We start from the raw sequence: 112422 nt of genomic DNA, 5'->3' as shown, positions 1-112422 counted from the left end.
CGGCGTCGGGACCGGCTACCTGCGCGGCGAGTTCCGTGCGCTGGGCATCGATTTCAGCACCCGGCGCGAAGCGTTCGACGAGGCGATCGAGGTCATGCGCGCCGCCTGGTCGGACGGGGATGTCACCTACCAGGGCCAGCGCTTCGAGGCCAAGGAGAACCGGGTGCAACCCAGCCCCGTGCAGCGGCCAGGGCCCCCGCTGCTGATCCACGGCAACAGCCCATTCGGTCTGGAGCGCGCCGCCCGCTACGGGAGCGGGTGGATGGCCGTGCTCGCCACCGGACGGCTCGCCGAGACGATGCGGACCGCGCCGATCGACGGCTTCGACGAACTCGCGCGGCGCATTGAGAAGCTCCGCGAGCTGACCGAGAAGGAGGGCCGTCCCGCGGACGCCGTGGAGGTGTCGGTCAGCGGACGCTGGGGAATGCTGGACGCCCGCCGCGGCTGGGACACGGCGCGGATCCAGGACGATGTGGCCGCGCTGGAGGCCCGTGGCGTGGACCGCGTGGTCATGGTGATCTGTGGTGACGATCCCGGTGCCGCCGAGGACACCGTGCGCCGGTTCGGGGAGGAATTCGCCCTTGCCCCGGGCCGGCCGGGTGCGGGCACGCGTTGATGCGTTCGACGCATAGCAATGGCGTCGAGATGCATTAGACAAAAGGCTGCGCTCCGGTTCTGATGGAGCCATGGAGGGTGGTCTGGGCGCGTGCCGTCCGGGCCAGGAGCAAGGAGGGCGATGGACCACCGTGATGGCCAGTTGAGCCTGGTGTTGTTCTTCAATCCGGTTGGTCGTTTCACGCATAGTTGGCGGCGGCGTGAGAGTGGCGTTGAGGATTTGCTGGGTTTGGAGATGGCGGCGTATTCGGCGCGGCGGGTGGAGGAGGCGAAGTTCGATGCGATCTTTATTTCGGACAAGGCTTCGTTTGATGATGACCCGGTCAATCCGGATTTGTGCCCGTATGAGCCGCTGACGACCCTTGGCGCCCTCAGTGCCGTGACCCGCAACGTGGGTTTGATCGCGACCGTGTCGACGACGTTCACGGAGCCGTATAACACTGCGCGGATGATGGCGCAGCTCGACTTTTTGTCGAAGGGCCGGGTCGGTTGGAATGTGGTGACGTCGTATTCCGGTGCCCAGAATTTCAATGCGACCATGCCGGCGAAGGCGGAGCGCTACGCGCAGGCGCAGGAGTTCCTGGATGTCACCCAGTTGCTGTGGGATGCGTGGGATGACGACGCGGTGGTGATGGACCGCGAGCGCGGTGTGTGGGCCGACGAAAGCAAGATTCACCATCCGCACTTCAAAGGTAAGCATTTCACGGTGAAGGACGCGCTGACGATGCCGCGCTCGCCGCAGGGCCGTCCGGTCATCGTGCAGGCGGGGCAGTCGGAGGACGGCGTCAACTTCGCGGCTCGCAATGCCGAGGTGGTCTTCGCCTCGCAGAGCAATATCGAGGGCGGGGTCGCCTTCTATGCCAAGCTCAAGAGCCGGGTCGCCGAGTTCGGGCGTGCTCCCGAGACGGTGTCGATCCTGCCGGGGCTCATCCCGATTGTCGGTGAGACGCAAGCGGAAGCCGATGAGATCGCTGAGATGCTGGCCGATCTCATCACGGTGGAGGTCGGTCTCGCGGATCTCACTTTCCAGTTGATCGGCGCGGATCTGACGGGTCTGGAGCTTGATGAGCCGATTCCGGTGGAGCGGCTGCCTACCCTGGAGGAGGCGGCGCGCAGCACGATGCTCAACGCGAGCCGGTATCCGAACATGTATCGGATCATCACCGAGGAGAAGCCGACCCTGCGCCACTTGATCCGCACCCGGACCAAGTCGGCGAGCCACCAATTACTGCGGGGCACGGCGAGCAGCATCGCCGACGAGATGCAGAAGTGGTACGACCAGCGGGCCTGTGACGGGTTCACCATCACGCCGCCGTACATGCCGGAGGGATTGGACCGGGTCTGCGATCTGCTGGTGCCCGAGTTGCAGGACCGCGGCATCTTCCGCACCGAATATGAAGGGACGACGCTGCGCGACACGCTGGGCCTCGAACGGCCGGCCGTGGTTCCGTCGCTGTCCGGACAAACCAGCAATGCGTAAGGAGAGGGTATGAAAGCCAGGGCAGCGATCCTGCGGGGCAAGCACCAGAACCACGAGGTGGTCGACCTCGAGGTCGACGAGCCGCAGCCCGGCGAAGTGCTGGTACGGATGGAGTTCGCCGGGATCTGCCACTCCGACAACCACACCAAGTGGGGCTCCGCGCCGATGCCGATCGTCGGTGGGCACGAGGGCGCGGGTGTCGTCGAAAAGCTGGGGGAGGGCGTCAAGCGGGTCGCCGTCGGTGACCACGTCGCGATGTCGTTCATCCCCGCCTGCGGTGTCTGCCGGTGGTGCGCCAGCGGGCGCGGCAACCTGTGCGACCTGGGCGCGAAGATCCTGACCGGCGAACTGGCCAACGGCGGTTACCGGTACCGGCTGGACGGGGTCGGCATCCCCGGCGGGGCGGGCCTCGGCACGTTCTCGAACTACTCGGTGGTCGACGAGCGGTCGCTCGTCAAGGTCGGCAACGACGTTCCCCTCGAATGGGCATCGCTGGTCAGCTGCGGTGTCGCCACCGGGTGGGGCGCCGTCGTCAACGCGGGCAACCTCCACTCCGGCGACACGGTGGCGGTCTACGGCGCGGGCGGGATCGGGTCCAACGCGGTCCGCGCCGCCGTCGCCGGTGGCGCATCGCTGGTCGCGGTGATCGACCCGGCGGAGACGAAGCGGGACTTCGCCAAGGCGTCCGGCGCCGACTACGTCTACGCCACCGCGGAAGAGGCGCACGCGGACCTGTGGGAGCGCACCCGTGGCGTCGGCATCGACATCTGCGTGGTCGCGGCGGGCGTCGTCGACAGCCAGATGGTGAACGAGGCGTTCAAACTGGCCCGCAAGGGCGGCGCGATCGTCCTGGTCGGTCTCGCGAACGACTACGCGGAACACACGATCGACCTGTCCGGGTCGATGCTGACGCTGTTCGAGAAGCGCATCATCGGCACCCTGTACGGCTCGTGCAACCCGCAGGCCGACATCCCGAGGTTGCTGGGCATGGCCCGCCAGGGCAAGCTCGAACTCGACAACCTGGTCACGCGGAAGTACGCGCTCGACGACATCAACCAGGGCTTCGCGGACATGCTGGAAGGACGCAACATCCGGGGCCTCATCGCGCACGAGCACTGAGCCCCCGGAGTCCCACATGCCCGCCCCCGGCTCCCAACCCGACTTTCCCCATCCCGCTGCGACGAAGGAGCTGGAACGATGAGTGGCCCCCTTGACCACCTGCGCGTCGTCGAGATATCCGACGGCCTCACCGGCGCCCAGGCCGGGCAGTTCCTGGCCGATCTCGGCGCCGAGGTCGTCGCCGTCGAACCGCCCGGCGGCAGCGTGCTGCGCGCGCAAGCGGCGTACCCGTTCCTGGCGCGTGGCAAGAAAAGCGTGGTGCTCGATCTGCACGAGCCGGCCGACGCGGAGGTGGCCTGGGGCCTGGCCGGTGAGGCCGACGTGCTCATCACCACCCTGCGCCCGGCCACGCTGGAGCGGTTCGGGCTCGACCACTCGGTGCTGTCCGTGGTCAACCCGCGGCTGGTCTACGGCTCGGTGACCGGCTGGGGCCGGACCGGCCCGATGCGCGACGCCAAGGGGTACGAAGGCATGGTGCTGGCCAAGCTCGGTGCCATGGCGACGACGTTCGCGTCGGCTTCCGCCCGCCCCGGCCCGACCTTCGTGTCGGTCCCGTACGCTTCCTGGAGCGCGACGCAAGCCTTGCTGCAAGGGATCTTCGCCGGCCTCGCCGAGCGGGAGACCAGTGGACTGGGGCAGCTCGTCGAGGTGAGCCTCGCCAAGGCGCTGTCGGGCCAGGACCCCTGGAACCAGGCCAACACGATGATCGCCCAGCGGTTCCCGGACGCGTTCAACGCCCAGCCTCCGATGTCCGAGGACGGCGTGCCGAACTACACGTTCACGTTCCTGCTGCTCGTCGCGATGACCAAGGACGGGCACTGGCTGCAGTTCTCCCAGACCCAGCCGCGCCTGTTCAAGGCGTTCATCCGCGCCCTTGGCCTGGAGTGGATGCACGACGATCCCGAGTGGAAGACGCTGCCCAACTTCGAGGCCCCCGAGCAGCGCATGAAGTTCTGGGACATCATGCTGACCGAGGCCCGCAAGAAGACCCTCGCCGAGTGGGAGGCGGTCTTCGACGAGGACCCGAACGTGTTCGCGGAGACCTTCCGGCACGGTAGCGAGGTGCTGCACCACCCGCAGATGCAAGCCGGTGGCCATGTGGTCTCGATCGAGGACCCGGAACGGGGCGCGGTGCTGCAGCCGGGCGCGCTCGTGGAGCTGTCCGGCACCCCGGCCGACCTGGGACACAGTGCGCCCCGGCTCGACGAGCACGGCGCCGAGCTGCGGGCCAGGGCCGCCGCCGTCCATCGGGAGCCCGTCATCAGCGACGACAAGGCCGGCCGCGGCGAGCTGCCCCTGGCCGGGACGACGATCCTCGAGCTCGGCACGTTCTACGCCGCCCCCTTCGGGGCGACGGTGCTCACCGACCTCGGCGCCCGGGTCATCAAGATCGAGCCGACGGGTGGCGACCCGATGCGGACGCTGCAGGCGTTCCCGGAGTCGGGCGGGCTGAAAGTGCTGCAGGGCAAGGAATCGGTCGCGCTGGACATCTCCGCGCCCGAGGCGAAGGACATCGTCGGGAAGATCGCCGCCACGGCGGATCTCGTGCTGTGCTCGTTCCGGGCCGGGGTCGCCGAGCGGTTGGGCCTCGGCGCGGAGGACCTGCTGTCCCGCCACCCCAACCTGTTCTACGTCGACGCCCCCGGCTATGGGGTCGGCGGCACGCACGGGCACCGCCCGGCGTTCGCGCCGACCATCTCCGCCGGCGCGGGCGCCGCGATGCGCAACGCGGGCGCGCTGGTCCCCAAGGACGAGACGGACGACCTTGCCGTGATACGGGCCCGCTCGATCCAGCTCACCGCCGCGAGCATGAGCTCGGCGGCCAACCCCGACGGGATCGCGGCCCTGGGGGTAGGCACCGCGCTGTCGCTGGGTGCGTACCTGCGCAAGCGGGGCGTGCCCGGTCAGCACGCGCTCACTACGATGCTGAACTCGACCACGCACGCACTGTGTGAGGACGCGATCGAGTACGCGAACCGGCCGGCCGCGCCGACCGTGGACTCGGACGGGTTCGGCTTCGGCCCGCTCTACCGGCTGTACGAAACAGCGCAGGACTGGGTTTTCCTCGCGGCACCGGCAAAGGGTGACTGGGAAGACCTGGTCGGGGTGCCCGCCTTCGCCGCCCTCGGGAAGGACGCCCGCTTCGCCGACGCCGAGGCGCGCGCCGCGCACGCGGACGAGCTGGTCGCCGAACTGAGCGCGGTGTTCGCGACCCGCACGGCCGAGGATTGGGAGCGCGAACTGCTGGCCGCCGACGTCGGTTGTGTGAAGGCCGACACGAGGACCGTCGACCGGAACTATCTCGGCGATTTCGGCGCCCAGCACGGCTATCTGGACACGGTGCACAGCCCGATCTTCGAGGACTACCCCCGGGTGGGCCCGGTGGTCGGTTTCTCGCGTTCGGCGACCACCGCGACCGTGGGCTGCACATTGGGCCAGCACACCGAGGCCGTCCTGCGCGAGTACGGCTACGACGACGCGACCATCGCCGACCTCGCCGACCGCGGCGTCATCGTGACCGGCTGATCCCCGGCACGGCAACCCACTATCACGAAGGAAGGACCATGGCGATCCCCAAGAAGATCTGGGCGAATTCCGGTGACTCGCATTTCGTCGAGCCGGAGGATTTGTTCGAGCAGCGGTTGCCGAAGGCGCTGGCGGACCGGATGCCCAAGAGCCAGAAGTTCGACGGCTACGAGATCATCACGGTCGACGGGCAGGAGTTCAAGCGGAACATGCCCAAGCCCGGCAGTTCGGGCGACACGATGAGCGACATCGTCACGAAGCGCGCGCCGGGGGCGAACGACCCCGTGCTGCGGCTGCGGGACCTCGACGAGGAAGGCATCTGGGCCGAGGTCACGTTCCCCTCGATCGGGATCTGGGCGAGCTCGATCAAGAGCCGCGACCTGATGGCCGCCGGTGTGAAGGCGCTCAACGACTGGGCCAAGGAGTACATCATGGCCGCGTCACAGCGGCTGGTGCCCACGGCTTCGATTTCGCTGCTCGACGTCGAGGACGCGGTGGCCGAGGTGCGTCGGGTCGCGGATCTCGGGTTCCGGGCGGTGTTCTTGCCGACGGCGGTGCCGCCGGGGCAGAAGCCGTATCACTACATCGACTACTGGAATCCATTGTGGACCGCGATCGAGGAAACCAACCAGGTCCTCGCGTTCCACATCGGCACCGAGCCGGTGGACGCCGACAAGGGCTTCGGCCAGGCTTTCCGCGGGCCCGGCGGTGCGGTGCTGAACTACACCCAGACCACCTGGGGTGGTCAGGTCGCCACCATGCAGATGATCACTTCCGGTGCGTTGGAGCGGCATCCGGATTTGAAGATTCTGGTGTCGGAGGGTGGCGCGACCTGGGGCCCGTTCCTGGGTGACCGGATGAACGAGGGCTACCGCCAGCACGGCATGTACGTCCGGCCGCAGTTGTCGAAGCCGCCGAAGCAGTTCCTGTACGAGCAGGTCTACGCCTCGTTCCAGCATGATGAGTCCGCGGTGGGGGCGATGCAGTATCTGGGGTGGAACAACGTGATGTGGGGTAGTGATTACCCGCATCTGGAGGGCACCTACGGGCACACGCAGAAGACGTTGCACGAGCTGTTCGACGACGTGCCCGACGCGGTGCGCCGGAGGATCACCGTCGGGTCGTTCCAGGACCTCTTCCCCGAGGTCGGCGAACCGCCCGCCGACGAGTACTGAGGCCGGTCGCGATGCAGGAGATCGAAGAGGAAGAAGAAGTCCTCGGCACCCCGTCGTTCGAGGTGCTGGTCGTCGACGGTGATCCGATCGTCAGCGGCTCGTACTTCATGGCGCCGCCGCTGTACATGCGGAAGGCGGAGTGGGACCCGGCCGAGCCGGGCAAACTGACCGTCTTCGCCTCGGACGACACGGTCTGGTACGCGACGGAGGTTTCCCGGCAGGGACGCGTCAATGTCGTGCTGACACCGGTCGAACCACACCCCTCGATGACGTTGTGAGCGCACTGCTCCCGGCCACCTCGCGGTGGCCGGGAGCAGGCTCTCATTCGTGCCGGAGTGCCTGGGTGAACGCGCCCGCCGCCGGGGCCTTCGGACGCGACGGCGCCGCCCCGTCGGGAACCTCGAGGACGACGGTGTGCACGCGCCCGGCGAACTCGAACGGCGGCGTGTAGTCCGCACACACCGGGAATCCCTGGTCCCGCGCCACGATCAGGCCGGGGTGGCCCATCTGCCAGAACCACGGGAGATCCTCGGCGATCTGGCCCTCGCCGCTGGGTTTCCCGTCGACGTTCAATGCGACCGTGCCGCCGGATCCCTTCACCGGGCGGTAGTCGACGGCCAGCGTGTGCTCACCGCCGCTGAGCACGGTCTCCGCCGGGAATCGGTACAGGCGGCCGAAGATCTTGACCACGAAGACCGGCCGACCGTCGAGCACGTACCAGGACCAGCCCTGGTTCCAGTCCGCGAACGTGGCCAGGATGCCGCTCGCGGGCTCGTCCGCGGTCACGGTGGCGGTGAGGGTGAACCCGAACCTCAAGGGCGGCAGCACGAACTCCGACACCGGCGAGCCGCCCGGCCGGAACACCCACCGTCGCGGCGGCAGTTGCGGGGCCTGGCGGCGGTTGCGCCGGAAGAGCCAGCCGTCGTCGAGGGGGAGGACGTTGTTGCGGCCGGCTTCGGTCCACCACATGTTGACCAGCCGGGTGACGATCTCGGGGTGCTTATCGGACAGATCGGTGGTCTCCGCGAAGTCCTCGTTGAGGTCGAACAGCGCCCAGTGGTCCGTGTCGTAGGACCCGCTGCCGGGGATCAGCTGGTTCTCCAGCGGTGGTGTGGGGCCCACATGGTTGGTGGTGACCTTCCAGCCGTCGCAGTACATCGCCCGCGATCCGACCATCTCGAAGTACTGCGACGTGCGCGCACTGGGCGCCTCCCGCGCCGCGAAGGACTCCCGGAAGCTGGTGCCGTCGAGGTCCATCTGGGTCACCCCGTTGATCTCCGCCGGGGCGGTGACACCGGCGACGTCGAGAACCGTCGGCATGACGTCGATGACGTGGCAGAACTGGTCGCGCACCGAGCCCGGCTCCGCGATGCCGTTCGGCCAGTGCGCGATCAGCGAGGTCCGGGTCCCGCCCAGCCAGGTGAACTTCTTCCACAACCGGAACGGGGTGTTGCCCGCCCAGGCCCAGCCCCACGCGTAGTGGTTGTAGGACTTGAACCCGCCGAGCTCGTCGATCCGTTCGAGCGTCTCCTGCTCGTCGCGCTCGTGGTTGCCGGCGACCTGGTGGTAGTTGTTCGACCCGAAGAGGCCGCCCTCGGGGCTCGCGCCGTTGTCCGACATGACGAAGACGAGCGTGTCGTCGAGGATGTCGAGCTCGTCCAGGAACCGGGTCAGGCGACCGATCTGCTCGTCGGTGTGGCTCAGGAAGCCGGCGTAGACCTCCATGCTGCGCGCGCACAGCCGCTGCTCGTCGGGCGACATGTCCGCCCACGGCGTGACCCATTCGGGCCGGGGGCTCGGTTCCGCGTCGGCCGGCATGATGCCGAGTTCCTTCTGCCGCTCGGCGAGCTTTTCGCGCCAGGCGTCCCAGCCCTCGTCGAACTGCCCGCGGTACCGGTCGATCCATTCCCGCGGCGCGTGGTGCGGCGCGTGCATGGCGCCCAGCGCGTAATACATGAAAAACGGTTTGTCGGTGCCGGTCTGCTGCTGGTCCTGGATGAGCCGGATCGCTTTGTCGGTCAGGTCCTCGGTCAGGTGGTAACCCTCTTCGGGCCCCTTCGGCGGCGCCACGGGACCGTTGTCGCTGACGAGATCCGGGGCCCAGTGATTGGTCTCGGCCCCGAGGAACCCGTAGAACCGTTCGAATCCCATTCCGAGCGGCCAGCGATCGAACGGTCCGCGGGCGCTGCGTTCCCAGCGGGGGGTGAGATGCCATTTCCCGACCGCCATCGTGTTGTACCCGTTGTTCCGCAGCACCTGCGCGAGGGTTCCGGCGGAGGCGGGGACGTGCGCGGAATAACCCGGGCTGGTCTGCGGGCTCTCGGTGAGCTGTCCCATGCCCACCCGGTGGTGGTTGCGACCGGTCAGCAGCGAGGCCCGGGTCGGCGAACACAGGCCGGTCACGTGAAAGCGGTTGTAGCGCGCACCCCCTTCGGCGAGCGCGTCCAGATTGGGCGTCGAGATATCGGAGCCGAAGCATCCGAACTGGCCGTAGCCCAGATCGTCGAAAAGGATGATGATCACATTGGGTTGAGATCCTGGCACGCGAAACTCCCGGGGTTCGGCTGTGAACGGCCTGGTCCCCAGTATTCAAGGATGCGCCCGGCGAATTGGCTACCCGGCGACGAGTGGAATTGGTCTCACGCCGTCGTGGCCCCGCTCAGGAAACAGGTTCCTTACCGGCCGCCTCCGCGATCGCCACGAACACGTCGAGGTTCTCCATCACCGGCGCCGAACCGAGCTGCGGGCCGTACCGCACGATCAGTCCGGTGAGCCCGCAGTTCAGCCACGGGTCGACCCGCTTGCGAATGCGCTCGACCGGGCCGACCAGCCAGCCGTCGTCGATGTACTCGTCCGGGACGGTGTCCAGAGCCTGCTGCCACAACGGGTCGGGCAGCAGGTTCAGCCCCTGCTGCACTCGCGCCTCGGCGTCGGCGGGGGTCACATTGCCCATGATGTCGGCGAGCTGGTCGGCGAGTTCGGTGTAGCCACGCGCCTCCATGTTCGCGCGCTGCATGCCCGACCACGTGACCACGTACTCCTTGTACGGCCGCATGGCCTCGCGGACGTCGTCGTCGACGATGACATCGACGTGCGACCAGATCTTGAAGGTGTCGAAACCCTTGCCGTTGCCGGCCTTGTCGAAGCCCCGCTGCAGCAGCGGCCGGTAGGTCTCCATCATGCCGGGGGCGAATCCCGGCGGCATCCAGCCGTCGCCGATCTCGGCGGCCAGTTCGACCATTCTCGGGTAGGAAGCGCCGATGCAGATCGGAATGTCCCCCATGGGCTGGAGCCCGATCGGAGCCGCGGGGATCCCCATGTGGCCGGGGCCGCGGTAGGGCGCCGCCCACTGGCTGCCCTGGTGGTCGATGTCCTGGCCGGCGAAGACCTGACGCAGGATGGTCACGTAGTCGCGCATCCGGGGGACCGCGCCGCCCCACTTGCGGCCGTGGAAGCCTTCCGTCGCCTGGGGCGAACCGCTGCCGAGTCCGGCGATCACGCGGTTGCCGCCGCTGACGTGGTTGAGGGTCTGGTAGGCCATCCCGGCGAGCACGGGCGGGCGCCCGGTCACCTCCATGATGCGCGTCCCGAGCTTGAGCCGCTCGGTGCGGGCGGCGATGTAGCTCAGCGGGACGATCCCTTCGTTGCCGTACCCTTCGGCGGTGAAGACGGCGTCGTAGCCGACTTTTTCCGACAGGAGCACGCGTTCCATCGGGATCGTGCAGATCGGGTCTTGCCAGCGAAGTTCCGTACCGAGTTCAATCATTTTACTCATCCTCCACGGCGGTGTGGGGCGGCCGACCGTTCAGACAGTAACGTGAAAACCCGATTCTCGTCGAGAGAGACGGCCCGGCGACCTGCCCCGAGCGGTGCTCGGGTCGCGTGTGGACGGTGGTCTCTAGGCTTCTTCGGTGCGGAGTGCGGCGGCGATGGTGTCGACGACGACCTTCGAGACCTTCGCCGCCACCGGCGGCAAGCCACGCTCGCTGGAGTAGATCAGCGCGTAGGTGACCGGCCTCGGCGTGGTGAGCGTGTCGAGGTTCAGCGCGACGACGCCGAGGTCGATGCGGTACTTGCTGAAGATGGAGCTGGTGACCAGGATGGCGTCGGTGGCGCGGACGAGGTCGGTGAGCAGGTCGTAGTCGTCGATCTCGATCGTGGGGCGCTGGATGCCCAGGCTGACGACGTCGGTCTCGGAAAGGGTGTCCCGGACGAAGGTCGCGGCCACCAGAGGGTATGCCGCGATGGCATCGCGTGTCGGTGTGGTCTCGAGCAGCGGATGCCCGTCCCGGACGATGAGCTGGAGCCGGGAGGTGACGGCGATGGGTTCGACCGTCAGCTCGGACGAGATGACGAAGGTGTCCGAGTCCAGCGGCACCCCGCCGACGTAGAAGTCGATCTCGCCGGACCTGAGCAGATTGCGCAGCGCGCTGTTGGAACCGATCCGGATCCGCACCCGGATGTCCGCGGCGCTTTCGAGCAACCGGGGGAGCGCTCCGGGCAGGAAGGTGAACGCGGAAGCTGGGCCGATGCCGAAGTTGATGGTGGCACCGTGGCCCGCCGCGAGCCCGTGGACGTCTTCCTCCATGGCCTGCGCGTGCCGCAGCAACCGCTCGGCCTGGGAGATGAAGCGGATGCCGTCAGGGGTCAAGCGGGCACCGGATTTGTCCCGTTCGAACAAGATCAGGCCGTACTGGCGTTCGAGTGACTGGATACTCCGGGTCAGGGCCGACTGGGAGATCGGAATCGCGTGTGCGGCGGCACTATAGCTTCCGGCCGCGGCTACCGCTACCGCGTGGCGGAGTTTCGACAGGTCGATCATGGACTGGCGTTCCCGGGAGCTGAAGTTTGATGCGTCCGACGCATGGTAACGGCGCCGAGATGCATTAGACAAAAGAGCGCGCTGCGGTTCTGATGGATTGTGCACATGGGGTTGGTCATATGCCGTCCAACCCGGGAGCCGAGGAGGGCGATGGACCACCACGACTCGGTCGACCCGGCCTCGACGAGCACTGACGACAGTCAGTTCGGTAGGTAACACGTGCCCGCCCACCATGGGAAAACGGTCCACCGAATTCTCATAAGTTGTGAAAATGCCTAACGCTACCACTGACGCTGGCTGAAGGGAGGGCGCTCGATGTCGACGCCCGAAATGGAACGACCACGTAGCGAGGAAATGTCTCCACCGGTGGCCACCGCACCGCAGCGGTCCACCGCGCACTACGTATTCGTCTTGGTCGTCGTTCTGCTCATGGCGGAGACCACGACCTATGGGGCGACCGCGTTCGTCACCGTGCTGCCACACATGATCCCGCCGTTCACCCCGGCGCAGCTGCCCTGGGTCTTCAGCGTCACCCTGCTCGTCGCGGCGTCGATCCAGCCGTTGATGGGGAAGCTGGCGGATGTCTTCGGCCGCAAGCGGATCCTGATGGTGGTCGCGGCGGTGTTCATCATCGGTTCCTTGATCGGAGCGTTGACCACCTCGTTCACCCTGATCATGGTGGCCCGGGTGCTGCAGGCGTCCGCGGTGGCCCTGCCGGGCGTCATCTACTCCTTCTTCCGCGAGTACATGCCGGCCAGGATGGTTCCCATCGCGGTCGGCATGGGCTCGACGGCCACCGGCGTCGCGATCCTCGCCTCGCCCCTGCTGGCGGGAGCGTTGCTGAGCGTCGGCGACTACCACGGGATCTTCTGGTTCTGCGCCGGATACATGCTCGTTTTCGGTGCCCTGGCGGCGATCTTCGTGCCCTCCATCCGGCCTACCGGCGAGCGCTCGAGCCTGCGGCAGATCGATATCAAGGGTTCGGCGTTGCTGACACTCGGCGCCCTGTCGCTGCTGATCGGCATCACCCAGGGCGGTTCGAAGGGCTGGGGTTCGACGGGCGCGGTGCTCCCGCTCGTGATCTCCGTGATCCTGCTGGTGGGATTCTTCGTCACCGAAACCCGCGTGAAGGATCCCATGATCCCGCTGAAGCTGCTGCGCGGACCCGGGCTCAGCCGGGCGATCGTCCTGGCGTTCCTCGGCCAGGTGCCGTTGCTGTGGACCTACATGGTTTCCCAGATGCTGCAGACGAAGAGCACCCCCGGCGCGAGCTACGCGTTCGGCCTCTCCACCGGCAAGGTCGGCGTGGTCATTCTCGGCTGGGGACTGTTGAGCATGGTCTTCGGTCCGCTGAGTGGCTATCTCACCCGCAAGATCTCGCCGCGCAAGGTCATGATCATGTGCCTCGGTGTCAGCACGGCCATCTCCCTGCTGACCGCGTTCTTCCATGATCAGTTGTGGTACTACGTCGTTTTCGCGGTCATCGGCGGCATCGCGGGTGGCAGCTACTACGGCGGGCTGAACAACCTCATCATCGAGGCGGTGCCCGGGCGGATGACCGGTGTGGCGACCGGGTTCGGCGCGTTCTGCTCCGCCTTCACCTCGTCGGCGGTGCCGGTCATTGTGGGCGCCATCCTCGCCTCACACGTGCTGACCCTCAAGGGCCACACGCCGGTCTACACGGACGCGGGCTACACCATTGTGTTCCTGCTGTTCGCCGCGTGCGCGCTGATCGGTCTCGTGGTCGCCATCCGGATGCGCCACGGCCGCGATCTGGCCACCGGTGGAGCCGGCGTGCACTAGCGCGGATTTCTCGCGCACAGTGGATGTGCTGGGCATCGAGTAAGGTGCTCCGGGCCGTGGTGGTCACCGCGGCCCGGAGCACCTTTCTTCGTTCGAAGGACTCGGATGAACGCTCGGATCGACGCCCATCACCACTTCTGGACGATCGGCGATTTCGGGTATCCGTGGATGGCGGGACCCGAAATGGATCCCATCAGGCGTGACTTCGGTCCGGCCGATCTCGCGCCGGCATTGGGTGAACTCGGTGTGGCGGGCACGGTCCTGGTGCAGGCCGTGGCGGACATCCGCGAAACCGAGACGTTCCTGCGCATCGCGGATCGCACCGATTTCATTCGCGGCGTCGTCGGCTGGGTCGACCTGACGAGCCCGGAAGTCGTCTCGGATCTCGACCGGTTGATGGCGGGACCAGGCGGCAGGTGGCTGGTCGGCATCCGCCATCCGGCTCACGACGAGCAGGACGCCGATTGGCACTCTCGACCTGACGTTCGGCGTGGCCTGAGAGCCGTCCAGGAGCGCGGATTGACTTACGACCTGCTGGTGAAGGCGCGCGAGCTGCCGGCGGCCATACGGTTGGCTGCCGACCTGCCCGATTTGCGGTTCGTGCTCGACCACATCGCGAAGCCGGCGATCGCTTCGGGTGCGGATCCTGCCTGGACCAGCCGGATTCCCGGTCTCGCGGAACTGCCCAATGTCGCGGTCAAGCTGTCCGGCATGATCACGGAGGCTGATTGGGGGTCGTGGCGGGTGGACGACCTCAGGCCGTATGTGGAGCGGGTGATCGAGCTGTTCGGTCCGGGGCGCCTGATGTTCGGCTCCGATTGGCCGGTCTGCCTGCTGGCCGGTAGTTACCGCGAGGTGCTCGGCGCTGTGGCTGCCCTCCTCGACTCGATGTCCGCGACCGAAAAGGACGAAATCTACGGGTCGACCGCGACCCGTGTTTATCGGTTGCCGGCCGCGCCGCCGGGGTGTTAGCGTTTCGGCGATCGTGATCTATCGGCTGGAGGTGAGACCCATGAACGCAGTGTCGGCAGTGGGTGCTCTCTCGCAGTTCACGATCGCGCGACTGAGGTAGTCGCCGGGAGCGCCGAAAGGCAAATCGCGAAAGGCGACTCCCATGAACACAACACCTTCTTCAGTTCCGCATGTCACCCCCGCCACGCGCGCGTTGGTCCTCGGTGGTGGCGGCGCGACCGGCAATGCGTGGGAGATCGGCGTCGTCGCCGGTCTGTCCGAGGCCGGGCTGGATGTGACCGCGGCCGATCTGATCATCGGGACGTCGGCCGGATCGACGGTCGCGGCCCAGATCAGCGGCACGAGCCCGGCCGAACTGTTTGCCGCCATCCTGGCCGCCTCGCCCCAGCCGGCTGGGTCCGGCCGTGGACGTGGCCCGAATGTGGCGGGCCTGCTGGAGAAGACCGGCCGGATCATTGCCGCCGCTGAGGATCCGGCTGATATGCGCCGCCGGCTGGGTGCGGCGGCACTCGAATTGGATGCGACGCCGGGCAGCTCCGGGCCGACGCGGCGCGCTGTCGTCGCCGCTCGGCTGCCCAGCCAAGACTGGCCACAACGGCCGATCCTCATCGTGGCCGTCGATGCCCACACCGGTGAGCCGGTCGTGTTCGACCGCGACAGCGGAGTGGACCTGGTGGACGCCGTGGCCGCGAGCACTTCCGGGCCCGGCGCCGCTCCCCACCGGATCGGGGACAACCGATACATCGACGGCGGCTACCGGCGCAACGAGAATGCCGATCTGGCGGCGGGATTCGGGCGGGTGCTGGTCCTGTCCCCCTTCGGCGGCAGATCACGGGTGCCGCTGGCGTGGGGCAGCCAACTCGCGGCACAGGTCGACGAACTACGTGCCGGCGGCAGCAAGGTCGAGACCATTTTCCCCGACAGCGACTCGGAGCACATGTTCGGCGCCAACGCGGTGGATCTGTCGCTGCGCCCACCCGCCGCCCGAGTCGGCTACCACCAGGGGCGCGCTCTTGCCGGGCAGCTCGCCGATTTCTGGCGCTGACGCCGGGTTCCGAGTCAGTCGGCGAGTTCGCGCAGCAGTACCCGCGGCCTTCCGTCGACGGGGTCCGGGATGACACTGCCGTCCACGTCGAACACGTCACGGAACACCTCCGGGACCAGCACCTCTCCCGGCGCGCCGGCCGCGGCGATCGTGCCCGCTTTGAGGGCGACGATCGTCGTGGCGTGCCGGGCGGCGAGGTCCAGGGTGTGCAGCGCGGCGACCACCGTGATCCCGAGTGAGGCCACCAGCGCCAGCGCGGAGATCTGGTGCGCCGGGTCGAGGTGGTTGGTCGGTTCGTCCAGCACCAGCACCTCCGGCTGCTGGGCGAGGGCACGGGCCAGCAGCACGCGCTGGCGTTCCCCGCCGGACAATGTGGACAGTGGACGGTCCGCGAACCCCGTGGCGCCAGTACGTTTCAGCGCGTCCGCGACGATCGCCTCGTCGCCGGCGGTGAGCCGGTCGAACGCGTCGAGGTGCGGGTAGCGGCCGAGCCGCACCGCTTCGCGTGCGGTGAAGTCGTAGCCACCGGCCTGGTCCTGGCCGAGCACCCCGACGCGGCGGGCGACGTCGCGGTGCCGCGCACTCCAGACGTCGTCGTCCCCGAGCAGCACCGCCCCCGCGCGCGGGCGCAGGGCCCGGTAGACGGTCTTGAGCAAAGTGGACTTGCCGCTGCCGTTGGGCCCGACGACCGCGACGAACTCACCGGGCGCGATCGTCAACGTGACATCGTGGACGGCGGGCACGTCGGTGTAGCCGGCGGAAACGCCGTCGAAGACGAGTTTCACGACAGGCCCACCGTTCCCGCCGCGCTGCGGCGCAGCACCACCAGGAACAGCGGCACCCCGATGGCCGCGGTGAGGATGCCGATCGGCAGCTCGGTCGGGGCCAGCACCAGCCGGGCGGCGGTGTCGGCCCAGACGATCACGAGCGCGCCGAGCAGCGCCGTGACCGGCAGCGCGCGGCGGTGGTCGGCGCCGACGAGCAACCGGGTCAGGTTGGGCACGATCAGGCCGAGGAACCCGATGCTGCCCGACACCGCGACCACGGTCCCCGTCAGCAGCGCGACGATCACCAGCAGCACGGCGCGGGCCCGGGCGGCGTCGAGCCCGAGCGACGCGGCGCCGTCGTCGCCTAGCACCAGCAGGTTCAGCCGCCCCGCGCCCGCCGCCGACGCGATCACCAGGACCAGGACGACCACCGAACAGGTCAGGGCCAGCGACCACTGGGCGCCGGCCAGGCTGCCGAGGATCCAGAACAAGATCTGCTGCTGCGCGTCGACGTCGTGCGTGCGCAGCAGCAGGAACGAGATCACCCCGGCGAGCAGCTGCCCGACCGCGATTCCGGTCATCACCATCCGCCCGGCCTGGATCCGCCCGCCGGCCCGCGAAAACCCGAACACCACCAGCGCGGTGGCGACCGCGCCGCCGAACGCGGCCAGCGGCAGCGTGAGCAGGCCGGCGACGCCGGCGCCGAGTGTGGTCAGCACGAGCACGGCGCCGGCGCCGGCGCCCGAAGTGAGCCCGAGGATGAAGGGCTCACCGAGGGGGTTGCGGACCATCGCCTGGGTCAGCAGTCCGGCCACGGCCAGTCCCGCGCCGACGAACACGCCCTGCAGGACCCGTGGCACGCGCAGGTTCCACACGATGAAGTCGGCCGGTCCGGGCGTGCCACGCCCGGCGAGGTGGGCGCCGACGATCGACGTCACCTCACCGGGCGAGATGGCCACCGGCCCGAGGCCGACAGCGACCAGCGCGGACACCGTCAGCGTGGCGGCGAGCACGACGAGGATCACGGCGATCGGGATCCCGCCGAGCAGACCGCTTCCCCGTCGCACTGTCACTTGTGGAGCGCTTCGGCGATCTTCGCGACCGCGTCGCCGTTGAGCACGCTGGGGGAGAGCAGGATGCTTTGCGGCACAACGACAAGGCGGTTCTCCCGCACCGCCGTCGTCGCGGCCAGCACCGGACTGCTGCGGATCGCGGTGAGCAGGGCGTCGTCGCTGCCGGGGGCGAAGCCGGAGATCACCACGATCGCCTGCGGGTCGCGCCGGACGACCTCTTCGGCGCTCAGGCTCGCGAACTCCTGCGGCGCGTCCTCGGCGATGTTCGTGCCACCGGCCAGCGTGATCACCCCGTTGGCCAGCCCGGTCCCGCCCTGAGCCCGCACCGGCTGCCCGGCCGCGGGTGGCGTGGACAGCGCCAGCACCCGCACCGGCGTTCCCGCCGTGCGCTTGGCCCCCTCGACCGACGCGGTGATCCAGGAAACCAGCTCGGCCCCGCGCTGTTCGACGCCGAAGACCTTGGCCACCTGCTGCACGAAGGTGGTCGTCTCGGTCAGATCCTTGACCGCCGCGCCCATGCTCGTGTCACAGGCGACCAGCGACTTCGCGCCGGCCCTGGCGAGCTGCTCGACGCTCGGGGTGCCGTCGAACCCGCCGAAGCTGTAACTGGAGATGCCGACGACCAGGTCGGGCTTGGCGGCGATCACGGCTTCCGCGTTGCCCTGGCCGGGGTCGATCACCTTGATCTTCGCCAGTTTCGCGGCTTCGTCGCCGGTGAAGGCCTTGAAGAAGTCCGGCGCGGCGGTGCCGACGATCTTGTCGCCGACGCCCAGGCGCTCGAGGATCGCCGCGGCGGCGCCGTCCATCGTGACCACCCGCTGCGGCGGCGAGGACAGCCGCGGCGGTTCCGGGCAGGGGTGCCCGCCCGTTTCCGTGGAGCTGGACGCCGCGGCGGGCGTGGCCGGGTCGGCGCTGCCGCACGCCGTCAGTCCGAAAAGGACAGTGACGATCGCCGCCGTCCAGCGCAGTGCTCCCACAGGTTTTCTCCCTCGCCGTCCTCGACGTCTCAGAAGCAGTGGTCGCATGAGGGACTGGCCTGGTTCCCGCGCGTCCGCCGAAGTGCCCGGTGAGTCACCTCACAACGCGGTAATTCACGGTTCGATCAGCCCGGCGCGGATCGCGTAGCGGGTCAGTTCCAGGCGGTCCTTGAGGCCGAGTTTCTGCAGCAGGTTGGCCCGGTGACGCTCGACGGTTTTCGCGCTGATGAACAGGATGTCGGCGATTTCCTTGGAGGAGTGCCCTTCGGCGACGAGCTTGAGGATCTCCTCCTCGCGTGGGGTGATGGCGCGCTCGGGGATCCCGTCGCCGTTGCGGGCGCGGTCGAGGTAGTCGCGGATGAGCGACGTGATCGCGCCCGGATAAAGGAATGGCTCGCCGCGCATCGCCGCCCGGCAGGCTTCGACCAGGTCCCGGTCGGCGACGGACTTGAGCACATACCCGGACGCGCCGGCTTTGAGCGCTTCGAAGAAGTACTGCTCGTTGTCGTACATCGTGAGCATGAGGATCCGCAGGCCGGGCTGGATGCGCGACAGTTCACGCGCCGCCTGGAGGCCGGTCAGGCGCGGCATCGCGATGTCGAGGATGGCCAGGTCCGGTTCCTCGGCCCGTGCCGCGGCGATGGCTTCGGCGCCGTCCCCGGCTTCGGCGACCACGGTCAGGTCCGGCTCGTTGTCGAGGATGAGCCGCACGCCCCGCCGCACCAGGGCGTGGTCGTCGGCGAGCAGGATGCGCACGGTCATCGCTCCTCCTCGGCCACCGGTACCACCAGCCGTATCTCGGTGCCCGCTCCCGGCGCGGGGCCGATGGTGAGCCGCGCGCCGATCAGCAGGGCGCGTTCCCGCATCCCGGTGATCCCGGCTCCTTCGGTCGCGTCGCCGATTCCGCGCCCGTCGTCGCGCAGGCGCAGTTCGACCTGCCCGGCGCTCGCCCGAAGGATCAGCTCGGCGTGCCGGGCGCCCGCGTGGCGGACGATGTTGGTGAACCCTTCCTGTGCGACGCGATACAGGACCAGTTCGGCGTCCTCCCCGAGATGCCCGATGTGCGGGTCGATCCGGACCGTCGCGGTGACGTCGGTGTGGTCGGTGCTCTCGCCCGCGAGCGCCTTGAGGGAACTGGCCAGGCCGAGTTCCTCCAGCACACCGGGACGCAGCCGGCGGGCGATCCGGCGGACCTCGTCGAGGGCACCGCGGGTCGTTTCCTGCGCCGGCCGGAGTTCTTCGCCCGCCGCGGCCGGGAGGCGGCTGTCCGCGATCCGCTTCAGCTCCAGCAGCACCGCGGTGAGCGACTGGCCCACCTCGTCGTGCAGTTCCCGCGCGATCCGGCTGCGTTCGGCCTCCTGCACCGAGAGCGCCCGCGCGGCGCTGAAACCGCGTTCGGCCTCCAGGCGGTCGAGCATGGTGTTGAAGGTGCGGATCAACTCGGCGACCTCCCCGTTGCCCTGAGGCGCCAGCCGCGGTGCGGGCCGCAGCAGATCGATCGTGGTCATCGTGCGGGTGAGTCGCTGCAGCGGCGCCAGGCCGATCCGCAGCAGGACCGCGTTGGCGACGAGCACCACGATCAGGCCGGTGACGAGGACGAGCACCTCGGTGAACAGGGCCGGGGTGGACACCGTCACCGGGCCCAGCAGCAGCAAGGCCGTGGCGGCGCTGAGCACGGTCGCGTTGAGCAGGAAGATCCGCCGGAACAGGGACACAGACGCGAGCGTGACCCGAAAACGCGCGGCTGTCCATCCGGGCCGGCACCCATCTTCACCCGTCTACATGGCCGGCCCCGGCCGGAATGGGTGCCCGGCCCGATGGTCGTGACCTGCGCGTTCGCCGAAACTCGGGGGAGTAGGAGACGAAGGCCCGCCGAGAACGGAGGCATCGGGGACATGTCAGCACCGTGGCCGGCCCTGCACACCGAACGGGATGCCATGCGAGCACGCGACATCGCCATGCACGTTCCGACGGTCACCGTCGACGACCCGGTGGCCCAGGCGGTCCGGGTGATGGCGGTGAGCCGGCTGCCCGGGCTGATCGTCGTCGACGAGTGGTCGCGCCTGTGGGCGGTGCTGCCCGGCACCCAGGTCCTGCGGCTGGCGGTGTCCGGGTCCTATCAGGACGATCCGGCGCTGGTCCGCGCGGTCGACGAGGACCACGCCGACCGGTTCTGGCTGGAACTGGCCGACCGGACCGTCGGCGACTGCGCTCCCCGCCGTCCCGCGAAACCGGCGACCGTCCGCGACGACGCGACGCTGTTCGAGGTGGCCGCGCTGATGGCCCGCCAGCACAGCCCGCTCGTCGCGGTCGTCGACGACGCGGGCGTGCTCACCGGTGCCATCACGCTCGACCGGCTGATCACCAGCCTGGCGGTGTTCGGCCCCGAGGACTGACGCGCCAGCCATCCGCCGAAGCCGCCTGCCCCGGAGGTCCCCATGCTGTGTCGCCTCGCCCGCCCCGATGAAGCCGTAACGGCCGCCGGACCACCAGGGCTGGCGCCGTGACGGCCGTCCTCGCACTCGCCGTCTTCGTCGTCGCGTTCTTCTTCATCGCCACGGAGAAGGCCGACAAGGTCAAAGTGGTGCTGATCGCCGCCGGTGTCATGGCGGTACTGGGCCTCATCCCCGGCACCGACGTGTTCTACTCCGAGCACACCGGCATCGACTGGAACGTCATCTTCCTGCTGCTGGGCATGATGATCATCGTCGGGATCGTCAAGCAGACCGGCGTGTTCGACTACCTCGCCATCTGGGCGGCCAAGAAAGCCCGGGGCAGGCCGTACCCGCTGATGGTCATGTTCATGACGATCACCGCCATCGCCTCGCCGTTCCTCGACAACGTCACCACGATCATGCTGGTCGCGCCGGTCACGGTGGTCGTGTGCAACCGGTTGCGCATCCCCGCCCAGCCCTACCTGATCGCCGAGGTGCTCGCGTCGAACATCGGTGGTGCCGCCACCCTGATCGGCGACCCGCCCAACATCATCATCGGCAGCCGCGCGGGACTCGGGTTCACCGACTTCCTGGTGCACATGGCGCCGATCGTCGCCGTCATCTTCGGTGCCTTCGTGCTGTTCACCAAGGTGCTGTTCCGCAAGGCGTTCCGGTATCACCCCGAGCACGTGGCCGCGGTGATGGCGCTGCAGGAACGGCGCGCGATCACCGACCCGGTCATGCTGCGCCGCTGCCTGATCGTGTTCGGCGCGATCGTGCTGTGTTTCGCGCTGCACTCCGTCCTCCACCTCGCCCCGTCGATCGTGGCCCTCGTCGGCGCCGGGGTCATGCTGCTGGTGACCCGGGCGGACCTGGGTGACGTGCTCGCCGAGGTCGAGTGGCCCACGCTCGTGTTCTTCATGGGCCTGTTCGTGATGGTCGCCGGACTCGGTTACACGGGCGTCATCGAAACCGCCGGCAACCAGACGGCGCGCCTGTTCGGGGACAACCACTTCGCGGCCGCGACCGCGCTGCTGTTCGGCTCGAGCGCGCTCGGCGCGTTCTTCGACAACATTCCTTACGTGGCCACGATGACCCCGGTCGTCGAAGGGATGGTCGCCGACGTCGCCGACCCCGCGACCGGCGAGGCCCTGTGGTGGGCCTTCGCGCTGGGTGCCGATTTCGGCGGCAACGGCACCGCGGTCGCCGCCAGCGCCAACGTCGTCGCGATCGGGATCGCCGCCCGCGCGGGTCACCCGATCAGCTTCTGGCAGTTCACCCGCTACGGCATCGTCGTCACGATCCTCAGCACCGCCATCGCCTGGGGGTACGTGTGGCTGCGCTACTTCGCATGATCGTGGCCGCCCGCGGGGGATGTCGGCTTCGTCGGTAACGTCACGGTGGTGGGGAGCCTGAACAGTGTGCAGCCGGCCCGGCGATACCGGCCGGAGATCCAGGGACTGCGGGCGCTCGCGTGCGCGCTGGTCGTGGTCTATCACGTGTGGCTGGACCGGATTTCCGGCGGCGTCGACGTGTTCTTCCTGCTGTCGGGATTCCTGATCACCGGCCAGCTGGTCCGGGCGAGCCTGCGTGGCCGGATCGGCTACCGCGAGTTCTGGGGCCGGATGATCAAACGGTTGTTCCCGGCCGCGCTCGTGGTGCTGCTGGTGACGGCCGGGCTGAGCGTGCTGCTGCTGCCGCAGGGACGCTGGCTGCAGACGATCCGGGAGGTCGTCGCCTCGGCGCTGTACGTCGAGAACTGGCGGCTGACCTTCGACGCGGCGGACTATTTCGCGCAGCACAACGAAGCCAGTGTGGTGCAGCACTTCTGGTCGCTGGCCATCCAGGGCCAGTTCTACGTGGTGTGGCCGCTGCTGATCGGTGGTGTCGCGCTGCTGGCACGGCGCCGTCTGCGGACCGCGGTGGTGGCCGCGCTGCTGGTGATCTTCGCCGCGTCGCTGGCGTACTCGGTGTGGCTGACCGCCGCCGACCAGCCGCTGGCCTACTTCAACTCGCTGACCCGGGTGTGGGAGTTCGCGCTGGGCGGCCTGCTCGCGCTCGTCATCGATCAGGTGGCGTTGCCGCGGCTGCTGCGGATCGCGCTCGGCTGGATCGGTGTCGCCGGGCTCGTCGCCTGCGGCCTGGTGTTCCAGGTGGGCACCCAGTTCCCCGGCTATGTCGCGTTGTGGCCGACCCTCTCGGCGGCCGTGGTGATCACCGCCGGCGCGACGGGAACCGCGGTGGGCGCGGACCGGCTGCTGTCGTCGCGGCCGCTGGCCTACCTGGGCAACCTCAGCTACTCGCTGTACCTGTGGCATTGGCCGGTGCTGGTGTTCTACCTCGTCGCCCGCGGCCGGGTCGAAGTCGGCCCGGCCGGCGGTGCGGTGGTCGTCGGCACCGCGCTGGTGCTGTCGGCCGCCACCTACCACCTGGTCGAGAAGCCCGTCCGGGAGTCCCGCATCGGGGTGCGCACCCGCTGGGGTGCCTACCGGTTCGCCGCGCTCGCGATGGCGCCCGTCCTGGTGGCCGCCGTGGCCTGGCAGGTCGCCGGCGACCACCTGATCCGCTCGCGGACGATCACCGCGGCCGACGCCGATCATCCCGGCGCGCTCGCGCTGACCGGCGGGTTCACCTACCAGGGCAAGCCGAACCCGCCGCTTGCGCCGTCGTTCCTCGCGGTCGGCGAGGACTTCGCGTGGATCGACAACTGCGAGGATTCCCCGCGCGGGGCGGAACTTTCGGTCTGCACCAGCACCACCGAGGGGCCGCCGGACAAGCGGATCGTCATCGTCGGCGACTCACATCCGACCCAGTTCATCGCCGCCCTGCTGCCGGTCGCCGAGCAGCGCAACTGGGAGCTGATCGTCCTGTCCCGTGGCGGGTGCCCGTTTTCGGTCGACTCCGAGATCGAACCCGACAACGTGGAGTGCAAGAACTGGAACGCCGCCGCGGCCGACGAAATCCTCGACCTTCGGCCTGACGCCGTGATCACCACCGCCACCCGCGACGTCCGGGTCGGGGTCGACGAAAACACCCCGCCCGGTTTCGTAGCCCAATGGTGGAAACTCGACAGCGAGAACATCCCCATCGTGGCCGTGCGCGACAACCCCCGCTACGACACGTCGCCGTCGGCCTGCGTCGAGGCACTCGGCCGGGACGCGCCCGACTGCGCGACACCGCGGGCCGATCTCTATGCCGCCGACGCGCCCTACCACCACCTCGACGACCTGCCGCAGAACGTGTCCTTTGTGGACCTCAGCGACTACTACTGCACGCCCGAGATCTGCCCGCCGGTGCTCGGCAACGTGCTGGTGTACCTGGACAACAACCACGTCACCGCCACCTACCTGTCGACGATGGCCACAATCTTCGCCACGGCGATGGACTCCGCCCTCGGCTGGGACGAACCCGACCCCCCAGCCCCCGCCTGACGATGCCGGGCGTTTGCTGAACGCCGTCCCCGACGTCTGGGCGATTTCGCTGATCTGGCGCAGCGCCAACGGCTTGCGCGGGTTCGTGTGTATTGCGGCCGGCGCGGCGGGCATTGCTGGATCGCTGACCTCCGGCAGGGCGAAGTCCCGGTTCTTCCCGCAGAGGTGATGGACGCTGCCAGTCTGCGGTACGACAACGAGTTCGACGCGGCATTCTCGATGTTCGGCGTGCTCTATCCGGGGAAGGCCGACGTTGTGAAAGCGCTTACCCAAATGGCGCGGGTGGTGTGGTCTGGTGGTGTCCTCATTTTCGCGCACTGGGCGGGCGCGGAGGGCGCGGGGCATATTTTCGTACCCGGTCCGGGCCGTCAATCGGTTGCACGATTCCGGGTTGGGGAGATGGTGTTCCCGGTGGCGCCCGAATATCTACACCAGTCTGAGGTCGAACAGGTGCTGACCGAGGCCCAATTCGCCCACGTTCGGGTGGTGCGACCGCGCTCGGCCGTCCTTCCGGAGCCTTCCCACAATATGCCGCGGCGGTGGCGGTAAGCCGGGCACCGCCGCGGCAGCACTGGTGAATGTCAGGCGGTCAATTGCCGAAGCATTTCGGCTGAGTCGTGCAGGTTCGTCATCTGCACGAACCGGCCGTTCTCGACCCGGTAGATGGCGTGCTCGACGATCTCGAAGGAGGCCCCGGAAGGGGGCACCCCGAGCCATTCTTTCGCCGGGGTTCCGGTGTTGATCGCCCGTACCGCGATGCGGTCGCGGTCGATCAGCATTTCCGCGAGTTCCCAGTGAATGTCCGGAACGGCGTCGACGAGCTGCTTCAGGCCCGCGATTACGGCGTCCCGGGTGACAGGTTCACCGTTCAGCAGGACCTTGTCGTTGACGAACTCGTGCAGGCCGTCGAAATCACGGTCATTGAGTGCCGCGCCATAGCGCAGGTACCAGGAGCGCAGGTCGCTCTCAGCCATGAGGTGGTCCTTCTTTCTCGGGTCTCACTGAATGAGTGGGTTGACCCAGGACGCGGGCGATCGCCTCGCGCATTGCGGGCATCACACCGGCCGGGTTCTCGCCCGCGATCTGTTGTGCCGCACGAAAACAGCCTACGCCGATCTCCGCGGCGGTCCGGGCCAGATCGGGGTCCGTGCCGCGCTCACACAGGACCTCGGTCAGCGCGTCCGCGACCCGGTCCAGCTTTCGTCCCGCACGGTCGCGCAGTTCCGGGTTGCCGGCCAGCAGCCGTGCCCGCAGCGCCCACAACGCGGGGTCGCCGAAGATCAGGCCGCCGATCGACTCGGTGAGCCGCCACAGTTGCCGGATCGCCGCGGGCAGGTCGGCAGCCGTCTCGTCCTCGGCCGGCGTCGCCCGGATGGTCGAGAGCAGCACCTCCTCGTCGGCGAAGAGGACCTCCTGCTTGTCGCCGAAATAGCGGAAGAACGTCGTGCGGCCGACCTCGGCCCGCTCGGCGATATCGGTCACCGACACAGCCGGGAAGCCGTGCTCGCCGAACAGCGCCCAGGCCGCGTCGATGATCTGCTGCCGAGCGCGCTGCTGCTTGCGCTCGCGCAGCGTGAGGTCCGCCATGCACTCAGCCTAGCGGAAACAGGTCGCAGTACGATATGGTATCGAGTACCAATTAGTACCTGGTTTCTGGAGGAACCATGACCACCCTCGTGATGACCGGCGCTTCCCGGGGGCTCGGCCGGCAAGCCGCCGAGCTGATGCTGCGCGACGACCCCGAGCTGCGGCTGATCGTGATCGCCCGCGGTGAGACGATCGACCACCCGCGGGTCACCACGATCCGCGCCGACCTGGCCTCACTGGCCGAGGTGCGGGCCGCCGCCGCGCGGATCACGGAGCCCGTCGACGGTTACGTCGGCAACGCCGGCCTGCAGCTCCCCGACAGTCGGGGCACCACAGTGGACGGCTACGAGCTGACCTTTGGGGTCAACGTCCTGGCCCATTTCGCGCTGATCCGGGCGCTCACGTTCAAGCCGGGCGCGCGCATCGTGATCACCGGCAGCGACGCCCATTTCGGCACCTTCCAGCACACCTTCGGCCTGGTGCCCGCCCCGCGCTGGACCACTCCGGCCGTCGTGGCCCGGCCCGCGGACGTGAAGGGCCGCGTCGCCTATTCGACCAGCAAGCTCGGCGTTGTCTACCTGGTCCACGAGCTGGCCCGCCGGATGCCCGACGCCGAGGTCTACACGTTCAATCCGGCGTTCACCCCCGGCACCGGCCTGGTCCGGGCCGACCGGCTCGGCAACTGGCTCTTCCGCCACGTCTTCACTCGTTTTCCCGGCGTCAACACCGCGGAGCGCGCCGGTACCCAGCTCGCCGCGGCGGTCACCGGCCCGCGGCCCGCGCCGTCCGGCGCCTATATCGACCGGGAAAAGGTCATGTCCAGCTCGCCGGAGTCCTATAGCGAGGAACGCGAGCGCGAACTGTGGTCGGCACTGGAGTCGATGGCGGCGCCCCGCCCGGTCGCCGGGTAAGCGTCTTCGGGCCGCCAGGCCGGGTCGCGGCCGATGAAGGCCATCAACTTGTCCTGTGCCGAGGCTTCGGGGGAGACGGGTACGGCGGGACCGAACTGCCCGCTGTCGCGCAGGATCGACTCCATCGGCCGCATCGCCGCCAGTGCGGCGGCGCAGCGTTCCTGACCCAGGTCGGGCGCCTGGCCGAGCGCCTTGGCGAGGTCCCAGGAGTGCATCCAGACGTCGCCGGTGTAGAACTGGTCGATCGCGTCCTGCACGGGTTTGTCGCCGATGTGGCGGTTGCTGAGCACGCGTCCGGCGGGCTCGTCGAGGATCGCCTGGATGTCTTTGACGTGCTGGGTCCAGGCGCCGACCGGGTCGGCCTCGACGTCCAGGGCCGGGAGCTCGATCCCGGCCCCGGTGAGGAAGCCGCGGGACCACTCGACCAGATGCTTCACGATGTCGAGAGCCGTCCACTCCGCGACCGGGGTGGGCCGCACCCAATCGCCGGCCGAGGTGGACTGGACCAATTCGGTGAACCGGGCCGCGTCCTGTGCGTGCCGCTCGGCCGGAGTCGTGGCTGCCGGCGCCATTCAGGCCCCCTTTGTGAGCAGCTCGTCGAGCTTGTCGTAGCCCTCATTGACCCCGACGTCCATGCCGCTGGACAGGATGCCGTCACGGGTCTCGAAGTCCTTCACCACGCTCAGCGCCTTCAGTCGCGTACGCCCGCCTTCGAGTCGCTCGAAGGTCAGTGTCTCCAGCGCGACCGAGTCCGGCTCGCCTTCGTAGGTGAAGGTCCACACGATCCGCTCGTGGGGCCGCACTTCGTGAAAGCTGCCGTAGAAGGAGGCGATCTCCTCGCCGCCCCGGTCGTTGGCGAAGGCCCACGCGCCGCCGGTGCGGCCGTCCCATCTGGTGATCCTCGTGGTCACCGAGCGCGGTCCGATCCATTGCCGGTAGAGCTCGGGGTCGATGTGGGCGCGGAACACCTGCTCCGGGGCCGCGTCGAACTCGCGGATGATCTGGATCGTCGGCACCTTCTCGTCCGCCACGATCTCGGTCTCGTGCTTGGTCATGGTCATCCTGCCTCTCTGGGGGTTTGCTCGGGTTCCTCGTCGCCGGCCAGCCGGCCCAGCAGGGCGTCGAGGCGCTGATAACGCTCCTCGGCCTTCCGGCGATAGCGCTCGATCCACTTCGTCATCAGGTCGAACACCTCCACATCCAGGTGCACCGGCCGGCGTTGGGCGTTCTTGCTGCGGGTCACCAGGCCGGCGTCCTGGAGCACCTTCACGTGCTTCGAGATCGCCTGGAGGCTCATGTCATACGGCTCCGCCAGCTCGCCCACGGTCGCGTCCGCGCCGGCCAGCCGGGCCACCAGATCGCGCCGGGTCGGGTCGGCCAGTGCCGCGAACACCCGGTTGAGCTGATCCGTACTGTCGTCCACCGGTCGTCCTCAACTCTTCGGTTGAATACCGAGGTTAGACCATCGTCTCGGCATTATCAACCCATTGGTTGAGGAAGGTGCGATGCTTCAGCTCTCGGGGACGATTTTCAGGCGGGTGACCGGGGGCTCGTACTGCGCGGCGTCCTCCGGGTCGAGGGACTGCTTGGCCATCATCGTCAGGGTCCCGATGAGATGATCCTGCACCGCCTCGCCGGCGGCTTCCGGGTTTCCCGCGACGATGGCGTCGTAGATCTTCTCGTGTACCGCGAGGATGTCGGCGAGGGTGCGGGTCTTCGTCGTGGACAGGCCCAGCGCGTGCATCTGGGCGCGGGTGTTCGCCACGACCGCGACGACCCGGTCGTTGCCCGCCGCGCGCACGATCGCGTCGTGGAACACCAAGTCGTGTTTCTGGAAAAGGAGCTCGTCGCTTGTTTCCGTTGCCCGGCGCATCCCGGCGAACGCTTTCTTGAAGACCGCGCGGTCGCGATCGCTCATCCGCGTCGCCGCGCGATAGGCCGACGGCGCTTCGAGCAACAGCCGCAGCGAGTAGATCTCTTCGATGTCCTTGATGGACAGCTCGAGGATCCGCACCCCGCGGCTGCGCTCGAACTTGACCATGCCGTTGGCCGCGAACCGCAGGAGCGCCTCGCGGACCGGCGTGCGGGACACTCCCAGCTGACCGGCGATGTCCGCGACGGAGTGCAGTGAGCCGGGCGCCAGTTCGCCGGACCGGATCGCGCCCCTGATCTGTTCGAAGACCTGTTCGGTCAGCGACGAGCTCTCACTGGACAGTGGCTTCACGCGCACAACCCTTTCGTTGGCAGGCGAGGAAAACAGGCTACAAGAACGACAGGTCGGCACCCTCACTGGCGGGCAGCACGGTTTCGGCGTAAAGCCGCCGCCAGCCCCGCGCCGGCAAGGGTGCGGGCGTGAACTCGGCCAGCCGCCTCGCCACTTCGGCTTCGTCGACGAGCAGGTCGATCCGCCGCGCCGGGACGTTCAGCCGGATGAGGTCCCCGTTGCGGACCGCGGCGAGGGGACCGCCCGCCGCCGCTTCCGGATCGCAGTGCAGGACCACGGTTCCGTACGAGGTGCCGCTCATCCTCCCGTCGGACACGCGGACCATGTCGCGCACGCCCTGGCGCGCGAGCTTTGCCGGAATCGGCAGCGCGCCCGCCTCGGGCATCCCGCCGGCGATCGGGCCTGCCATCCGCAGTACCAGCACGTGCTGCGGGGTGAGGTCGAGGTCCGGGTCGTCGAGGATGGCGGCGATGTCCTGCCCGGCGTCCACGACGAACGCCGGTCCGGTGTGCTGCAACAGGTCCGGGGTCGCCGCCGAGGTCTTGATCACCGCGCCGGCGGGGGCGAGCGAGCCGGTGAGCACCGCGAGCGCCCCGGGCGCGCCGAGCGGGTCGTCCAGGGTCCGGACCACCGGCCGCGTGCCGGGGTGCGGGCGGACGTCCTCGATCAGCTCGGCGAGGGACCGCCCGGCGACCCCGACCGCCGAGGTGTCCAGGTGTCGTTCGAGTTCCTTGAGCAGCACCGGAATTCCGCCCGCACGGTGGAAGTCCTCCAGGTAGTTGCTGCCCGACGGCTTGCAGTCGACGAGCAGCGGGATCTTCGTGCCGATCGTGTCGAAGTCGCTGAGCACCAGGTCGACGCCCGCGCGCCGGGCCACCGCGATCAGGTGGATCAGCGCATTGGTGGAACCACCGACGGCGGCCAGGACCTTGATCGCGTTTTCGAACGCCTCGCGGGTGAGGATTTCCCGCGGTTTCGGGCTGTGCGCGCGGGCGAGCTCCACGGCGCGGCGCCCGGTCGCGACGCCGTGTCGCAGCCGGGCGCCGGTGGACGCGCCGGGGGTGGCACCGCCGGGCAGCATCATCCCCAGGGTTTCGGTCAGGCACGCCATCGTCGAGGCGGTGCCCATCACCGCGCAGGTACCCGCGGTGCTCACCAGTTCGCTGCGGGCTTCGGTGATCTCCGCGGTGTCGAGGTCGCCACCGCGGTGGTTCGCCCACAGCCGGCGGCAGTCGGTGCACGCGCCGAGCCGCTCGCCGCGCCAGCTGCCGGTCATCATCGGTCCCACGACCTCCAGCAGGACCGGCTTGTCCGAGGACGCGGCGGCCATCAGCTGGGCCGGCACGGTCTTGTCGCAGCCGCCGAGCAGCACGGCCGCGTCCATCGGCAGCGCCCGGATCATCTCCTCGGTGTCCATCGCCATCAGGTTCCGGAACAGCATGGTGGTGGGGGAGGTGAGGATCTCGCCGAGCGAGATCGTCGGGAACTCCATCGGCAGCCCGCCCGCTTCGAGCACGCCTCGCCGCACGGCCTGCAGCAGGGCCGGCATGTCGCGGTGACACGTGTTGTAGTCCGAAGTGGTCACCGCGATGCCGACCACCGGCCGGTCGAGGTCCACGTCGTCGAAGCCCCGGGAGGCCAGGAACGCGCGGCGCAGGAACCGGCTGAACCCCTCGTCGCCGTACGAGGTCCGGCTCGTGTCGACCGCGGACGTGGACTCGTGCTCAGACATGTAGTCGCCTCACTCGCAGGTTGGTCAGTGGGTTGGTCACTGGGACAGCGGCATCGCGAGCGGGCGCATCGGGGCCCCGGTCGCGCCGCGGATCTTCAGGCCGGCGCCGATGAACGCGAACTCGTACAGCGACTCGGCCGCCAGTTGCTCGCAGTCGACGAGCTCCATGATCGGCACCCCGGCTTCGCCGAGCAGATAGGTATGGACCACTTGCCAGTTCTCCGGGTCCTGGGCGGGCATCTGCTCGAGCGCGGAGTTGTCGCCCGCGATCACGGCGGCGCCCGCCTCGGCCAGGAACCGCGCCCCGGACAGGTTCAGGCCAGGGCTGTTGTCGATGTAGCGCATCGGGTCCGGCCACTGGGTCATCCGGCCGGTCCGGACCAGCGCGATGTCGCCGGGGAAGAATGTGGTGCCCTGTTTTCGCAGGGTCTCCCGCAGATCGTCAGCACCGATCCCGTAGTTCCCGGGCAGCATGTCCACGCCGTGCAGTGCGGCCACGTCGAACAGCACGCCGCGGCCGATGATGGGCGGGATCTTGTCGGCGCCGCATTTGGTCCAGTGCCGGGAACTCAGATGCTGAGCGGCGGCGAACCCGTTCCAGATCTCTCCGTGGTAGCCGAAATGGTTGAGCGTGTCGATATGCGTTCCGGTGTGCGTGTACATCGACACCGCGTCACCGGAATAGGACACCAGCTGGTTCTGTGCCGGCCCGGCGCCGGTCAGATCGTCGACGATCGTGCCGGCCGGTGTGTGGGTCATCCACTGCTGGAATGGCGGGTCACCGGCTTTGACCCACGACGGCATGCCCATGAACAGGTCGACGGACAGGTCAATCGCCGAGCCGCCGTCGGCGCGGCGGACGACCTCGCGCGCCCGGTCCGCGGACAGCAGGTTGAGCATGCCGATCTCGTCGTCCGGCCCGAACGGGCTCCTGCTCACTTTCCGGAATTCGGCGGCATACGCGGCGATCTTCCGCCGGGTGGCCTCGGTGATCAGTTCAGGTCCGCACACGACTCGTGTCCTCCTCGGTGATCGCCGCATACTGAGCCGGTTTGCGTTCCGCGAAGATTTCCAGTTCGTACTCGCCCGCCGCGAAAACCAGTTTCTTGTCCCGTGCCCGGGAAATGTCCACTTCGCTGCCGAACACCCCCGAATCCTTCCCGGCGTTCAGCAGCACCTCGCCGGACGGAGACACGATCTGGCTCTGCCCAAGGAACTCCGTGCCGTTCTCACTGCCGGTCCGGTCGGACACCGCGAGATAGACGAGATTTTCCAGTGCCCGCACGCGGGTCACGTGCTCGGCGAGGAAGGTGGCGCGCAGCGTCCACGCCGTGGGCATCGCGATGACGTCCGCGCCTTCGAGTGCGAGAACCCGCGCCGATTCGGGAAAGCGGAGATCGAAGCAGATCATCACGCCGACGTTCCCGACCGGTGTCTCGACCACCCGGGGCGCGCCATCGCGGCCGGGGGAGACGAACCGGTCGGCGCCCAGGTACGGCAGGTGTTGCTTGCGATACGTGCCGAGCACGCCATCCGGTCCGAGCGTGGCCGCGCAGTTGTAGAGCTCGCCGCTGTCGGACTCCAGGAACCCGACCACGGCGAAGACCGAAGCCGCGCGGCAGGCGTCCACCAGACGCGCGATCCGCGGGTCGCCCAACCCGATCGCCACCTGTTCGGCGGCCGCGCGCGAGTCGATCAGGTACCCGCTGAGCGTGCACTCCGGGAAGACGATCAGATCCTCGCCCTTCGCCTGTTCGATCGCGCCGACCGTCGCGGCGAGGTTGGCGTCGAGATCCGGCCCCGCCGAAGGGAGCTGAGCGACCGCGATGCGCACTGTTCCGTCTGTCCGGTTCAAGTCCCGTTCCACCGCCCTTCCTGTTGAAATGATAGTGGCACGTTGTATGCAACATATCAATAGAAGTCTTGACATGCTACATATCGCATGCCACTCTCGTCGGCATTCGGCATGTCATCGCCGCAGGTCAGCGGTGAACAACGACGTAGGGAACATGCGATGCGGAACGCGGTCATGGTCACCGGCGCGGCCGGTGGGATCGGTGCGGCGGTCGCCCGCGCGGTCGCCGCCACGGGCAGGCCCGTGCTGCTGGTCGACCGGAGCGCCGGCGAAGCCGAGCGGCTCGCGGACGAGTTGCGTGCCCAGGGGCACCAGGCCCGCGCCCACGGCGCGGACGTGACCGACGAGGTCGCGGTCGAGGGGGCCGTGGCCGCGGCGGTGGCCGCCTGGGGCCGGATCGACGGCCTCGTCACGTGTGCGGCGACGATGAGCGCCCGCCCGCTGACCGAGACCACGCTGGCGGACTGGACCCGGGTGCTCGACGTGAACGCGACCGGCACCTTCCTGGCCTGCAAGCACGTGGTCCGCGCGATGGTCACCCAGGGCTCGGGCGGCGCGATCGTCAACGTCTCGTCGATCTCCGGCCGGGTCGGGCTGGCGAACCAGCCGGCGTACTGCGCGTCGAAAGGCGCGGTGCGCCAGCTGAGCCGGCAGATCGCGGTCGACTACGCGCCGTACGACGTGCGCTGCAACGTGGTGAGCCCTGGTTCCGTGCGCACCGAACAGCTGCGGACCTACCTCGCTGCGCAAGAGGATCCGGCCGCCGCGGAACGTGCGCTCGTGGCCGCGCATCCGCTGCGGCGGGTGGCCGAGGTGGCCGAGGTCTCCTCGGTCGTCACGTTCCTGCTCAGCCCGCAGGCGAGCTTCCTCACCGGTGCCGACGTGGCCGTCGACGGCGGTTACACCGCCCAGTGAATCCCTTACGGCGCAACAGAAAGGACACGTCGATGTCGGTCGACCTCCGCGAACCCCGGCAACGGGCCGGGCAACGGCCGAGGCTGCTGCCGCGCGGGCCGTTCGTCCCGGTGTGGGTGATGACCGCGGCGCTGTTCGCGGTCAGCCCGGTGCTCGCGCCCGGGAGCCTCTCCGGCTCCGCGCTCAGCTCGATGTTGCCGTTCGCCGCGATCCTGGTGCTCGCCGCGCTCGGCGAGGCTTTCGTGATCACCCAAGGCGGGATCGACCTTTCGGTGCCGGGTGCGATGGCGCTGGCCGCCCTGTTCGCGACCAAGGTGCCGGCGCTGACCGGGCTCCCGCTGGCGGTGTCGGCGGTACTCGGGCTGCTCGCCGGTGCGGCCGCCGGCGGAGTGGTCGGCGTGCTCGTCGTGCGGTTGCGGATCGCCGCGTTCGTCGTGACGCTCGCGATGAACGCGATCCTCATCGGGTTCGTGCTGCATATCTCGAACGGGTTCCCCGCGTCCGCGAACCCGGCCGTGAGCGCGTTCGCGACCGGTTCCGTGCTGGGCGTGCCCAACCTGCTGATCATCGCCGTCATCCTGGTCGGGCTGACCCAGTGGCTGCGGCGGCGGACGGTCGCGGGACGGCGGTTCGTGAGTGTCGGGGCGAACCCGGCGGCGGCCCGGCTGCTCGGAATCCGCGCCGAGGGCTACCGGATCGCCGCGTACGCCATCGCCGGGCTGCTGTACGCCGTCGCGGGGCTGCTGCTGGCGGCCTACCTGCGCACCCCCGACATCCTGCTCGGCAACAGCTACCAGCTCTCGACCATCGCCGCCGTCGTGCTCGGGGGAAGCCTCCTGACCGGCGGGGTGAGCAGCGCGGTCGCGACCGGCGTCGCGGCGGTCTTCCTGACCCAGCTCAACCAGGTCGTGCTCGCCGCCGGCGCGCCGACGTCGATCCAGTTGCTCGTGCAGGCGGCCGTGCTCGCACTGGCCGTCGTGGCTCGCCGGGTGCCGTTCGGCGCGCTCGTCCGGCGGCTCCGCCCGTCCCGTCCTGTCCAGTAGTCCCCCGGAAATTGGAGTCACCATGGTCAACACCCGACGCCGCGCGCTGGCCGCCGGCTCGATGATCGCCGTCGCGCTCGCCGCCGCTGGTTGCGCGAGCCCGAAAGGCGGTGGTACCTCGTCGAACGTCGACCAGGTCTACAGCGACAAGGGCCGGATCGGCGAGGTCTCGCAGCTGAAGTCGATCACCGAGTTCTGTGGCACGAAACCGTTGAAGGTCGCGCTGGCCGATGGCACGGGGGACAACGCCTGGCGCAAGACCGCGCGTGCGGAGTTCGAGGACGAGGCCGGCAAATGCCCGAACCTGACGGTGATGCCGTACTCCGACGCACAGAACAACACGCAGAAGGCGATCAGTGACATCAAGGCGCTCGTCGCGCAGGGCGCGGACGCGATCGTCGTGTTCCCCGACGCCGGGCAGGCGCTCCTGCCGACACTGCGGGAGGCGCACCAGGCCGGGGTCGCGGTCGTGCCGTGGACGGCGAACCCGGGCGGCACGCCGGGCACCGACTACACGACCTTCGTCGGCCACAACACGATCAACGACGGGCACACCTGGGCGCGCTGGACATGCCAGCACCTGGGCGAGGCGGGCGGCAACGTGCTGTTCCTCGGCGGCACGCCGGGCAACACCCAGAGCACCACGGAGATCAAGGGCGTCGAGGACGAGTTCGCGAGCAACCCGGCGTGCAAGAACGCCAAGCTGCTCAACGAGCCGGGCACTCCCGTCGACACCGACTGGAACCCGGCGCAGACGCAACGGGTCGTCGCGGGCCTGCTGACCAAGTACCCCAAGATCGACGCGATCATCTCCGACTCGGGTGACGGTTCGGTCGGCGGCCTGCGGGCGTTCACCGCGGCCGGCCGCAAGCTTCCACTGTGGACGGCGAACGACAACAACGGGTTCGCCTGCCAGTGGCAGCAGATCCACGCTCAGCAACCGGATTTCGGCATCGTGACCGTGTCGAGCCGGACCTGGCTGGTGCGCCTCGCGCTGCGCAAGGCCGTCGCCGCCAAGGAAGGCATCGCGGACAACGAACCGGACATCATCAACATCCCGGTCTACGAGGACAGCTTCGACAGCGCCAAGCAGCCCAGGTGTGACACCACACTGCCCGCCAGCGCGATCCTGTCGGGACAGCTGACGCCCGAAAAGTTCAAGAGCATCTACAACTAAGAGGACTTTCACGATGCCTGAATCGAGTGCCCAGCTGGTGCTGCGCGGGGTCACCAAACGGTTTCCCGGTGTCCTCGCGCTGGACGGCGTGGACTTCGAAGCACACGCCGGTGAGATCCATGCCCTCGTCGGCGGCAACGGCGCCGGCAAGTCGACCCTGATGGCGGTCGCTTCGGGAGCACAGAAGCCGGACCGCGGGACGGTCGAGATCGCGGGACGTCCGCTGACCGAGCTGTCGCCAGTGGCCGCCCGTGAACACGGTCTCGCGATCGCGTTCCAGCATCCGGCGCTGCTGCCCGACCTGACGGTGACCGAGAACCTCATGCTCTCGGTGCCCGCCGCGAAACGCCCGAGCTTCGGTGCGGCAGCGCGGTGGGCGGAGCAGCGGCTGCGGGCGATGGGCATGCCGATCGATCCGGCGGTCCCGGTCCGTGAGCTGACTCTCGCCGAGAAGCAGGCGGTCGAGATCTGCGGTGCACTCGCCTGCGATCCGCGGGTGGTGATCTTCGACGAGCCGACCGAGCCGTTCATGGCCGCCGAGACCGACCGGCTGTTCGAGCACATCCGCGAGCTGGCCGCCCGGGGCGTCGCCGTCGTCTACATCAGCCACCGGCTGCCCGACGTGTTCGCCCTCGCCGACCGCATCACGGTGCTGCGGGACGGCGAGGTGCGCGGGACCTTCAACCGGTCCGACGTGACCGAGCAGGAGATCATCACGCGCGTCGCCGGCCGGGAGGTCACCGCGCTGTTCCCGGATCGCGCGAGCGATCCGGGTGAGACCGTGCTGCAGGCGCAGGATCTGACCTCCGACCGCCTCGGCGGGGTGAGCGTCGCCTTGGCACGGCGGGAGATCCTCGGGCTCGCCGGCGTCGAGGGCAACGGGCAGCGGGAGTTTCTCCGGTCGCTGGGCGGCGCCGCGCCGGCACGGGGGCGGGTGACGATCGAAGGCCGGCCGGTCGACCTGTCGAGCCCGCGGCGGGCGCGCGACTCAGGTGTCGTCCTGATGCCCCAGGAGCGGCACGTGGAAGGTGTCGCGACTGTCCATTCGGTACGGGAAAACCTGACGGTCGCGGCGACGGGCGTGACGTCGCGCGCCGGTGTGATCGCGGCGCGGCGGGAAGAACAGCTCGTGCACCGCGAGGTCGCCGCGCTCGGGATCAAGCTCGCGTCCCCGGACGTAGCCGTCGAGACGCTGTCCGGCGGCAACCAGCAGAAGGTGGTGCTCGGCCGGGCACTGCTGTCGGACCCCAAGGTGCTGCTGTGCGACGAACCCACCCAGGGCATCGATGTCGGCGTTCGGTCCGACATCTACCACCGGCTACGGGAAACGGCCGAGGGCGGGGTGCCGGTGGTGGTGCTCAGCTCCGACAACGTGGAGCTCGCCGGCCTGTGCGACCGGGTGCTGGTCTTCTCGAAGGGGCAGGTGGTCGCGGAACTGACCGGTGACGAGATCACCGACGACGCGATCACCGCGGCGTCGTTGACCGGATCGGTTGTCACGCAAGAAAAGCAGGCCGCGAAACCGGCCCGCCGCCGGCGACGGTTCCTTTCGGGTGAGCAGGGGCCGAGCGTGTTCCTGCTCACCGCGATCCTCGTGTTGCTGGCCGTCGGCGCCGGGCAGAACAGCCGGTTCCTCTCCGGGTTCAACATCTCGAGCATGCTGGAGCTGGCCGGCCCGCTGCTGTTCCTCTCGGCCGGGCAGCTGATCGTGATGCTGACGGGAGGGATCGACCTGTCCGTCGGGCCGTTGTGCGGCGCGCTGGTGGTCGTGGGCTCGTTCTACATCGGTGACGATTACGCGGTGATCTGGTGGATCTTCGGGGCGGTCCTGATGGTGCTGGTGGCCGTCGGGGTCGGGCTGCTCAACGGCGGCCTGGTGAAGTTCGCCCGGGTCACGCCGGTGGTCGCGACGCTGGTGACGTTCATGGGACTGCAAGGTCTTTCGCTGTTCCTGCGTGCTGTGCCCGGCGGTCCGATCGCCGAGCCGGTGACCTCGTTCCTGAAGGCCGAGGTCGGCCCGGTGCCGTGGCCCGTGCTCGCCGGAGTCGTGCTCCTGGTGCTGTTCGAACTCGCTTCGCGGCGCAGTGTCACCGGATTGTTCTTGCGTGGCACGGGTTCCGACGACAAAGCAGCGCACAAGCGGGGCATCCCGGTCGCCCGGGTGTACGTACTGTCCTATGTGGCCAGCGCCGGGTGCACGCTGCTCGGTGCTTTCCTGCTGGCGGCGCAGACCGGGATCGGCGACCCGACCGCCGGCACCTCCTACACGCTCACCAGCATCACCGCGGTGGTCCTCGGCGGCGCGTCGATCTTCGGCGGACGGGGGAGTTTCCTCGGTGTCCTGTCCGGCGTGGTGCTGCTTCAGGTGACCCAGACGACCGCGGCCTTCGCCGGGCTGTCCCAGGCGTGGCAGTACTGGCTCCCGGGGCTGATGGCCCTGCTCGCGACCGGCCTGTTCGCCCAGGTACAACGCCGCCGGAAACCCGGTCGAACTGCTCAACCGCGCACTGACGCGGCATCGCGACGAGACCGCGAGTGAGATCAGCACCGAGACCGCCGAGACAAGCGAGACTGCCGACAAGACGGACCCAGTGGTGCGTCTCGTGGCGGTCCCAGACGAGTCAGGCCCACCGGCGGACGCGACCCTGGCGTGGGGTTGGTGGAGCACGGATGTCGGGGTCCGCCACTACTCCTGTGGTTCAAAGTCCTCCTCTCATCAGACAGTAGGGCAGCCACGCACCCGAGATGATCACTGCCGCAGAAGATGCCGACGCACCAACACCGGCTAAGAAGCCAGGCCGCCGTCCACGACGAACTCGGCGCCGGTGATGAAGGCGCCGGTGGGGGAGACCAGGAACAGCACCGTCGCCGCTACCTCGCCGGCCAGGCCCCGGCGTCCCAGCGGGGTGGCGGCGATGACCTGGGCGTTCCACTCGTCGGTGATGGCGTCGAGCATGGTGGTGTCGATGAAGCCCGGGTGTACCGAGTTGACGCGGATGTTGTACGCCCCGAGTTCGACGGCAGCGCATTTCGTCATGCCGCGGACCGCCCATTTGGTCGTGGAGTAGGCGATCTGGTTGGGGTACGGGCGGTGCGACGCGATCGACGAGATGTTCACGATCGTCCCGCCGCCGCAGGCTTTCATCGCCCCCGCGGCCGCCCGCATACCCAGGAACGGGCCGCGCTGGTTGACGCGGTAGTGCTCGTCGAAGTTCTCCAGCGTCGTTTCCGTGACGTCGGCGCCCGGGCGGTAGACCCCGGCGTTGTTGACCAGGATCGTGGGCGGGCCCAACAGATCGGTCGTGCGCTGGATGAGCGTGTCCCAGGACTGCTCACAGCCGACGTCGTGGGGTTCGTAGACCGTGCGGTCCCCGAGTTCGACGGCAAGCGTTTTCCCGTCGGTGTCACGGCCACCGGCGATCACCGTGGACGCGCCCGCCCCGGCGAGGGCACGCACGATCGCGGCACCGATTCCGCGTGCGCCACCGGTCACGATCGCGATCTGCCCGTCCAGTTCGTGGTTCACCATGGTGCGATCCCATCTACGAAGCCCAGCAATGCCCGGTTCACGGCCAGCGGTTGTTCTTCAGTGACAAGATGTCCGCTGTCCGGGACGCGCACGAACGTCGAGCGAGGCATGCACGCGTGCATGGCTTCAGCGCGGGCAATCGGGATGCCACCGTCGTCTTCGGCGTGGATGATCAGCGTGGGCACCGTGATTTCGGCGAGCCGGGTGAGCCGGTCCGTACGGTCGATCCACGACCGGTACTCGCCCCACACGGACCGGGACGGGCGGGCGCGCCACTTGCTCACCCAGCGCTGGACGTGCGCCGGGTCCTCTTCGATCGTGCGCGGACCGAAGATCACCGGGATGAATGCCGCGGCGAACTCCGCCGGGATCGGCTCCTCGGTGTCCATCGGTTCGAGCAATTCCCCGAACCGCACCCGTTCCTCGGCGCTGTAGGCATCCGCCATGGACGACACGAGCACGAGACCCGCGAGCCGTTCGGGGTGCTTCAGCGCGAGTTCGATACCCATGAACCCGCCCACCGACATGCCGACGAGCACGAACCGGTCGACGCCCGCGCCGTCGGCCACGTCGAGGCAGTCGGAGACCAGGTCGTCCAGGCACCGTTCCGTGCCGTACCGGGACGTGCCCGCCCGGCTGGTGTAGGCGATCGTCCGGTAGCGGTCGCTCAACGCCGCGATCTGCGGGTCGAACATGGTGCGGTCCAGCAGCGTGCCATGGCTGAACACGAGAGCGGGACCGGCACCGCGGTCGAGAATGTCACTGTCCTGCATGGACTTCTCCTGTCGGGGACACCACGGGACGGGTGATTTCGTCGGCATAGACCTGTTCGAGGGTCTTACCGGTGACGCGCGGGCCGAGGACGCGGATCACGATCGCGCCGGCCGCCAGCAGTGCTGCCATGACGGCGAAGACGCCGCCGAAACCGATGGTGCCGAAGGCGAATCCGATGACGACCGGGGCGGCGAGCCCACCGGCGTTGCCCGCGGTGGAGGCGAGCCCGGCTCCCGTCGCGCGGATCGCGGTCGGGTAGACCTCGGAGCAATAGGGGAACACGATGCCGGAGATGCACGTGATGCAGATGGACAGCGCCATGCCGATGAACAGCAGCGCGATGCTGTCCCGCGGCACGATGCCCAGCGCGAGCGACGCCACCGTCGCGAAGCCGAAGAACGTCACCAGCAGGGTGCGCCGCTCGAACCGGTCGCTGACGAAGATCGCGGTCAGATACCCGATGGGCTGGGCGACGAACAGCAGGAAGCTGTAGGTGGCGGCGACCCCCGGATCGATGCCGATTTCGAGGAACAGTGACGGCATCCAGGTGAAGAACCCGAAGAAGGCGAACAGGAACACGAACGAGCCCAGCCAGGTGGCCACCGACACGCGGGCGAGCCCGTTGCGCCACACCTCGAGCGGCGACCGGGACACCGGCGGTGCGGCCGGCGCGACGGCGGTGTCCGGCGGAACGGGCGGCAGCGCGGCCCCGTGCCGTGCCGCGATCACGCGCTCCTCTAGACGACGCACGACGGCGTCCGCGTCGGCGACGCGGCCCTGGGCGAGCAGCCAGCGTGGCGACTCGGGCAGCGATCGCCGCCACCACAGGAGCACCAGGACGGGCAGCCCGCAGAGCACGGCGGTGATGCGCCAGCCGTCGTGCAGCGGGACGACGAACGAGCCCAGTACCGCGGCGATGACGTTGCCGAGCGAGAAGAACAGCGTGACGCCGCTGACGAACCGGCCGCGGCTGTGCCCGGTGGCGAACTCGGAGATATAGGGCGAGACGATCGCCGCCTCGGCACCCGCGCCGAGACCGCCGATGATCCGCACCGCGATGATGAACGCGAACCCGTTCGCGAACGCCAGCCCGATGGACGCCGCACAGAACAGCAGCAGCGCGTAGAGCATGACCTTCTTGCGGCCGAAACGGTCGCCGATCATGCCGGCGAACAGGGCGCCGACGATCATGCCGACCGGTGCGGCGCCGCCGATCAACCCGATCTGGCCGTTGCTCAGCCCGAATTCCGTTTTCAGGTGCGGCAGCATGAAACCGATGATCACGATGTCGAGTGCTTCGAAGAGGTGGCCGAGGCCGCCCGCGAAGAGGATGCCGAGCTGTGGCCGGCCCATCGGGAGCCGTTCGAGGCGGGCGAGGATGTGGGTGTCGCTGGACATGGTGGGCCTCCGGGAGGAGAGCAGGAAGAAGTGCCCGGCAGTACCGGGTCGGGAAGGCGAGGCGTCAGTGTGTGGGTGACGCTGCGGGGGAGCCGGTGGACTCGGTCAGCGATCGGCTGGCGGTCTCGGGCAGTCGCCAGGCCAGCAGGAGCCCGACGACGAGGGCGATGGCGGCGAGATAGAGGGCCGGTGCGACGGGGGTGTGCGTAGCGGCCGCGAGCGCGGCGGCGACCAGCGGGGCGGTGCCCGCGATCGGGCCGACGCCGAGGCTGTAGGCCAGCGCCGAGCCACTGGAACGGGTGCGGGCGGGGAAGAGTTCCACGAGCACGATCGACGACATGACGTTGAGTCCGGCCTGCGGAATCGCGAACAGGCACATGCCCAATAGGGCCAGGCCCGGTTGGCCGGAGCCGACCAGCAGCAGCACCGGGACGGCCAGCACGGCGTGGGCGAGCGCCCCGCCGACGTAGACGCGGCGCCGCCCGATCCGGTCGGAGAGGGCGCCCGCGACAGGGCAGAGCCCGGCGTAGAACAGCAGGGCGATTGAGCTGACGGTCAGGGCCGCTTTCTGGTGGCCTCCGGCCGACATCGCGGTGGTGAAATACGTTGCCAGGTAATAGAAACCGACGCCGGTGACCGAGGCGCACGCGAAGGCCAGAAGTAGTGTCGACCGCTCGGTTCTGAGCGCAGTCCGCACTGGCGTGGCCGCGATCTCGTGGCGCTCACGCAGTTGCTGGTACACCGGGGTCTCGTCGAGGCGCAGCCGCAGATAGAGGCCGATCAAGCCGAGTGGTGCGGCGAGCAGGAACGGCAGCCGCCAGCCCCACGACTGCATTTCCGGCGCCGTGAGCAGGTTTTGCAGCAGCAACACCGATCCCGTACCGGCCACAATGGCCAGTCCGCCGGACGCGGAGATCAGGCTCGCCCGGAAACCGCGACGGCCCGGGGGCGCGTACTCGGCGAGGAACGCGGACGCGCCGGTCCACTCGCCGCCCGCGGACAGGCCCTGCACGCAGCGAAGCAGGACCAGCAGCAGGGGCGCCCAGAACCCGATCGCCGCATAGGAGGGCAGCACGCCGATCAAGGTGGTGGCGCCGCTGATCCCGACGACCGCGGCAGACAGGGCGGTCCGGCGGCCCCGGCGGTCGCCGAGCGAGCCGAGCAGGGCGCCGCCGAGGGGACGGAACACGAACGCGATCCCGAACACGGCCAGGGAGGCCAGCAGGGACACGACCGGGTCGCCGCCGGGGAAGAACACGCGGCCGAGGGTCACGGCGAGGGCGCCGTAGACCGCGAAGTCGAACCATTCGGTGAAGTTGCCGATGAGGGTGGCCACGACAACGGTGGATGGAGAGCGCATCGGTGGGCTCCAGTGGAGGAGTCGTGGTGTGGCCGGCCCCCTCCGGCCACACCAGGGGGGTCACTTCGAGTAGTCGATGATGCCGCGGATGATCTTGCCGTCGCGCAGGTCCTGGTAACCCTCGTTGATCTCGTCCAGGGTGTAGCGCGCGGTGATCAGCTCGTCGAGCTTGAGCTGCCCGGCGTCGTACATGCGCAGCATCTTGACGATGTCGTACTGCGGGTTCGACGAGCCGAACAGCGTGCCCTTGATGGTCTTCTGGTTGAACACGAGGTCCGAACCGGACACGTGCACGGTCAGGTTCTCCGGGTTCGCCACCCCTGTGACCACCACGGTGCTGCCCTTGCCGATGACGGCGAACGCGTCGGCGATGACCTGTTCGGTCATCACCCCGACCACGCAGATGGCCTGGTCCGCGCCCTCGCCCCAGGTCAGCTCACGCACCGCGGCGGCGGCCTCCTCGGCGGTCGCGAACGCATGCGTGGCACCGAATTCCAGTGCGGTGTCCCGTTTGAACGCGACCGGGTCGACGACGATGACGTTCTTCGCCCCGGCGTGCACCGCGCCCTGGACGGCGTTGATGCCGACGCCGCCGATGCCGTAGATCACGGTGGTGTCGCCCGGCCGGACTTCGCCCGCATTGACCGCACTGCCGTAGCCGGTCGGGACGCCGCAGCCGACGAGCACCGCCTTGTCCAGTGGCAGCCAATCGTCGACCTTGACGCACGACAACTCCGAGACGGTGGCGTATTCGGAGAAGGCGCCGAGCATGCAGAACGCGCCTATGTCGCCGAGCTCGGCGTCGTGCATCCGGAACGTCCCGTCGGGCATGCTGCCTTCGAGGATCGTGGCGCCCATGTTGCACAGGTTCTGTTTCCCAGTCGAGCAATAGCGGCACTTGCCGCAGCTGGGAATGAAGCTGCACACGACGTGGTCGCCTTCGGCGACCCGGGTGACGCCCGGGCCGACCCGCTCCACGATCCCGGCGGCTTCGTGCCCGCCGACGATCGGGAACCGGACGACGTTGTCGCCGTCGATCATGTGCAGGTCGGAGTGGCAGAGTCCGGCGGCCGAAACCTTCAGCAGGACTTCGTTCGGGCCGGGTTCGTCGAGTTCGATCTCCCGGATGTCGAAGGGGGTGTGGTAGCCGGTCAGTACAGCGGCGCGAGTCTTCATCGTCTCTCCGTCGGTCGTCAGGGGAAGGTCAGCCGTGGAAGGTCCACACGGATTTGGTTTCGAGGTAGCCGTCGAGGCTGTCGGGGCCCAGGTCGCGGCCGTAGCCGGACTGGGCGAAGCCGCCGAACGGGGCGGCCGGGTCGGTGAGGCCCCAGCCGTTGACGTACACGGTTCCGGCGCGCAGGGCGCGGGTCATGGCGTGCTCGGTGGCGACACTGCCGGTCCAGACCCCGGCCGCGAGGCCGTAGTCGCTCGCATTGGCGCGGCGGGCGACCTCGTCGGCGTCGTCGAACGGCAGCACGACCACGACCGGGCCGAAGATCTCCTCCCGCACGCATTCCATCTCGTCGGTGACGCCCGCGATCACCGTCGGCGGGAAGAAGAACCCGCCGCCGGACGGGAGTTCGCCGGCCTGGTGCACCTTCGCGCCGTCCGCGGCGGCGCGCTCGACGTAACCGCGCACCCGCTCCAGCTGGCGTTCATTGACCAGCGGCCCGAAATCGACGCCGTTGTCCAGACCGTGCCCGATGGTGAGCGCGCCGGCCTCGGTGAGTAGCTTGTCGACGACCTCGTCGTGGATGTCGCGGTGCACGAACAGCCGGGACGGGGCGCTGCACGTTTGCCCGGAGTGCCAGAAGATACCGCCCGCCGAGCCGGCGACCGCGGCGTCGAGATCGGCGTCCGGGAAGATGATGTTCGCGCTCTTGCCGCCCAGTTCGAGGGTGACCCGTTTGACGAGATCCGCGGCGCCCCGCGCGATCTGCTTCCCGACCGCGGTCGAGCCGGTGAACGACAGCTTGCGCACGTCCGGATGCGACACCAGCGCCGCCCCGGCTTCGGCGCCCAGACCGGGGACCACATTGAGCACGCCGGGCGGCAGCCCCACCTCGGTGGCCAGCTCGGCCAGCCACAGCGCGGACAGCGGGGTTTCCTCCGAGGCCTTGAACACCACAGGACATCCGGCCGCCAGCGCGGGCGCCATCTTCCAGCCGCACAGCAGCAGCGGGAAGTTCCACGCGGTGATCATCCCGGCCACGCCGGCCGGCTCCCGCTCGGTGCGCACGTGGATTCCCGGGTGGGAGACGGGAACGGTCGTGCCGTGGATCTTGCTCGGCCACCCCGCGTAGTAGAGGAACGTCCGCGCGGCGAATTCGACGTCGATCGCGCGGGCCGCGCCGCGGACCTTGCCCCCGTCGAGCACTTCGAGTTCGGCGAACTCGTCCGCGTGAGTATAGATCGCTTCGCCGATGCGGGACAGGATCCGCCCGCGCTCCAGGGGACTCATCCGCCGCCATTCGGAGGCGGGGTCCAGGTTCCGCGCGGCGGCGGCGACCGCCGCGTCGATGTCGGCCGGTCCGGCGCACGCCGTGGTCGCGATGCGGGTGCCGGTGCCCGGGTCGATGACCGGCTGCGTCCGGCCGCTCAGAGCCTCGCGGCGCTCCCCGTCGATGAACAGGTGCGGTGCCGCGGCGAGGCGGGAAGCCACGACGGGAGCAAGGCCCTGGGCACGTGTCGTCGTTGACATCTACGTCTCATCCTCTTCGATATTTGATACAAACCGATGTGACGGAGGCTACGTTAGCCCGCGTCTGATGTCCAGAACGAGTTCGGATTTGACTATATAAGCTGCTCAAAGCGCGAGTGATCGCTGACGCCTTGTCTGATCATGTATCAAACTTGTACGGTCTCACTATCTACTCATGACTGCTGGAGGTTCCGATGCCCGCCGTCGCCGCGGCCCGCCCGTTCCGGGAGGGGCTGCTGAAGCTGGCGCCGCCACGCCTGCTCGGGTCCCGTTGTGATCGCTGTGCCACGGTCTCGTTCCCGGCGCGGGAGTTCTGTCCCGGCTGCCGGGCCGTGGACGCGATCGCGGAGACCGAACTCTCGCCCGCCGGATCGGTGTACAGCTTCACCGTCGTCCGGCAGGCACCGCCCGGAATCGCCGTGCCCTACGTGCTGGCCTACGTCGATCTCCCGGAAGGCGTTCGCGTCCTCGCGCAGGTCAGCGGGGTGGCGCCCGAGGAGGTCACGATCGGGCTGCCCGTGCACCTGGAACTGACCGCCTTCGACCAGGACGCGGAGGGCGCCGACCTCGTCGGTTACCGGTTCCGTGCGGGCAGCGAGGTGGCGGCATGACTCTCGCTCCCGCGCATGTCGCCGGCGCCGGCATGATCCGGTTCGGCAAGTACCCGGCCGACGTGACCCTCGAAAAGATGGCCGTGGGCGCCGCGCGTGCGGCGCTCACCGACGCCGGTGCCGAGCTGCCCCACATCGACGCGGTCTACGTCGGGCACGTCTTCGGCGGACCCGTTGCCGGACAACGGATCGCGGCGCAACTCGGGCTCGACGGGCGCCCGGTGTCCAACCACGAGAACTACTGCGCCAGCGGAGCGACCGCACTGCGCGAGGCCTGGGTGGCGCTGGCCGCCGGGCTGCACGACGTCGCGCTCGTGATCGGCGTCGAGAAGATGACCGACCGGGTGTCCGGTGGTGTCCGCCCCGACCCGGGCGACCTGGACGCGGCGGTCGGCTACGTGATGGCCGCCGGCCACGGCCTCAGTGCCCGCCGGTACATGGCCGACCACGGCGCCACCCGCGAGCAGATCGCCGCGGTCGCGGTGAAGAACCACGCCCACTCGGTGCACAACCCGTTCGCGCACTACCAGCGTCCGATCGGCCTCGACGAGGTGCTGTCCGCGCGTCCGATCGCGGAACCGCTCGGGCTGCTGGACTGCAGCCCGATCTCCGACGGGGCTGCGGCGATGGTGCTGTGCAGCCCGGCCGGGCTGCGGCGGCTCGGGCTGACCACGTCCGTGCCCCGCATGCTGGGTTGTGCGCTGGTCAGCGGGAGCGTCCGGCCCGGCACCGGCGACGTGAACGAGGAGGACGTCTCCCTGCGGGCGGCCGAGGAGGCCTGGAAGCTCACCGGGGTCGGCCCCGGCGACATCGACCTGGTGGAGATGCACGACTGCTTCACGATCGCGGAAATCGTGCGGATGGAAGGGCTCGGCCTGATCCCGCGCGGCGAAGGCGCGTCCTGGACCGAGGCCGGGCACACCTCGCTCGGCGGGCGGCTGCCGGTCAACCCCAGCGGCGGGCTGCTCTCCCGCGGTCACCCCGTCGGCGCGACCGGCGTCGCCCAAGCCTGCGAGCTGACCTGGCAACTGCGGGGGACCGCGGGCGCCCGCCAGGTCGAGGGCGCGCGCGTCGGCCTGAGTTACTGCAAGGGCGGCACGGTCAACGGCACGGACGGCGGATCGGTGACGACGCTGGTGATGGCCCGATGACCACTCAGGTGACCGCCGGCGTGCACGTTTGGGGCGGCGACAGTGCACTCGTGCACCCACTGTCCACTGTGGAATCCGCAGTGCCCGCCGCGTGCCTGGTCCCGGACCTGCCCGGTGACCGCGATCTGGAAGCGCTGTCCGACGAACTGCTCGACGCCGAGATCGGCGACGTGCTCGGCAATGTGCTCGCGGAGGTGCAGCGGCTACTGCCCGGACTGACCGGCTCGGGGCGGCTGGTATTCCTGCTCCCGGCCGAGGCTGCGCTGGGCCGCCCGCACGCCACGTCCGCCGGTGCCGTCGCCGGCGGGATCCTGTCGATGGCACGGACCCTGGCGATCGAACTCGCCCGGGATGGCATCGCCGTGAACACCGTGCTGTACGCCGATGCCGCCGAAACCGCGGTCGCACACCAGGTCGCCGCGCTGCTCGCTGCCGAGGGCGCGGCCGTGACAGGGCAGGAAATCTACGTGACCGCGGGCAGCGGTCTCGGGAGGTTGCGGCCATGAAGACCGCGCTCGTGACCGGCGGCGCCGGTGGCATCGGCCGGGGCGTCTGCGCGCGGCTGGCCAGGGATGCCGACGTGGTGGTCGTCGCGGACCTCGATCCCTACGCGGCGGCGGCCGAGATCGGGCCGAAGGCGCGGCCGATGGTCCTGGACGTCAGCTCGGCGGCCTCCCGCACCGCGGTGGCCGCGGCCTGCGTCGAGGAGTTCGGCGGCGTCGACATCCTGGTCAACTGCGCCGGTGTGCTCAAGGACGCCCGCGTCGGCACGCTCGACCCGGCGTTGTTCCGCCGCCTGCTCGCGATCAACCTCCTGGGCCCGCTGGCGCTGACCCGGCTGCTGCTCGGGCCCATGACGCGACGCGGCGGGGGCGCGGTCGTCAACATCGCCTCCCGCGCCTGGCTGGGCACCTTCGGCTCCACGGCCTACTCGACCGCCAAGGGCGGTCTGGTCGGTGCCACCCGCTCGCTCGCCCTGGAAGTCGCACGCCAGGGCATCACCGTCAACTGCGTCGCCCCCGGGTTCGTCGCCACCCGGATGACTGACGGCCTGCCGGACCGGATCCGTGAGCGCACGCTCGACGCGATCCCGGTCGGCCGCGCCGGGCGCCCCGATGATGTCGCGGACGCGGTGGCCTACCTCGCCGCGGCCTCGTACGTCACCGGTCAGGTGCTCGTCGTGTGCGGCGGGCGCAGCATCGGCGACCCCTACCGGCAACCGGCGTGAGGGAGTGGACATGGGACCACTGAAGGGATTGCGCGTCGTGGAGTTCGCCGGGCTCGGCCCGGCACCCTTCGCTACGATGATGCTCGCCGACAGCGGCGCCGAGGTCGTGCGCATCGACCGGCCCGGGGCCGGGCGGTCCGGCGGGATCCTCGACCGCGGGCGCTCCGCAGTCGGCCTCGACCTGAAATCCGAACACGATCTTGCCAGGGCTCGTGAGCTGATCGGCGGCGCCGACGTGCTCACCGAAGGTTTCCGGCCGGGCGTCATGGAACGGCTGGGCCTGGGACCGCAGGTGTGCCTCGAGCTCAACCCGCGCCTGGTCTACGGGCGGATGACCGGCTGGGGCCAGACCGGACCGCTGGCCGCGAAGGCCGGGCACGACATCAACTACCTGGCGCTCACCGGTGCCCTGCGGTCGATCGCACGCCAGGGACAGGCCCCCGTGCCGCCGCTCAACCTCGTCGGCGACTACGGCGGCGGCGGGATGTTGCTCGCCTTCGGGGTGCTGGCGGCACTGCGCGAACGCGACACGAGCGGCCGCGGCCAGGTCGTCGACGCCGCCATGATCGACGGGGTCAGCCTGCTTATGTCGGGCATCTGGCAGCGTGTCGCCGACGGCCGGTGGCGGCCCGAACCCGGCACCAACGACATCGACACCGGGGCTCCCTTCTACGACGTCTACGAGACGGCCGATGGCGAGTACGTCGCGGTGGGCAGCATGGAGCCGCAGTTCTACGACCGGCTCGTCCGGGCACTCGGGCTGGATCCCGCCCAGCTGCCCGATCAGTGGGATCGGGCGTCCTGGCCGGCCACGAAGAAACTGTTCGCCGGGATCTTCGCCGGCCGGACCCGGGACGAGTGGGCGGAGATCTTCGCGCCTCTCGACGCCTGCGTCACGCCGGTGCTCGGCATGGCCGAGGCGAGTGCCGACCCGCACCTGGCGGCGCGCGCGACGCTGCGGACGCGCGATGGCCGCGTGGAACCCGCGCCCGGCCCGCGTTTCGGCCTGACTGCGGAGGGATAGTCTTGATAAAGTATTCGGCACCGGCGGCACGAGGACGGGGTGACATGGCGAGGGCGGCGCAGCCACGACGGCGGAACACCAGCGACGAAGTCGCCGCCCATATCCGTGAGCGCATCTTCGACGGCACCCTCGAACGCGGCCAGCGCGTGCCGCAGGACGCGATCGCCGCCGAGCTCGGCGTCAGCCGGCTGCCGGTGCGCGAAGCGCTCATCACCCTCGAGACCGAAGGCCTGGTGGACACCGAGACCCACCGCGGCACGTTCATCGTGCCGATCCGCCAGGAGGACATCGAGGACCACTACCGCATCTACGGCATGGTCCAGGGCCTGGCGACCGCGCGGGCCGCCACCCGCATCACCGAGCCCGTGCTGCGCAAGCTCGAGGAACTGCACGAGCAGATGGGGCGCAGCACCGATGCCGACGAGCTGCACGACCTGAACTGGGAGTTCCACACCCTGATCAACAAGACCGGGGGCAGCAGGCGACTGCTTTCGGTGCTGCGGCAGCTGTCGCGCAACCTCCCGCGTTCGGTCTACGAAGCGCCTTCGGGCGGCGGACCCCAGGCGAACACCGGGCACGCTCGGATCCTGGAGGCGCTGCGAGCGGGCGACGCCGCGGCAGCCGACGCCGCCAGCCGCGAGCACGTCCGCGGTGAAGGCGACTACGTGGTGCGGACCCTGCGCACCAAGAGCGTGCTCGCCGACGACGAGTTCTGACGCACCACCCGTGCCGCCGGCGAAGCCCGGTGTCTGCCCACTGAACATATATATGATCAAATATCCGAACGAGGGAGTTGGCATGAGCAGGCCACTGGCGGCCGTCGCCGGGGTGGGCACGACCCGCTTCGGGAAAATGCCCGACCTCTCCGCCGATGACCTGGCCGGCTGGGCCCTGAGCGAGGCGCTGTCTGACGCCGGACTCACCGTTCGCGACATCGATGGGCTCGTGGCCAGCCGGGTCAGCGGCTATGAGCAGTTCGCCGCGGCCTACGGCCTGCAGCCACAGTGGTGCGTGCAACTGCCCGCCGAGGGGCGGATGTGCGGGGCGGCGATCGCGCTGGCCGTCAACGCGCTCCGCACCGGGGAATGCCGGACCGTGGCTCTCGTGTACGGCAACAACGGCCGCTCCGCCGGAGCCACCTACGGGGCCGGAGGCGCGGGATACACCGCCGCGGGGGAGGGCTATGGGACCGCGCCCGAGCTGACCCGGCCGTACGGGATGACCTCGCCGGGCGCGTTCTCGGCGCTGATGTTTCAACGGCACAGCTACCTTTACGGCACCACCGAGGAACAGCTGGCCGAGGTCGCGGTGACCTTCCGCAAGCACGCCGCGCTCAATGCCGCGGCCGTCATGCGCGACCCGCTGGACCTGGAGACCTACTTGGCGTCCCGCTACATCGTCGAGCCGCTGCGCCTGTTCGACTATTGCCTGATCAACGACGGAGGCGTGGCGGTGATCCTCACGACGGCCGAGGCCGCCGCGGATCTGCCGCGTCCGCCGGTCTATGTCCTCGGAGTCGCCCAGCGAGCCCAGTTCCTCGGTTCCGACTTCCCGCCCGAGGATTTCTGGGCCGGGGCGATCGGCGAGGCCGGAAGTGCCGCACTGCACCAGGCCGGCCGCGACCGCGCCGACATGGACGGGCTGATGCTCTACGACAATTTCAGTCCTACCGTGTTGTTCACGTTGGAGGGCCTGGGTTACTGCCCGCCCGGCGAGTCCGGCCAGTGGATCCAGGACGGCCGAATCGGCCTGGGCGGCGAACTTCCGGTCAACACCTCCGGTGGGCACCTGTCGGAGAGCTATCTTCAGGGATGGGGCCTCACCGTCGAGGCTGTCCGCCAGCTGCGCGGCGAGTGCGGTGCCCGGCAGATCCCGGGCGCGACGCACATCCAGTACGCCTGCGCCGCGCCGCTGGTGTCCTCCGTCGTGTACGGGAGCGAGCCGTGACCGCCGACCTCGGGGCGCACTTCGCCGGGCTCGAAGCCGGGCAATTGCGCGTGGCGCGCTGCGAGGCGTGTGGTGAGTCCCGGTTCCCGCCCAAACCGGTCTGCCCGCACTGCCGCGCGTCCGGCGGTATCGAGTGGTTCACCGCCGCCGGCACCGGAACCGTGTGGTCGTTCGCGGTGTTCCACAAAGCCTATTTCCCGCCACCGGGGCCACAACCGCCTTATGTCGTGGCGGTCGTGCTGCTGACCGAAGGCGTCAAGATCATCAGCACTGTCACCGGTGACGGCGTTCGCGTCGGCATGCCGGTCCGAGCGAGCTTCGAGCGTGCGAACGGCGTTGCGCTGGTGCGCTTCCACCCGGCCTGAGGAGTCCATTGTGGATCATTACCGACTACTGAACCAGACGACGCTGCCGGGTGTGCTGCGCGCATTGGGCGTGCATTTCGGCGACTACGAGGCGGTCGTCGCCGCCGACGGCCGCGCCACCTTCGCCGCCCTGCTCGGCTCCTGTGAGCGGGTCGCGGCGGGCTACGCCGCCGCAGGACTGCGGCCGGGGGATCGGGTGGGTGTGCTGCTGCCCAACGGAATGCGCTGGCTCGCCGCGACACTCGGGGCGCAGCTGGCCGGGCTCGTCGCGGTTCCGATCAACACGTGGTACCGCTCGTCGGAGTACGCCTATGTGATCGAGCGCGCCCGCCTGCGCGCGGTGGCCACCGATGCCAAGCTGTTCGGCCGCGACGTGCTCGCCGATCTCGCGGAGGCCGGGTATGGCGAGATCTTCGGCGAGTCCCGTCGCGACTACCTCGGCGCGCTCACCTGGCCCTCCGGCGCCGAACTGCCTCCGGCGCTGCCCGCCGGGGCTCCCGTGGACGTGCCGGTCGGACCGGATGATCTGGCGGCGATCCTGTTCACCAGTGGCAGCACGGCGAAACCCAAACCGGTCCCGCTGCGGCACGGTCCGCTGGTCGCCAATCCCCGGGAGATCGGCCGCCGCCAGCACCTGCGCCCCGGCGACCGGCTGTGGATCTCCTCGCCGTTCTTCTTCGGTTACGGCACGGCCAATGCGCTGCCCGTCGCGCTCACCCACGCCACAACCTTGTGCCTGCAGGAACGGCTCGACGGTGAAGCGGCGCTGGAGTTCATCGAACGCGAGCGCTGCACTGTCTACTATGGACTCGCTCCGACCACCCGTGCGCTGCTGTCCGCGCCCTCGTTCGGGAAACGCGATATTTCCTCGTTGCGTACCGGAACCACCGGTTTCACCGCCGAGGACAAACGCCTCGCCATCGAGGAACTCGGGGTCACCCAGATCTGCAGCATGTATGGGCTCACCGAGGCTTATGGCCACTCCGCGGTCAGCGACGCCCTGGATCCCGTCGACGTCAAGCTGCACACGTGTGGCACTGCGTTGCCCACGCAGCAAATCCGCATCACCGATGACACCGGCGAACCCTGTCCGGCTGGTGTGACCGGTGAGATCGAGCTGTCCGGCGCCGTGATCGGCGGCTACCTCGACGCGCCCGATCTCGACGCCGAAGCGATCCGCCCGGGCGGCTGGTTCCGCACCGGAGACCTCGGATCGCTCGACGAGCACGGCCGGCTGCGTTTCGCGGGACGCCGCAAGGAAATGATGAAGATCAAGGGCATCAACATCGCGCCGGCCGAGGTCGAGGAGGTCCTCATCGGTCATCCCGCGGTGGATCAGGCGTTCGTCATGGGGGTGCCCGGTGCCGGCGGTGACGAACTGATGGCCTGTGTCCTGGTGCCGCGCGACCCCGGCGCCGATCAGGACAGTCTCGTCGCCGACGTGACCGCCCACATCCGGGCCAACGCGGCCAGCTACAAGGTGCCCGCCCGGTTCGTGCTGATGGCCGGGCCCGACCTGCCGCTCACCGACACCGGCAAGGTCAGCAAGCTCAAACTGCGGGAGGTGCTCGATGCCTGAGATCCATTTGCTCGTAAGCGGTATCGGCTTCACTGAAGGTCCTTTGTGGACAATCGACGGCCGCCTTCTGGTGACCAGTGTGTCCCGCGGCCAGGTCCTCGAACTCGACCACCGCACCGGCGCCGTGGTGCGCCGCGTCGAGACCGGCGGCGGACCCAACGGCCTGGCCGAGGACGAACACGGCCGGGTGTGGGTCGCCCAGAACGGCGGATCGGTGCGGCCCAGCAGTTCGCGCCGGGCGGCCGCCCCCGGACTCCAGACGCTCCTCGGGGACACGGTCCTCGACGCGGTCAGCACCGGTCTGCGTGCCCCCAACGACCTCGTGCGCGGACCGGACGGGCGGATCTGGTTCACCGACCCCGGTAGCCCGCACGAGGAGGGCCCCGGCGAGGTGTACGCCTACGATCCGCGCGACGGCCGCCTCGAAGTGATGGCCGAGGGCATCGACTTCCCCAACGGGCTGGCTTTCGCCCTGGACGGAACACAGTTGTTCGTCGCCGCCACCCGGGAACGCCGCGTGTTGCGTTACAGCTGGGACGGGCACGCGTTGCGGCGTGACGGTGTCTTCGCCGAACTCCCTGGCGGTCCCGATGGCCTCGCGTTCGACGTCGAGGGGCGGCTGTACGCGGCCTTGCCCGACGCGGACCAGATCGCCGTGACCGACGCCGACGGCAGCCTTCTCGCTCCGGTCCCGTTTCCGGCGGGCACCTTCCCCACCAACCTGTGTTTCGCCGGATCGGCGCGCGACACGCTCGTCGTCACTGCGGCCAAGGGCGGTCGGGTGCTGGCCTTGGCCGAGGTCGCCACCGGACCCACCGCCTCGAGAAGTCTCGGCGAAGCCCGGCGGCGGGCATGAGCGAACAGTCGCCGGGCGACGCGGCGACCCTGCTGTTCGTCCCCGGCGACCGGCCGGAGCGGTTCGCCAGGGCCGCGGCCGCCGGCGCCGACCTGGTCGTGCTGGACCTGGAAGACGCGGTGGCCCCGGACCGCAAGGACGCCGCGCGCCAGCACGTGGCGGAATGGCTGGCCGGCGGGCACGAGTGCGCCGTGCGGATCAACGCGGCGGGCACCGAGTGGTACCGGCGGGACGTGGCCGCGGTGGCCGCACCCGGCCGCGCGGTGATGCTGCCGAAGGCTGAGGATCTGGTCGTGCTGCACGAGCTGGCGGCGGCCCTCGGTGAAACCGGGTGTGTCCTCGCGCTGATCGAGACGGCGCGCGGCGTGATGGACGCGCGGGACATCGCGGCGGTGCCCGGGGTGCGGCGGCTGGCGTTCGGCAGCTTCGACTTCGCCGCGCAACTCGGCGTCGCCCCGGCTGATCGCGCGGCGCTCGGGCCCGCGCGAGGCGCGCTGGTGCTGGCATCGGCTGCCGCCGGACTCGCCGGCCCGATCGACGGCGTCACCAACGACCTGCACGACGGAGACCTGCTCACCGACGACGTCAGCCACGCCCGGCAACTCGGGTTCACCGGGAAGCTGTGCGTGCACCCGAAGCAGGTGCCGGTCGCCGCGGCCGCACTGCGCCCGAAGGACGCCGAGGTGGGCTGGGCGCAAACTGTCCTCGACGCGGTGTCGGCGGACGGGGTCGTCGCGGTGAACGGGCAGATGATCGACAAGCCGGCGCTGGCGCGCGCATGCCGCATCCTCCGGCAGGCAACAGAAAGGAGTGGGCAGTGAAGCTCAGCGAGGACGAGCGGCAGATGGTCGCGCTGGTCTCGGAGTTCGTCGACGAGCGGGTGCGCCCTCGGGTGCGCGAGTTCGAAGAGGACGACATTTATCCGGCCGAGTTCATCGAGGAGATGAAGAAGCTCGGGTTCTTCGGGCTGCTCGCGCCCGCGGAAATACGGCGGTGTCGGGGTGAGCACCGCGTGTTTCGCGCGGGTCACCGAAGAACTGGCGCGGGGCTGGATGAGCCTGGCCGGCGCGATCGGCGGCCACTCCGTCATCACCTATCTGATCAGCACTTTCGGCACACCCGAGCAGCGCGAGCGGTACCTGCCGAAGATGGCCGACGGGAGCATTCGCGCGACCATGGCGCTGACCGAGCCCGGCGGCGGCAGCGACCTGCAGGCGATGCGGACCCACGCCGTGCCCGACGGGGACGGGTGGTCGATCACCGGGTCGAAGACGTGGATTTCCAACGCCGCGCACTCCGGGCTGATCGGTCTGCTGTGCATCACCGACCGGGACGCGAAGCCCGCGCACCGGGGGATGAGCGTGTTATTGGTCGAGCCGGGCGATGGGCTCACGATCTCGAAGAAGCTGCCCAAGCTGGGTTATCGGGGTATCGAGGCGTGCGAGCTGATCTTCGACGCCATGCGCGTGCCCGGACATGCCGTGCTCGGCGGAACTCCGCACCAGGGCTGGCCGCAGATGATGCGCGGCCTCGAGGTCGGTCGGATCCAGGTCGCCTCGCGCGCGGTCGGTGTCGGTCAGGCCGCGCTCGACGCCGCGGTGCGGTACGCGCAGGAACGGGAATCGTTCGGCAAACCGATCTGGCAACATCAGTCCGTGGGTAACCTGTTGGCTGACATGGCCACCAAGATACGCGCCGCGCGGCTGCTGACCCTGGACGCCGCCGAGCGGCTGGACGCCGGTCAGCGCGCGGACATGGAAGCCGGCATGGCGAAGCTGTTCGCGTCCGAGGCGGCGATGCAGGTGGCCCTCGACGCGGTGCGCGTCCACGGCGGCTACGGCTACTCCAAGGAATTCGACGTCGAACGCTATTTCCGGGACGCACCCCTGATGATCGTCGGCGAAGGCACGAACGAAATCCAGCGCAACGTGATCGCGGCGCAGCTCATCGCCCGCAACAAGATCTGACCGCGGGGCGCGATGGACACGCCTGCGCTCGTTTCGTCCTATCGCCGAGCGGCCGCCGAACGAGCACTCCTGCCGCTGCTTGACGACGCCGATCTTCACGTGCAGGCTTGGGTGGCTGCCCGCGCCACGGAATTCGCGCCTCGGCAAGCGGAGGCCGGTCTTGAACAGCTCGCGATCGGAAAAGGGATGGTCCGATTCAAAGCTAGGATGGTTCTCCGCCAATGGCGAAAAGGCGAACTCCGATTTCCTTAGAGATTTTCGCCCTGTGTCGCGGCATCGAACCACTTATCGCACTGCGCGTGCAGCAGGGACTCGCCGCCGGCATGGCGTTCCTCGGCTGGCATGGATGGACCGGGTCAGCCGGCGGGGACCAGTTCGATGTGGCCTTGCCCGATAGCCGGGCCGTCGACGCGCCAGCCCGGGCCCGGGCCCCGGGTGTAGACGAGTTGGTATTGCGGGCGGGTCGGCGGCTGGCGCCGGTCGTTGAAGGCGTAGTTCAGGTCGAGCAGCCAGCGGCCGAGCCGGCCGGCCTTCTCGTAGCGGTCCGCGATGATCGGGGCGGCGGACGCGCGGTCGGCGAACGGGTCGTTCACGACGTCGCAGTCGCAGTAGTAGGCCAGGGCGCCGACCTCGCCGTACCCGGCAACGGGCGCACCCTTCGGCACCTCGGTGCCGACAGCGCGGCCCATGGCCGCGTACTGGGCGGGGGTGCCCCAGTTGCCGTAGATGACCGGCTCGACCCAGGGCACCGGGCCGGCCAGTTGGGAGCCGGCGGTGAGGCCGATGAACAGCACCGTCGCGAGCACCGCGATCCGGGAACCCAGGGCGGTGACCGTCACGGCGGCGGACACGCACAGCAACCCGACGGCCGGGCAGTAGTACCAGTGATACGGCGGGACACCCACCGCCGCGTAGGCCAGCCAGTGTGCGACTCCGGCCGCGGCGAAGGCGAAGGCGAGGCGCGCGGCGGCCGGACGTGGCCGGGACAGCGCCCACCACGCGACGCCGGCGAGGGCGACGACGAGCGGTACGGCGACGAGCAGCGTCGCATGGGTCCAGGCGTGGATCATGTGCCAGGGCCCCGTGAAGAATGTGTCGCCGCCGGCGAACGAGCCGGCGGCCGACTTGATCGCGTACGTGTCGGGCACGGCCCCGCCGAGCACGACCCACGACAGCAGGTGCCAGGGCAGCACGGTAGCCAGCCCGACGCCCACGACGACCCCAGTGGTCTGGACCTTACAGGTCGAGGCGAGGACGAGCAGGCCGAGAGCGAGGACGGCGGCGGGTACGGCCAGGTCGGGCCGGGTCAGCACGGCGAACCCGCACAGTAGCCCGGTGGCCACCGGCCGGCCGGCCATCGCGTAGCGAGCCACGCCGGTCAGCACGGCGATCGACAGGAACGTCTCCATGCCGATCGTCGACGCGAACAGCGGGGACGTGACCAGCATCCCGACGGCGAGGGCCGGCAGCACGAGCGGTGACAGGCCGGCGCGGCGCGCCACAGCCGAGAGCCAGACCGCGGTGGCGGTGGTGGAGCCGACGAGGACGAGTCCCACGCCGACCGTGCCGGACCCGGTGATGAGGATCCCGAGCGCGATCAGCCACACGTTGAGCGGGCTGGTGGCGGTGTTCGAGGTGCGGTAACGGGTCAGGCCCCAGTGGAAATGCTCGGCCAGGTTCTGTGCGTAGGCCATCGTGATGTGGCCGTCGTCGAGAATGCCGCGGAACCCGACGGCGAACAGGCCCAGCCCGAGCGCGGCGCCGACCGCGGCCGGGTACAGCCGCCTCGACCAGCGACGGCCGGGCTCAGTCTCCGGTTCCGTTGGCGCCCGATCGATCACCATCGGCGCATTTGCCGGAGCCGCTTCGTGCATGGGCGCGAGTCTGGCAGAGCTGCTCGTGACGATCGGTCAAACCTTCCAATGCACCCCCGGAAGTGTGGTATTCGCTGCGAATCCCCGTAGGCAGTGACGAGGTCGCAACCGCGGTACCAGTGGAAACGAACCCGGACGGAGTGGTTCGCACAATGACCAACCTGTGTGGGGCGGGCGGGGCTCGAACCCGCGGCCAAGGGATTATGAGTGTCCGAAATCACTCAGCAGGAGGAGAACGTCGAGGTAATGGGCGACAAGGGCGGTCCGACCGTGTCCACACGAGGCTGCGACCGACCCAAGTTCATGGACAAGCTCATGGACAAGGCTTGCGCGAGCGGGGCCAGGGGCTGCCGACCGTCTCCTGTAACGCTCTGCTGCGGACCCGTACCTTCGTCGTCGTGTGGCTCCTGACCGTCGTGGGCCTGGTCGCGGTGCTTCTCGCCTTTTTACTCGGGGCGACCGACGTGAAGTCGACCCAGCAGTAACGGCTGCGGCAACATCCGGGGTTGTGCCCGGTCGGCACTCAAGGCGCCGTCGCGCCATGTTGACTCATGATGCGGGGCCGGAACCGGCGTCGCCCGTTACCCGGACTGTAATGGGTCAACGCTTGGCGGTGTCGTACGGCCAGTAGAACGGTTCCGGCTCGTTCTTGAACTGCTCGACGAGCGCAAGCATATGCGCGCCGAGTGCACCTCGTTCCCTGAGCGCGTCCGCGCCGAGTCTCGCAAAAACGGTGCGAGGGTAAACTTTTCGCTTTTCGATCAAACGCGCCTCCAGGTGATCCCGGAGCATCGAGTAGGCTGATTGCGCCGCTTCCGCGTGTCCCCCATGAGGCTGGAAACCGGCGTGAATAATCGAATTTCGTATGATGTATAGATTTTTCCAGTAGAAGCCGACAGCTGATTGTTCGGACTTAACGTCCCATTGGCCGCCGAGTTTTGACGGAATCTTCTTGGTCAGCAGTGACTTGAACGGTATTTCCGCCGATAGCTCGTGATCGATCTCTGTGGATGATAAGCCTTCATCAACCAGGATCGTTCGGTAAGTGTCGAATAACAAACTTTCAGCCGCAATTTGAAAGCTAATAATGGCATCTACAGCATCGCCGGTCTGTCGAAGTGCCCTCTGGGCTCTAGATCTCCACGAGGCTGTAGTCAAATACGGCTTACTTTTCATGATTGCATACAGTGCCTGATTCAACTCATCTTCGGTGAAGGGTTGGCTTTGATTCATCGTGCTTTGGGCGGCAGTCTCCGGATGCATGTACATTGAGCTAATCATCCTCCATGGCTTTCCTTTAACCAGGGCACCGATGATAACGATTGGCCGAAGATCTTGTGACATTATTGAACGGATCCGCACATCTTTCGTGATCAGTTGGGCGGCATGTAGGAATAGGTTAAATACTCTGAGGCAGCGATGGAAGGCATATCCACGATCCTTGACCTCATCTTCACCTTCCATCGGCGCGTGCGGTGTCTCCAGTGTGACCCACTGATCGTGCGCGACTAGGCTGTCTTCGCCATAGCGTTCATCTTGTTCGCCCGAGATTCTAACCTTGTAGAGGTTCTCAATGGCGGCGTGAGTTCCTTCTTGCCATGCTGGAAGTCCTGGTGTAGGTGAGTCGTAGAGGCGAATATTGACGAATGGCATATTGCCAAATTGCCTCGTTGCTTCGCTGCTTTTGTAGGCCGACATCAGATGGATGATGTGCCCGATTTCATTCGGGATTCCGACTGGAAATGGCAGATGGGCCGTAAATGTGACTACGAACGGTTCGGGGACGAGAGCTGAGAGGTCGAGTTGGCTGGTCGATGCTTCGTTGTCCATGACAATGATCGTACGGTCTCGTCAGCTTCCTGAGCAGCAAGGGGGGTTCGCAAACGGATGTGTCGGCTGCGCTCCGATCTAGCTAACTCTGCCGCGTGAATATGCTTAAAATGCCCCATGGTCAGGAGTCAGCCGTGACGACAAGCAACAACCACACTCAACATCATGGCTCAACGGTCAGCAAAATAACCACGTAAGACGCGGCCTTAATTGGCCGACTACGGCCTTTTGATCTGTTCATCTAACCGGCTGATTCGCCGATTCTGGCGAACCGATCCTATATCTTGCGCAAGAGCTCGCGCTTTGGTGACTTGCTGTTCCGCTGATTCACGCTCGTTTTGAACCACGAGGGCTGCCGCGAGGTCAACGCGTAAGCTTGCTTCGGCTCGGGTGAAGCTTTGGTCGAGTCCGCTGAGAGCTTTCCTCAGTACGCCTGCTGCCTCGGGATCGCCGACGCGCGACAGAGCATGCCCGCGCCATCTGGCAAGGTGGATTTCGTCTAGCATCACGTACGGACCGCTCGCGGCCGCAGTGTCAGTAGGCATGAGACGAATAGCTCGGTCAAATGCACGAAGACTGGCCGACCGGTTGCCGCGTGCGGCAAGGACCTCGCCATGTGCCGCAGCGAGCCAGGCGCGCAATAGGTGGCCTGCGTTTTTCTCGGCCACGGTACGCGTCGTTGAAAGCAACTCGTCCGCCGCATCAGCGTTGCCGAGATCGACCAAGACGAAGGCTTGTTCGGCTGCCGTGTGGGCTTTGAATTCGAAGTGGCTCGTTTCGTTTATTGCCGCCTTGGCGCTCTCGTATTGTCGCCATGATCCCAATAAGTTGCCGAGATCGAGGGCTTGCCAACCTGCGAGCGTTCCCAGTTCGGCGCGAATAGCGGCCAGTTGGTCGCGTGTTCCAGGGGTGAGGCTGAACGACAGTAGAATATTCACTTGCCGAATCTTGGCCTCGACTTCCTCTCGGACGACCGGCGCGCCCAGTTGCCTGTCGATTCGGCGGATGGCATCCAGTTGACTGTGAATCAGTGCAAGTATTGAAGTGTCGACTCGGCGCGCGACGCTGAGCATCCGCCGCAGTTCCTGCTCGCCTTCTGCATACAGCGCGTCCGACGTGGCTCCGGGCGGTGACAGAAGCTCCTGGATGCTCGTGCCGAAGAGGCGTTCGAGCAGGCGTGAGGTGGCAACGCGCGGCGTACCACCGGGAGAGCCGTCTGCCGCGCGGCCAGCCATCAGACGTTTGAGGTTCCGTTCGCTGAGCGTTCCTCGCTCGCCGACCTGGTGGGCGAACCGCTCGGCGTACTCGACGAATTCGGCGAGTGTCTCGCCTCGTTCCCAGATCTTCTGTTCGAGCACGGTGCGCGGTGCTCGCCCGCGGCTGCCTCCGTTCGTCACCGTCGGTCCTCTCCTCCCCGCGGCAGGCCGCGATATGGCCCTGCTTTGGCCCTCATCCGGCCTTTCATTGCACTGCGCTGACAGTCAAGCTGATATCAATTGTTGCATATGGATACCTGCTGGTAGTGGTCAGTGGACGATCGCCTGAACGTCGGCTTGTCAGGGGCAGGTGAGGAGAGGTGAAGGAGTATGTGCGCAGCTCGATTGCTGCTTGCGCGGCCGGTGAAGGGCACCGTCCGAGAGCGTGTGACGCATCTCGTGTACTTCGGGGAGGCGCGAAATCGCTCCGAGCTGGTGCGGGCCTGCTGCGGGCGAGCGTTCGGTCCGGGTGAGTTGGAGTTGCTCGACGGGGTGACCGGTATGCCGTGCGAGGCGTGTCTGCGTGGCGCCGCTGCGGAGCAGGACAAGTGCAAGGTTGATGCGCATGACATGCTCTCGTCCCGTCTGGCTGGGCTTGAGGCGGCGGTAGACGCTCTCGCCGAACAGGTTGAGCGGATGAGCGACGTTGTTGCGCGGGCATTCGAGGGGCTGAGTACGTCAGCCAGGGCCACGCGTCAGCGCCCGTCGGAGGCGCTGGAGGCCGGTAGGACGGGCGATGTTTCCTAATGACCCGAGTCGCGCTCATCGCGGTCATCTACTTCGGACCGTTCGTGCTCGCCGCCGTGTTGTTGTTCGTCCACCGGCGCATGCAGCGTCGGCGGTCCAGCCAGCCGCGAGTTTCGGTAGCGCAGTTGGTCGCGCGGGTCGAGTGGGAGCGAGCGGCCGAAGCCGAGCGAACCGACCGCGTGCGCACGCGAGAGCCGAGGCTTCCGAACGGTTGGGTCTGGCCGAGCCGCGATCCGGACGAGCGGAGGCCACGCATCGCACCGATACGGGCGCGGCGTTACGTCCGCCGATTCGATCTCGTGCAGTCCGACCACGATCCACCGAGGAAGACTGAGCAGCCATGTCTAAGTACCAACTGGACGATTTACCCGGCTATGTCTACGAAATCATGGCGGAGCATCTGGCTGGGCGAATCGTATCCGGTGAGCTGGCGCCGAATACGCCCTTGCCGTCCGAACGTCAGTTGGCCCAGGAGTACGGCGTGTCCCTCGGCACCGGCCGACAGGCCACGCGGTTGCTGCGGCGTCGTGGGCTCGTCGTGACCATCCGCTCCAAGGGCACCTACATCGCGCCCCGCAGGCCGAATCCAGAACCCAGCCGAGCACAGAACGAGATCTGACCATGCAAGAACTACCCAAACAGCTACGTCACCTGGCCAAGGCCGTGGACAAGCGCCATTACGCGCTGGCCCAGCGCAAGGACGACGGTCAGGTCGCCATCAACGAGTTCGCCCGCATGGGCCGTCAGTTGCTGGAGATGGGCCTGACTGTGCTCGGCGAAGTCCCGGAACTGGACCTTGCGGAGGTGGAGGCGTCTGTTCTGGCTGTCAGGGCCAGCTTGCGTGACCGGCTGGCCGATTCACCGGAATTCTCAGCAGACCTTCAGCGCAGGGTCCGCGTCCTGCGCTTTGGCGGCATCAGCGTCACGGTTGAACGCGCCCAACAGGAGTCGTAGCCATGACACTGGAACTGGAGCACCTTGACGCCGTGATCGACAGCCTCACCATTCCTCTCGCGAACCAGCAAGACGCCGGACAGGAAGCCACAACAGATTTGTTGTGGTTGGGCTGCCATCTGCTCTCGCTCGGCGAGAAAATCCTCGCCGCCAACGGTGTGCGCCGAGCTGACCCGAAAGCCGCTGTCGTGACTGCGGAGACCCTGGTTGTGGGAGGTACACCGGACGCCACGCCTACGCTGCGCCCGATCGTCGACATCCAACTGGACCAGTTGCAGGGCGTCCGGGCCACGATCGTCGACAATGCTACGAAATTCGAGCCCGGTCTACGTCTACCGGCAGGTCGCCGATCACATCGGCGGGCGCATCGAGTCCGGCGACCTCCCGCCGGGCACCCGCCTACTACCTGAACGTGACCTGGCCGTGGCTTATGGCGTCTCGGTGTTCACCGTCCGCCGCGCGATGGCCGATCTTCGGCGGCGCGGCCTCGTCGAGACAGTTCCGGTCAAGGGCACGTTCGTCATGCAACGCTGACAGGTGCTTCCGGCCCCTCCACGAGGAGGAGCCGGAAGCACCGACGGTCAGCCCGTTGTGGTCATTCCGAATGGTCGACGAGCTGACCCCCTGATCGTGCCCAATCCTCATTCGCGAGCTCCTTGGCGGTGGCGTCTCGCCGCGCCCCGTCATTCGGGACCGCGACCAACCGCGCCCGCACCGAAAATGACTCTTGGAAGGCCGTCCGGGGGCTGTCCAAGAGCCTCGTGACGGGCCAAGGCCGTACTCGTCACACCTGTCACCAGCCTTGTTTCTGCAGGTGAAAGCACACAGCAGCCCGTCACGCTAGATGTGACGGCGTGACGGGCCATTGTGCCGGGTGTGACGGGTTACGGGCCGCCGGACTCCGCCTTGGTGTCAGGTCGGTTGCCGTCGTTCCAGGCGTCGACGGCCGCCCGCAGATCGGCAGTGGCGTAGCCACGTACCTGCCGGACTGTTCCGTCGTCGCCGGCGACTCGTTGCCGGTCGGGGCGGCAGCCGAGGTCACCCATCTGCCGACCGAACGCGGTCGGCTCGACCCGGAGCGCCTCGGTCAGCTCGGCTGTTGGGACGAACTCGCGCTCGTCGAGGTCGTCGCCGAGGTAGTCCACAACGGACGCGAGTGGCTCCGGCAACGGCTCAACCGGTTCCCGGGGAAGGGCGGTAGCGCCGAGCACTCTTGCAGCGGCAGCGTGATCGAGCAGCGGCTCGGGTGCCTGTCCGGCCGCATGTCCGGAGAGCGTCCCGGCAGCCTCGCGGAGCACTCGGCCTTGCTCGCAGATTGTCCGCCAGTCTTCATTGGTCATGTAGTAGGTCCGGACCATCATCGCCAGCGAGTCGCCGCCCGCTGCCGTGTCGCCGTCCGGCCGGAGGATGCCGACACCCTTGTGGGACGGCAAAAGGCGGCTGCTGTCGTAACCCCTGGTGTTCATCTGCTCGCCGAGCACGATGTTGCTGTCTCGCCAGTCCATCACCCGCAGTGCGAACCGTGACCCGAGCACGGCCCGCAGCCCGGACGGGATGGTTTTCGAGTCGGGGCGTTGGGTGGCCAGCACGAGCACGATGCCGGCGGCTGGTCCTTTCTTCGCCAGCCACGTGAGCAACTCGCCGATGTACTCGCCCGCAGTGAGCTTCTTTCCTTGTACTTCAACAGGTGTTCGGTCTTCGAGCGGTACTTGGACTTCGTCGATGAAGATCGCCGTGATGGGCATGTTCAGGCTCGTATTCCGGGAGATCGCAGGCGTGATCTTGGATTCCGGGCACACGATGTCGTCGAGATCGCGCATGCGCCGGTACCGGCCCTGTACCTCGCCGACGAGTTCGACCAGCCAGTCTTTGAGCGCCAGGACGTGTTCCGGTTCGTCGCCGGACATGAACCGGTAGGCGACCTGTCCGGCCGCGTCCCAGTCCTTTCCGGCCTTGAAATCGGCAACGTAGAGCCGTGTCCAGGCGTCGAGGATCAATCCGGCGGCGGCCAGCCGAGCGGCGAATGTCTTGCCCTGGCGAGGAATCGCCCCGACGAGGAGTGAGGTCCACACCAGTGGCAGGTCGATCCGGCGATTCCGCGCGTCCCGTCCAAACGGGACCGGCTGCCAGGCGTCCCACCGCTCGACGCCGAGCAACGGTGTCGGCAGGGGAGGCGCGGCGTACGGGTCTTCGTCGGCGACCCACAGGGCCACTCGTCCCGCGTGCCCACCATTGCCACGTACCCGCTCGACGATCAACTGGACCTCGTCGACCGCGAGCGCCGACGCCAGTGCCTCGCGGTTCTTGACGACGTCGGCTGCTTTGCGGGTCGCGGGCAGGTCGACGGTGACGGCCCATCCGTCGCCGACGCGGGTTGCGCGTTCGACTAGCCGCAGCGTTTCGTCCTTGCCGATGAGTTTCGCGTCTCGGAAGGCGTCCACGAGCACCTGTGGGTCCATCGTCCAGGTGAGGGTCCGCGGTCCGGCGAGCGTCGGCTTGCGTCCGGGGCTGCCATCCTTGCGTCGACCGAGGATCGCGAGTGCCATCGATAGGGCTCCGGCCGCGATCCAGAGTGGACGGTAGCCCCACAAGACAACCAGGACCACTCCTGCCACGAGCGCGGCTGCTGCGAGTGCAACCGTTACGCGCCAACGGAACAGCGTAAGTTCGCGGATTTCGACGAACTTGTCCGCGAGCTTCTCCTGCTGCTCGGCGGCGTCCCGGTAGTCCCGCACGGTGACCCAGCGCCGCCAACCTCGCGCCGCGACCACCAAACCTCGCACGACGGCACCCAGGTAGCGCCACGGCAGCTTCAGTGTGGCAACGACCAGATCTTTCGCAGCTTGCCGCGCCTGAGCCTTGTCTTGCAACACCGGGGGCACTCGGGGTGAACGTTGCCAGCGCCGGACGAGCCGCTGCCATTGCGTGCGGCGTTGCGGCTGAGGCAGGGTGTCGTCGACGAGTTCCGCGTCGTAGACGGGCTCGGCCTTTTCGACCGCTCGTTCAGTCGCGTTCATGAACGCTCTCCTTGAGTTCGGCCGCAAGGCGGGAGGAGAGGCCGCGGGAGCATGAGGTCACTTGGCGCACCCAGGCCGGTGTGATCTTCACGCCCGGCGTCCACGCCGCCCGTGCCTCGGCGAGGTAGTCCTCGAACGGCTTGCGTCGCTTCGGATTGCGTCGTTCATGAACGGTGGGCTCGGATGACGCCATGATCGCGGCTTCGGTGAGCTTGTCCCGCAGATCGGTGATCGCCTCGGCTGCCGCGAACACGACCAACGGTGGCACTGAATGCAGGACCACGCCCGCGAGCGACCCAGCCGCGTAGGAGGACCATGTGTTCATGACATACGTCGCCGCGATGGTCAGCCACTTCGCACATCGGACCCACCGTCCCGTTCGGACCCGATATCGCGCGGTCACTTGCTCGGCGCGGAGAACGGCAAGCAGGACAAGGGAAACGGTTGGATCGAGCAGCCACGCTGTCAACCATGGCAGCGACCTGGGTGCCGAGTCCGCTGCGGCGAAATGCTGCACATTGGCCATCGTGAACGCCAACCCGAGTCCAATTCCCGTCCAGCACAACCGATCCACCTGTGTCCGGACACGTTCGACCTGCAGCGCAGCCACGTCCGGACGCGTGCGATGCCGACGAACCTCGGCAGCCTCGGTAGCCTCTTCGACCAACTGTTGCGCACGTGAGGTCATCGCCGCCTCCTCGTGGTATCCAGATCGGTTACGGTCAGCGCCTTTGTCAGGACGTACGCGGCGATCAGGTCGGGAAGTGCGAGCACGCCAAGCCGCAGCGTCAGGTCGGACGTGTGCGTGACGACGAGCCACTGAACGCCGACCATGCTCGCGGCCGTCAGCAGTACCCGGCCGGCCAGCGACACCGCCCGCACACCTGTCCGAGCGGTCTCGGCCGCGCGGCGGGCTCGGCGCGCGCCGGACCGCCACACGACCACCAGTGCCAGCAGCCCGCCGACACCGATCGCGATTTCCGTAGGCGTCACGTTCACCGCGCACCCCCTCGGTCCCGGCGCCAGCGCCACAACCGGTGAACGGCGCGGCGGTCGGTTTCGGCCAGCGCACCCCACACGCCGACGGTGTGGTCACCTGCCGTGCGCAGCTCCAGCTCCAGGCACTCGTCGATCACAGGGCAACCCGCGCACATCCAGGACGCCAACTCCCGGTCCGGCGCGTCCTTACCGGACAAGTCCGGCATCTCGTCGCGGTCGAACATCCAAAAGCACAGGCCCTCGCGGGTGACCACCTCGGCTAGCACCTCGTCGGGCACCCGCGCCAGGCGGTCGAGCCGTTTCGCGATCTCGGCGTAGTCGTCGGGGGTCATGACGCACCCCCGTTCATGCGCTCGATCTCGCGGGCGGTGCGCCGTTCGGCGGCCAGCCGTGCGACGTCCACGCAACCGCCGGACTCGGCGGCCTCGCTGATCAGCTTGTCGAGGGCGGCGGCCGGGATGACGTATCGGGTGCGGACGCGGACAGCGGGGAATGCGTCGTCGCGGATCGCTCGGTAGAGGGTGGCGGCGTCCACGCGCAAGATGCGCGCGGCTTCCTTAACTGTGTAGAACGCCGGTCGTCCGGCGTTGGGCATAGCGGTACCCATCGGAGAATTCCTTTGAATCGATAAGCCTATTTCAGCGGATAAATGAGCCGATATCAGCTCGAATTGGCACATGAAAGGCCCGAATGCGCGACGCTGCGTGCCAGCTACGCCGCGGAAAGCGATTAGGCGCTAATCTCGGCTCCTAGGCGGAGCACGGAGGAATAGGTGACGGAGAATTGGGCGGCGGTCTCGAAGGCCATCAACGAGCGCGTAGCCGAGCTCGGATGGAAGCAGCGAGAGCTCGCCGAACACTCCCACGTCTCGCAGGCCATCGTGCGGGAAATCCAGCACCACACCGTCGAACGGCAGCGCAGTGCGCGCACACTCGAAGCGCTGTCGCTCGCGCTCGGCTGGCATCGGGGACATCTCGCCGCGGTGCTGCATGGACGTAAACCCCTTGCGCCAGGCGAAACCGGCGACGAACCGATCGACCAGATCAACGCCCGACTCGGCGTCATCGAAGATCGCCTGAGCGAGATCACCGACCGCCTCGACACGATCAGCGAGAGGCTCGCGACGCTGGTTCGCGCGAGCGGCCGGCCCACCGGGGGATAGCCGCCGGATGGTCGTTTGGGGGTGCTCGATTCCGTTTCCGTTCATGACTCAAGGAAACGGCAGCGCAACGCGTTTCCGCAGGTGGCTCGGGTTAACGCAGTGGCTATTAACCGCAATTAACCGCCCAGCTCAGCACGGTTATTCAGAGCCCATCTGATGGCCGCGACAAAGCTCCAGACGACCCGGAAACTCCGCGGCTACAAGGCCGCGGACGTCATCCGGCAGCTGATTGTGCGAGCCGAGCAACTGAACGTTCCGGTCATGTCGCCGGTGAGCCTGAAGACGAAACTCTCCGAATGGGAGAACGGGCACTCGGCCGTCAGCGAGCCGTACCAGAAGCTCTTCCGCGACATCTACGGCCGGACCAACGAGGAACTCGGCTTCCCACCCGAACTTGAAGACGACGATGCCGCGGAGCTGCGTGCACGGCTCGCCGTCGCCCGCAGCGTAGACGCCGAGACGATCGACCGCTTCCGCAAGCAGGTCGACGACGCCCGCCACGTCGACCGCAAGTACGGCGGCGTCATCCTGCTCGACCAACTCCGTAGCCTGATCAGGCAACTCGAACAGTTGCTCGGCTACAGCACGGTCCACGAACACCGCGCCGCGCTCTCGCGGGTGCTCACCGAAGCGTCCACTCTCGCCGGATGGATCTCGCTCGACCGCAACGCCATCGTCCAAGCCTGGAACCACTACGAACGCGCGAAATCCGCCGCCCGCGAAGCCGACGACACGCCCGCACTCGCCCACGCGACGGCCGAGCAAGCGTTTGTGCTGGTGGATCTCGGCGAGAGCGCCCAAGCCGCCGAACAGCTCACGCACGCCCGCTCCATCGGCCAGGGGGCCGTGCCGGCGCTGCTGCAAGCCTGGCTGGCCGCCGCTTACGGCGAAGGTTTGGCCGTCGTCGGCCAGCGCGACTACGCGCTGCGTGCCTTCGACGATGCGATGGACGGCTTGCCAACCGATCCCGTCGACCCTGCGCTGCCGTTCCTGTTCCTGGGCGATTCCCACCTCGACCGCTGGCGCGGCAACGCGCTCGCTCGGCTCGGCGATCCGGACGCCATCCAGCAACTCGCGGACGCGTTACCACGCCTGCCTGCCGCGTTCGTCCGAGCGAAGGTCGGCATGCTCGTCGACCTCGCATACGCGCACGCCGCCGCAGACGACAGAGACGGCGCCCTGCGCTACTCGCGCGAAGCACGCCGCCTCGGCATGCAGATCAAGTCAGACCGGCACCTGCGCCGCCTACAGGGCCTGATCCTGCCTGGATCAGCCCTTCCGTGATGCCATGTAGTACAGCAATGCGACCAGCGTGCCCGAGCCGAGTAACTCCTGGCGCTGCGCCAGCTCGGTGACGCGGGAGAGCGGCACCCACTCGACCCGCCCCACCTCTTCAGTGTCGGTCGGCTCGCCGATGTGCCTCGCCTCGCGCCACAGGTAGATGTCCATCGGCGCCGTGACCTGCCCCGGCAGCGGCTCGAAGCTCACCAGATGCTCAGCCGCGCCGACCGGCTCCCAGCCGCTCTCTTCGGCCGCCTCGCGCGCGGCCGTGGCGGCGGCGTCCTCGTTGTCATCGACCATCCCGCCGAGCAGCTCATACCCCCACTGCTCCGTGGCGAACCGGTAGCGCCACAACATCAACGCCTCATCCCGCTCGTTCACGATCAACGCAATCGCGATCCGAGCCAGGTGAACGACGTGATACTCCCAGCGCTGCCCGTTTGGTGCCTCCACGTCCGTCAGCCCGACCTTGACCCACCTGTTGTCGTAGACCAGCCGCTCCCCGAACGTCCGCCACGACCCATGCTCGTCAGCCACGTCGGCAGCGTAGCCGGTCGGCACCGACGTCCGGCGAGCGTGAACCCATGCGTAGAATTCGGCAGCAGAAATAAACGCATGCGGAAACTAGGGGATCACGTGGCCGTCCGGCAGCCGGAAGACATCTTCACACCGAAGACTATCGTTTCTCGTGAGATGTTTGCGCGCCGTAATGAGGCTGATTTGCACGGTAACCCTGGCTTGCAGGACAATCTTTGTGACGCCTTGCGCGATAGGGGTGGTCAAGTATTGATTTTTGGTGATACGGGGGTTGGCAAGTCATCACTCATAAAGTATGCAGCAGAGGATGAGTCGCTTGAAGCTGTCACCATTGAGTGTCTTTCATCCAAAAGCTACGCGGACCTTATCGAAGACGGACTTCGTAAGCTGATCGACGTAAGGGAAGTGAAGAAGACCTCAACTGCCTCTGCCTCCGCCGAGGTTGAGGCGAGTGGTAAGGCTCCATTTCTGCTGACGCTGAAAGGAAAGCTGCAAGGTAAATACGATCGTGGTCGCGAGTTTGAGATCGTTAGCAAGCCACCGCTAGACGCGCTACTTGAAGCGATGAAAGCTACGGGAAACAAGCTCCTCATTTTTGATAACTTTCAGAACATTTCAAATCAAGTGGATCGATCTTTAATTGCGCAAACCATGGAGTTTCTAGCTGACAAATCGAATGAAACCGGCGACATCAAAGCTGTAGTCATCGGAATTGCGGAGGATGCCAGTTCGCTACTGGGTGGCTCGGGCTCTTTTCGCAGGCGCACCACGGAGGTCGGTGTGCCTCGCATGCCGGACGACGAGATTGTAGAAATCTTGAAGCGTGGCTTTATGAAGCTCGAAATTTCTATATCGGACCCCATTATCCGCCAGCTTGTTTTCTACAGTGACGGCTTTCCGTATTTCGGCCACTTGCTCGGTCTCCAAGTTTCGAGGGCGGCAAGACGAGAAGGGGTTGATTCTGTAACTGTCGAAATGGTGGAAACTGCTCTGCAGCGGGCCGTGAAAGATGTCGATCGATCTTATCGCGAACGTACGCGAAAGGCTTTCGAGGTTGGTGGTCAGGTGCAACCGAGAAGGCGAATTCTAGAGATTCTTTCAATCTCGGACAAGCGGGAGTGGCGAAGTGCCGATGTTATCTCCGCATACGAGGACCGGTTCGAAAGGAGAAGCGACTATGCTTTCCTTCACACCTCGCTCGCGCAGTTGATAGACAAGAAGCACGGCTCAGTCCTCGCAAGGTCTGGTGCTAGGAATTCCTACATTTATCGATTTAGTGACCCTCAGATGCGTCCGTATCTGCGGCTTACTGCATTTCGTCGTCATCTAACTTAGCGCGCTTCGGCATGCGAGAACCCAAGATTTCGGCTGCCTTGCGGTCGGCGGCTGCGACCCATGCGGCGTAGACCCGGAGTGTAGTTGCGCCTCCTCCGCCGTGGCCAAGGCGTCCGGCGACGGTTCGGAGGTCTACCCCGGCCGTTAGAAGTTCGGTTGCCGAGTAATGGCGCAAGGCGTGAATGTGGGTCTTGATGCCGAGCCGGGTCGCCATTTTCTTGTAGCGGTTCGATACAGCGTCCGGAGGGTACGGTTTCGTTAGCTCACCACGGGTGCCGACGAAGACGTAAGACTCCTCGTTCCACGGGACGTCGAGGGTTTCATAGAGGTCTTGGCAACGCTTCTTGTGCTCGCGTAGCAGAACGATCGTCTCCGTGTCGAGCGCGATCCGTCGCATCTGGTGCGTCTTGGTGTCTTTCTCTCGTCCGATTTTGCGGAGGGTCGTATAGCTGCTTCGGACCTCCATAATTCCTTCGTCGAGGTCGACGCGGGACCATCGCAAGGCGCAGACCTCGCCTCGGCGCATGCCGGTCGTCATCACAAGCCATACGAGCGTGCCCCAAGCATCGTCCAGTTCGAACGCCTTCTCGACGAGTCGAGCTGCCTGGGCTGGTGACGGGGGATCGGGCTGCGGCGGCGTCTGCCGCGGGCGCTGCGCGACTTTCGCGGGGTTCGACGTGATCCAGTCCCAGCGCTCAGCCGCGTTGAGCGCGCCGCTGATGATCGAATGAATCTGCCGGACCGACGAAGCGGCCATCGGTGTGCACTTGTGCGGCTTGCATTTCGCCTTCTCGCAGTCGTGTTCGTCCTCGGTCTTGTGTTCGATGAACGGCTTCCCGACACAGCGGACTCGGCAGCGGCGAAGTGCGCCGTAGAGGGTTTCCAGCGTGCGAGCGCTGAGCTTGTTGATCGGGACGTCACCGAGCGCTGGCCGGATGGTGCGCTTGATGTACCCCTCGTAGCCGTGGCGAGTCGTCGGCTCGATGTCGGCTGTTCGTAGCCATTCGTCGATCGCGTAGCCGAGCGTCACTGACGTGCTGGGGGAGCGCTGCTGGTCGACTTGGGCTTGCAGCTTCGTCATGACCCTCTCAGCGCGCTTCTTCGCTGCCTTGTCCGCGCCCTTGACGGTTTCGGTCAGGTAGCTCGGCTTGCCGGTTACCGGGTCGATGCCGGAGTACACGCGCACCTGTAGCGAGTTCCCGCGCTGGCGCACGCTGCCCCGCTTGCGGTTGTCTCCGCTGGTCGTCGGCTGGCTCATGATCCGAGCGTGGGCTGCCAGCCTGGAGCCTGTCAATGGACAGAGTCATGGACACCCGCAGTCAAGGTGATCATGAAATCCAACAAAGAACCAGGTCAAACCACGTGGGGCGGGCGGGGCTCGAACCCGCGGCCAAGGGATTATGAGTCCCCTGCTCTAACCAACTGAGCTACCGCCCCCGGCAGCCGCACATCATGGCATTACGACCATTGAAGCCGCAGGTCAACATACTCTACGGCGTTCGATGGGTGGTGGGACGCCTCCCGTTCGTACTTGTCGTGCAGATCGCTGAGCACAGCGGGTCTGGCGGGGAACGTCGAGCGCGACCGGCGTACGCAGGCTGGGGATCAGACAGGTGGGGGTCCATCGCCCAGATGCGGCGCGCCGGATGACGGCGGGGCAGCAGGGGTTCCGGACGGCTGGGGCGACCGCCGCCCCCATCGATCAGGGGCCCTGGAGGGTTTTCGACAGTGTGGTGAGGACGGCGCGTGCGGCGGCGGGGCCGGTGTTGAGGTAGAAAACGTCGTCGTCCACTGCCACCGCGTGCTTGTTCTGTACCGCGCTCAACGCACTCCACAAAGGAATCGTGCTCAGGGTGTTCGCTTTGGCGGCGCCGCCCTGGACGCCGTAGAAGATCCAGTCGGCGTCGGCGCGGTCTAGTTCTTCCGGGCTGATGTCCTGTGACGTGGCGGAGAACTGCTGGCTCGCCGGGCGGGCCAGGCCGGCGTCTTCGGCGATACTGCCGGTGAACGACGGGACCCCGAAGACCCGTACCCGGTCGCCGTTCTTGCGCAGGAACGACACACTCGGCGCCTTCGGCAACGACGTGCCCAGCGCTGTGGCGTCGTGGTGGAACCGGTCGAGGATCCCTTGTGCCTGCTGGGTTTTCCCGAGTGCGGCGGCGGTGAGCAGGAAGTCCTGCTTCCAGTACAGGCCGGTGCCCTGGGTGGCCACGGTGGGCGCCAGCTTGCTGAGGTTGTCGTAGAGCGCCTTGCTGTCCTTGCCCGCGACGTTCATCAGGATCAGGTCGGGCGCGATCGCGGCGATGGCCTCGATGCTGGGCGTGAAGCGGCTGCCGACGTCGGCGACCTTCGACAGCGCGCCAGCCTGTGCGGGGAATGCCTCCAAGAGGTAGTGCGGGATCAGGTCGGCGCCGTCGCCCCGGGTCGAACCGGCCGGTACGACCCCGAGTGTGAGCAGCGCGTCCGCCTGTCCGGTGGAGATCACGACGACGCGTTGTGGCTGGGCCTTGATCTCGGTCGTGCCCTCGAAATGTGCGACGGTACGGGGAAAGACGCCGTCCGCCGCCGGGCTGCCCATGCCCGCGGGGACCGTTCTGGGTGCCGTGTGAGTACCTGGTGGCGCGGCGGGCACGTCGCCGGATGGAGTCGCGGACCCGCACCCGGCGACCAGCAGCAGGCTGCCGAGCACGACCGCGGGCAGCGCGCGGCGGGAGAACGTTCGTCGGTATCTCATCCGAATCACCTTTGTCGTGTTGTGAGGAGCCACATCAGGTAAATCCCGCCCAGCGCGCCGGTCACCAGGCCGACGGGAAGCTCGAACGGGGCGAGGACTTGTTGCGCGGCGAGGTCGGCGGCGCACAGCAGCGCGGCCCCGGTGAGGGCCGACGGGAGCACGGTGATCCCCGCGGACCGGGTCAGGCGGCGGGTGAGCTGCGGTGCGGCGAGCGCGAGGAAACCGATCGGGCCCGCCGTGGCGATCGCGCCGGCGGTCAGCAGAACCCCGAGCAGCAAAGCGAAAAACCGGGTCCGGCCCACGCGGACGCCGACCGTGGCGGCCTTGTCGTCGCCGAGTTCCAGCAACCGCAGTGGGCGGACCAGTGGCAGCGTGCCGGCCAGCAGTACCGGCAGCGCGCAGATCAGCGGCAGCGCGGCCGGCCAGGTAATGCCGTTGAGGCTGCCGAACAACCACAGTTTCGCCACTTCGGCCTGGTTCTGGTCGGCCCGCGTGAGCAGATAGTCGTTGAGCGAGGCGAGCATGGCGCCCACCGCGATGCCCGCCATGATCAGTCGCTGCCCGCGGGCTCCGCGCACGATGGCGAGCACGTACACGAGCGCGGCCGTGGCGATACCACCGAGGATCGCGCCGATCCCGGTCCGTAGTCCACCCGTGCCGGCGACGAGGATGCTGACGAGCGCACCGGAGGCGGAGCCGGTGGTGAAGCCGATGATGTCCGGGCTGCCGAGCGGGTTGCGGGACACGCTCTGGAACAGCGCACCGGCGATGCCGAGGGCACCGCCGACGACCAGCGCCGCCGTGATCCGCGGCAGGCGCTGGCCGACGACGATGAACTGGTCCGTACCACTGCCGCCGCCGGCCAGCACGTCGAGTACGGCGCCCGGGCTCAGGTGATAGCTGCCGGTGAGCAGCGCGGCGAAACCGATCACGAGCGCGGCGGCGAGGGTGACCACCGAGTACACAATGGACCGCACCGGCAACCGGCCGGACTCGAGCGTCATCGTCACCGGCCGGCTCCACCACGTCGCAGGACGAGTGCGAGCAGGAATGGCGCGCCGATGAACGCGGTCACGATGCCCAGCTCGAGCTCGCCGGGACGGGCCACGACGCGGCCCACGATGTCGCTGATCAGCACGAGGATCGGTCCGGCACCCAGCGAGCACAGCAGCAGCCACCGCACGTCCGGGCCGAGCAGCATCCGCAGGACATGCGGGACCACCAGGCCGACGAACGCGACCGGCCCGGCGGCCGCGGTGGCCGATCCCGTCAGCACCACCACGGCGGCGAATCCGAGCACGCGGACCCAGAACACGCGCAGTCCCAATGCGGTGCCGAGCTCGTCGCCCAGCGCCAGCATGTTCAGCGACGGTCCGAGTGCGAGCGCGAGGACGAGCCCGGCGATGGTGAACGGGGCGATCGCCGCGACGGTGTCGAGCCCGCGTCCGGTCAGCGCGCCGACGACCCAGAACCGGTACGAGTCGAACGCCGTCGAGTCGAACATCGTCACGATGCCGGTGCCCGCACCGAGTGTCGCGGACAGTGCCGCTCCGGCGAGTACCAGCCGGACCCGGCTGTGTTCGGTGCCGCGACCGCGTCCGCCCAGCAGGTACACACCCGCGGCGGCCGCCGCAGCGCCGGCGAACGCGAACCACACGTAGTCCGCGACGGCGGTCGCGCCGGCCAGCCAGATGGCCAGCACCACCGCGAACGCCGCGCCCGAGTTGACACCGAGCAGGCCGGGCTCGGCCAGCCGGTTACGGGTCAGCGTCTGCATCAGGACACCGGCCACGCCGAGGTTCGCACCGACCAGGATGCCGAGCACGGTGCGCGGTATCCGCAGCTGCCACACGATGATCCCGGTCGTGCCGGTGCCCGGGACGAACAGCGCGCGCCACACGTCGCCGAACGACAGGCTTTTCGTCCCCACGGCGATACCGAGACCGGCGACGGCCACCAGAACCAGCACGATCAGCAACGCCACGCCCGGCCGGAGAACGCGGCCGGGGCGCGACACCGCCTCGCGACCGCGCGTTGCCGGCTCGACTGTGGCCATGCGTGCTGTCCGCCTTCCGGAACGTTCTCGTCGGGAAGTTAGCTTAGGCTGGCCTTAATTGCGAGGGTTATGTGGGGACGGTCTCGCGCCTGTGTCGTCGCCCTGTCTACTGTGGACTGCCGTTGCGGTGCGCCAACCCCGGCCGGTGGAGACGGCTAAGCTGGCCGCGTGGCAGAGAAAACGGACCCCGGCGAGGAGGGCGCGGCCGGCTGGCTCGTGCTGATCTACCGGGTGCCGTCCGAGCCGACGCGGTTGCGGGCGACGGTGTGGCGCCGTCTGAAGGGGCTGGGGGCCATCTATCTGCAGAACTCCGCCGCGGCCTTGCCGGCGAATCCGCGGACCGAGCGCGCCCTGCGCAAATTGCGGCACGAGATCCTCGACATGTCCGGCACGGCCGCGTTGCTGTCCTGCGACGTGCTGGCCGGCGAGCAGGAAGTGCTCGCCGCGTTCCAGGCCGCGCGCGACGACGAGTACGAAGAGATCGTCGACAAGTGCCAGGATTTCCACGGTCAGCTCGAAAAGGAGTACCGCGCGAAGCATTTCACCTACGCGGAACTCGAGGAGAACGAGGAAGACCTGACGAAGCTGCGCAACTGGTTCGGCAAGGTCGCGCAGCGCGACGTCTTCGGCGCTCCTGGTCGAAATGCGGCCGAGGACGCTTTGAAGACGTGCGAAGTGGAACTCGAAAAATACGCCGCCCGGGTTTATGCCGAGGAGGCCGAGAGTCGCTGACTCTCGCCGCCGATCAGGACCGCTGGCGTGCGCGGGCCACCCGCCACACCGTCACCGGGAGCACCACCGCCACGGCCGCTGGAAGGATCCACCAGGCGGGCGCCCCGGAACGGGCGACGAGGTAGGTCACCGCCAGCCCCACCACCACCGCGAGCGCCGCGCGCCAGTCGTCGCCGACAATGAAGTCGTACCAGAAGGCCGCGAATTGCCGGAGCCGTTTCATCGGGCGTTCTCCATTCCGGCCGTGACGGTCTTGAGCATCGCGATCAGGCCGAGCGCGAACAGTGCGATAGCGGGCACCAGGACCAGCAGCGCCGCGTCCGAACCCGGCCATACCGCGCCGGCACCTTCCGCGCCCCAATAGACACCGAAGGCTGTCAGCATCACGCCGACCACGAATTTCATCGAGTTCTCCGGAACCCTGGCCAGCGGCGCGCGGGCGGCGAACCCGGCGACGGCGACAACCGCGACAGCCGACACTGCCGCGACCGCGGCCAGCGGGATGTCGTGCTGGTTGCTGCCGAACGTGAGCGCGATGAAGGCGACCTCCAGCCCTTCCAGGAAGACTCCCTTGAACGACAACGTGAACGCGTACCAATCCCGGACACCCGGCTTCCGCCGGCCGCTCACCGCCTTCGCCGCGGCCAGTTCCTTTTCGTAGGTCTTCGCCTCGTCGTGCAGGGCTTTCAGGCCGCTCGCGCGCAGCACGGCCTTGCGCAGCCACTGCAGACCGAACACCAGCAGCAGGCCGCCGACGACCAGCCGCAGGCCACCCAGCGGCACGACCGCCAATGCCGGGCCGAGCGCGGCGACGATCGCCACGAGGACGACCAGGGCCGCGATGACACCCGTTCCCGCCGACCGCCAGTCGCGCGCCGTGCCGGCCGCCAGCACGATCGTCAGCGCCTCGACCGCCTCGACGGCACAGGCCAGAAAAACCGCGAGAAACAGTGCGCCGCTGCTCATCGCAACCTCCCTTTCGCCGACCACCTTAACTGCTGAAACTAACGGTTGTCACATCTCCGTTGTGACATGAATGTTCAGCCGAGTGTCAGCCACAGCAACGCGCCTGCTCCGGCGACGCCGCAGTAGATCGCGAACGGGGTGAGCGTGCGGGTGTGGAAATACCGGGTGAGGAAGCGGACCGCGAGGTAGGCGCTGACGAAGGACGCGACGCTCCCGGCGAGGATCTGACCGTGGATCCCGGCGCCGAGCGGGCCGGTGAGGTCCGGGATCTTCAGCGCGCCCGCGGCCAGGATGACCGGTGTGGCGAGCAGGAACGAGAATCGCGCGGCGTCCTCATGCGTCAGGCCGCGCGTCAGGCCCGCGACCATCGTGATGCCCGAGCGGCTGATGCCGGGCAGCAGCGCGAGGATCTGCGCCGAGCCGATGAGCACGCCGCGGCCGAACGACAGGCGGGAAAGCCGGACGTCCGCGGCCGCCAGCGTGGTGCCGGCCGTGTCGGTGCGTGCGGCGCCCGGCGCGTCGGCAGGGGTGGCCGGAGATTTGCGGCGCAGTCGTTCGCCGAGATACAGCACGAGGCCGTTGGCGATCAGGAAGCTCGCGGCGGGGATCGGCTTGCCGAGCACACTCCGGAAAAGGTGTTCCAGCAGCAGCCCGCTGATCCCGACCGGGATCGTGGCCAGGATGATCAGCCACGCCAGCCGTTCGGCGGGGGTCCGGACACGCCGGTAGCGGATCGAGGTGAAGAACCCGCCGATGATCCGTACCCAGTCGCGCCAGAAGAACACCAGCAGCGCGGCCGCGGTGGCCACGTGCAACCCGACGATGAACGCGAGATACGGCGATTCGGGCGCGGAGACGTCGAGGTCGTGGGCCCACCGGCCGCCGACGACGGCGGGGATGAGCACGCTGTGCCCGAGGCTGGACACGGGGAACAACTCCGTGACGCCCTGGAAGGCGCCGACGACGATCGCTTCGAAATAGGTCAGGCTCATCGCGGCGCTCCTTCGGTGAATGCGGGGAAATACACGTCCGCAGTGTCGTCGAGGCCGGATTAACGGACGGCTAACGACGCGAACCCGCGCGAGTTCTTGCCGTGCCTTAACCCTCCGCTGGCCCAGTCGGGGATCTCCGGTTCCTACGCTCGGAATCGAGAGGAGGCGAGGCCCCGCCATGTCAGCACAGGAAACGGGCATCACCACCGATCCGGGCGCCGTGCGGTGCTCGGACGCCGAACGGGAGCGGACGAGCGCCGCGCTGCGGGATGCCGCGGGGGAGGGGCGCCTGTCGCTGTCCGAGGTCGAAGAACGCCTCGAACAGGTCTATTCCTCGCGCTACCGCCACGAACTCGACGCGCTGGTCGCCGATTTGCCCCCGGCGGGCGTGCCGAGCACGGGCTGGACCCCTGTCGCCGCCATGGCGTGGCGGCAGCTCCGTGATGACGCGGCGGTGCTGGCCGGTCGCCGTGGCACCGCCGCCCGTCGTCGCAAGGTGGCGACCGCGTTGGTCCTCCTGGCCGCACTGCTGGTTCTCGCCGCGTTGGCCGCGTTGGCCCTGCACGGCATCGTCAGCGGCGGACTCGAGCACCACGGCTTCGGTCATGACTAGCCGACCCCGGAACACGCAGCTTCTACAGTGATGTAGAAATACTACATGACTGTAGAAGATCGGGTCGTGCTCATCTCCGCCCGGATCGGCGCCGGCCACGACGGCGCCGCCGCGGAGCTGGCGCGCCGGCTGGGCGCACGGGGTTTCGCCGTCTCCCGTCACGACTATCTGGACCTGTTGCCGGGTCGCCTCGGGCAGCGGCTTTGCGACGCTTATCACCGCGAACTCGAAGTCGCGCCGCGTAGCTGGGACTTCCTGCTGGCGGCGCTCGGGTCCGCGCCGCTGGCTCGGCTCGCGGGCAGCCTGGCCGGTCTCGCGACGCCGCGTCTGCGCGAACTGCTCGCCGCGCCGCCGGCCCTGGTCGTGTCGACCTACCCGCTCGCCAGCCAGGTGCTGGGTGCCCTGCGGCGCACCGGGGAGCTGACGGCGCCGGTCGGGGTGTATCTGACCGACCCGTCGGTGCACCGGCTGGCCGTCAGCCCGCACGTCGACCTGCACATCGCCCCCAACCAGCACGCCGCGACGGCAGCCGGCCGTCGCGGTGCGCCGAAGGCCATCGCGGCGCGACCCGTTGTGGCGCCTGGCTTCCGTCCGCCCGCACCCGGTGAACGCGACCGCGCCCGCGAGCGATTCGGCCTCGCCACAGGGGAGCGGCTCGCACTGGTCGTGTCCGGTTCCTGGGGTGTCGGTGAGGTCGAGGGCACCACCGAGGACATCGCCGCGACCGGCGCCGCGCATCCGGTCGTGGTCTGCGGGCGCAACGACGCCCTCCGCGAACGGCTGCGCCGGGCCGGTTTCACCCGGGTGTTCGGCTGGGTCGACGACATGCCGGCGCTGATGCGGGCCTGTGACGTCGTGGTGCAGAACGCCGGAGGGCTGACCACGCTCGAAGCGCTCGCGACCGGGCTGCCCGTGCTGACCTACCGGAGCCTGCCTGGGCACGGGCGAGCGAACGCCCGCGTGCTCGACGAGATCGGGCTCGTTCCGACCGTGTCGCGCACCGGCCTCGCCACCGCACTGAGCACGGCGAGTGTCGCGGGCCTGCCCGCGGGCGCCGATCCCGCCCGGCTCCTCGCGGCCATGGTGCGTCCGGCCGCCGTCCCGGCGCGGGCCGCGTGAAAGCGGCGGTCTCGCTCGCACTGGCGGCCGCCGCGGTGCATGCCGCCCCGGCGGCGGCGTTCCTGCCGCCGCTGCGTAATCAGTTCCTGCCCCGGCTCGCCGGGATCGGCGACCCCGGCCATGTCGCGCTCACCTTCGACGACGGGCCGAACCCGTTGTCGACTCCGCATTTCCTGCGGTTGCTCGACGCGCAGCAGACGCGGGCGACCTTCTTCGTCCTCGGCAGTCAGGTCGCCCGCGCGCCCGGCCTGGCACGGGAAATCGCCGACGCCGGACACGAACTCGGCGTGCACGGCTGGGAACATCGTTGTCTCCTGCGCTACGGACCCCGCCGGGTCCACGACGATCTCGCCCGGGCCTGCGAGGTGATCGAGCAGGCGTCCGGTCACCGTCCACAATGGATTCGCGCGCCCTACGGTGTGTTCAGCACCAGCGCGCTGATGGCCGCGCACCGGTTACAGCTCGAACCGGTGCTGTGGACCTGTTGGGGCTTCGACTGGACCGCGCAAGCCACGGGACCGTCCGTGCTGCGCACGGTGCTGAAGGATCTGCGCGGCGGCGGCACCGTGCTCCTGCACGACTCCGACCACGCGGCGAGCGTCGGGTCGTGGCGATCGACGCTAGCCGCCCTCGGGCCGTTACTGGAGGTGTGCGCGCGTCGCGGCCTGCGCGTCGGGCCGCTCGCCGATCACGCCGTCCGACCGGTGAGCGTGATGGTGGCTCAGGCTCGCCGCCTCGATCCGGGTGTGCAGGTCGGCCGCGGCTTCCACGCTGGCCTGCGCTGACCACGCCGTGATCGCGATGGCGAGCATCGCACCGGTGACCGTCGCGAATCGCCACCCGGGGCGGCGTGGCCGGGTGTCCAGCAACGCCGCCACCCGGCGCGGGACCGAGCCACCGGTGGCCGCGAGCGCCAGCGGGGCGCCGGTCGTCCTGGCCGCCAGCGCGGCCTTCCCGACGGCGGACGCCACCAGCCGGCGGTCGCCGACCCGGGCGCAGGTGACTTCGTCGGCCCACCGTTCCACCTGGAAAGCCACCGCCGATCGCAGCGGCCACAACAGCAGGTTCAGCGAGGCCGCCAGTGACACGAGGATGAGGAACACGTGGTGCCGGTGCCGCAGATGTGCTCGCTCGTGGGTGAGCAGGGCGCAGCGCTCACCGGGGGTCAACGCGGCGAGCATGGCTTGTGACACCACGATCCGGCCGCCATGGAACGGCACGGCGAACGCCACCGGCGGGGCGTCGGCGAGCACCACCAGTTCCGTGCTCTCCGCCGTGCTCGCGATCGTCCGCATTACGCCCCGCAGCCAGCGATGCTTGCGCTGGACGGAGATTCCCGTCGAAACCAGGACGAGCCCGAGCACGGCCCCGGACACGATCTCCCACGGGACGCTCGCGATGTCCATGCCCCGGAGATCCTGCGGAGACCACTCTCCGAACTGCGCGACCGGGGGCAGCAGTGACAGCCCGGCGACGGTGAGCACGGCCAGCGCCGCCGTGCTCGCGCTCGCCAAGGTGACGGCGGCGGAGGTCAGCAGCCACACCGCCAGGCGCGGCGGGGCGCCGGCGGCCAGGCGGGTCAACGGCCACGCGGCCAGCGGGAGGAGCAGCGGGATGACCACGCCGTCCATGGCGTCACTCCTGGCCGGCGTCGCGTAGCAGTGACTTCAGTGTTCGTTCGTCCGTGGCCGACAGGTTCGACACGAACCGCGCGAGCACCTGCGCGCGGTTGGGCTGGGTGTCGAGCAGCGTGCGCATCCGGCGCGCCGCCAGGCCCGCCTCGTCTTCGACCGGGGCATACGCGAAGGAACGCCCCTGCTTCGCACGGGTCAGGGAGCCCTTGTCGTGCAGCCGGGTCAGGATCGTGACCACGGTGGTGTAGGCCAGTTCCGTGTCGACGCTTTCCTGGACCTCGGTCGCCGTCATCGGCCTGCCTTCGCCCCACAACGCCGCGAGCACCTCGGTCTCCAGCTCACCGGGCTGGCGCCGGGGCCGCCGGAATCGCCGCGTCATGCCCTGAATCTACAACACTGTAGATGGACAGGCGGATTTTGCTCCGGGATAACCTTCGGCGACCCGTGCGCAAACCTGGGCGTTCCTACCGTCGACGGCATGCGCAGACGCGGTAAGTTCGTCGCTCTCGGGATCATTGCCGTGCTGGCATATCCGGGTGTGACCTATGCCCAGGCGCTCGCGTATCCCGGTGACGCGTCGCTGTCGGTGCGAACCATCGACTGGATGCGGCAGATCGGGGCCGGGCCGGTGGTCAACGCCGTCGAGAACTGGTGGTACACCCGGCATCAGCCGTCGACCGTGGCCCCTGCCGCTGGGGCACTGCCCCGACCCGCGCCGGCTGGGCAGACCGCGCCGTCCGGAGCCCGTCCGGCCGACATACCGGTGGCGCCGCCCTCATTGCCGGGCGAGGGCGTCTGGGTCCCGGGAGCCCGTGCTGCGGATGGCGCGGCCGCGGATTACACCACGTTCATCCGGCCGGATTCCGGTCACGCCAGCGTTGTCGCCGGCGTCGCCTGGCTCGATCAGCGTCTGGTCAAGACGAGCCTGATCGCCGGCACGAAGGAGCCACGGGGTGCCGCGGGGCCCGAAGGGGGCGCCGTGCCCGCCGCCCTGCGGTTCGGGCTCGTGGCGACATTCAACTCCGGGTTCAAGACGCAGGACTGCGGGTGCGGTGCCTATCTCGACGGGACCGAGGGCCCCCGCCTGCGCGACGGCGTCGCCTCGGCCGTGGTGCACCGGGACGGGACCGTCTCGATTGGACAGTGGGGGCGCGACGAGACGCTGACGCCCGATGTGGTGGCCGTCCGGCAGAACCTGCACCTGGTGGTCGACGGGGGAGCCCCGGTCCCGGGGTTGCGGTCGAACCCGGCCGGTGACTGGGGTAGCGCGAGCAACCAGTTCCAGTTCACGTGGCGCTCCGGGCTCGGTGTCGACCGTGCGGGCAACCTGATCTATGTGGCGGGCGACAAGCTCACGCTGACCACGTTGGCCGACGCCATGGTGCGGGCCGGGATGGTGCGCGGAATGGAGCTCGACATCCACGCGCAGATGGTGACGTTCAACGCATACCGGCCGGATGTGCCCGGCAGCGACCCGGTCCACCTGCTGCCGGCCATGTCGGGATCGGCGGCCCGGTACCTGAAACCGGACCAGCGTGACTTCTTCGCCGTGTCGTTGCGCTCGACGGCGGGCGCGAATCCCGGCGTCGGATTCTAGGCGGTGCACCATGTTGCTGTTGATCGCCGATGACGATCCGGGTGTCCGCGACTCCCTGTCGCGCACGCTGCGCTTCGAAGGATACGAAGTCGAATTCGCCGGCGACGGCGCGCAAGCACTGGAGCGCGTCCGGACGCTGCGCCCGGACGGCGCGATCCTCGACGTGGCGATGCCCGGAATGGACGGGGTGGAGGCATGCCGGCGGCTGCGCGCCGAGGGAAACTCCATACCTGTCCTGATGCTGACCGCGCGCGGCCGGATCGGGGACCGGGTCGCCGGTCTCGACGCGGGCGCCGACGACTACCTGGCGAAGCCGTTCGCGTTGCAGGAACTGCTCGCGCGGATCCGCGCGCTGCTGCGCAGGACCGCACCGCCGGAGGCGCCCGCCGACACCGAAGCCGCCGCGCTCGCGTTCGGCGACCTCACGCTCAACCCCGTCACGCGTGAAGTCCGGCGGGGCGCCCGCCCGGTGCGGCTCACCAGAACGGAATTCGCGATCCTGGAGGTGTTCCTGCGCCATCCCCGGCAGGTGCTGACCCGGCCGGTGCTCGGCGACCAGGTGTGGGAGGCGGACCTGCCGGCGGGCTCCAACGGGCTCGACGTCTTCGTCAAGAATCTGCGCAAAAAGCTCGAAGAGCACGGTGAAACGCGGGTGCTGCACACCGTACGCGGTGTCGGCTACGTGTTGCGGGACGGCGCGGTGTGACCCGCGCGCCCGCGCGCCCGGGGCGCCGGATGAGCCTTCGCGCCCGGCTGGCCATGATCACCTCGGTGGCCGTGGCCGCCGTCGTGGTGGCCGTGTCCCTGTCGTGCTGGTGGCTCATGCGCGAGCGGCTGTACCAGCAACTGGACGCGCGACTGCGGGCCGACGCGGTCACGGCTCAGCACGCGGCCACGCCGGCCGACGCGGTCACCGCCATCGCCGCTGGGGCGGACCCACGGCCCGAATGGCACGGTGACCCCGCTGTCGTGGTGCGGTTCCTCGACGCGACCGGCGCCGTCGTCGCCCAGAGCGCGGGCGCGCAGGTGCTGGGACCGGTCACCTCGTCGGCACAGGCGACCGCCGGGTCCGACGAAGACGCCTACCGGGTCTACATCGCGGCCAGACCCGGCGGATCGGTCGAAGTCGCCCGGCGGACCGGCGGCGTCGCCGACACCCTGACCGGGCTGGGCGCGCTACTCGTCGGAATCAGCGTCGTCGGCGTCGCCCTCGCCGGACTCATCGGCCGGTCGGTCGCCCGGACGGGCCTGGCCCCGGTGGAACGCCTCACCGCGGCGATCGAGGGCATCGCCCGCACCCAGGACCTCACGGCCAGGATCCCGGCGCACGGGCAGGACGAGGTCGCCCGCCTCGCCGAGGCGTTCAACGGGATGCTCACGGCGCTGGCCGGGGCGAAAGCGGCGCAACGGCAGCTGGTCGAAGACGCGGGGCACGAGCTGCGGACACCAATGACCGGTCTGCGCAACAACATCGAGCTCCTCATCCACGCGTCGCAGCAGGCCCCGCACGGCCGGGCGCTGCCGGCCGAGGACCAGACACGGCTGCTGGCCGACCTCGGCACCCAGGTCGGCGAACTGTCCACATTGACCACAGAACTGATCGATCTGGCCGCCGACGAGGCGAACCCGGAGCCGTTCGAGCTGCTCGACCTCGCCGAGTGCGCGCACGCGGCGGTGGCACGCGCCCGCATCCGCTGGCCCTCGGTGACCTTCGACCTCCACCTCGATCCCGTTACGTGCGAGGGCCAACCGGGCGAGCTCGAGCGCGCCGTACTCAATCTGCTCGACAACGCCGCGAAATGGAGCCCGCCGGCCGGGGTGGTGCGGGTCGCGCTGTCCGTCGAGGAGAGCGGCGATTTCGCGCACCTCGTGGTCAGTGACGAGGGACCGGGAATCGCCGAGCAGGATCGGGAAAAGGTGTTCCAGCGGTTCTATCGGGCCGCGGCGGCGCGCGCGATGCCCGGATCCGGGCTGGGGCTGGCCATCGTGGCGAAAACCGTCGAGGCACACCGCGGAACGGTGTGCGCGGCCCGAGCTGGGAGCGGCGGCGCCCGGATCGAGGTCCGGCTGCCGCTTCCGCCGCCCGGATGAGAACACCCTCAGGTTCTTAATGTTTCTTCATCTGGACCGGAAATCCTCGCACTGTGACCCTCGTCGACAGTCCCCGCCAAACGGCCGGACCGCCCGAAAACGACGCGGTGCGCGGTGGGGCGTCTTTCTGGGGTGCGGCCGCGCTCGGCGCGTTGAGCACAGCCGTCGCCGGCACGCTGTGGCTGCACGTTGAGCTCGCCACCAGGGTCGATCCGGTCAGCCAGGTCATCAGCGACTACGCGCTCTCCGGTGGCGCCGGGTGGTTCGCCGGCAGCGCCGCCGCCCTCGCCGGTGCGATGGTGCTGCTGACGATCGGTCTGCTGCGCGCGGGAATCCCGCTCAGCACAGGCTTCTTCGTCCCGGCGAGCGGATGGTGTCTCGGCCTGACCGTGTGCATGTTCGTGCCCACCGACCCGACCGGCGGTTCCCGAACCGTCGGCGGGGCGGTGCATCTCGTCGCCGGAGCGGTGCTGTTCGTATGCCTGCCCTCGGCACTGCGTGCGCTGACCGTCCACTGTGGACCTAGGCATGCGGACCTCGCGGCGCGGCTTCGCCGGTGGACGCGATGGTGCTGGGGCACGCTCGCCGTGTTCGCGGCCACCCAGGTCTGTGTCGTGTTCTCCGGTCCTGGAGCCTATTTCGGCCTTCCGGTCCAAGGCCTGTGCGAGCGGCTGGCGCTCGCCACCTACATCGCCGCGATGTCCCGGCCGGCGATCGTCCTGTTCCGACTCGAGAGGAAGCCATGCTGATCATCGCCATCGGGTGCGCGGTCGCCGCGGCGGTCGGCTACGCGCTCGCCAACCATCTGCAACACACCTCGGTCCGCGCGGTCACCGCCGGCCCTGAGCTGACTTTCCGCGGGGTGCGGGCGATCCTGCGGGTCGCATCGTGGCGCTGGAGTGTGCTGCTCCTCGCCGCGGGCGCGGCCCTGCACGTGCTCGCGCTGACGATGGCCCCATTGGTCGTGGTGCAACCCATCGGCGTGCTGTCGCTGGTGGGCACCGTCCTGCTCGCCAAGGTCCGCCTCACCCGGGGTGTCCTCGCCGGGATGGTGCTGACCGTGGGTGGGGTGGCCGGGTTCGTCGGGCTTTCGGCGTCCGCGACCACGACCGCTACCCGGCCTGATCTGCTGGTGGCACAGTGCGTTCCCGTCCTGGCCGTGGTGCTGGCGGCCGCCGCGCGCCGGGCCGGCGCGCGGACCAGGTGCGTGCTGCTGGCCGGCGCCGGAGCGCTGCTGTTCGGGTTCACCTCGGCACTGGTCCGCGTGCTCACCCAAGGGCAGCTGGGCGGCCTGCTGCCGGTGGTGGCGGCCGAGATCGTGGTCGCGGCGCTCGCCGGGAGCTGGTTCGTGCACCAGGCGCACGCCCGGGGATCGTCCGCGGTCGTGGTGGCGACGACGACCATCGTCGATCCGGTGGCCGCCATTCTGATCGGGATCGTGGCCTACGGCGAGGCGGGCAGCTCATTTCTCACGATCGCGGTTTTGCCCGCGGCGGCCGCGATCGTGGGTTTGCTCGTGCTCGCGCGTGTGGTGCCGGAGCCCCCTTTTCCCGCCGGGCGGGAATTCCATAACGGATCCCTGCGCACAGTCGTCGCCGCGGACACCTATCCTCCCGACATCAACGGTGCGTCGCATTTCGCGCACCGCCTCGCCGCCGGGCTCGCCGCGCGCGGTCATGACGTCCATGTGCTGTGCCCGTCGACCACGAGCCGGGACCGGACCGAGGTGGCCGACGGCGTGGTCGTGCACCGCATCGGCGCGCTCCGCACGCCGTTCCACCCGACGTTCAGGGTCTGCACTCCCTGGCGCGTCGCCCGGACCGTCCCGGCGCTGCTGAAGGACATCCGGCCCGACCTCGTGCACAGCCAGGCGCACTTCGTCGTCGGCAGGCGCGCGGTCCGCGCCGCTGCCGCGGCCGCGATCCCAGTGGTCTCGACCAATCACTTCATGCCGGAGAACCTCGTCGGCTACGGGCTTCCGCGCTGGTCCCACCGGCTGTTCACACGACTGGCCTGGTGGGACCTGACCCGGGTGCTCGAACACGCGTCCGCGGTCACCGCACCGACCCCGCGCGCCGTCCGGCTGCTCGAAGACAATGGTCTCGATCGGCCGGCAACCGCTATTTCGTGTGGTATCGACCGCACTCACTTCGCCCCCGCACCGGCCACAGTGGACGGCGGCGCGACCATTCTGTTCGTCGGCAGGCTGGACGCGGAGAAGAACGTGCACGAGCTGCTCGAAGCCGCGGCCGCGTTGCCCGCGGACCTCGAGGCGATGGTCGAGTTGGTCGGGGACGGCAGCGAACGCGACCGGCTCGAACAGCTCGCCACTCGCCTGGGCGTCACGGATCGCGTCACGTTCCGCGGCTTCGTCACCGAGGACGAACTCGTCCGCGCCTACCAGTCCTGTGCCGTGTTCTGCATGCCAGGAACGGCGGAGCTGCAAAGTCTCGCGACCATGGAGGCCATGGCCGCGGGCAAGCCGGTCGTCGCCGCGGACGCGATGGCCCTGCCGCACCTGGTCCAGCCGGGCCGCAACGGCTGGCTCTACCAGCCTGGTGACGTGGCCGGGCTGACCAGGGCGCTCGGCGACGTGCTGAGCGACCGCGCGGTACGCGACACGATGGGACGAGTGAGTTCGGACCTGATCGCGGCGCACGACATCCAGAACACGTTGGCACGCTTCGAAGAGCTGTACCGCGATGTCCTGATGCCGAATTCCCGTCAGACGGTCTTGGTGACCTCCTCCGCCGGTACCGCGTAACGGTGCACGGGGCGCCCGGCGTTGCCGTATTCGAGGCTCAGCTCGACCAGGCCGCGCCGGTGCAGTTCGTTGAGATAGCGCTGGGCGGTCGGCCTGCTGATACCCAGCTGCGCCGCCAGACCGCTGGCCGCGAGCGCCACCGGCGACCGGCGGACCGTCTCCAGCACGTTCTTCATCGTGGGCGTGAGAACCTCGGCGGGTGCGGACGGTGCCGGTCCGCGCAGCATGCTGTAGAGCGTGTCCACCGTGGTCTGATCGGCTTCGCCGGGCCGGAACGCACGTGCGCGCCACTGGCGATACGCCTCGAGCTGGGCGCGCAACTGGGGGAGTCCGAACGGTTTCACGAGGTAGTAGACGGCGCCGAGGCGCATCGCCGTGCGGACCGTGCTCAGGTCACGCGACGCGGTGATCACGATGCAGTCCGGGCCTGGCGCGTCTTGGGATCTCAGTCCTTTGAGGACACTCAGCCCGTCTTCGTCGGGAAGGTAGATGTCCAGCAACACCAGCTCCGGGCGTAGCTCGGCCACCGCCTTGCGGGCGTCGCGGGCGGTCTGCGCGGTGCCGGCGCACCGGAATCCGGGGATGCGGTCGATGCTGGCCGCGTGGATCGCGGCCACACGGTAGTCGTCGTCCACGACGAGGGTCCTGATCGTCATGAATGCTCCAGCTGCCGTTCGCCGGCCGGGATCGTCACGTCGAAGCGGGCCCCGGGACCGGGCGTCACCATGATCGTGCCGCCCGCGCGGCGCACCAGCCGGTGCACCAGTGCCAGCCCCAGCCCGCGGCGCATGCCGCCGCGAGCGGACTTGGTGGAGAAACCGTCGGCGAAGATTTCGAGCAACGCCTCCGCCACGATTCCCGGGCCGGTGTCGTGCACGCTCATCGTCACGACCCCGTCCGAGTCGTGGACGTGTACTTCGACGGTGCGAGGTTCGGCGCGCCCGGCGACCGCTTCGACCGCGTTGTCGATGAGGTTGCCCAGGACGGTCACGAGGGTGTTCGCGTCGGCCGACGGCAAATCGAGGTGGGAGCCGGGGCTGACGGTGAGCCGCACGTCCCGCTCCGCGGCGATGGTCACCTTCGCCATCAGCAGGGCCGCGAGTTCGGGCGGCGCGATCCGGGCCCGCAAGTCGATACCCTGCGGGCCGGGCGCGTGGGAGATCTCCGTGAGGTAGCGAGCGGCTTCGCCGGTCTCACCGAGTCCCAGCAATCCCGACAGGACGTGCAGGCGGTTGCTGAACTCGTGCTCCTGCGCACGCAGCGCGTCGGTCAGCCCGGTGACGGCGTGCAGTTCGCGGATCAGCCCTTCCAGTTCGGTGCGGTCTCTCAAGGTGATCACCGAGCCCGCGCCGCGCCCGGCCAGGACCACCGGCATTGTGTTGACCACCAACAAGAACTCGTCGGTGAGGACGATCTCGTCGCGCGCGTCGTGGCGGCCGTCCAGCAGGTCTCGCAGCCGCCCGGGTGCCAGCACTTCGTGCAGCGTCCGGCCTCGTGCCGGGCCGGCGATGCCCAGCAGGCGCCGGGCTTCGTCGTTGATGACTTCGACGCGCCCGGCGGGATCGAGGCCGAGCACACCTTCGCGGATACCGTGCAGCATCGCCTCCCGTTGCTGGAGCAGGGCCACGATTTCCGACAGCTCCAGCCCGAACGTGGCGCGTTTGATGCGGTGCGCGAGCCACCACGACGCGACCGTGCCGATGGTCAGCGCCAGCGCGGAGTAGAGCACCACCCAGAGCGCGTCGTTGGCCAGCTCACTGGAGACCTGCTCTTCGAGCAGACCCACCGACACCTGGCCGACGATCGTCCCGTCCGTGCCACGCAAGGGAACGCGGGCGTTGGCCGACCGGCCGAGGCTGCCGTTGTCGATACCGAGGTGCGCATTCCCGTCCAGGGCGGCGACGGGTTCCTCGATACGTTGCCCGATCAGGTTCACGTTCGTGTGGGACAGGCGCAGCCCGGTGCGATCGGTCACCACGATGTAGGCCGCCCCGCTGGCGAGCCGGACCTGTTCGGCCGTTCGCTGGACAACGTGGTCGGCGTCGGCGCCGGGCACGGCCTCGCGGATCTCCTGCATCTGGGCGACGGTGTTCGCGATCGCCAGTGCGCGCTGGCCGTACTGGGCGTCGAGCGTTTCCCCGGTGAGTTTGACGTAGAGCAGCGCGCCCGCGGACACGGTGGCCAGCAGGATTCCCAGCACCGCCACCAGGATCTGGGACGCCAGCGGCCGGGTTCGCCACATGACCACTCCGCTCCGCCACTCGTCACAGGGGCTGTCAGGCATGACACCACGGCCGGCGAACGATGCCAAGGATCGCGGCGTGAAAAGTCCGGAACATCCGATTGTCCGCTGAACTTTTCGAGCAAAACCACGGCAAACGAACTCCATGACGGGTATCGCGCACAACGTTTTCCCCGGACGGAGCCGCTTCTAGCGTTCATTTCCACACCCGACCCACCGGAAAGGACGGCAGCGTGGCCGCGATCGAACTGCACGAGGTGACGAAACGCTTCGCCACCGAGGGACCGGAACCCTACACGGCCCTGCGAGCGGTGGACCTCGATGTCGCGCCGGGGGAGTTCTGCGCTGTCGTGGGGCCGACCGGATGTGGCAAGTCCACCATGCTCACGCTGGTGGCCGGTCTCGAACGGCCGTCGGAAGGAACGGTGCGCGTGCACGGATCCCCGGTCTCCGGTATCACGCCCGAGGTCGGTTTCATGTTCCAGACCGACGCGATCCTGCCGTGGAAAACAGTGCTGGACAATGTGGCCGCGGGACCACGATTTCGCGGTGTCGGCAAACGCGAGGCGTTCACCGACGCCCGTGACTGGATCCGGCGGGTCGGGCTGAGCGGTTTCGAAGGCCGGTACCCGCACCAGCTCTCCGGGGGGATGCGCAAGCGCGTGGCGCTGGCGCAGAACCTCATCAACGAACCCCGGATCATCCTGATGGACGAGCCCTTCAGCGCGCTCGACGTGCAGACGCGGGCGAAGATGTCGACCGAACTGCTCGCGCTGTGGGACCTGACGCGCCCGGCCGTGGTCTTCGTGACCCATGACCTGGAAGAGGCGATCGCGCTCGCCGACACGGTCGTCGTGCTCACCGCCGGCCCCGCCGCCACCGTCAAGGCCCGTTTCCCGATCGACCTTCCCCGGCCACGCGTCGTGCAGGAGATCCGGTTCGACGCGCGGTTCGTCGATCTGTACCAGCAGATCTGGGACGCGCTGCGGGCCGAGGTGGACCGGGCCTACTCCCAGGTCACCGCCACCCCCGGACAGGAGGATTCATGACCGCCCGGCTCGAGGACGCCCCCACCACGTCCACCAGCCGCGGCCGCCGGCCACGGCGGCGCGGTCCCGGTACGCGCGCCGCCCTGGTGCACATCACCCAGGTGCTGGTGCTGCTGATCGTGGTCGGTGGCTGGCAACTGCTCGTGCAGGGCGACCAGAAGGCGATCATCCTTTATGGACTGCCCTCGGGCATCTACGACCGGCTGCGGTCCTGGGTCACCGAAGGCACCGCGATCGGCTCACTCGGCAGCCAGATCTGGATCACGCTGCAGGAGGCGCTGATCGGCTTCGTCATCGGCACCTTGCTCGGCATCGTCTGCGGTATCGCGCTCGGGCGGATCCGGTTCCTGGCCGACGTGTTCGGACCGTTCATCAAGGTGCTCAACGCCATTCCGCGCATCGTGCTCGGCTCGGTGTTCGTACTCGCGTTCGGGCTGGGTCTCGAGTCGAAGATCCTGCTGGTGATCGTGCTGGTGTTCTTCGGCGTCTTCTTCAACGCCTTCCAGGGCACGCGTGAGGTCGACCGCAACTTCATCGCCAACGCGAGCATCCTGGGCGCGTCGCGCTGGCAGGTGACCCGCCAGGTCGTGCTGCCCTCGGCGTTCACCTGGATCATCGCGAGCCTGCACGTGAGCTTCGGGTTCGCGCTCATCGGCGCGATCGTCGGCGAGTTCCTCGGTGGCTACGCCGGACTCGGCGTCCTCATCAAGAACGCCCAGGGAACCTTCGACGCCAACGGCGTCTGGGCCGCGATGGTGATCATGGCGATCGTCGCGCTCATCGCCGAATGGCTCATCACCCGCCTCGAGCGCCGGCTGCTGCGCTGGCGCCCCGCCCAGCTCACCGGCCCCGATCTGTGACCCCGCAATCCCTTCGAGCAAAGGAGCTCATCGTGCACAAGAAGAAATGGCTGGCGGTCGTCGCGGCAGCGGCGCTGACCGTGACCGGCTGCGCCTCGACCGCGAGCCAGAACGCGGGCACCGGCTCCGGCGGCGGTGGTGGTGGCACGCCGGTCAGCATCATGGTCGGCGGGCTGAACAAGCAGATTTACCTGCCGTTCATGCTCGCCCAGCGCCTGGGCTACTACCAGCGGCAGGGGCTCGATGTCACGCTGCAGGACGAGGGCGCGGGCGTCGACGCGACCACCAACATGGTCGCGGGCAAGGTCGACGGCGTGGGCGGGTTCTATGACCACACCATTGCCATGCAAGGGCTCGGTCAGTCGATGGAATCGGTGGTCTCGATGCTCACCACACCCGGCGAGGTCGAGTTGTGCCGCAACGAGGTCAAGGGGCAGATTCACTCGCCAGCCGACTGGGCCGGCCGCAACCTCGGCGTCACCGACCTCGGCTCGTCCACCGACTTCCTGACCCAGTACCTGGCACAGAAGAACGGCACCGACCCGTCGAAGATCCACCGTGTCGGCGTGCAGTCCGGTTCGACCCTGATCGGCGCACTGCAGCACGGCAACGTCGACTGCGCCATGACCACGGAGCCCACCGTGTCCACCGCACTCGCCCAGGGCGCCGCCTACATCCTGCTGGACATGCGCACCGCGCAGGGCACCGCCGAGCAACTGGGCGGCCAGTACCCGGCGACGTCGCTGTACCTGACGACGTCCTATGTGGACAGCCACCCGGACATCGTGCAGAAGCTGGTCAACGCCTACGTCGACACGCTCAAGTGGATCCAGGCGCACAACGGTGCCCAGGTGGCCGACGTGATGCCGGCCGACTACTACGCGGGCTCGGGCAAGGACGCCTACGCGAAGGCGTTCGACAACGAGAAGGGCATCTACAACCCGACCGGGCTGATGCCGCCGAACGGCCCGCCGACGAACCTCGCCGTCCTGCAGGCGTTCAACCCCGATGTGAAGGGCAAGAACATCGACCTGAGCAAGACCTACACCGACAAGTTCGTCCAAGCGGCGAAATGAGGCCGCCCGGACAAGATCACCCGGACGTGGGGACCGTCTAACTACCTGCTGTCTCTCAATTTGCCTCCCGCTAACTTCCGCGCGAATACCTTCAGTGACCAGGTGAACGGCCACCGTTTCGCTGGGAGGGCAGATGCAGGCCGGACGTTCCGGCGGCGGTTACGTGCAGCGCAAGCTGCCGCACGTAACCGCCTTGTTCTGGGCGCTGAAGATCGTCGCTGTCACATTGGGGGAAACCGCCGGCGACCTCGTCGGGATCACTCTCAAGACCGGCTACGTAGTCACCGAGCTGATGTTTCTCGGCTATTTCCTGATCGTGCTCGCGCTCCAGATCGTGAGCCGCCGGTTCCGGCCGGTGCTGTTCTGGGCGGTCGTGCTCGGCACCAGCATGGTCGGCACCGAGTTGTCGGACCTGCTCGATCGCGGACCCGGCCACGGGAGCGCCGCGAACGGCGTCGGCTACGGGTGGGGCGCGGTGATCCTCACCAGCCTGCTCGGGCTCATCTTTCTCGTGTGGTGGCGCACCGGGCAGACCTACGACGTCGAGAACATCGCCAGCCGCAAGGGCGAGATCCTTTACTGGACGGCGATTCTGGTCTCGAACACACTCGGCACCGCCAGTGGCGACTGGCTGTCGGACGACACCGGACTGGGCTTCCGCACCGCGTTCCTGATCATCGCGGGCATCATGGTGCTCATCATCGCCGCGCATTACCTGACCGGCATCAACACAATGCTGCTGTTCTGGCTCGCGTTCATCCTGACCCGCCCGCTGGGCGCCGCCGGCGGGGACGCGCTCACCAAGCCCGCCGACGAGGGCGGCCTCGGGTGGGGCACGGTGTGGGGCTCGGCGGCCCTGTTCGGCCTGCTCGCCGTTCTGGTCGCCTACCAGTCCCGCCAGATCCGGCGGCACCCGCCGGCCCCGCTGCCCGCCCCGGCCGGCGACGTGCGACTTTCGGCGTAGCGGGTAGGCCCGAGGGTGGACGGCTCCGGGCAGTGGATTCACCCCCGGGAGGGTCGTCCCCGGCCTGCCACCGGCCTAGCTTTTCCATGCCACAGGCGGAAAAAGGGGTAAGGCATGATCGAAGCTCAGGCACTGACCAAGAGATACGGCGAGAAGCTCGCCGTCGACGACCTCACCTTCACGGTGAAACCCGGGGTGGTGACCGGCTTCCTGGGGCCGAACGGGGCGGGCAAGTCCACCACCATCCGGATGATCATGGGGCTCGACGCGCCCACCTCCGGGAGCGTGCTGGTGAACGGGCGGCGCTACGCCGAGCACACCGCGCCGCTGCGCGAGGTCGGGGCACTGCTGGAGGCGCGCGCCGTCCACACGGGACGGTCCGCCTACCACCACCTGCTGGCGCTGGCGGTCAGCAACGGCATCCCGCGGCGGCGGGTGGACGAGGTGATCGACCTGGTCGGCCTGGAAGCGGTGGCGCGCAAGCGGGTCGGCGGCTTCTCGCTGGGGATGGGACAGCGGCTGGGCATCGCGGCCGCGATGCTCGGCGACCCGGCGACCCTGGTGCTCGACGAACCGGTGAACGGCCTTGACCCGCAAGGGATCCTCTGGATCCGGAACCTGCTGCGCGGGCTCGCGGCCCAGGGGCGCACCGTGTTCGTCTCCTCGCACCTGATGAGCGAGATGGCGCTCACCGCCGAGCACCTGATCGTCGTCGGGCGCGGCCGGCTCATCGCCGACACCTCGGTGACCGAGTTCATCGAGTCGGCTTCCAGCAGCGCGGTCCGGGTCCGTAGCCCGCAGGCGGCGCGGCTGCGCTCGCTGCTGGCCGGGCCGGACGTGGCGGTCACCAGCGAGGAGGACAGCGTGCTACAGGTTTCCGGGATGACCGCGGCGGACATCGGCCTCGTCGCGTTGCGGGAACAGGTGCCCCTGGAGGAGCTGACTCCGGTGCGGGCTTCGCTGGAGGAGGCGTTCATGGAACTGACCGACGACGCCGTGGAGTACGGCACGGAGAGGAAGGCGTCATGACCACGACGGTTCCCGCCGCCGCGCCCATGCCGGGTGCCCGGGTGACCCAGTCCCGGGTACTGGCCTCGGAATGGGTGAAGTTCCGGTCGCTGCGCTCGTCCTACATCGCGCTGGCCGCCGCCCTCGTGGCGATGATCGGCTTCGCCGTCCTGGTCACCACGGTGCTGGTCAACCGCTGGCCCCACGCGACGCCCCAGGAGAAGGCCCATTTCAACGCGACCGACAGCAGCCTGAGCGGCTTCTTCCTGGCGCAGCTGATCATCGGGGTGCTCGGCGTGCTCGTGATCAGCGGCGAGTACGGCACCGGGATGATCCGGGCGAGCCTGTCCGCCGCGCCGCGCAGGCTGCCGGTGTTGTGGGCGAAGCTCGCCGTGTTCGCGGGAATCACCTTCGTGGTGACGGTCGTCGGCTCGTTCGCCGCGTTCTTCTCGGGCCAGGCGGTGCTGTCCTCGCAGTACCTCCAGACGACGCTGGCCGGGCCGGGCGTGCTGCGCGCGGTCATCGGCACGGCTCTGTACCTGACGGTGGTCGGCCTGCTCGGGGTGGCGCTGGGCTGGATCCTGCGGCACACGGCCGGTGCGATCGCGACACTGTTCGGCCTGCTGCTGGTGCTGCCCGCGCTGGTTTCGGCGCTGCCGGACAGCTGGTCCAGCAAGATCGACCCGTACCTGCCGAGCACCGCGGGGCAGGCGGTCACGGCGGCGGTGCCGGATCCGGCGGATCTCGCGCCCTGGACGGGATTTGCCGTGTTCGCCGGATATCTCGTGGTCGCCGTCGTCGTCGCCGCGGTCTTGCTGCGGCGCCGGGACGCCTGACCCGCGGGATGATGTCCGCATGACGGAACCGACGGCCACGCGCCTGCTGAGCTTGTCGCGGCTGCGCGCGTGGCCGCGCCGGCATCCGCTGGCTGCGGACGCTCTGCTCGCCGTGGTCGTCGCTCTCGCCATGGTGGGCCGGGACCGGTTCGAGGTGTTCACCGAGCAGTTCCCGTGGTCGGTGGTGTTCGGCGTGCTGCTCGTCGTGCCACTGGTGTGGCGGCGGCACGCCCCGCTCGTGGTGTTCGGCTGGATGGCCGTCGTCGCGGCGGTGCAGTGGCTGGTCTGGCAGGTCGTGGTCGCCGACGCCGCGCTGCTGATCGCGCTCTACACCGTCGCCGTCCTTTGTGGACGGAAGACCGCGCTGGCGGCCTGGGGCCTGCTGGAGCTCGGGATCCTGCTCGCGGCCCTGAAATGGGCGCCGGGCTCGGATGTGGCCGACGTGTTCGTGTTCCTGTCGGGACTGGCGACCGCGGCGTTCGTGCTCGGCCGGAACGTGCGTACCCGGCGGGCCTACCTCGCCTCGCTGGAGGACCGGGCGCGCCGCGCCGAGCACGAACGCGATCAGCAGGCCCAGCTCGCGGCCGCGGCCGAACGGGCCCGGATCGCCCGCGAGATGCACGACATCGTGGCGCACAATCTGTCCGTGATGATCGCGCTCGCCGACGGAGCGGCCTTTGGTGCCCGCGGCAACCCCGAGCAGGCCGAGGCCGCCGCCCGCCAGGTCTCGGCGACCGGCCGCCAGGCGCTGGGTGAGATGCACCGGCTGCTCGGCGTGCTCCGCGGTGAGGGACAGGAACCATCCCGCGCGCCACAGCCCGGGATCGAGCAGCTCGACGAGCTGATCGGCCAGGTGCGCGCGGCCGGCCTGCCGACCTCGCTGACCGTGACCGGCACCTCGTTCCCGCTCTCGCCCACCGCGCAGCTCGCGGTCTACCGGCTGGTGCAGGAGGCGCTCACGAACGTGCTCAAGCACGCCGACACCCCCGGCGAAGCCTGGGTGCTGCTGCGCTACCGCGATCCCGTCGTCGAGGTCGAGATCGGCGACAACGGGCACGGCCGCCCGGTCGCCTCCACCGTCAACGGGCACGGGCTCGCCGGCATGGCCGAACGCGCCGCCATGTTCGACGGGCACGTCGTGGCCGGCCCCCGGCCCGGCGGCGGCTGGCGGGTGCGCGCGGAACTGGCGTCGGGGCGGCTGCCCTCGTGACCACCAGCGTGCTCATCGTCGATGACGAACCCTTGCTGCGACTGGGTTTCCGGCTGGTGCTGGAGTCCCAGCCGGATCTGACGGTGGTGGGCGAGGCCGCCGACGGCGCGGCCGCGCTGGCGCGGACCGGGGAGCGGGATCCCGACGTGGTGCTGATGGACGTCCGGATGCCCGGCATGGACGGGATCGACGCCACCCGGGCGATCGTGCGCGACCACCCGCGTTCGAAGGTGCTCATCCTGACCACCTTCGATCTCGACGAGTACGCCTTCGCCGGGCTCAAGGCCGGGGCGAGCGGTTTCCTGCTCAAGAACGTCCCGCCGGAGGACCTGCTCTCGGCGATCCGCGCGGTCGCGGCCGGGGACGCCGTCGTCGCCCCCAGCGTGACCCGGCGGCTGCTGGACGCGATGGCCGGTCAGCTGCCCGATATGGGCGGCCGCGCGGAACCGGACCCGAGGCTGGCCCGGCTGACCGACCGCGAGATCGAGGTGCTCACCCAGCTCGCCGGCGGCCTGTCCAACGCCGAGATCGCCGCCGTGCTGTCGGTTTCGGAGGCCACCGTGAAGACCCACGTCGGCCGGCTACTGGGCAAACTCGACCTGCGGGATCGGGTCCAGGCGGTGGTGTTCGCCTACCAGATCGGGCTCGTCAAACCACGATGAAGCCCGCCGGGCTCACCGGCCGGATTCTCGCGTCTTCCTCGCCCAGGTCTCGAGGTCGAGCGGGGTGATGCCGAACTTCTCCAGGTGCTCGCGCCGGGCCGTGGGCGGGACGTCGCGGTTCCACTCGCTCGCCTGCACGATGGGGGCGACCATGCCCTTGGCCAGCGCCTGTTCGGGCGACATCGGCAGCTCCGGAGGCAGGATCTCCTCGTCCCAAGCGCGCGACAGCGCGGCGGCGATCTCGTCGAAGGTGAGCACGTCACCCGCCAGTTCCAGCTGGACGCCGTTGAACCGCTCGGGGTCCGCGATCGCGGCCGCGGCCGCGCGGCCGATGTCTTCCACCGCGACCAGCGCGTAGACGCTGTCCGGGTTGACGGCGGCCATCAGCCGGTTGCTCGTGCGGTCCTCGAAGTACACCGACGGGCGCAGGAACATCTCCATGAACGTCGACGGGTAGAGGATGGTCCAGGCCAGGAAGCCCGCCTTCCGGACCAGGTCGTTGACGTCCTCCTTGCTCTCCCAGTACTCGCTGATCGGCGCCACGGCCTCGTGGTACGAGCGGTGCCAGCGGCCCTCGTCCCAGCCGGGCGCCGAGGTGTGGCCGCCGGCGCCGGACACCGACGTCTGGACGAAGTGGGGCACCCCGGCCGTCACAGCCGCCGGGATCAGGTTGCGCGCGTGGACCCGTTCGGCGTCGGCGGCCGGGTTCATCATGTCCGGTGTGAGGGCCGAGAAAACCGCCCGCACCCCGGTGCACGGCTGCACGAGGGAATCCGCGTCGTAGAGGTCACCGACCGCCAGGCTCGCCCCGAGCTCGACGAGCGCCTTGGCACGCTCGGAGCCGGGGTCGCGAACCAGAGCGCGGACCGGGATCCCGGCGGCGAGGAGCGCACGTGCGGTCGACCCGCCCTGCTTCCCGGTCGCCCCGACGACGAGGACCGGGGCGTCGTTTCCTTGCTCGCTCATCTGTTCCTCCATGTCTGGCGCTCAGAACGCCGTGTAGCCGCCGTCGACGACCAGGGTGTCGCCGGTGTGGTAAACCGATGCGTCGGACGCGAGGTACACCGCGATGCCGGCGAAGTCCTCGCTCGTGCCCCAGCGCCGCACCGGCACGCGCTTGAGGATCGCGTCCTGCACGTCCGGGCGGTCGAAGCTGCCCGCGGTCATCTCGGTGCGGATCCAGCCGGGGATGATCGTGTTCGCCCGGATGCCGTACCGCCCGAACTCGACGGCCAGCCCCTTGGTGACCGGGATGAGCGCGCCCTTCGCCGCGGCGTACGACTGCAGCGTGGGCGCTCCCCGGACGGCGGAAACGCTCGAAGTAGTCACCAGCGAGCCACCGGGGTCGCCGTCCTTCGCCCGCGCGACCATGTGCCGCGCCACCTCGCGCAAGGTCCACAGCGCGCCTTCGAGGTCGATCGCCAGCACCCGATGCAGCTCGGCGGCGTCGAGATCGAGGAACTTGGTGCGGCCGCCCACGCCCGCGTTCGCGAACACCGAGTCGATGCGGCCGAGGGAGGCGACCGTGGCCTCGACGGCGGACGTCACCGCATCGGCGTCGCTGACGTCGACCACGGCGGCGTGCACCTGGGCGCCGCACTCGGCCAGCCGTGCCGCGGCCTTGTCGAGCTTCGCGGCGTCCCGGCCCCAGATCGCGACCGCGGCGCCGGCCCGAGCGAGACCCTCGGCCATGCCGAGGCCGATCCCGCCGTTGCCTCCCGTGACCAGCGCGACCTTGCCGGTCAGATCGAACGGTGCGGACCCGGTGCGCTGACCCCTCGCTGTCATGGTGGCGATGGTCGCCGGTGCCCCGGGGTCCGGTCGAGCGCCGCGTTCTGCGGTGCGGACCCGGGATTCCGTCACTGCTGCCCGCGACGCGGCGTGCCCACCGCGCTGATGTCGAACACGGTGCCGGTCACGGTGAGGGCGTCCCGGCTCGACGCCAGCAGGGCGTAGGTGCCGACGTAATCGGCCGGGTCGATGGCTCGCTCGAGTGCCGAGTACTTCTCGAGATAGTCCTGGATCGGCATGTCCTTGATCTGCCGCTCGTCGAGGCCCAGTGACTTCGGGCCGCTCAAATTGGTGGCCATCCCGCCCGGAGCCACGCCGTTCACTCGGATCTCGGGCGCCAGCTCGTAGGCCAGCTGTCGCACGATGCCGAGCCCGGCGTGCTTCGTCGCGGTGTAGAGGACGCCGCCGCCCTGCGGGTAGAAAGACGCGTTGGAGAGCGTGAGGATGATCGCGCCGCGCGATTCCCTGAGCGCGGCGGCCGCCGCCTTCGCGCCCAGCAGGTAGCCCAGCACGTTCACCGTGAACAGGTCGTGGAACCCGGCTTCGAGCTCGTCCGGGGACAGATCGACCAGGGTCCGGCTGAAGTCCCACAGGCCGACGTTGCCTATGAACACGTCGAGCCGGCCGAACGCCTCCACGGCCGCGGCGACGGCCCGCTCGTTGTCCGCGTACGAGGTGACGTCACCGGTCACGGCGACCAGGTCGCTGTTGCCGATTTCGCCCAGTGAGGCCACTTTGCCGGGGTCCCGTTCGAGGACCACGAGCCGCGCGCCCTCGTCGAGAAAGCGGTCCACGATCGCCCGCCCGACACCGGAGCCGCCGCCGGTGACGAGAACGACCCGGCCCTCGAGTCCGCCCATGGAGCGCCGTCCTTCCGTCTGGTTCCTGGTTCCTGATCGCCGCGGTCAGTCGGGGAGGTCGACGAAGACGTCGTCGCCCTCGACCTTGACGGCGTAGGTGGCCACCGGGCAGGTGGCCGGGAGGCTGAGCACCTCTCCCGTCCTGATGCAGAACTTCGCGAAGTGCCACGCGCACTCGACGACATCACCTTCCACGTAGCCGTCCGCCAGCGACGACTCGTCGTGGGTGCAGGTGTCGTCGATCGCGAAGTATTCGCCGTCGACGGTGAAGAGCGCGATCGGGCGAGCTCTTTCGAGCTGGTAGCCCTCGCCCTCCTCGAGGTCGGACGTAGCGCACGCCTTTGTCCAGGTCACGTGTTCCTCACAGCTGCCGTTGATCAGGCATTGACCAATCTGATACCTGAGATACCATATCTCAAGCGTTCACGATCGCCACTCCCGACCTGCCGGGACGGGCGCTCATCCGGGGTCCATCAGACGGAACGGCTTCATTGTCCCGGCGCGCCGGGCGTTCGCATGATCGATGAACCGGGTCCACCAGGACCAGAACCTCAGCAACTTCTCCTGACAGCCCGACCGAGCGCGAAGACGAGGAGGCCCGGGTGGGATCGACCCCCCACGACATGCGAAACGAGGTGCCCCGGTCGGTCCTGGCGAACGGGATCAGCCTGTGCTGTGCGACCTACGGCGATCCGGCCGATCCGCCGCTGCTGATGATCATGGGCCAGGGCACCCAATTGGACGGCTGGGACCGGGGTTTCGTCGACGAGCTCATCGGCTCGGGTTTCTTCGTGATCCGGTTCGACAACCGTGATGTCGGGTTGTCGCAACGGATCGACGGAAACCCTGATCTCGCGGCGATTCGCGGCGGCGACCTGAGCACACTGCCGTACACCCTCGACGACATGGCCGCCGACGTTGTGGGCCTCCTCGACGCGCTCGGCCTGGACCGTGCCCACCTCCTCGGCGCGTCGATGGGCGGGATGATCGCGCAACTGGTCGCGATCCGCTGGCCGGAACGGGTGCTGTCGCTGTGCTCGATCATGTCCAGCACCGGTGACCGGGCCGTCGGCCAGCCGGACCCCGACACCATCGCGCTGATGCGCCGCCCAGCCCCGCCCACCCGCGAGGGCGTCGTCGAGGCGGCGGTGGAGCGGTCACGCGCGCTTGCCGGCAGCGGCTTCCCGTTCGACGAAGAGGCGGCGCGGACCAAAGCGGCCGCGGCCTACGACCGCGCGCACGACCCGGCCGGCCGGCTCCGCCAGCAGGCGGCCGCCATCGCCGCCGCGGACCGGACACCCGCACTCCGCGGCCTCCGGGTGCCCACGGTCGTCATCCACGGGACCGACGACCGCCTGGTCGGCATCAGTGGCGGCCGGGCGACCGCGGACGCCGTGCCGGACGCCCGGTTCGAAGTCATCGACGGAATGGGTCACGGCATCGTGCGCGGAGCCTGGCCCCAGATCATCACGGCGGTCCGCCGCAACGCGGCCCGCGCCACCGCAATTCCAGGAGACGTCAGGTGACAGTGACAGGCCAGAGGGACACGAAGGCGCTCGGGTTCGACCCGGATGTGCTCCGCGAGAAGTACCGGATCGAGCGCGACAAGCGGCTGCGTGAGGACGGCGCACGCCAGTACCAGGCGCTCGAGGGCGAACTCGCGCGTTTCATCGACGACCCCTATACGCCGAGAACCGAACGCGAGCCCGTCTCCGACCACGTCGATGTCGCCGTCATCGGCGGCGGGTTCGGCGGGATGCTCCTCGGCGCGCGCCTGCGCGACCTGGGCTACACGGACATCCGGCTCGTCGAGCAGGGCGGCGATTTCGGCGGCACCTGGTACTGGAACCGCTACCCGGGCGCCGCCTGTGACACCGAGGCCTACATCTACCTCCCGCTGCTGGAGGAGACGGGCTACATACCGAGCGAGAAGTACGTGAAGGCGCCCGAGATCCTGGCGCACTGCCACCGGATCGCCCGCCACTACCGCCTTTATGACAAGGCGCTGCTCCAGACCCGGGTCTCCGGTGTCACCTGGAGCGAGGCGGACGGCCTCTGGACGGTGGAGACCGACCGCGGCGACCGGTTCACCGCGCGGTACGTCTGCATGACCGCGGGGGCGATGCAGAAGCCCAAGCTCCCCGGCGTGCCCGGGATCGAGAGCTTCCGCGGCCACACGTTCCACACGACCCGGTGGGACTACGCCTACACCGGCGGGGACAGCACCGGGGGGCTCGAGAACCTCGCCGACAAGAAGGTCGCGATCGTCGGCACCGGTGCCACCGCGATCCAGGCGGTGCCCCATCTCGGCGCGAGCGCGGGCCACCTCTACGTCGTCCAGCGCACCCCGTCGGCGGTCAACGCGCGCAACAACCGGCCGACCGACCCGGCCTGGGCCGAGACGCTCAAGCCCGGCTGGCAACGGGAACGGATGGACAACTTCTCGACCTTCGTCGCCGGTGGCGACGCCGAGACGGACCTGGTCAACGACGGCTGGACCGCCATCTACCGGCTCCGCACGCTCAGCGGCGGCGTCCTGGACGAGATCGACGACTTCACGAAGATGGAGGAGATCCGGGGGCGGGTGGCCGCCATCGTGCGCGACCCCGCGACGGCGGAGGGGCTGAAGCCCTGGTATCGCGCGCTTTGTAAGCGGCCCTGTTTCAACGACGAGTACCTCGAGACGTTCAACCGGCCGAACGTGACCCTGCTCGACACCGACGGTCAAGGCATCGAGCGCGTCACCCCGACCGGGATCGTGGTGGCCGGCACCGAGTACGACGTCGACTGCCTCGTTTTCGCCAGCGGGTTCCAGGTGGCCGCGCCGTTCGCGACCCGGCTCGGCTACGACGTGACCGGCCGCGGCGGACGGAAGCTGAGCGAGAAGTTCAAGACCGGGATCTCGACGCTCTACGGGATGCAGACCAACGGTTTCCCGAACTTCTTCATCGTCGCGCTCAACCAGGTCGGTGTGAGCTCGAACTTCGCCCATGTGCTCGACGTGCAGAGCCGGCACGTCAGCCAGGTCATCCACGAGGCCGACAGCCGGGCGGCCCGGGCCATCGAGGTGGACGTGGCGGCCGAGGAGGCCTGGGTCCAGACCGTCTTCGACTCCTCGCGCGCCAACCTCGAATTCCTCGAATCGTGCACCCCCGGCTACTACAACAACGAGGGCAAGCCCAACGCGACCGCCTCCCGGCGCAACGGGGCCTACGGGCCCGGGATCGTCGCCTTCGACCACCTCATCAGCGCCTGGCGCGCCGAGGGGTCGTGGGAAGGGCTGATCTTCGAATCGACCGAAAATGGCTGACCTGCCACCGGTCGCCGGGCCGCTGTCCGGGCTGGTCGTCGCGGACTTCTCGCGCATCGTCGCCGGGCCCTATTGCACCATGCTGCTCGGCGACCTCGGCGCCGACGTGATCAAGGTCGAGAGCCGGGCCGGCGACGACACGAGGACGTTCGTGCCGCCGGTGCGGGGCGACGAGTCGACGTACTACATGGCCGTGAACCGCAACAAGAGATCCATCGCGCTCGACCTCGCGGACGAGGCCGACCTCGCCGCGGCGCGGAGTCTCGCGCACCGCGCCGACGTGTTCGTGCACAACTTCAGGCCCGGCGGCATCGAGCGGTACGGCCTGGGGTACGAGGATGTGGCGGCGGTCAACCCGGCCGTCGTCTACTGCGCCATCAGCGGGTTCGGCAGTCGCGAGGGTGCCGCCCTGCCGGGCTACGACCTGCTGATCCAGGCCGTGTCGGGGATGATGGCGATGACCGGCGAGGCCGATGGCGCCCCGCTGCGGGCCGGGATCTCCGCCATCGACGTGATGACCGGGCTGCACGCGACGGTCGCGGTGCTCGCCGCGCTGAACCACCGTGGCCGGACCGGCCAGGGCCAGTTCGTCGAGCTCGACCTGTTGACGAGCGCGTTGTCGTCGATGATCAACCAGTCCTCGGCCTACGTCGCCGGGGGCGTGGTGCCCCAGCGGATGGGGAACGAGCATCCCAGCCTCTTCCCGTACGGCCCGTTCCCGACGGCCGACCGGGAGCTGATCATCGTCGCCGGCAACGACCGCCAGTTCCGGACGCTCTGCACCGCGCTGGGCCGGCCGGATCTCGCGGCGGACCCGCGGTTCGCCACGGTCGGGCTGCGCAACCGGCACCGCGAGGAGCTGCGCCCCGAGCTGGCGAGCGTGCTGGCCACGCGCGGCGCCGACGAGTGGGCCGAGCTGCTCACCGGCGCCGGCCTGCCCTGCGGGCCGATCAACGACGTGCGTGGCGGGGTGGAGCTGGCGACCCGGCTCGGTCTCGACCCCGTCGTGGACGTCGAAGGGGTGCCGATGGTCCGGAACCCCGCCACCTACTCACTCACCCCGCCGCAGTACCGCCACCGCCCGCCCGCGCTGGACAACGCGGGCGAGGAAATCCGGGCGTGGCTGGCATCCCGTGCGTCAAGCTGAGAAAGGACGAGCTGCTGTGTTCGGCAAGGACAGAAACCCGGTCGCGATCGTGACCGGAGGTGCCCGGGGGATCGGTCGCGGGGTCGCGAACCGGCTCGCGGCGGACGGCTGTGCCGTCGCCGTCCTCGACCTCGACGAGAAGGCGTGTGCCCCGGCCGTCGAGGAGATCGAAGCCGCCGGCGGCAGGGCGCTGGCCGTCGGCGCGGACGTGTCCGTTGTGGAGGATGTGGGGGCCGCGGTCGATCGCGTGGTCGCGGAGCTCGGCGAACCCACGGTGCTGGTCAACAACGCCGGCATCGTCCGCGACAACCTGCTCTTCAAGCTCCAGCCCGACGAGTGGGACGCCGTCATCAATGTCCACCTGCGCGGCGCCTACCTCATGTCGCGGGCCACCCAGAAGTACATGGTCAGCGCGGGCTGGGGCCGGATCGTGAACCTGTCCAGCACGTCCGCGCTCGGCAAGAAGGGCCAGGCCAACTACGCCGCGGCGAAGTCCGGGCTGCAGGGGTTCACCAAGACGCTCGCGATGGAACTCGGGAAGTTCGGGATCACCGCCAATGCCGTGGCGCCCGGGTTCATCGTCACCGACATGACCCGCGACACCGCGGTCAGGATCGGGATGCCGTACGAGGACTACACCGTCATGCGGGCCGCCGAGATCCCGGTCGGCCGGGTGGGCCAGCCGGAGGATATCGCCGCTGCCGTCTCGTTCTTCGTCCGCGAGGAGGCCTCGTTCGTCTCGGGACAGGTGCTCTACGTCGCCGGGGGACCGAAGGCATGAAGATCGGGCGCGTTCTGCTCGGCTCCGGTGAGGAGGTCTGGGCCCGGCTCGACCGGGAGCACTCGGTCGAATTGCGCGACCTCGGGGACCTCCGCCAGGAGGGTCGCGACCTGGGCCCGGCCGACGGGCTCACCGTCGTCAAGCCGGTCACGCCGACCAGCACCGTGGTCTGCCTGCTCGGCAATTGGAAGGGCCGGGACGGCCGCGACGGCCCGAGCTTCTTCATCAAGCCGACCAGCTCACTGATCGGCGACGGCGACACGATCGTGCTGCCCGAGAGCTGCCCCACCGTCGTCTACGAGCCCGAGATCGCCGCGGTGATCGGCCGGACCTGCCGCGGTGTCACCCCGGCCGAGGCGCGCGCCCACGTCGTCGGCTGGACCTGCGTCAACGACGTGACGGCCACGGACCTCGGCGTGACGACCAACTTCCCGTTCCTCCCGGGGAAATCCTTCGACACGTTCGGCGTGCTGGGCCCGGTCGTCGAGACCGAACTCGATCCGGACGACGCGCCGTTGCGGGCCCGGATCAACGGCCGGGTCGTCACCGACACGGTCACCTCGCTGATGAACTGGTCGACCGACGAGGTGATCAGCTGGATCAGCGGGTTCATGACGCTGCGCCCCGGCGACCTGGTCTGCTTCGGCACGCCGCCGGACCTCGAACCCCTCGGGGACGGCGATGTGGTCGAGGTCGAGATCGAGGGCATCGGGACACTGCGGAACCCCGTCAGAAGGAGTAACCAATGAAGGTGGCTCAGACGATCGCCGGCGAGTCGGAGGACGAGATCGGCCGCGATTTCGCCTCCCGGGGCTGGACCGATCACCTCCCGGTGACGGTGCCGACCCAGGACCGGGTGGATCACTTCCTGGCCGCGGTCGACGCGGATCCCGACGAGGTACTGCTGGCTGTCGAGGAGAGCCGCCGCGAGGTGACGGTCCGCCTGGCGGCCGTCAACGCTGTCCTGGCCGGCTGTGCGCCGGAGCAGTTCCGGGTCGTCGTGGCCGCGGTCCGTGGCTGGGCCGACTCACGCTGGGGGTCGGGCGACCGCACCTACTTCTACATGAGCAATGCCAGCACGGGCGGCGCCGCGCAATTGACCGTGGTGAACGGACCTGTGCGCGGCGAGCTGGGCATGAACAGCGGCACCAACGTCTACGCCCCCGTGGCGCACGCCAATGTCGCCATCGGACGCGCCCTGCGGCTGATCATCCGCAACGTGCTCGGGTTCCTGCCCAGCACCCTGGACCAGGCCACCCAGGGACATCCCGGCAAGGCCGGGTTCTGCATCGCCGAGAACGAAGAACAGTCGCCGTGGGAGCCGCTGCACGTCGAGCGTGGGTTCGCCGCCGGCAGCAGCACCGTGATGGTGATGAGCGCGCGCGGACCGGAGCCGGTCGAGAACCGGATGAGCGGCAGCGCCGAGGGGGTCCTGTTCACCATCGCGGACACCTTGTCCAGGCTCGGCGCGATGGTGCCCGGCGGCCCGGTGGTGGTCGTCATGGGACCGGAGCACGCGGATCTCGTCGGTTCCAAGCACGGCTGGTCCAAGCAGGAGGTCAAGCAGTACCTCTACGAGAACTTCCGGCGCCCGGTGGCCGATCTCGAACGGGCCGGGCTCGCGATCCGCCCGGATCCACTGCGCGATCGCAGCGAGGGAGGAACGGCCTATCGCTACGGCGCACGGTGCCCGGACGACATCGCGCTGATCGTCGCCGGCGGCCGCAACGCGGGGATTTCCTCCGTCATCACCAGCTGGTGCTATTCGACGCCGCCGGGCGAGTTCATCCTTTCGCCGGTCGAACAGCGAAGTGGAAAGGCCGACAAATGACGATCGAAGCTCTCATCCCGGTGCCAGTGGATTCGGTGGCACAAATGAACATCGCGCCGCGGCCGACGAGCAGGAAGGGCCTGGTCGTCGGTTTGCTCGCCAACACCAAGCGCAACGCGCCCGAATTGCTGCAGGCCGTGGCCGGCCTTTTGAGTGACGAACTGCCCGGCGCCGAGGTCATCGGCCCGGTGATCACCGCCGGTGTGATGCTGCCGTCCAGTGAGCAGCTGGCCGACCTGATCGATCGCTGTGACGTCGTGCTGACCGGGCTGGGTGACTGCGGCTCGTGCTCGGCGACCACGCTGCACGTCGCCACTGATCTGGAGATCAGCGGCGTGCCCACGGTCGCGATCTGCACCGAGCCGTTCCTGGCCTCCGGCGCGGCGATGGCGAAACGCCGGGGAATCCCGGGTTACGAGTTCGCGCGCGTCCAGCATCCGGTTTCGAGCCTGGAGGCGAGCGAGATCGCCGAACGCGCACAGGAGGCTTTGCCGCAGGTCCTATCATTGCTCGGCATCGACGGGTTGAAGGCCGCTGAGCTGCGCGAAGGCCTGGTTTCCGGTGTCGATGGGCCGGCCCAATGAGCGCGCCGGAGGTCCTCGATGTGGCAGTCGTGGGCGGTGGCATCGCGGCATTGACCGCCGGGCTGTTCGCCGCCGGTTTCGGTCTCCGCACGGCCGTCCTGACCGAGATCGTGCTGGGCGGCGAGCTCATCAACCTGGAGGAGGTCGACCGCTATCCGGGGTTGACCGAACCCGTCTCCGGCAGCGAACTCGCGAGCAGGGTCGAGGCGCAGGCGGTCGAGGCGGGCGCGGAATTCGTCTTCGACGATGTCACCGGTATCTCCCGTGAATCCGGCGGGTTCCTCGTGGCGGGCCTGTCGGACACCACACGCGCGGCGACCGTCATCCTCGCCACCGGCGCCAAGCGGCGCAAACTCGGGGTCGCGGGTGAGGACGCGCTCGAAGGACGGGGAATCTCCTACTGCGGGACCTGCGACGGACCGTTCTTCAAGGATCGGCCCGTGGCCGTGGTGGGTGATGACGACTTCGCCGGGCGTGAAGCATTGGTGGTCGCGCGCTACGCGTCCGACGTCACCCTGATCACGAGCCGGCCCGATCCGCAGCTGGCATCCGCGACCTACCAGGCCATCGAGGCGAGCGAGCGGATCAGGGTTCTGCCCAATGCCGAGGTGACCGAGGTGCACGAATCCGGCGGGGTGCTGACCGCGGTTCAGGTTCGCGACGTGGGATCGGCGGCCGTCACCGACCTGTCGCTGGCCGGCCTGTTCGTGAACAGCGGGATGGCGCCGAACACGGGCCTGCTGGAATCGCTGCTCGACGAGGACGCCGGCTGCGGTGTCGTGGTCGACGCTGGGATGCGCACCCCCGTGCCCGGCCTCTTCGCGGCAGGCGGCGCACGCCGGGGCTTCGGGGGTTATGCGGTGATGGCCGCCGCCGACGGCGCCACCGCCGCGACCTCGGCCCGAGACTTCCTGCGAGACCAAGCGGAGTGAGTGCTGCGCGAGGAGAGCGTCACCGTGATCGCTCTCCTCGCGTCAGCGCCCCTGCCATTGCGGTGGCCGCTTCTCCGTGAACGCCACGACGCCTTCCTTCGCATCGGCCGAGTCGTAGACCTCGCGCAGCAGCGGTTCCTGCCGTGCATACAACTCCGCTGCCACCGGGCGGCCGAGTTCCGCGACGATGCGCTTGCTGTTCCGCACCGCCAGTGGGGCGTTGTCGGCGATCCGCTCGGCCAGTGTGATCGCCGCGGCTTGCGCACCGCCCGGGTCGACCAGGCCGGCCAGCAGGCCGTAGCGCTCGGCCGTGGCGGCGTCCATCCGCTCACCGGTCAGGGCGAGCCGCATCGCCGCGTGGTAGGGGATGCGGTCCGGCAGCCGGAGCAGGCCGCCGGCGCCCGCGATCAGGCCGCGCCGCACCTCGGGTAGGCCGAACTGGGCGGTCCGGGACGCCACGATCAGGTCGCACGCGAGGACCATCTCGAAACCACCGGCCAGCGCATAGCCCTCCACAGCCGCGATGAGCGGTGTGCGCGGCGGTCGCTCGGTGAGGCCGCCGAAACCGCGGCCCGGGACGATCGGCCGCTCGCCCCGCGCCGCTGCGGCGAGGTCCATGCCGGTGCAGAAGTCGCCATTGCGCCCGGTCAAGATGCCGACACGAAGACCGGCATCGGAATCCAGTTCGTCGAACGCCTCGGCCAGTTGCCGGGCCGTGGCGGCGTCGACCGCGTTGCGCACCGAGGGCCGGTCGATCGCGATGACGAGGATGGTGCCCTGGACCCGCTCAGTGCTGACACCCGGCTCGGTCATGGGCTCAGACCGCCATCCCGCCGCCCATGTCGATCATGGCGCCGTTCATCGCGCTCGCCGCGTCACTGGCGAGGAACGCGACCATGTTCGCGACCTCCTCCGGCAGCTCGTAGCGCTGGATCGCGGTGCGGCCGCGGGGATAGAGCGTCTCCGGGCGGTCGTCGGTCAGCGGGCGGCCGGGCCCCCACATCGAGCCGGCGTTGACCCCCAGTACCTGGATCCCCTGCGGGCCGAGTTCCTTGCCGAGGAACCGGGTGAACTGGCCGAGGCCGGACTTGAGCGCGCCGTACACGGTCAGCCCGGGCATGGCCGAGCTGCCCGCCTCCGACCCGATGTTGATGATCCGGCCGCGGCCCTGGGGCACCATGTGGTCGAGCGCGGCTCGGGTGCAGTACATCGGGCCGGTCAGGGTACCTCGCACGGAGCGGTCGATCTCCTCGCGACCGAAGTTCATGAAGTCGCCGACCACGACGTCCGCCGCGTTGTTGACCAGGATGTCGATGCCGCCCAAGGCTTCCGCGGCCGTCGTCATGACCTGCTGCACGCTGTCCCAGTCCATCACGTCGCCGTGGATGGGGACGACGTTCGTGCCCCACTTCTTGGCGGCAGCGGCGGCGACACCCTCGGCGTCCGGTGCGGACGGGTGCCGCGAGAAGCCCCGCTCGCGCACCTGCTCGGCGCTCAGGTCGACGACGGCGACGTCCGCGCCCAGGCCGGCCAGCCGGTTCACACACGCCTGCCCGAGGTTGATCCCCGCGCCGCCGGTGACGACGGCGCGCCGGCCCCGCAGGTCCAGCAGGTCCGTGACCCGCTTCTCGATCGAGTCGAGCGGAATCCGCGACTCGTCCCACCAGACGGTCTGCGACCCGTTGCCGGCGTCGATGTGGTTCTGAAGCACCTGCAGCAGGAAATGGGTCGCCACGGTCATCCCCTCGGTCGTCGGTCACTGGCACGCCCTCCCACTCTCGGATGCGGTGCCCGCATAGGGCCAGCGCCGCGTCTCGCAGAACAGAACGCGACAGGTTCTGCGAGCCGGGACGCCTTCGTGGATCCCGCCCCCGGGCCGGTGTTTGACTCCGGGCGGAGCTCCCGGGTCCTTGGCCCGGGCCAAGGAAAGGCGGGACGAAGCATGGCCAACGACTATTTCAATTCGCTCTACAACCGCGCCGTCGAGGCGGGGGACAGCCTCGACCTGTTGTGGGACGAGCAGCGGATGCCGTTCGACTCGATCGAGAAGCGGGTCACGGACCTGTTCGACATGCGCGGCCGGAAGGTGGTCATCACCGGCGGGGGCGGGGCCGGGCTCGGGCAGGCCTGTGCCAACCGGTTCGCCGGCCTCGGCGCCGACGTCGCCCTCGTCGACATCAAGGTCGAATCCACCGACTCCACCGGGAGCCTGCCGCAGTACGCCGGACCGGACCCGCACGGGGTGGCCGCCCGGGTGTCGGAGAAGTGGGGGACCCGGGCCTTCGGCGTGTACGGCGACGCGATGGACTGGGACGACATCCAGCGGTGGATGGCGGAGTGCAACGACCTGCTGGGCGGGATCGACGTGCTGGTGAACAGCGCCGTCGACGTCGCCGTGGTGGACTTCGCGACGGCGACCAGGGACGACCTCGACCGGTCCCTGCGGGGGACGATGGCGGGTCCGATGTACGCGAGCCGGGCGGCGCTCGACTACATGATCCCGCAGGGCCGCGGGCACATCGTCAACATCGGCAGTGGTTCCGCGAACATGCCGACCGCGCCGAGGGGCCTGCTCTACGGCACCGGTAAGAGCTGGCTTGCGTCGTTCACGAAGTTCCTCGCGGCCGAGGTGATCCAGCACGGCATCCGCGTGGTCGGGGTCAACCCGGGATCGATGGTGCGCACGAAGGCGAAGATCCCGGCGTTCAACAACATGTGGTTCTACTCGATGATCCGCAACCAGCTGGGCCGCTACCTGCTGCACGAGGAGACGGCGAACGTGGTGGCATTCCTGACCTCGGACGCGGCCAGCGCG

110 protein-coding genes, 1 tRNA gene and 2 pseudogenes (2 of these 113 cut by a window edge) are annotated in these 112422 nt (G+C 68.7%); 63 read left to right on the top strand and 50 right to left on the bottom strand.

From position 1 onward, the window contains the following. From LOZ83_RS17900 to LOZ83_RS17875, 6 genes are all read left to right on the top strand, one after another. On the top strand, positions 1 to 616 hold the 3' portion of the coding sequence (locus LOZ83_RS17900) for an LLM class F420-dependent oxidoreductase (protein ID WP_236791914.1). The gene continues 329 nt to the left of window position 1, outside the view; the window shows 616 of its 945 coding nt (coding positions 330–945); its start codon lies off the left edge, out of view; its stop codon occupies positions 614 to 616. 120 nt (positions 617 to 736) lie between these two features. Then, a complete protein-coding gene (locus tag LOZ83_RS17895; protein ID WP_236791913.1) occupies positions 737 to 2095 on the top strand; it encodes an NtaA/DmoA family FMN-dependent monooxygenase in 1359 nt (452 codons plus the stop codon). 9 nt (positions 2096 to 2104) lie between these two features. Beyond that, entirely contained in the window at positions 2105 to 3214 is a 1110-nt protein-coding gene (locus LOZ83_RS17890) for an NDMA-dependent alcohol dehydrogenase (protein ID WP_236791912.1), read from the top strand. Between the two features lie 78 nt (positions 3215 to 3292). Beyond that, positions 3293 to 5740 (top strand): CoA transferase, encoded by a 2448-nt coding sequence (locus LOZ83_RS17885; RefSeq protein WP_236791911.1) that lies wholly within the window; start codon positions 3293 to 3295, stop codon positions 5738 to 5740. A 38-nt stretch (positions 5741 to 5778) separates the two neighbouring features. After that, complete coding sequence (locus tag LOZ83_RS17880) at positions 5779 to 6915, top strand: amidohydrolase family protein (RefSeq protein ID WP_236791910.1); 1137 nt, start codon at positions 5779 to 5781, stop codon at positions 6913 to 6915. A gap of 11 nt (positions 6916 to 6926) precedes the next feature. Next, entirely contained in the window at positions 6927 to 7193 is a 267-nt protein-coding gene (locus tag LOZ83_RS17875; protein ID WP_236791909.1) for a hypothetical protein, read from the top strand. Between the two features lie 43 nt (positions 7194 to 7236). Here the strand turns inward: LOZ83_RS17875 and LOZ83_RS17870 are convergent, their stop codons facing one another. The 3 genes from LOZ83_RS17870 to LOZ83_RS17860 form a co-directional block, all read right to left on the bottom strand. Then, the gene (locus LOZ83_RS17870; protein WP_236791908.1) at positions 7237 to 9459 is read right to left on the bottom strand and encodes an arylsulfatase; all 2223 of its coding nucleotides are present in this window, start codon (positions 9457 to 9459) and stop codon (positions 7237 to 7239) included. 115 nt (positions 9460 to 9574) lie between these two features. Next, complete coding sequence (locus LOZ83_RS17865) at positions 9575 to 10681, bottom strand: LLM class flavin-dependent oxidoreductase (protein WP_236791907.1); 1107 nt, start codon at positions 10679 to 10681, stop codon at positions 9575 to 9577. A gap of 132 nt (positions 10682 to 10813) precedes the next feature. Next, complete coding sequence (locus tag LOZ83_RS17860; protein WP_236791906.1) at positions 10814 to 11737, bottom strand: LysR family transcriptional regulator; 924 nt, start codon at positions 11735 to 11737, stop codon at positions 10814 to 10816. A 315-nt stretch (positions 11738 to 12052) separates the two neighbouring features. On the opposite strand from LOZ83_RS17860, the gene LOZ83_RS17855 reads away from it, so the two are divergent. From LOZ83_RS17855 to LOZ83_RS17845, 3 genes are all read left to right on the top strand, one after another. Continuing rightward, a complete protein-coding gene (locus LOZ83_RS17855) occupies positions 12053 to 13540 on the top strand; it encodes an MFS transporter (protein WP_236791905.1) in 1488 nt (495 codons plus the stop codon). A 105-nt stretch (positions 13541 to 13645) separates the two neighbouring features. Beyond that, positions 13646 to 14512, top strand: coding sequence for an amidohydrolase (locus tag LOZ83_RS17850; RefSeq protein ID WP_236791904.1), 867 nt, complete (start codon positions 13646 to 13648; stop codon positions 14510 to 14512). Between the two features lie 142 nt (positions 14513 to 14654). Then, positions 14655 to 15557, top strand: coding sequence for a patatin-like phospholipase family protein (locus tag LOZ83_RS17845; protein WP_236791903.1), 903 nt, complete (start codon positions 14655 to 14657; stop codon positions 15555 to 15557). Between the two features lie 14 nt (positions 15558 to 15571). On the opposite strand, the gene LOZ83_RS17840 is transcribed toward LOZ83_RS17845, so the two are convergent. The 5 genes from LOZ83_RS17840 to LOZ83_RS17820 all read right to left on the bottom strand — a co-directional run bounded on the left by LOZ83_RS17840 (position 15572) and on the right by LOZ83_RS17820 (position 20089). Then, positions 15572 to 16342, bottom strand: coding sequence for an ABC transporter ATP-binding protein (locus tag LOZ83_RS17840; RefSeq protein ID WP_236791902.1), 771 nt, complete (start codon positions 16340 to 16342; stop codon positions 15572 to 15574). Then, on the bottom strand, positions 16339 to 17397 hold the full coding sequence (locus LOZ83_RS17835; protein WP_236791901.1) for an iron ABC transporter permease: 1059 nt from the start codon (positions 17395 to 17397) through the stop codon (positions 16339 to 16341). Before LOZ83_RS17835 ends, LOZ83_RS17840 begins: the two co-directional genes overlap by 4 nt. After that, entirely contained in the window at positions 17394 to 18374 is a 981-nt protein-coding gene (locus LOZ83_RS17830; RefSeq protein WP_236791900.1) for an ABC transporter substrate-binding protein, read from the bottom strand. The genes LOZ83_RS17835 and LOZ83_RS17830 overlap by 4 nt, the downstream gene beginning before the upstream one ends. 114 nt (positions 18375 to 18488) lie before the next feature. Then, complete coding sequence (locus LOZ83_RS17825; RefSeq protein WP_236791899.1) at positions 18489 to 19136, bottom strand: response regulator transcription factor; 648 nt, start codon at positions 19134 to 19136, stop codon at positions 18489 to 18491. Beyond that, entirely contained in the window at positions 19133 to 20089 is a 957-nt protein-coding gene (locus LOZ83_RS17820) for a sensor histidine kinase (RefSeq protein WP_236791898.1), read from the bottom strand. Before LOZ83_RS17820 ends, LOZ83_RS17825 begins: the two co-directional genes overlap by 4 nt. A 180-nt stretch (positions 20090 to 20269) precedes the next feature. Here LOZ83_RS17820 and LOZ83_RS17815 point away from each other — a divergent pair, with 180 nt between their 5' ends. The 4 genes from LOZ83_RS17815 to LOZ83_RS17800 all read left to right on the top strand — a co-directional run bounded on the left by LOZ83_RS17815 (position 20270) and on the right by LOZ83_RS17800 (position 24789). Then, a complete protein-coding gene (locus tag LOZ83_RS17815) occupies positions 20270 to 20770 on the top strand; it encodes a CBS domain-containing protein (RefSeq protein WP_236791897.1) in 501 nt (166 codons plus the stop codon). A 107-nt stretch (positions 20771 to 20877) separates the two neighbouring features. Then, on the top strand, positions 20878 to 22164 hold the full coding sequence (locus LOZ83_RS17810; RefSeq protein WP_236791896.1) for an SLC13 family permease: 1287 nt from the start codon (positions 20878 to 20880) through the stop codon (positions 22162 to 22164). A gap of 48 nt (positions 22165 to 22212) precedes the next feature. Next, positions 22213 to 24240, top strand: coding sequence for an acyltransferase family protein (locus tag LOZ83_RS17805; RefSeq protein ID WP_236791895.1), 2028 nt, complete (start codon positions 22213 to 22215; stop codon positions 24238 to 24240). 168 nt (positions 24241 to 24408) lie between these two features. After that, positions 24409 to 24789, top strand: coding sequence for a class I SAM-dependent methyltransferase (locus tag LOZ83_RS17800; protein WP_236791894.1), 381 nt, complete (start codon positions 24409 to 24411; stop codon positions 24787 to 24789). Between the two features lie 32 nt (positions 24790 to 24821). On the opposite strand, the gene LOZ83_RS17795 is transcribed toward LOZ83_RS17800, so the two are convergent. After that, positions 24822 to 25214 carry an ester cyclase gene (locus tag LOZ83_RS17795; protein WP_236791893.1) on the bottom strand — a complete coding sequence of 131 codons (393 nt, stop codon included), beginning with the start codon at positions 25212 to 25214 and terminating at the stop codon, positions 24822 to 24824. Continuing rightward, positions 25207 to 25827 (bottom strand): TetR/AcrR family transcriptional regulator, encoded by a 621-nt coding sequence (locus tag LOZ83_RS17790; RefSeq protein ID WP_236791892.1) that lies wholly within the window; start codon positions 25825 to 25827, stop codon positions 25207 to 25209. Before LOZ83_RS17790 ends, LOZ83_RS17795 begins: the two co-directional genes overlap by 8 nt. 77 nt (positions 25828 to 25904) lie before the next feature. Between LOZ83_RS17790 and LOZ83_RS17785 the strand changes: the two genes are divergently transcribed. Beyond that, a complete protein-coding gene (locus tag LOZ83_RS17785; RefSeq protein ID WP_236791891.1) occupies positions 25905 to 26738 on the top strand; it encodes an SDR family NAD(P)-dependent oxidoreductase in 834 nt (277 codons plus the stop codon). Here LOZ83_RS17785 and LOZ83_RS17780 read toward each other — a convergent pair. The 7 genes from LOZ83_RS17780 to LOZ83_RS17750 all read right to left on the bottom strand — a co-directional run bounded on the left by LOZ83_RS17780 (position 26663) and on the right by LOZ83_RS17750 (position 32561). Further along, positions 26663 to 27310, bottom strand: a complete 648-nt coding sequence (locus LOZ83_RS17780; RefSeq protein ID WP_236791890.1) for a TIGR03086 family metal-binding protein — start codon at positions 27308 to 27310, stop codon at positions 26663 to 26665. The two genes, LOZ83_RS17785 and LOZ83_RS17780, sit on opposite strands and share 76 nt — an antisense overlap. After that, entirely contained in the window at positions 27311 to 27799 is a 489-nt protein-coding gene (locus tag LOZ83_RS17775; RefSeq protein ID WP_236791889.1) for an SRPBCC family protein, read from the bottom strand. Next, a complete protein-coding gene (locus LOZ83_RS17770; RefSeq protein ID WP_236791888.1) occupies positions 27796 to 28161 on the bottom strand; it encodes a helix-turn-helix transcriptional regulator in 366 nt (121 codons plus the stop codon). Before LOZ83_RS17770 ends, LOZ83_RS17775 begins: the two co-directional genes overlap by 4 nt. An 87-nt stretch (positions 28162 to 28248) precedes the next feature. Continuing rightward, complete coding sequence (locus LOZ83_RS17765; protein WP_236791887.1) at positions 28249 to 28962, bottom strand: GntR family transcriptional regulator; 714 nt, start codon at positions 28960 to 28962, stop codon at positions 28249 to 28251. 37 nt (positions 28963 to 28999) lie between these two features. Then, positions 29000 to 30694 (bottom strand): dihydroxy-acid dehydratase, encoded by a 1695-nt coding sequence (locus LOZ83_RS17760; RefSeq protein WP_236791886.1) that lies wholly within the window; start codon positions 30692 to 30694, stop codon positions 29000 to 29002. A gap of 36 nt (positions 30695 to 30730) precedes the next feature. Beyond that, positions 30731 to 31705 (bottom strand): cyclase family protein, encoded by a 975-nt coding sequence (locus tag LOZ83_RS17755; protein WP_236791885.1) that lies wholly within the window; start codon positions 31703 to 31705, stop codon positions 30731 to 30733. Beyond that, positions 31692 to 32561 carry a carbon-nitrogen hydrolase family protein gene (locus tag LOZ83_RS17750; RefSeq protein WP_236791884.1) on the bottom strand — a complete coding sequence of 290 codons (870 nt, stop codon included), beginning with the start codon at positions 32559 to 32561 and terminating at the stop codon, positions 31692 to 31694. Before LOZ83_RS17750 ends, LOZ83_RS17755 begins: the two co-directional genes overlap by 14 nt. A gap of 147 nt (positions 32562 to 32708) precedes the next feature. On the opposite strand from LOZ83_RS17750, the gene LOZ83_RS17745 reads away from it, so the two are divergent. From LOZ83_RS17745 to LOZ83_RS17730, 4 genes are read left to right on the top strand one after another with little or no spacing between them, the layout of a single operon-like run. Then, positions 32709 to 33464 (top strand): SDR family NAD(P)-dependent oxidoreductase, encoded by a 756-nt coding sequence (locus tag LOZ83_RS17745; protein WP_236791883.1) that lies wholly within the window; start codon positions 32709 to 32711, stop codon positions 33462 to 33464. 32 nt (positions 33465 to 33496) lie between these two features. After that, positions 33497 to 34507 carry an ABC transporter permease gene (locus LOZ83_RS17740; protein WP_236791882.1) on the top strand — a complete coding sequence of 337 codons (1011 nt, stop codon included), beginning with the start codon at positions 33497 to 33499 and terminating at the stop codon, positions 34505 to 34507. A gap of 22 nt (positions 34508 to 34529) precedes the next feature. Then, positions 34530 to 35684, top strand: a complete 1155-nt coding sequence (locus tag LOZ83_RS17735) for a substrate-binding domain-containing protein (protein ID WP_236791881.1) — start codon at positions 34530 to 34532, stop codon at positions 35682 to 35684. Between the two features lie 13 nt (positions 35685 to 35697). After that, positions 35698 to 38223, top strand: a complete 2526-nt coding sequence (locus LOZ83_RS17730) for an ATP-binding cassette domain-containing protein (RefSeq protein ID WP_236791880.1) — start codon at positions 35698 to 35700, stop codon at positions 38221 to 38223. A gap of 246 nt (positions 38224 to 38469) precedes the next feature. Here LOZ83_RS17730 and LOZ83_RS17725 read toward each other — a convergent pair whose 3' ends face one another. The 6 genes from LOZ83_RS17725 to LOZ83_RS17700 all read right to left on the bottom strand — a co-directional run bounded on the left by LOZ83_RS17725 (position 38470) and on the right by LOZ83_RS17700 (position 45446). After that, the gene (locus LOZ83_RS17725) at positions 38470 to 39213 is read right to left on the bottom strand and encodes an SDR family NAD(P)-dependent oxidoreductase (protein ID WP_236791879.1); all 744 of its coding nucleotides are present in this window, start codon (positions 39211 to 39213) and stop codon (positions 38470 to 38472) included. Next, positions 39207 to 39986: an alpha/beta fold hydrolase gene (locus LOZ83_RS17720; RefSeq protein ID WP_236791878.1), complete on the bottom strand. Its 780-nt coding sequence runs from the start codon at positions 39984 to 39986 to the stop codon at positions 39207 to 39209. Before LOZ83_RS17720 ends, LOZ83_RS17725 begins: the two co-directional genes overlap by 7 nt. Beyond that, the gene (locus LOZ83_RS17715) at positions 39973 to 41385 is read right to left on the bottom strand and encodes an MFS transporter (protein ID WP_236791877.1); all 1413 of its coding nucleotides are present in this window, start codon (positions 41383 to 41385) and stop codon (positions 39973 to 39975) included. The genes LOZ83_RS17720 and LOZ83_RS17715 overlap by 14 nt, the downstream gene beginning before the upstream one ends. Before the next feature lie 64 nt (positions 41386 to 41449). Further along, entirely contained in the window at positions 41450 to 42745 is a 1296-nt protein-coding gene (locus LOZ83_RS17710) for an MFS transporter (RefSeq protein ID WP_236791876.1), read from the bottom strand. 60 nt (positions 42746 to 42805) lie between these two features. Continuing rightward, positions 42806 to 43921, bottom strand: coding sequence for an NDMA-dependent alcohol dehydrogenase (locus tag LOZ83_RS17705; RefSeq protein WP_236791875.1), 1116 nt, complete (start codon positions 43919 to 43921; stop codon positions 42806 to 42808). Positions 43922 to 43949: 28 nt separating this feature from the next. Next, positions 43950 to 45446, bottom strand: coding sequence for an aldehyde dehydrogenase (locus tag LOZ83_RS17700; protein ID WP_236791874.1), 1497 nt, complete (start codon positions 45444 to 45446; stop codon positions 43950 to 43952). Between the two features lie 194 nt (positions 45447 to 45640). Between LOZ83_RS17700 and LOZ83_RS17695 the strand changes: the two genes are divergently transcribed. The 12 genes and pseudogenes from LOZ83_RS17695 to LOZ83_RS17640 all read left to right on the top strand — a co-directional run bounded on the left by LOZ83_RS17695 (position 45641) and on the right by LOZ83_RS17640 (position 56174). Further along, complete coding sequence (locus tag LOZ83_RS17695; protein ID WP_236791873.1) at positions 45641 to 46057, top strand: Zn-ribbon domain-containing OB-fold protein; 417 nt, start codon at positions 45641 to 45643, stop codon at positions 46055 to 46057. Continuing rightward, a complete protein-coding gene (locus LOZ83_RS17690; RefSeq protein ID WP_236791872.1) occupies positions 46054 to 47208 on the top strand; it encodes a thiolase family protein in 1155 nt (384 codons plus the stop codon). The genes LOZ83_RS17695 and LOZ83_RS17690 overlap by 4 nt, the downstream gene beginning before the upstream one ends. After that, positions 47205 to 47714, top strand: coding sequence for a hypothetical protein (locus tag LOZ83_RS17685; RefSeq protein WP_236791871.1), 510 nt, complete (start codon positions 47205 to 47207; stop codon positions 47712 to 47714). The genes LOZ83_RS17690 and LOZ83_RS17685 overlap by 4 nt, the downstream gene beginning before the upstream one ends. Continuing rightward, positions 47711 to 48436, top strand: a complete 726-nt coding sequence (locus LOZ83_RS17680) for an SDR family NAD(P)-dependent oxidoreductase (protein WP_236791870.1) — start codon at positions 47711 to 47713, stop codon at positions 48434 to 48436. Before LOZ83_RS17685 ends, LOZ83_RS17680 begins: the two co-directional genes overlap by 4 nt. 10 nt (positions 48437 to 48446) lie before the next feature. Beyond that, positions 48447 to 49460: a CaiB/BaiF CoA-transferase family protein gene (locus LOZ83_RS17675; protein ID WP_236791869.1), complete on the top strand. Its 1014-nt coding sequence runs from the start codon at positions 48447 to 48449 to the stop codon at positions 49458 to 49460. 44 nt (positions 49461 to 49504) lie between these two features. Next, entirely contained in the window at positions 49505 to 50176 is a 672-nt protein-coding gene (locus LOZ83_RS17670) for a GntR family transcriptional regulator (RefSeq protein WP_236791868.1), read from the top strand. A gap of 82 nt (positions 50177 to 50258) precedes the next feature. After that, a complete protein-coding gene (locus LOZ83_RS17665; RefSeq protein ID WP_236791867.1) occupies positions 50259 to 51407 on the top strand; it encodes a thiolase family protein in 1149 nt (382 codons plus the stop codon). Next, a complete protein-coding gene (locus LOZ83_RS17660) occupies positions 51404 to 51772 on the top strand; it encodes a Zn-ribbon domain-containing OB-fold protein (protein WP_236791866.1) in 369 nt (122 codons plus the stop codon). The genes LOZ83_RS17665 and LOZ83_RS17660 overlap by 4 nt, the downstream gene beginning before the upstream one ends. 10 nt (positions 51773 to 51782) lie before the next feature. Next, positions 51783 to 53351, top strand: a complete 1569-nt coding sequence (locus LOZ83_RS17655; protein WP_236791865.1) for a class I adenylate-forming enzyme family protein — start codon at positions 51783 to 51785, stop codon at positions 53349 to 53351. Next, positions 53344 to 54207, top strand: a complete 864-nt coding sequence (locus LOZ83_RS17650; RefSeq protein ID WP_255823938.1) for an SMP-30/gluconolactonase/LRE family protein — start codon at positions 53344 to 53346, stop codon at positions 54205 to 54207. Before LOZ83_RS17655 ends, LOZ83_RS17650 begins: the two co-directional genes overlap by 8 nt. Continuing rightward, positions 54204 to 55028: a CoA ester lyase gene (locus LOZ83_RS17645; RefSeq protein ID WP_236791863.1), complete on the top strand. Its 825-nt coding sequence runs from the start codon at positions 54204 to 54206 to the stop codon at positions 55026 to 55028. Before LOZ83_RS17650 ends, LOZ83_RS17645 begins: the two co-directional genes overlap by 4 nt. Continuing rightward, a pseudogene (locus LOZ83_RS17640) lies at positions 55025 to 56174 on the top strand (acyl-CoA dehydrogenase family protein). The gene LOZ83_RS17645 and the pseudogene LOZ83_RS17640 overlap by 4 nt, the downstream one beginning before the upstream one ends. Before the next feature lie 356 nt (positions 56175 to 56530). Here LOZ83_RS17640 and LOZ83_RS17635 read toward each other — a convergent pair. Beyond that, positions 56531 to 58018, bottom strand: coding sequence for a hypothetical protein (locus LOZ83_RS17635; protein ID WP_236791862.1), 1488 nt, complete (start codon positions 58016 to 58018; stop codon positions 56531 to 56533). A 356-nt stretch (positions 58019 to 58374) separates the two neighbouring features. On the opposite strand from LOZ83_RS17635, the gene LOZ83_RS17630 reads away from it, so the two are divergent. After that, positions 58375 to 58533, top strand: coding sequence for a hypothetical protein (locus LOZ83_RS17630; protein WP_236791861.1), 159 nt, complete (start codon positions 58375 to 58377; stop codon positions 58531 to 58533). A 115-nt stretch (positions 58534 to 58648) separates the two neighbouring features. Here LOZ83_RS17630 and LOZ83_RS17625 read toward each other — a convergent pair whose 3' ends face one another. Both LOZ83_RS17625 and LOZ83_RS17620 read right to left on the bottom strand, forming a co-directional pair. Beyond that, the gene (locus LOZ83_RS17625) at positions 58649 to 59878 is read right to left on the bottom strand and encodes a HEPN domain-containing protein (RefSeq protein WP_236791860.1); all 1230 of its coding nucleotides are present in this window, start codon (positions 59876 to 59878) and stop codon (positions 58649 to 58651) included. Positions 59879 to 60096: 218 nt separating this feature from the next. Next, positions 60097 to 61275, bottom strand: coding sequence for a hypothetical protein (locus LOZ83_RS17620; RefSeq protein WP_236791859.1), 1179 nt, complete (start codon positions 61273 to 61275; stop codon positions 60097 to 60099). A 946-nt stretch (positions 61276 to 62221) separates the two neighbouring features. Here LOZ83_RS17620 and LOZ83_RS17615 point away from each other — a divergent pair. The 3 genes from LOZ83_RS17615 (at position 62222) to LOZ83_RS17605 (ending at position 63369) form a co-directional block, all read left to right on the top strand. Beyond that, the gene (locus LOZ83_RS17615) at positions 62222 to 62500 is read left to right on the top strand and encodes a winged helix-turn-helix domain-containing protein (RefSeq protein ID WP_236791858.1); all 279 of its coding nucleotides are present in this window, start codon (positions 62222 to 62224) and stop codon (positions 62498 to 62500) included. Positions 62501 to 62502: 2 nt separating this feature from the next. Then, complete coding sequence (locus tag LOZ83_RS17610) at positions 62503 to 62835, top strand: hypothetical protein (RefSeq protein WP_236791857.1); 333 nt, start codon at positions 62503 to 62505, stop codon at positions 62833 to 62835. Between the two features lie 303 nt (positions 62836 to 63138). After that, the gene (locus LOZ83_RS17605; protein ID WP_236791856.1) at positions 63139 to 63369 is read left to right on the top strand and encodes a winged helix-turn-helix domain-containing protein; all 231 of its coding nucleotides are present in this window, start codon (positions 63139 to 63141) and stop codon (positions 63367 to 63369) included. A 350-nt stretch (positions 63370 to 63719) separates the two neighbouring features. Here the strand turns inward: LOZ83_RS17605 and LOZ83_RS17600 are convergent, their stop codons facing one another. From LOZ83_RS17600 to LOZ83_RS17580, 5 genes are read right to left on the bottom strand one after another with little or no spacing between them, the layout of a single operon-like run. Next, positions 63720 to 65852: a cell division protein FtsK gene (locus LOZ83_RS17600; protein WP_236791855.1), complete on the bottom strand. Its 2133-nt coding sequence runs from the start codon at positions 65850 to 65852 to the stop codon at positions 63720 to 63722. Beyond that, positions 65839 to 66540, bottom strand: a complete 702-nt coding sequence (locus LOZ83_RS17595) for a hypothetical protein (protein WP_236791854.1) — start codon at positions 66538 to 66540, stop codon at positions 65839 to 65841. Before LOZ83_RS17595 ends, LOZ83_RS17600 begins: the two co-directional genes overlap by 14 nt. Further along, positions 66537 to 66851 (bottom strand): hypothetical protein, encoded by a 315-nt coding sequence (locus LOZ83_RS17590; RefSeq protein ID WP_236791853.1) that lies wholly within the window; start codon positions 66849 to 66851, stop codon positions 66537 to 66539. Before LOZ83_RS17590 ends, LOZ83_RS17595 begins: the two co-directional genes overlap by 4 nt. Further along, positions 66848 to 67183: a WhiB family transcriptional regulator gene (locus LOZ83_RS17585; RefSeq protein WP_236791852.1), complete on the bottom strand. Its 336-nt coding sequence runs from the start codon at positions 67181 to 67183 to the stop codon at positions 66848 to 66850. The genes LOZ83_RS17590 and LOZ83_RS17585 overlap by 4 nt, the downstream gene beginning before the upstream one ends. Further along, positions 67180 to 67458 carry a helix-turn-helix domain-containing protein gene (locus LOZ83_RS17580; protein WP_236791851.1) on the bottom strand — a complete coding sequence of 93 codons (279 nt, stop codon included), beginning with the start codon at positions 67456 to 67458 and terminating at the stop codon, positions 67180 to 67182. The genes LOZ83_RS17585 and LOZ83_RS17580 overlap by 4 nt, the downstream gene beginning before the upstream one ends. A 165-nt stretch (positions 67459 to 67623) precedes the next feature. Between LOZ83_RS17580 and LOZ83_RS17575 the strand changes: the two genes are divergently transcribed. Together LOZ83_RS17575 and LOZ83_RS17570 are read left to right on the top strand one after the other, a co-directional pair. Continuing rightward, a complete protein-coding gene (locus tag LOZ83_RS17575) occupies positions 67624 to 68013 on the top strand; it encodes an XRE family transcriptional regulator (RefSeq protein WP_236791850.1) in 390 nt (129 codons plus the stop codon). A gap of 156 nt (positions 68014 to 68169) precedes the next feature. Next, on the top strand, positions 68170 to 69297 hold the full coding sequence (locus LOZ83_RS17570; RefSeq protein ID WP_236791849.1) for a tetratricopeptide repeat protein: 1128 nt from the start codon (positions 68170 to 68172) through the stop codon (positions 69295 to 69297). Here LOZ83_RS17570 and LOZ83_RS17565 read toward each other — a convergent pair. Continuing rightward, positions 69283 to 69831, bottom strand: a complete 549-nt coding sequence (locus tag LOZ83_RS17565; protein WP_236791848.1) for an NUDIX domain-containing protein — start codon at positions 69829 to 69831, stop codon at positions 69283 to 69285. The two genes, LOZ83_RS17570 and LOZ83_RS17565, sit on opposite strands and share 15 nt — an antisense overlap. A 99-nt stretch (positions 69832 to 69930) precedes the next feature. Between LOZ83_RS17565 and LOZ83_RS17560 the strand changes: the two genes are divergently transcribed. Then, positions 69931 to 71166, top strand: coding sequence for an AAA family ATPase (locus LOZ83_RS17560; protein ID WP_236791847.1), 1236 nt, complete (start codon positions 69931 to 69933; stop codon positions 71164 to 71166). On the opposite strand, the gene xerC is transcribed toward LOZ83_RS17560, so the two are convergent. From xerC to LOZ83_RS17535, 5 genes are all read right to left on the bottom strand, one after another. Beyond that, entirely contained in the window at positions 71138 to 72424 is a 1287-nt protein-coding gene (gene xerC, locus LOZ83_RS17555; RefSeq protein ID WP_236791846.1) for a tyrosine recombinase XerC, read from the bottom strand. The genes LOZ83_RS17560 and xerC overlap by 29 nt on opposite strands. Positions 72425 to 72529: 105 nt before the next feature. Beyond that, a tRNA-Ile gene (locus tag LOZ83_RS17550) sits at positions 72530 to 72603 on the bottom strand. Positions 72604 to 72868: 265 nt separating this feature from the next. Beyond that, the gene (locus LOZ83_RS17545; protein WP_236791845.1) at positions 72869 to 73900 is read right to left on the bottom strand and encodes an iron-siderophore ABC transporter substrate-binding protein; all 1032 of its coding nucleotides are present in this window, start codon (positions 73898 to 73900) and stop codon (positions 72869 to 72871) included. Positions 73901 to 73905: 5 nt separating this feature from the next. Continuing rightward, positions 73906 to 74904, bottom strand: coding sequence for an iron chelate uptake ABC transporter family permease subunit (locus LOZ83_RS17540; RefSeq protein ID WP_236792114.1), 999 nt, complete (start codon positions 74902 to 74904; stop codon positions 73906 to 73908). A 2-nt stretch (positions 74905 to 74906) separates the two neighbouring features. Beyond that, a complete protein-coding gene (locus LOZ83_RS17535) occupies positions 74907 to 75956 on the bottom strand; it encodes an iron ABC transporter permease (protein ID WP_236791844.1) in 1050 nt (349 codons plus the stop codon). Positions 75957 to 76124: 168 nt separating this feature from the next. On the opposite strand from LOZ83_RS17535, the gene LOZ83_RS17530 reads away from it, so the two are divergent. Beyond that, positions 76125 to 76688: a Chromate resistance protein ChrB gene (locus LOZ83_RS17530; RefSeq protein ID WP_236791843.1), complete on the top strand. Its 564-nt coding sequence runs from the start codon at positions 76125 to 76127 to the stop codon at positions 76686 to 76688. Positions 76689 to 76701: 13 nt separating this feature from the next. Here the strand turns inward: LOZ83_RS17530 and LOZ83_RS17525 are convergent, their stop codons facing one another. The 3 genes from LOZ83_RS17525 to LOZ83_RS17515 form a co-directional block, all read right to left on the bottom strand. Continuing rightward, positions 76702 to 76911: a hypothetical protein gene (locus tag LOZ83_RS17525; RefSeq protein ID WP_236791842.1), complete on the bottom strand. Its 210-nt coding sequence runs from the start codon at positions 76909 to 76911 to the stop codon at positions 76702 to 76704. After that, on the bottom strand, positions 76908 to 77654 hold the full coding sequence (locus LOZ83_RS17520; protein ID WP_236791841.1) for a COG4280 domain-containing protein: 747 nt from the start codon (positions 77652 to 77654) through the stop codon (positions 76908 to 76910). The genes LOZ83_RS17525 and LOZ83_RS17520 overlap by 4 nt, the downstream gene beginning before the upstream one ends. Positions 77655 to 77728: 74 nt before the next feature. After that, positions 77729 to 78646, bottom strand: coding sequence for an undecaprenyl-diphosphate phosphatase (locus LOZ83_RS17515; RefSeq protein WP_236791840.1), 918 nt, complete (start codon positions 78644 to 78646; stop codon positions 77729 to 77731). A gap of 178 nt (positions 78647 to 78824) precedes the next feature. Here LOZ83_RS17515 and LOZ83_RS17510 point away from each other — a divergent pair, with 178 nt between their 5' ends. The 3 genes and pseudogenes from LOZ83_RS17510 to LOZ83_RS17500 form a co-directional block, all read left to right on the top strand. Further along, positions 78825 to 79259 carry a DUF1707 domain-containing protein gene (locus LOZ83_RS17510; RefSeq protein WP_236791839.1) on the top strand — a complete coding sequence of 145 codons (435 nt, stop codon included), beginning with the start codon at positions 78825 to 78827 and terminating at the stop codon, positions 79257 to 79259. A gap of 45 nt (positions 79260 to 79304) precedes the next feature. Then, positions 79305 to 80378: a glycosyltransferase gene (locus tag LOZ83_RS17505; RefSeq protein ID WP_236791838.1), complete on the top strand. Its 1074-nt coding sequence runs from the start codon at positions 79305 to 79307 to the stop codon at positions 80376 to 80378. Further along, positions 80375 to 80836, top strand: a pseudogene (locus tag LOZ83_RS17500) (polysaccharide deacetylase family protein); the annotation flags it as partial. The gene LOZ83_RS17505 and the pseudogene LOZ83_RS17500, both read left to right, overlap by 4 nt. A gap of 180 nt (positions 80837 to 81016) precedes the next feature. On the opposite strand, the gene LOZ83_RS17495 reads toward LOZ83_RS17500, so the two are convergent. Next, entirely contained in the window at positions 81017 to 82009 is a 993-nt protein-coding gene (locus tag LOZ83_RS17495; protein WP_236791837.1) for a M56 family metallopeptidase, read from the bottom strand. A 4-nt stretch (positions 82010 to 82013) separates the two neighbouring features. Continuing rightward, positions 82014 to 82391, bottom strand: a complete 378-nt coding sequence (locus LOZ83_RS17490; protein ID WP_236791836.1) for a BlaI/MecI/CopY family transcriptional regulator — start codon at positions 82389 to 82391, stop codon at positions 82014 to 82016. Positions 82392 to 82490: 99 nt separating this feature from the next. Between LOZ83_RS17490 and LOZ83_RS17485 the strand changes: the two genes are divergently transcribed. Genes LOZ83_RS17485 through LOZ83_RS17465 form a run of 5 tightly spaced genes read left to right on the top strand, consistent with a single transcriptional unit; the run spans position 82491 to position 88464 of the window. After that, positions 82491 to 83609, top strand: coding sequence for a hypothetical protein (locus LOZ83_RS17485; RefSeq protein WP_236791835.1), 1119 nt, complete (start codon positions 82491 to 82493; stop codon positions 83607 to 83609). Positions 83610 to 83619: 10 nt separating this feature from the next. Next, positions 83620 to 84315, top strand: a complete 696-nt coding sequence (locus LOZ83_RS17480; RefSeq protein ID WP_236791834.1) for a response regulator transcription factor — start codon at positions 83620 to 83622, stop codon at positions 84313 to 84315. 29 nt (positions 84316 to 84344) lie between these two features. Beyond that, on the top strand, positions 84345 to 85700 hold the full coding sequence (locus tag LOZ83_RS17475) for a HAMP domain-containing sensor histidine kinase (protein WP_236791833.1): 1356 nt from the start codon (positions 84345 to 84347) through the stop codon (positions 85698 to 85700). 53 nt (positions 85701 to 85753) lie between these two features. Further along, the gene (locus LOZ83_RS17470) at positions 85754 to 86449 is read left to right on the top strand and encodes a DUF998 domain-containing protein (protein WP_236791832.1); all 696 of its coding nucleotides are present in this window, start codon (positions 85754 to 85756) and stop codon (positions 86447 to 86449) included. Next, a complete protein-coding gene (locus LOZ83_RS17465; protein WP_236791831.1) occupies positions 86443 to 88464 on the top strand; it encodes a glycosyltransferase in 2022 nt (673 codons plus the stop codon). The genes LOZ83_RS17470 and LOZ83_RS17465 overlap by 7 nt, the downstream gene beginning before the upstream one ends. Here LOZ83_RS17465 and LOZ83_RS17460 read toward each other — a convergent pair. Beyond that, complete coding sequence (locus LOZ83_RS17460; RefSeq protein WP_236791830.1) at positions 88425 to 89120, bottom strand: response regulator; 696 nt, start codon at positions 89118 to 89120, stop codon at positions 88425 to 88427. The genes LOZ83_RS17465 and LOZ83_RS17460 overlap by 40 nt on opposite strands. After that, positions 89117 to 90706, bottom strand: a complete 1590-nt coding sequence (locus LOZ83_RS17455) for a sensor histidine kinase (protein WP_236791829.1) — start codon at positions 90704 to 90706, stop codon at positions 89117 to 89119. Before LOZ83_RS17455 ends, LOZ83_RS17460 begins: the two co-directional genes overlap by 4 nt. Positions 90707 to 90939: 233 nt before the next feature. On the opposite strand from LOZ83_RS17455, the gene LOZ83_RS17450 reads away from it, so the two are divergent. The 8 genes from LOZ83_RS17450 (at position 90940) to LOZ83_RS17415 (ending at position 98371) form a co-directional block, all read left to right on the top strand. After that, on the top strand, positions 90940 to 91755 hold the full coding sequence (locus LOZ83_RS17450; RefSeq protein WP_236791828.1) for an ABC transporter ATP-binding protein: 816 nt from the start codon (positions 90940 to 90942) through the stop codon (positions 91753 to 91755). Beyond that, on the top strand, positions 91752 to 92615 hold the full coding sequence (locus LOZ83_RS17445) for an ABC transporter permease (protein ID WP_236791827.1): 864 nt from the start codon (positions 91752 to 91754) through the stop codon (positions 92613 to 92615). The genes LOZ83_RS17450 and LOZ83_RS17445 overlap by 4 nt, the downstream gene beginning before the upstream one ends. A gap of 32 nt (positions 92616 to 92647) precedes the next feature. Then, entirely contained in the window at positions 92648 to 93691 is a 1044-nt protein-coding gene (locus LOZ83_RS17440; protein WP_236791826.1) for an ABC transporter substrate-binding protein, read from the top strand. A gap of 133 nt (positions 93692 to 93824) precedes the next feature. Continuing rightward, entirely contained in the window at positions 93825 to 94655 is an 831-nt protein-coding gene (locus LOZ83_RS17435; RefSeq protein ID WP_236791825.1) for a hypothetical protein, read from the top strand. 114 nt (positions 94656 to 94769) lie between these two features. Then, a complete protein-coding gene (locus LOZ83_RS17430) occupies positions 94770 to 95684 on the top strand; it encodes an ABC transporter ATP-binding protein (protein ID WP_236791824.1) in 915 nt (304 codons plus the stop codon). Next, on the top strand, positions 95681 to 96499 hold the full coding sequence (locus tag LOZ83_RS17425; RefSeq protein ID WP_236791823.1) for an ABC transporter permease subunit: 819 nt from the start codon (positions 95681 to 95683) through the stop codon (positions 96497 to 96499). Before LOZ83_RS17430 ends, LOZ83_RS17425 begins: the two co-directional genes overlap by 4 nt. Positions 96500 to 96518: 19 nt before the next feature. Beyond that, positions 96519 to 97709 (top strand): sensor histidine kinase, encoded by a 1191-nt coding sequence (locus tag LOZ83_RS17420; RefSeq protein ID WP_236791822.1) that lies wholly within the window; start codon positions 96519 to 96521, stop codon positions 97707 to 97709. Then, positions 97706 to 98371 carry a response regulator transcription factor gene (locus LOZ83_RS17415; protein WP_236791821.1) on the top strand — a complete coding sequence of 222 codons (666 nt, stop codon included), beginning with the start codon at positions 97706 to 97708 and terminating at the stop codon, positions 98369 to 98371. The genes LOZ83_RS17420 and LOZ83_RS17415 overlap by 4 nt, the downstream gene beginning before the upstream one ends. Positions 98372 to 98383: 12 nt before the next feature. Here LOZ83_RS17415 and LOZ83_RS17410 read toward each other — a convergent pair whose 3' ends face one another. The 4 genes from LOZ83_RS17410 to LOZ83_RS17395 form a co-directional block, all read right to left on the bottom strand. Continuing rightward, complete coding sequence (locus LOZ83_RS17410; protein WP_236791820.1) at positions 98384 to 99337, bottom strand: NmrA family NAD(P)-binding protein; 954 nt, start codon at positions 99335 to 99337, stop codon at positions 98384 to 98386. 21 nt (positions 99338 to 99358) lie between these two features. Next, positions 99359 to 100159, bottom strand: a complete 801-nt coding sequence (locus LOZ83_RS17405; RefSeq protein WP_236791819.1) for an SDR family NAD(P)-dependent oxidoreductase — start codon at positions 100157 to 100159, stop codon at positions 99359 to 99361. A 71-nt stretch (positions 100160 to 100230) separates the two neighbouring features. After that, positions 100231 to 101022, bottom strand: coding sequence for a 3-(cis-5,6-dihydroxycyclohexa-1,3-dien-1-yl)propanoate dehydrogenase (gene hcaB, locus LOZ83_RS17400; RefSeq protein WP_236791818.1), 792 nt, complete (start codon positions 101020 to 101022; stop codon positions 100231 to 100233). A gap of 45 nt (positions 101023 to 101067) precedes the next feature. Beyond that, entirely contained in the window at positions 101068 to 101376 is a 309-nt protein-coding gene (locus tag LOZ83_RS17395) for a bifunctional 3-phenylpropionate/cinnamic acid dioxygenase ferredoxin subunit (RefSeq protein WP_236791817.1), read from the bottom strand. Positions 101377 to 101624: 248 nt separating this feature from the next. On the opposite strand from LOZ83_RS17395, the gene LOZ83_RS17390 reads away from it, so the two are divergent. From LOZ83_RS17390 to LOZ83_RS17355, 8 genes are read left to right on the top strand one after another with little or no spacing between them, the layout of a single operon-like run. Continuing rightward, positions 101625 to 102548 (top strand): alpha/beta fold hydrolase, encoded by a 924-nt coding sequence (locus LOZ83_RS17390; protein ID WP_236791816.1) that lies wholly within the window; start codon positions 101625 to 101627, stop codon positions 102546 to 102548. A gap of 2 nt (positions 102549 to 102550) precedes the next feature. Then, positions 102551 to 104332: an NAD(P)/FAD-dependent oxidoreductase gene (locus LOZ83_RS17385; protein WP_236791815.1), complete on the top strand. Its 1782-nt coding sequence runs from the start codon at positions 102551 to 102553 to the stop codon at positions 104330 to 104332. Further along, positions 104325 to 105479, top strand: coding sequence for a CaiB/BaiF CoA-transferase family protein (locus LOZ83_RS17380; protein ID WP_236791814.1), 1155 nt, complete (start codon positions 104325 to 104327; stop codon positions 105477 to 105479). The genes LOZ83_RS17385 and LOZ83_RS17380 overlap by 8 nt, the downstream gene beginning before the upstream one ends. A gap of 16 nt (positions 105480 to 105495) precedes the next feature. After that, positions 105496 to 106260 (top strand): 3-oxoacyl-ACP reductase FabG, encoded by a 765-nt coding sequence (gene fabG / locus LOZ83_RS17375; protein WP_236791813.1) that lies wholly within the window; start codon positions 105496 to 105498, stop codon positions 106258 to 106260. Next, on the top strand, positions 106257 to 107009 hold the full coding sequence (locus tag LOZ83_RS17370; protein WP_236791812.1) for a fumarylacetoacetate hydrolase family protein: 753 nt from the start codon (positions 106257 to 106259) through the stop codon (positions 107007 to 107009). Before fabG ends, LOZ83_RS17370 begins: the two co-directional genes overlap by 4 nt. Further along, entirely contained in the window at positions 107006 to 108091 is a 1086-nt protein-coding gene (locus LOZ83_RS17365; protein ID WP_236791811.1) for a hypothetical protein, read from the top strand. Before LOZ83_RS17370 ends, LOZ83_RS17365 begins: the two co-directional genes overlap by 4 nt. Further along, the gene (locus LOZ83_RS17360; RefSeq protein WP_236791810.1) at positions 108088 to 108675 is read left to right on the top strand and encodes a UGSC family (seleno)protein; all 588 of its coding nucleotides are present in this window, start codon (positions 108088 to 108090) and stop codon (positions 108673 to 108675) included. The genes LOZ83_RS17365 and LOZ83_RS17360 overlap by 4 nt, the downstream gene beginning before the upstream one ends. Further along, complete coding sequence (locus tag LOZ83_RS17355; protein WP_236791809.1) at positions 108672 to 109607, top strand: NAD(P)/FAD-dependent oxidoreductase; 936 nt, start codon at positions 108672 to 108674, stop codon at positions 109605 to 109607. Before LOZ83_RS17360 ends, LOZ83_RS17355 begins: the two co-directional genes overlap by 4 nt. Before the next feature lie 42 nt (positions 109608 to 109649). On the opposite strand, the gene LOZ83_RS17350 is transcribed toward LOZ83_RS17355, so the two are convergent. Together LOZ83_RS17350 and LOZ83_RS17345 are read right to left on the bottom strand one after the other, a co-directional pair. Continuing rightward, entirely contained in the window at positions 109650 to 110420 is a 771-nt protein-coding gene (locus LOZ83_RS17350; RefSeq protein ID WP_236791808.1) for a crotonase/enoyl-CoA hydratase family protein, read from the bottom strand. Positions 110421 to 110424: 4 nt separating this feature from the next. Further along, positions 110425 to 111348, bottom strand: a complete 924-nt coding sequence (locus LOZ83_RS17345; protein ID WP_236791807.1) for an SDR family NAD(P)-dependent oxidoreductase — start codon at positions 111346 to 111348, stop codon at positions 110425 to 110427. A 201-nt stretch (positions 111349 to 111549) separates the two neighbouring features. On the opposite strand from LOZ83_RS17345, the gene LOZ83_RS17340 reads away from it, so the two are divergent. Then, a protein-coding gene (locus LOZ83_RS17340) for an SDR family NAD(P)-dependent oxidoreductase (RefSeq protein ID WP_236791806.1) crosses the window boundary here: on the top strand, positions 111550 to 112422 show its 5' portion. 45 nt of this gene lie beyond the right edge of the window; 873 of the gene's 918 nt are visible here — the first part of the coding sequence; it begins with the start codon at positions 111550 to 111552; the stop codon falls past the right edge of the window.

The sequence above is a fragment of the Amycolatopsis sp. GM8 genome (assembly GCF_021653975.1).
Classification (GTDB): domain Bacteria; phylum Actinomycetota; class Actinomycetes; order Mycobacteriales; family Pseudonocardiaceae; genus Amycolatopsis_E.
Note: the sequence above shows the minus strand (reverse complement) of the source record. Positions and strands in the feature narration are given on the sequence as shown.

Coding starts and splice junctions, on each gene's coding strand:
- LOZ83_RS17720 (WP_236791878.1), bottom strand. CDS start 39,986: ATGCAGGACAGTGACATTCTCGACCGCGGTGCCGGTCCCGCTCTCGTG.
- LOZ83_RS17845 (WP_236791903.1), top strand. CDS start 14,655: ATGAACACAACACCTTCTTCAGTTCCGCATGTCACCCCCGCCACGCGC.
- LOZ83_RS17715 (WP_236791877.1), bottom strand. CDS start 41,385: ATGTCCAGCGACACCCACATCCTCGCCCGCCTCGAACGGCTCCCGATG.
- LOZ83_RS17360 (WP_236791810.1), top strand. CDS start 108,088: ATGACGATCGAAGCTCTCATCCCGGTGCCAGTGGATTCGGTGGCACAA.
- LOZ83_RS17780 (WP_236791890.1), bottom strand. CDS start 27,310: ATGGCGCCGGCAGCCACGACTCCGGCCGAGCGGCACGCACAGGACGCG.
- LOZ83_RS17775 (WP_236791889.1), bottom strand. CDS start 27,799: ATGACCATGACCAAGCACGAGACCGAGATCGTGGCGGACGAGAAGGTG.
- LOZ83_RS17825 (WP_236791899.1), bottom strand. CDS start 19,136: ATGACCGTGCGCATCCTGCTCGCCGACGACCACGCCCTGGTGCGGCGG.
- LOZ83_RS17890 (WP_236791912.1), top strand. CDS start 2,105: ATGAAAGCCAGGGCAGCGATCCTGCGGGGCAAGCACCAGAACCACGAG.
- LOZ83_RS17885 (WP_236791911.1), top strand. CDS start 3,293: ATGAGTGGCCCCCTTGACCACCTGCGCGTCGTCGAGATATCCGACGGC.
- LOZ83_RS17460 (WP_236791830.1), bottom strand. CDS start 89,120: ATGACGATCAGGACCCTCGTCGTGGACGACGACTACCGTGTGGCCGCG.
- LOZ83_RS17365 (WP_236791811.1), top strand. CDS start 107,006: ATGAAGGTGGCTCAGACGATCGCCGGCGAGTCGGAGGACGAGATCGGC.
- LOZ83_RS17855 (WP_236791905.1), top strand. CDS start 12,053: ATGTCGACGCCCGAAATGGAACGACCACGTAGCGAGGAAATGTCTCCA.
- LOZ83_RS17880 (WP_236791910.1), top strand. CDS start 5,779: ATGGCGATCCCCAAGAAGATCTGGGCGAATTCCGGTGACTCGCATTTC.
- LOZ83_RS17380 (WP_236791814.1), top strand. CDS start 104,325: ATGGCTGACCTGCCACCGGTCGCCGGGCCGCTGTCCGGGCTGGTCGTC.
- LOZ83_RS17895 (WP_236791913.1), top strand. CDS start 737: ATGGACCACCGTGATGGCCAGTTGAGCCTGGTGTTGTTCTTCAATCCG.
- LOZ83_RS17430 (WP_236791824.1), top strand. CDS start 94,770: ATGATCGAAGCTCAGGCACTGACCAAGAGATACGGCGAGAAGCTCGCC.
- LOZ83_RS17370 (WP_236791812.1), top strand. CDS start 106,257: ATGAAGATCGGGCGCGTTCTGCTCGGCTCCGGTGAGGAGGTCTGGGCC.
- LOZ83_RS17420 (WP_236791822.1), top strand. CDS start 96,519: ATGACGGAACCGACGGCCACGCGCCTGCTGAGCTTGTCGCGGCTGCGC.
- LOZ83_RS17425 (WP_236791823.1), top strand. CDS start 95,681: ATGACCACGACGGTTCCCGCCGCCGCGCCCATGCCGGGTGCCCGGGTG.
- LOZ83_RS17580 (WP_236791851.1), bottom strand. CDS start 67,458: ATGGGTACCGCTATGCCCAACGCCGGACGACCGGCGTTCTACACAGTT.
- LOZ83_RS17740 (WP_236791882.1), top strand. CDS start 33,497: ATGTCGGTCGACCTCCGCGAACCCCGGCAACGGGCCGGGCAACGGCCG.
- LOZ83_RS17815 (WP_236791897.1), top strand. CDS start 20,270: ATGTCAGCACCGTGGCCGGCCCTGCACACCGAACGGGATGCCATGCGA.
- LOZ83_RS17520 (WP_236791841.1), bottom strand. CDS start 77,654: ATGAGCAGCGGCGCACTGTTTCTCGCGGTTTTTCTGGCCTGTGCCGTC.
- LOZ83_RS17475 (WP_236791833.1), top strand. CDS start 84,345: ATGAGCCTTCGCGCCCGGCTGGCCATGATCACCTCGGTGGCCGTGGCC.
- LOZ83_RS17625 (WP_236791860.1), bottom strand. CDS start 59,878: ATGGACAACGAAGCATCGACCAGCCAACTCGACCTCTCAGCTCTCGTC.
- LOZ83_RS17410 (WP_236791820.1), bottom strand. CDS start 99,337: ATGAGCGAGCAAGGAAACGACGCCCCGGTCCTCGTCGTCGGGGCGACC.
- LOZ83_RS17790 (WP_236791892.1), bottom strand. CDS start 25,827: ATGGCGGACCTCACGCTGCGCGAGCGCAAGCAGCAGCGCGCTCGGCAG.
- LOZ83_RS17350 (WP_236791808.1), bottom strand. CDS start 110,420: ATGACCGAGCCGGGTGTCAGCACTGAGCGGGTCCAGGGCACCATCCTC.
- LOZ83_RS17785 (WP_236791891.1), top strand. CDS start 25,905: ATGACCACCCTCGTGATGACCGGCGCTTCCCGGGGGCTCGGCCGGCAA.
- LOZ83_RS17865 (WP_236791907.1), bottom strand. CDS start 10,681: ATGATTGAACTCGGTACGGAACTTCGCTGGCAAGACCCGATCTGCACG.
- LOZ83_RS17495 (WP_236791837.1), bottom strand. CDS start 82,009: ATGGACGGCGTGGTCATCCCGCTGCTCCTCCCGCTGGCCGCGTGGCCG.
- xerC (WP_236791846.1), bottom strand. CDS start 72,424: ATGAGCCAGCCGACGACCAGCGGAGACAACCGCAAGCGGGGCAGCGTG.
- LOZ83_RS17605 (WP_236791856.1), top strand. CDS start 63,139: ATGCTACGAAATTCGAGCCCGGTCTACGTCTACCGGCAGGTCGCCGAT.
- LOZ83_RS17650 (WP_255823938.1), top strand. CDS start 53,344: ATGCCTGAGATCCATTTGCTCGTAAGCGGTATCGGCTTCACTGAAGGT.
- LOZ83_RS17675 (WP_236791869.1), top strand. CDS start 48,447: ATGGGACCACTGAAGGGATTGCGCGTCGTGGAGTTCGCCGGGCTCGGC.
- LOZ83_RS17725 (WP_236791879.1), bottom strand. CDS start 39,213: ATGGTGAACCACGAACTGGACGGGCAGATCGCGATCGTGACCGGTGGC.
- LOZ83_RS17595 (WP_236791854.1), bottom strand. CDS start 66,540: ATGACCTCACGTGCGCAACAGTTGGTCGAAGAGGCTACCGAGGCTGCC.
- LOZ83_RS17510 (WP_236791839.1), top strand. CDS start 78,825: ATGTCAGCACAGGAAACGGGCATCACCACCGATCCGGGCGCCGTGCGG.
- LOZ83_RS17535 (WP_236791844.1), bottom strand. CDS start 75,956: ATGGCCACAGTCGAGCCGGCAACGCGCGGTCGCGAGGCGGTGTCGCGC.
- LOZ83_RS17405 (WP_236791819.1), bottom strand. CDS start 100,159: ATGACAGCGAGGGGTCAGCGCACCGGGTCCGCACCGTTCGATCTGACC.
- LOZ83_RS17355 (WP_236791809.1), top strand. CDS start 108,672: ATGAGCGCGCCGGAGGTCCTCGATGTGGCAGTCGTGGGCGGTGGCATC.
- LOZ83_RS17690 (WP_236791872.1), top strand. CDS start 46,054: ATGACTCTCGCTCCCGCGCATGTCGCCGGCGCCGGCATGATCCGGTTC.
- LOZ83_RS17435 (WP_236791825.1), top strand. CDS start 93,825: ATGCAGGCCGGACGTTCCGGCGGCGGTTACGTGCAGCGCAAGCTGCCG.
- LOZ83_RS17585 (WP_236791852.1), bottom strand. CDS start 67,183: ATGACCCCCGACGACTACGCCGAGATCGCGAAACGGCTCGACCGCCTG.
- LOZ83_RS17480 (WP_236791834.1), top strand. CDS start 83,620: ATGTTGCTGTTGATCGCCGATGACGATCCGGGTGTCCGCGACTCCCTG.
- LOZ83_RS17645 (WP_236791863.1), top strand. CDS start 54,204: ATGAGCGAACAGTCGCCGGGCGACGCGGCGACCCTGCTGTTCGTCCCC.
- LOZ83_RS17545 (WP_236791845.1), bottom strand. CDS start 73,900: ATGAGATACCGACGAACGTTCTCCCGCCGCGCGCTGCCCGCGGTCGTG.
- LOZ83_RS17670 (WP_236791868.1), top strand. CDS start 49,505: ATGGCGAGGGCGGCGCAGCCACGACGGCGGAACACCAGCGACGAAGTC.
- LOZ83_RS17635 (WP_236791862.1), bottom strand. CDS start 58,018: ATGGTGATCGATCGGGCGCCAACGGAACCGGAGACTGAGCCCGGCCGT.
- LOZ83_RS17485 (WP_236791835.1), top strand. CDS start 82,491: ATGCGCAGACGCGGTAAGTTCGTCGCTCTCGGGATCATTGCCGTGCTG.
- LOZ83_RS17615 (WP_236791858.1), top strand. CDS start 62,222: ATGTCTAAGTACCAACTGGACGATTTACCCGGCTATGTCTACGAAATC.
- LOZ83_RS17875 (WP_236791909.1), top strand. CDS start 6,927: ATGCAGGAGATCGAAGAGGAAGAAGAAGTCCTCGGCACCCCGTCGTTC.
- LOZ83_RS17610 (WP_236791857.1), top strand. CDS start 62,503: ATGCAAGAACTACCCAAACAGCTACGTCACCTGGCCAAGGCCGTGGAC.
- LOZ83_RS17455 (WP_236791829.1), bottom strand. CDS start 90,706: ATGTGGCGAACCCGGCCGCTGGCGTCCCAGATCCTGGTGGCGGTGCTG.
- LOZ83_RS17525 (WP_236791842.1), bottom strand. CDS start 76,911: ATGAAACGGCTCCGGCAATTCGCGGCCTTCTGGTACGACTTCATTGTC.
- LOZ83_RS17695 (WP_236791873.1), top strand. CDS start 45,641: ATGCCCGCCGTCGCCGCGGCCCGCCCGTTCCGGGAGGGGCTGCTGAAG.
- LOZ83_RS17850 (WP_236791904.1), top strand. CDS start 13,646: ATGAACGCTCGGATCGACGCCCATCACCACTTCTGGACGATCGGCGAT.
- LOZ83_RS17540 (WP_236792114.1), bottom strand. CDS start 74,904: ATGACGCTCGAGTCCGGCCGGTTGCCGGTGCGGTCCATTGTGTACTCG.
- LOZ83_RS17505 (WP_236791838.1), top strand. CDS start 79,305: ATGACTGTAGAAGATCGGGTCGTGCTCATCTCCGCCCGGATCGGCGCC.
- LOZ83_RS17665 (WP_236791867.1), top strand. CDS start 50,259: ATGAGCAGGCCACTGGCGGCCGTCGCCGGGGTGGGCACGACCCGCTTC.
- LOZ83_RS17800 (WP_236791894.1), top strand. CDS start 24,409: ATGGACGCTGCCAGTCTGCGGTACGACAACGAGTTCGACGCGGCATTC.
- LOZ83_RS17600 (WP_236791855.1), bottom strand. CDS start 65,852: ATGAACGCGACTGAACGAGCGGTCGAAAAGGCCGAGCCCGTCTACGAC.
- LOZ83_RS17490 (WP_236791836.1), bottom strand. CDS start 82,391: ATGACGCGGCGATTCCGGCGGCCCCGGCGCCAGCCCGGTGAGCTGGAG.
- LOZ83_RS17685 (WP_236791871.1), top strand. CDS start 47,205: ATGACCACTCAGGTGACCGCCGGCGTGCACGTTTGGGGCGGCGACAGT.
- LOZ83_RS17705 (WP_236791875.1), bottom strand. CDS start 43,921: ATGAAGACTCGCGCCGCTGTACTGACCGGCTACCACACCCCCTTCGAC.
- LOZ83_RS17735 (WP_236791881.1), top strand. CDS start 34,530: ATGGTCAACACCCGACGCCGCGCGCTGGCCGCCGGCTCGATGATCGCC.
- LOZ83_RS17445 (WP_236791827.1), top strand. CDS start 91,752: ATGACCGCCCGGCTCGAGGACGCCCCCACCACGTCCACCAGCCGCGGC.
- LOZ83_RS17860 (WP_236791906.1), bottom strand. CDS start 11,737: ATGATCGACCTGTCGAAACTCCGCCACGCGGTAGCGGTAGCCGCGGCC.
- LOZ83_RS17745 (WP_236791883.1), top strand. CDS start 32,709: ATGCGGAACGCGGTCATGGTCACCGGCGCGGCCGGTGGGATCGGTGCG.
- LOZ83_RS17345 (WP_236791807.1), bottom strand. CDS start 111,348: ATGACCGTGGCGACCCATTTCCTGCTGCAGGTGCTTCAGAACCACATC.
- LOZ83_RS17515 (WP_236791840.1), bottom strand. CDS start 78,646: ATGAGCCTGACCTATTTCGAAGCGATCGTCGTCGGCGCCTTCCAGGGC.
- LOZ83_RS17760 (WP_236791886.1), bottom strand. CDS start 30,694: ATGTCTGAGCACGAGTCCACGTCCGCGGTCGACACGAGCCGGACCTCG.
- LOZ83_RS17795 (WP_236791893.1), bottom strand. CDS start 25,214: ATGGCTGAGAGCGACCTGCGCTCCTGGTACCTGCGCTATGGCGCGGCA.
- LOZ83_RS17680 (WP_236791870.1), top strand. CDS start 47,711: ATGAAGACCGCGCTCGTGACCGGCGGCGCCGGTGGCATCGGCCGGGGC.
- LOZ83_RS17465 (WP_236791831.1), top strand. CDS start 86,443: ATGCTGATCATCGCCATCGGGTGCGCGGTCGCCGCGGCGGTCGGCTAC.
- hcaB (WP_236791818.1), bottom strand. CDS start 101,022: ATGGGCGGACTCGAGGGCCGGGTCGTTCTCGTCACCGGCGGCGGCTCC.
- LOZ83_RS17700 (WP_236791874.1), bottom strand. CDS start 45,446: ATGTCAACGACGACACGTGCCCAGGGCCTTGCTCCCGTCGTGGCTTCC.
- LOZ83_RS17730 (WP_236791880.1), top strand. CDS start 35,698: ATGCCTGAATCGAGTGCCCAGCTGGTGCTGCGCGGGGTCACCAAACGG.
- LOZ83_RS17710 (WP_236791876.1), bottom strand. CDS start 42,745: ATGCGCTCTCCATCCACCGTTGTCGTGGCCACCCTCATCGGCAACTTC.
- LOZ83_RS17570 (WP_236791849.1), top strand. CDS start 68,170: ATGGCCGCGACAAAGCTCCAGACGACCCGGAAACTCCGCGGCTACAAG.